At 69.1% G+C, this 115,343-nt stretch carries 91 protein-coding genes, 1 tRNA gene and 1 riboswitch (2 of these 93 only partly in view); of the genes, 46 read left to right on the top strand and 46 right to left on the bottom strand.

Translation table 11 applies throughout. The features are described 5' to 3' along the window. The 6 genes in view from AB6V31_RS08355 to AB6V31_RS08330 are tightly spaced (at most 12 nt apart) and all read right to left on the bottom strand, a layout consistent with a single transcriptional unit that may run on beyond the window. Positions 1–710 carry the 5' portion of a glycosyltransferase family 2 protein gene (locus AB6V31_RS08355; protein WP_369365024.1) on the bottom strand. Its footprint begins 187 nt before the window's first position, so only the first 710 of its 897 coding nucleotides appear in the window; its start codon is at positions 708–710; the stop codon falls past the left edge of the window. Next, positions 707–1,837: a cysteine desulfurase family protein gene (locus AB6V31_RS08350; RefSeq protein WP_082450582.1), complete on the bottom strand. Its 1,131-nt coding sequence runs from the start codon at positions 1,835–1,837 to the stop codon at positions 707–709. The genes AB6V31_RS08355 and AB6V31_RS08350 overlap by 4 nt, the downstream gene beginning before the upstream one ends. Beyond that, entirely contained in the window at positions 1,834–2,691 is an 858-nt protein-coding gene (nadC, locus tag AB6V31_RS08345; RefSeq protein ID WP_268104226.1) for a carboxylating nicotinate-nucleotide diphosphorylase, read from the bottom strand. The genes AB6V31_RS08350 and nadC overlap by 4 nt, the downstream gene beginning before the upstream one ends. After that, positions 2,685–4,301 (bottom strand): L-aspartate oxidase, encoded by a 1,617-nt coding sequence (nadB, locus tag AB6V31_RS08340; protein WP_369365021.1) that lies wholly within the window; start codon positions 4,299–4,301, stop codon positions 2,685–2,687. The genes nadC and nadB overlap by 7 nt, the downstream gene beginning before the upstream one ends. Then, positions 4,298–5,629: a quinolinate synthase NadA gene (nadA, locus tag AB6V31_RS08335; RefSeq protein ID WP_369365019.1), complete on the bottom strand. Its 1,332-nt coding sequence runs from the start codon at positions 5,627–5,629 to the stop codon at positions 4,298–4,300. The genes nadB and nadA overlap by 4 nt, the downstream gene beginning before the upstream one ends. A 12-nt stretch (positions 5,630–5,641) precedes the next feature. Beyond that, positions 5,642–6,376 carry an NUDIX domain-containing protein gene (locus tag AB6V31_RS08330; protein ID WP_176786404.1) on the bottom strand — a complete coding sequence of 245 codons (735 nt, stop codon included), beginning with the start codon at positions 6,374–6,376 and terminating at the stop codon, positions 5,642–5,644. 301 nt (positions 6,377–6,677) lie between these two features. Between AB6V31_RS08330 and AB6V31_RS08325 the strand changes: the two genes are divergently transcribed. Beyond that, a complete protein-coding gene (locus tag AB6V31_RS08325; protein WP_074697027.1) occupies positions 6,678–7,853 on the top strand; it encodes a MarP family serine protease in 1,176 nt (391 codons plus the stop codon). A gap of 54 nt (positions 7,854–7,907) precedes the next feature. On the opposite strand, the gene AB6V31_RS08320 is transcribed toward AB6V31_RS08325, so the two are convergent. After that, positions 7,908–10,499 carry a LuxR C-terminal-related transcriptional regulator gene (locus AB6V31_RS08320; protein WP_369365017.1) on the bottom strand — a complete coding sequence of 864 codons (2,592 nt, stop codon included), beginning with the start codon at positions 10,497–10,499 and terminating at the stop codon, positions 7,908–7,910. 142 nt (positions 10,500–10,641) lie between these two features. On the opposite strand from AB6V31_RS08320, the gene AB6V31_RS08315 reads away from it, so the two are divergent. The 9 genes from AB6V31_RS08315 (at position 10,642) to AB6V31_RS08275 (ending at position 29,302) form a co-directional block, all read left to right on the top strand. Further along, positions 10,642–19,725, top strand: coding sequence for an Ig-like domain repeat protein (locus tag AB6V31_RS08315; RefSeq protein ID WP_369365015.1), 9,084 nt, complete (start codon positions 10,642–10,644; stop codon positions 19,723–19,725). 98 nt (positions 19,726–19,823) lie between these two features. Continuing rightward, a complete protein-coding gene (locus tag AB6V31_RS08310) occupies positions 19,824–20,564 on the top strand; it encodes an alpha/beta hydrolase (RefSeq protein WP_369365014.1) in 741 nt (246 codons plus the stop codon). Then, positions 20,548–21,042: a hypothetical protein gene (locus tag AB6V31_RS08305; protein ID WP_369365012.1), complete on the top strand. Its 495-nt coding sequence runs from the start codon at positions 20,548–20,550 to the stop codon at positions 21,040–21,042. The genes AB6V31_RS08310 and AB6V31_RS08305 overlap by 17 nt, the downstream gene beginning before the upstream one ends. Before the next feature lie 712 nt (positions 21,043–21,754). Then, positions 21,755–22,165, top strand: a complete 411-nt coding sequence (locus tag AB6V31_RS08300) for a hypothetical protein (RefSeq protein WP_369365011.1) — start codon at positions 21,755–21,757, stop codon at positions 22,163–22,165. A gap of 80 nt (positions 22,166–22,245) precedes the next feature. Further along, positions 22,246–22,695, top strand: coding sequence for a hypothetical protein (locus AB6V31_RS08295; RefSeq protein ID WP_369365009.1), 450 nt, complete (start codon positions 22,246–22,248; stop codon positions 22,693–22,695). A 60-nt stretch (positions 22,696–22,755) separates the two neighbouring features. Beyond that, positions 22,756–22,850: riboswitch (glycine riboswitch) on the top strand. 154 nt (positions 22,851–23,004) lie between these two features. Further along, complete coding sequence (gene gcvT / locus AB6V31_RS08290) at positions 23,005–24,168, top strand: glycine cleavage system aminomethyltransferase GcvT (RefSeq protein WP_074697013.1); 1,164 nt, start codon at positions 23,005–23,007, stop codon at positions 24,166–24,168. Beyond that, complete coding sequence (gcvH, locus tag AB6V31_RS08285; RefSeq protein ID WP_056230424.1) at positions 24,165–24,539, top strand: glycine cleavage system protein GcvH; 375 nt, start codon at positions 24,165–24,167, stop codon at positions 24,537–24,539. The genes gcvT and gcvH overlap by 4 nt, the downstream gene beginning before the upstream one ends. Further along, positions 24,536–27,415 (top strand): aminomethyl-transferring glycine dehydrogenase, encoded by a 2,880-nt coding sequence (gcvP, locus tag AB6V31_RS08280; protein ID WP_369365007.1) that lies wholly within the window; start codon positions 24,536–24,538, stop codon positions 27,413–27,415. Before gcvH ends, gcvP begins: the two co-directional genes overlap by 4 nt. 144 nt (positions 27,416–27,559) lie before the next feature. Then, positions 27,560–29,302, top strand: coding sequence for an ABC transporter substrate-binding protein (locus tag AB6V31_RS08275; RefSeq protein WP_081349902.1), 1,743 nt, complete (start codon positions 27,560–27,562; stop codon positions 29,300–29,302). 3 nt (positions 29,303–29,305) lie between these two features. Here AB6V31_RS08275 and AB6V31_RS08270 read toward each other — a convergent pair whose 3' ends face one another. Then, on the bottom strand, positions 29,306–30,160 hold the full coding sequence (locus AB6V31_RS08270) for a CPBP family intramembrane glutamic endopeptidase (RefSeq protein ID WP_081349901.1): 855 nt from the start codon (positions 30,158–30,160) through the stop codon (positions 29,306–29,308). Between the two features lie 164 nt (positions 30,161–30,324). On the opposite strand from AB6V31_RS08270, the gene AB6V31_RS08265 reads away from it, so the two are divergent. The 10 genes from AB6V31_RS08265 to typA all read left to right on the top strand — a co-directional run bounded on the left by AB6V31_RS08265 (position 30,325) and on the right by typA (position 44,287). Continuing rightward, positions 30,325–31,944: an ABC transporter substrate-binding protein gene (locus AB6V31_RS08265; protein ID WP_056230430.1), complete on the top strand. Its 1,620-nt coding sequence runs from the start codon at positions 30,325–30,327 to the stop codon at positions 31,942–31,944. A gap of 163 nt (positions 31,945–32,107) precedes the next feature. Continuing rightward, positions 32,108–33,037, top strand: coding sequence for an ABC transporter permease (locus AB6V31_RS08260; RefSeq protein WP_056230432.1), 930 nt, complete (start codon positions 32,108–32,110; stop codon positions 33,035–33,037). Beyond that, positions 33,027–33,974 carry an ABC transporter permease gene (locus tag AB6V31_RS08255; RefSeq protein ID WP_369365004.1) on the top strand — a complete coding sequence of 316 codons (948 nt, stop codon included), beginning with the start codon at positions 33,027–33,029 and terminating at the stop codon, positions 33,972–33,974. Before AB6V31_RS08260 ends, AB6V31_RS08255 begins: the two co-directional genes overlap by 11 nt. Then, positions 33,971–35,635 (top strand): ABC transporter ATP-binding protein, encoded by a 1,665-nt coding sequence (locus AB6V31_RS08250; RefSeq protein WP_056230436.1) that lies wholly within the window; start codon positions 33,971–33,973, stop codon positions 35,633–35,635. Before AB6V31_RS08255 ends, AB6V31_RS08250 begins: the two co-directional genes overlap by 4 nt. Continuing rightward, complete coding sequence (locus AB6V31_RS08245; RefSeq protein ID WP_369365002.1) at positions 35,632–36,222, top strand: hypothetical protein; 591 nt, start codon at positions 35,632–35,634, stop codon at positions 36,220–36,222. The genes AB6V31_RS08250 and AB6V31_RS08245 overlap by 4 nt, the downstream gene beginning before the upstream one ends. Positions 36,223–36,442: 220 nt before the next feature. Beyond that, positions 36,443–37,423, top strand: coding sequence for an ABC transporter permease (locus tag AB6V31_RS08240; protein WP_279366675.1), 981 nt, complete (start codon positions 36,443–36,445; stop codon positions 37,421–37,423). A 1-nt stretch (position 37,424) separates the two neighbouring features. Continuing rightward, positions 37,425–38,348: an ABC transporter permease gene (locus tag AB6V31_RS08235; protein ID WP_056230443.1), complete on the top strand. Its 924-nt coding sequence runs from the start codon at positions 37,425–37,427 to the stop codon at positions 38,346–38,348. Further along, positions 38,341–40,533, top strand: coding sequence for an ABC transporter ATP-binding protein (locus tag AB6V31_RS08230; RefSeq protein WP_082450619.1), 2,193 nt, complete (start codon positions 38,341–38,343; stop codon positions 40,531–40,533). Before AB6V31_RS08235 ends, AB6V31_RS08230 begins: the two co-directional genes overlap by 8 nt. A gap of 4 nt (positions 40,534–40,537) precedes the next feature. Further along, a complete protein-coding gene (locus AB6V31_RS08225) occupies positions 40,538–42,217 on the top strand; it encodes an ABC transporter family substrate-binding protein (RefSeq protein WP_200914199.1) in 1,680 nt (559 codons plus the stop codon). A 156-nt stretch (positions 42,218–42,373) separates the two neighbouring features. Further along, positions 42,374–44,287, top strand: a complete 1,914-nt coding sequence (typA, locus tag AB6V31_RS08220; protein ID WP_056230447.1) for a translational GTPase TypA — start codon at positions 42,374–42,376, stop codon at positions 44,285–44,287. Positions 44,288–44,471: 184 nt separating this feature from the next. Here the strand turns inward: typA and AB6V31_RS08215 are convergent, their stop codons facing one another. Together AB6V31_RS08215 and AB6V31_RS08210 are read right to left on the bottom strand one after the other, a co-directional pair. Next, complete coding sequence (locus AB6V31_RS08215) at positions 44,472–44,831, bottom strand: DUF2200 domain-containing protein (protein WP_056230449.1); 360 nt, start codon at positions 44,829–44,831, stop codon at positions 44,472–44,474. Between the two features lie 48 nt (positions 44,832–44,879). Further along, complete coding sequence (locus tag AB6V31_RS08210; protein ID WP_144785451.1) at positions 44,880–45,431, bottom strand: helix-turn-helix domain-containing protein; 552 nt, start codon at positions 45,429–45,431, stop codon at positions 44,880–44,882. 66 nt (positions 45,432–45,497) lie between these two features. Between AB6V31_RS08210 and AB6V31_RS08205 the strand changes: the two genes are divergently transcribed. The 7 genes from AB6V31_RS08205 (at position 45,498) to ddaH (ending at position 51,191) form a co-directional block, all read left to right on the top strand. Continuing rightward, positions 45,498–46,214 (top strand): AzlC family ABC transporter permease, encoded by a 717-nt coding sequence (locus AB6V31_RS08205; RefSeq protein WP_056230454.1) that lies wholly within the window; start codon positions 45,498–45,500, stop codon positions 46,212–46,214. Continuing rightward, positions 46,211–46,525 carry an AzlD domain-containing protein gene (locus tag AB6V31_RS08200; protein WP_369364998.1) on the top strand — a complete coding sequence of 105 codons (315 nt, stop codon included), beginning with the start codon at positions 46,211–46,213 and terminating at the stop codon, positions 46,523–46,525. Before AB6V31_RS08205 ends, AB6V31_RS08200 begins: the two co-directional genes overlap by 4 nt. A 56-nt stretch (positions 46,526–46,581) precedes the next feature. Further along, a complete protein-coding gene (locus AB6V31_RS08195; protein WP_074696989.1) occupies positions 46,582–46,980 on the top strand; it encodes a histidinol dehydrogenase in 399 nt (132 codons plus the stop codon). Between the two features lie 52 nt (positions 46,981–47,032). Then, a complete protein-coding gene (gene fdxA / locus AB6V31_RS08190) occupies positions 47,033–47,353 on the top strand; it encodes a ferredoxin (protein WP_055836218.1) in 321 nt (106 codons plus the stop codon). Between the two features lie 3 nt (positions 47,354–47,356). After that, the gene (gene dapC / locus AB6V31_RS08185; RefSeq protein WP_369364996.1) at positions 47,357–48,460 is read left to right on the top strand and encodes a succinyldiaminopimelate transaminase; all 1,104 of its coding nucleotides are present in this window, start codon (positions 47,357–47,359) and stop codon (positions 48,458–48,460) included. Between the two features lie 220 nt (positions 48,461–48,680). Next, positions 48,681–49,976 carry a citrate synthase gene (locus AB6V31_RS08180; protein ID WP_074696985.1) on the top strand — a complete coding sequence of 432 codons (1,296 nt, stop codon included), beginning with the start codon at positions 48,681–48,683 and terminating at the stop codon, positions 49,974–49,976. 453 nt (positions 49,977–50,429) lie between these two features. Next, positions 50,430–51,191, top strand: a complete 762-nt coding sequence (ddaH, locus tag AB6V31_RS08175; RefSeq protein WP_369364995.1) for a dimethylargininase — start codon at positions 50,430–50,432, stop codon at positions 51,189–51,191. Between the two features lie 120 nt (positions 51,192–51,311). Here the strand turns inward: ddaH and dapD are convergent, their stop codons facing one another. Continuing rightward, positions 51,312–52,232 (bottom strand): 2,3,4,5-tetrahydropyridine-2,6-dicarboxylate N-succinyltransferase, encoded by a 921-nt coding sequence (gene dapD, locus AB6V31_RS08170; protein ID WP_056230463.1) that lies wholly within the window; start codon positions 52,230–52,232, stop codon positions 51,312–51,314. 42 nt (positions 52,233–52,274) lie between these two features. Here dapD and dapE point away from each other — a divergent pair, with 42 nt between their 5' ends. The 3 genes from dapE to AB6V31_RS08155 all read left to right on the top strand — a co-directional run bounded on the left by dapE (position 52,275) and on the right by AB6V31_RS08155 (position 54,835). Then, the gene (gene dapE / locus AB6V31_RS08165) at positions 52,275–53,351 is read left to right on the top strand and encodes a succinyl-diaminopimelate desuccinylase (RefSeq protein ID WP_056230465.1); all 1,077 of its coding nucleotides are present in this window, start codon (positions 52,275–52,277) and stop codon (positions 53,349–53,351) included. Continuing rightward, positions 53,348–54,571 carry a hypothetical protein gene (locus AB6V31_RS08160; RefSeq protein WP_369364993.1) on the top strand — a complete coding sequence of 408 codons (1,224 nt, stop codon included), beginning with the start codon at positions 53,348–53,350 and terminating at the stop codon, positions 54,569–54,571. Before dapE ends, AB6V31_RS08160 begins: the two co-directional genes overlap by 4 nt. 93 nt (positions 54,572–54,664) lie before the next feature. Next, positions 54,665–54,835, top strand: coding sequence for a DUF3117 domain-containing protein (locus tag AB6V31_RS08155; RefSeq protein WP_074615842.1), 171 nt, complete (start codon positions 54,665–54,667; stop codon positions 54,833–54,835). A gap of 76 nt (positions 54,836–54,911) precedes the next feature. Here the strand turns inward: AB6V31_RS08155 and AB6V31_RS08150 are convergent, their stop codons facing one another. Then, complete coding sequence (locus AB6V31_RS08150) at positions 54,912–55,550, bottom strand: O-methyltransferase (RefSeq protein WP_056230467.1); 639 nt, start codon at positions 55,548–55,550, stop codon at positions 54,912–54,914. A 72-nt stretch (positions 55,551–55,622) separates the two neighbouring features. Here AB6V31_RS08150 and AB6V31_RS08145 point away from each other — a divergent pair, with 72 nt between their 5' ends. Continuing rightward, positions 55,623–55,994: a hypothetical protein gene (locus tag AB6V31_RS08145; RefSeq protein ID WP_056230469.1), complete on the top strand. Its 372-nt coding sequence runs from the start codon at positions 55,623–55,625 to the stop codon at positions 55,992–55,994. Between the two features lie 112 nt (positions 55,995–56,106). Here the strand turns inward: AB6V31_RS08145 and AB6V31_RS08140 are convergent, their stop codons facing one another. Genes AB6V31_RS08140 through AB6V31_RS08130 form a run of 3 tightly spaced genes read right to left on the bottom strand, consistent with a single transcriptional unit; the run spans position 56,107 to position 59,167 of the window. Then, positions 56,107–57,255: an Mrp/NBP35 family ATP-binding protein gene (locus tag AB6V31_RS08140; protein WP_369364990.1), complete on the bottom strand. Its 1,149-nt coding sequence runs from the start codon at positions 57,253–57,255 to the stop codon at positions 56,107–56,109. Beyond that, positions 57,252–57,848 carry a DUF1003 domain-containing protein gene (locus tag AB6V31_RS08135; protein WP_056230474.1) on the bottom strand — a complete coding sequence of 199 codons (597 nt, stop codon included), beginning with the start codon at positions 57,846–57,848 and terminating at the stop codon, positions 57,252–57,254. Before AB6V31_RS08135 ends, AB6V31_RS08140 begins: the two co-directional genes overlap by 4 nt. Next, positions 57,848–59,167 carry a CBS domain-containing protein gene (locus tag AB6V31_RS08130; protein ID WP_056230475.1) on the bottom strand — a complete coding sequence of 440 codons (1,320 nt, stop codon included), beginning with the start codon at positions 59,165–59,167 and terminating at the stop codon, positions 57,848–57,850. The genes AB6V31_RS08135 and AB6V31_RS08130 overlap by 1 nt, the downstream gene beginning before the upstream one ends. Positions 59,168–59,238: 71 nt before the next feature. Between AB6V31_RS08130 and AB6V31_RS08125 the strand changes: the two genes are divergently transcribed. After that, a complete protein-coding gene (locus AB6V31_RS08125) occupies positions 59,239–59,985 on the top strand; it encodes a general stress protein (RefSeq protein WP_074696983.1) in 747 nt (248 codons plus the stop codon). After that, on the top strand, positions 59,982–60,650 hold the full coding sequence (locus tag AB6V31_RS08120) for an alpha/beta family hydrolase (RefSeq protein ID WP_268104205.1): 669 nt from the start codon (positions 59,982–59,984) through the stop codon (positions 60,648–60,650). Before AB6V31_RS08125 ends, AB6V31_RS08120 begins: the two co-directional genes overlap by 4 nt. Before the next feature lie 549 nt (positions 60,651–61,199). On the opposite strand, the gene AB6V31_RS08115 is transcribed toward AB6V31_RS08120, so the two are convergent. The 3 genes from AB6V31_RS08115 to AB6V31_RS08105 form a co-directional block, all read right to left on the bottom strand. Continuing rightward, the gene (locus tag AB6V31_RS08115; RefSeq protein WP_369364989.1) at positions 61,200–63,095 is read right to left on the bottom strand and encodes a gamma-glutamyltransferase family protein; all 1,896 of its coding nucleotides are present in this window, start codon (positions 63,093–63,095) and stop codon (positions 61,200–61,202) included. After that, positions 63,092–64,525: an aminopeptidase P family protein gene (locus tag AB6V31_RS08110; RefSeq protein WP_369364988.1), complete on the bottom strand. Its 1,434-nt coding sequence runs from the start codon at positions 64,523–64,525 to the stop codon at positions 63,092–63,094. The genes AB6V31_RS08115 and AB6V31_RS08110 overlap by 4 nt, the downstream gene beginning before the upstream one ends. A gap of 124 nt (positions 64,526–64,649) precedes the next feature. After that, entirely contained in the window at positions 64,650–65,681 is a 1,032-nt protein-coding gene (locus AB6V31_RS08105) for an endonuclease/exonuclease/phosphatase family protein (protein ID WP_074696981.1), read from the bottom strand. Positions 65,682–65,767: 86 nt separating this feature from the next. Here AB6V31_RS08105 and AB6V31_RS08100 point away from each other — a divergent pair, with 86 nt between their 5' ends. Beyond that, complete coding sequence (locus AB6V31_RS08100) at positions 65,768–66,628, top strand: PHP domain-containing protein (RefSeq protein ID WP_156371715.1); 861 nt, start codon at positions 65,768–65,770, stop codon at positions 66,626–66,628. Between the two features lie 251 nt (positions 66,629–66,879). Here AB6V31_RS08100 and AB6V31_RS08095 read toward each other — a convergent pair whose 3' ends face one another. Next, the gene (locus AB6V31_RS08095) at positions 66,880–68,337 is read right to left on the bottom strand and encodes a DEAD/DEAH box helicase (RefSeq protein ID WP_369364987.1); all 1,458 of its coding nucleotides are present in this window, start codon (positions 68,335–68,337) and stop codon (positions 66,880–66,882) included. Between the two features lie 149 nt (positions 68,338–68,486). On the opposite strand from AB6V31_RS08095, the gene AB6V31_RS08090 reads away from it, so the two are divergent. Then, on the top strand, positions 68,487–69,203 hold the full coding sequence (locus AB6V31_RS08090) for a ferritin-like fold-containing protein (RefSeq protein WP_369364986.1): 717 nt from the start codon (positions 68,487–68,489) through the stop codon (positions 69,201–69,203). Positions 69,204–69,289: 86 nt separating this feature from the next. Here AB6V31_RS08090 and AB6V31_RS08085 read toward each other — a convergent pair whose 3' ends face one another. Next, complete coding sequence (locus AB6V31_RS08085; protein WP_369364985.1) at positions 69,290–69,577, bottom strand: hypothetical protein; 288 nt, start codon at positions 69,575–69,577, stop codon at positions 69,290–69,292. 10 nt (positions 69,578–69,587) lie between these two features. Then, positions 69,588–69,812: a DUF3107 domain-containing protein gene (locus tag AB6V31_RS08080; RefSeq protein WP_056230491.1), complete on the bottom strand. Its 225-nt coding sequence runs from the start codon at positions 69,810–69,812 to the stop codon at positions 69,588–69,590. 257 nt (positions 69,813–70,069) lie between these two features. Between AB6V31_RS08080 and AB6V31_RS08075 the strand changes: the two genes are divergently transcribed. Both AB6V31_RS08075 and AB6V31_RS08070 read left to right on the top strand, forming a co-directional pair. Then, positions 70,070–73,216 carry an ATP-dependent helicase gene (locus tag AB6V31_RS08075; protein ID WP_369364984.1) on the top strand — a complete coding sequence of 1,049 codons (3,147 nt, stop codon included), beginning with the start codon at positions 70,070–70,072 and terminating at the stop codon, positions 73,214–73,216. A gap of 52 nt (positions 73,217–73,268) precedes the next feature. After that, complete coding sequence (locus AB6V31_RS08070; protein WP_369364982.1) at positions 73,269–76,556, top strand: UvrD-helicase domain-containing protein; 3,288 nt, start codon at positions 73,269–73,271, stop codon at positions 76,554–76,556. Between the two features lie 569 nt (positions 76,557–77,125). Here AB6V31_RS08070 and AB6V31_RS08065 read toward each other — a convergent pair. Then, positions 77,126–78,622 (bottom strand): phosphotransferase, encoded by a 1,497-nt coding sequence (locus AB6V31_RS08065; RefSeq protein ID WP_369364981.1) that lies wholly within the window; start codon positions 78,620–78,622, stop codon positions 77,126–77,128. Positions 78,623–78,729: 107 nt separating this feature from the next. Between AB6V31_RS08065 and nudC the strand changes: the two genes are divergently transcribed. Then, the gene (gene nudC / locus AB6V31_RS08060; RefSeq protein ID WP_369364980.1) at positions 78,730–79,647 is read left to right on the top strand and encodes an NAD(+) diphosphatase; all 918 of its coding nucleotides are present in this window, start codon (positions 78,730–78,732) and stop codon (positions 79,645–79,647) included. Beyond that, positions 79,644–81,395, top strand: a complete 1,752-nt coding sequence (locus tag AB6V31_RS08055) for an ATP-dependent helicase (protein WP_369364979.1) — start codon at positions 79,644–79,646, stop codon at positions 81,393–81,395. Before nudC ends, AB6V31_RS08055 begins: the two co-directional genes overlap by 4 nt. An 804-nt stretch (positions 81,396–82,199) precedes the next feature. Here the strand turns inward: AB6V31_RS08055 and AB6V31_RS08050 are convergent. Then, positions 82,200–83,651 carry a zinc-dependent metalloprotease gene (locus tag AB6V31_RS08050; protein WP_369365087.1) on the bottom strand — a complete coding sequence of 484 codons (1,452 nt, stop codon included), beginning with the start codon at positions 83,649–83,651 and terminating at the stop codon, positions 82,200–82,202. Between the two features lie 183 nt (positions 83,652–83,834). On the opposite strand from AB6V31_RS08050, the gene AB6V31_RS08045 reads away from it, so the two are divergent. Next, positions 83,835–84,956 carry a PDZ domain-containing protein gene (locus tag AB6V31_RS08045; protein WP_369364978.1) on the top strand — a complete coding sequence of 374 codons (1,122 nt, stop codon included), beginning with the start codon at positions 83,835–83,837 and terminating at the stop codon, positions 84,954–84,956. Positions 84,957–85,004: 48 nt separating this feature from the next. Then, positions 85,005–87,950: a UPF0182 family protein gene (locus AB6V31_RS08040; protein ID WP_268104195.1), complete on the top strand. Its 2,946-nt coding sequence runs from the start codon at positions 85,005–85,007 to the stop codon at positions 87,948–87,950. A 371-nt stretch (positions 87,951–88,321) separates the two neighbouring features. On the opposite strand, the gene AB6V31_RS08035 is transcribed toward AB6V31_RS08040, so the two are convergent. From AB6V31_RS08035 to idi, 7 genes are read right to left on the bottom strand one after another with little or no spacing between them, the layout of a single operon-like run. Beyond that, on the bottom strand, positions 88,322–89,215 hold the full coding sequence (locus tag AB6V31_RS08035) for a prenyltransferase (RefSeq protein WP_369364977.1): 894 nt from the start codon (positions 89,213–89,215) through the stop codon (positions 88,322–88,324). Beyond that, positions 89,212–89,526, bottom strand: a complete 315-nt coding sequence (locus AB6V31_RS08030; RefSeq protein WP_056230511.1) for a lycopene cyclase domain-containing protein — start codon at positions 89,524–89,526, stop codon at positions 89,212–89,214. The genes AB6V31_RS08035 and AB6V31_RS08030 overlap by 4 nt, the downstream gene beginning before the upstream one ends. Continuing rightward, positions 89,523–89,879 (bottom strand): lycopene cyclase domain-containing protein, encoded by a 357-nt coding sequence (locus tag AB6V31_RS08025; RefSeq protein ID WP_141377322.1) that lies wholly within the window; start codon positions 89,877–89,879, stop codon positions 89,523–89,525. Before AB6V31_RS08025 ends, AB6V31_RS08030 begins: the two co-directional genes overlap by 4 nt. A 1-nt stretch (position 89,880) precedes the next feature. After that, positions 89,881–91,437 carry a phytoene desaturase family protein gene (gene crtI / locus AB6V31_RS08020; RefSeq protein WP_369364975.1) on the bottom strand — a complete coding sequence of 519 codons (1,557 nt, stop codon included), beginning with the start codon at positions 91,435–91,437 and terminating at the stop codon, positions 89,881–89,883. Continuing rightward, positions 91,434–92,303, bottom strand: a complete 870-nt coding sequence (locus tag AB6V31_RS08015) for a phytoene/squalene synthase family protein (RefSeq protein WP_369364973.1) — start codon at positions 92,301–92,303, stop codon at positions 91,434–91,436. The genes crtI and AB6V31_RS08015 overlap by 4 nt, the downstream gene beginning before the upstream one ends. After that, positions 92,300–93,367, bottom strand: a complete 1,068-nt coding sequence (locus AB6V31_RS08010; protein ID WP_056230519.1) for a polyprenyl synthetase family protein — start codon at positions 93,365–93,367, stop codon at positions 92,300–92,302. Before AB6V31_RS08010 ends, AB6V31_RS08015 begins: the two co-directional genes overlap by 4 nt. After that, on the bottom strand, positions 93,364–93,915 hold the full coding sequence (idi, locus tag AB6V31_RS08005) for an isopentenyl-diphosphate Delta-isomerase (protein ID WP_369364971.1): 552 nt from the start codon (positions 93,913–93,915) through the stop codon (positions 93,364–93,366). Before idi ends, AB6V31_RS08010 begins: the two co-directional genes overlap by 4 nt. Positions 93,916–94,026: 111 nt before the next feature. Here idi and AB6V31_RS08000 point away from each other — a divergent pair, with 111 nt between their 5' ends. Further along, positions 94,027–94,458: a MarR family transcriptional regulator gene (locus tag AB6V31_RS08000; protein WP_326493367.1), complete on the top strand. Its 432-nt coding sequence runs from the start codon at positions 94,027–94,029 to the stop codon at positions 94,456–94,458. Between the two features lie 28 nt (positions 94,459–94,486). Here the strand turns inward: AB6V31_RS08000 and AB6V31_RS07995 are convergent, their stop codons facing one another. The 7 genes from AB6V31_RS07995 to AB6V31_RS07965 form a co-directional block, all read right to left on the bottom strand. Further along, on the bottom strand, positions 94,487–95,128 hold the full coding sequence (locus AB6V31_RS07995; RefSeq protein WP_369364969.1) for a formylglycine-generating enzyme family protein: 642 nt from the start codon (positions 95,126–95,128) through the stop codon (positions 94,487–94,489). After that, positions 95,125–96,045 (bottom strand): SMP-30/gluconolactonase/LRE family protein, encoded by a 921-nt coding sequence (locus tag AB6V31_RS07990; RefSeq protein WP_369364967.1) that lies wholly within the window; start codon positions 96,043–96,045, stop codon positions 95,125–95,127. The genes AB6V31_RS07995 and AB6V31_RS07990 overlap by 4 nt, the downstream gene beginning before the upstream one ends. Positions 96,046–96,094: 49 nt before the next feature. After that, on the bottom strand, positions 96,095–96,583 hold the full coding sequence (locus AB6V31_RS07985; protein WP_369364966.1) for a hypothetical protein: 489 nt from the start codon (positions 96,581–96,583) through the stop codon (positions 96,095–96,097). Between the two features lie 150 nt (positions 96,584–96,733). Beyond that, positions 96,734–97,252, bottom strand: coding sequence for an LPXTG cell wall anchor domain-containing protein (locus tag AB6V31_RS07980; protein ID WP_369364965.1), 519 nt, complete (start codon positions 97,250–97,252; stop codon positions 96,734–96,736). A 219-nt stretch (positions 97,253–97,471) separates the two neighbouring features. Further along, positions 97,472–99,313 (bottom strand): DUF4012 domain-containing protein, encoded by a 1,842-nt coding sequence (locus AB6V31_RS07975; protein ID WP_369364963.1) that lies wholly within the window; start codon positions 99,311–99,313, stop codon positions 97,472–97,474. A 55-nt stretch (positions 99,314–99,368) separates the two neighbouring features. Further along, on the bottom strand, positions 99,369–100,874 hold the full coding sequence (locus AB6V31_RS07970) for a polysaccharide biosynthesis tyrosine autokinase (RefSeq protein WP_369364962.1): 1,506 nt from the start codon (positions 100,872–100,874) through the stop codon (positions 99,369–99,371). Between the two features lie 183 nt (positions 100,875–101,057). After that, positions 101,058–101,639, bottom strand: a complete 582-nt coding sequence (locus AB6V31_RS07965) for a low molecular weight phosphatase family protein (RefSeq protein ID WP_369365086.1) — start codon at positions 101,637–101,639, stop codon at positions 101,058–101,060. Between the two features lie 82 nt (positions 101,640–101,721). On the opposite strand from AB6V31_RS07965, the gene AB6V31_RS07960 reads away from it, so the two are divergent. Continuing rightward, positions 101,722–102,534, top strand: coding sequence for a lysostaphin resistance A-like protein (locus AB6V31_RS07960; RefSeq protein ID WP_369364961.1), 813 nt, complete (start codon positions 101,722–101,724; stop codon positions 102,532–102,534). A 75-nt stretch (positions 102,535–102,609) separates the two neighbouring features. Here AB6V31_RS07960 and AB6V31_RS07955 read toward each other — a convergent pair whose 3' ends face one another. The 7 genes from AB6V31_RS07955 to AB6V31_RS07925 all read right to left on the bottom strand — a co-directional run bounded on the left by AB6V31_RS07955 (position 102,610) and on the right by AB6V31_RS07925 (position 110,141). After that, positions 102,610–103,587: a glycosyltransferase family 2 protein gene (locus AB6V31_RS07955; RefSeq protein ID WP_369364960.1), complete on the bottom strand. Its 978-nt coding sequence runs from the start codon at positions 103,585–103,587 to the stop codon at positions 102,610–102,612. Between the two features lie 13 nt (positions 103,588–103,600). Next, positions 103,601–104,677, bottom strand: a complete 1,077-nt coding sequence (locus AB6V31_RS07950; protein WP_369364958.1) for a glycosyltransferase family 4 protein — start codon at positions 104,675–104,677, stop codon at positions 103,601–103,603. Then, positions 104,661–105,770 carry a glycosyltransferase gene (locus AB6V31_RS07945; protein ID WP_369364956.1) on the bottom strand — a complete coding sequence of 370 codons (1,110 nt, stop codon included), beginning with the start codon at positions 105,768–105,770 and terminating at the stop codon, positions 104,661–104,663. The genes AB6V31_RS07950 and AB6V31_RS07945 overlap by 17 nt, the downstream gene beginning before the upstream one ends. A 39-nt stretch (positions 105,771–105,809) precedes the next feature. Further along, positions 105,810–106,811, bottom strand: a complete 1,002-nt coding sequence (locus tag AB6V31_RS07940; protein ID WP_369364954.1) for a glycosyltransferase family 4 protein — start codon at positions 106,809–106,811, stop codon at positions 105,810–105,812. After that, positions 106,808–107,851 carry a polysaccharide pyruvyl transferase family protein gene (locus AB6V31_RS07935; protein ID WP_369364952.1) on the bottom strand — a complete coding sequence of 348 codons (1,044 nt, stop codon included), beginning with the start codon at positions 107,849–107,851 and terminating at the stop codon, positions 106,808–106,810. The genes AB6V31_RS07940 and AB6V31_RS07935 overlap by 4 nt, the downstream gene beginning before the upstream one ends. Positions 107,852–107,880: 29 nt before the next feature. Further along, positions 107,881–109,353, bottom strand: a complete 1,473-nt coding sequence (locus AB6V31_RS07930) for an oligosaccharide flippase family protein (protein WP_369364950.1) — start codon at positions 109,351–109,353, stop codon at positions 107,881–107,883. Between the two features lie 714 nt (positions 109,354–110,067). Next, positions 110,068–110,141 (bottom strand) — tRNA-Met (locus tag AB6V31_RS07925). Between the two features lie 83 nt (positions 110,142–110,224). On the opposite strand from AB6V31_RS07925, the gene AB6V31_RS07920 reads away from it, so the two are divergent. From AB6V31_RS07920 to AB6V31_RS07910, 3 genes are all read left to right on the top strand, one after another. Further along, a complete protein-coding gene (locus AB6V31_RS07920; RefSeq protein WP_369364948.1) occupies positions 110,225–110,722 on the top strand; it encodes a DUF6328 family protein in 498 nt (165 codons plus the stop codon). Then, on the top strand, positions 110,719–111,525 hold the full coding sequence (locus AB6V31_RS07915) for a carbon-nitrogen hydrolase family protein (RefSeq protein ID WP_369364946.1): 807 nt from the start codon (positions 110,719–110,721) through the stop codon (positions 111,523–111,525). Before AB6V31_RS07920 ends, AB6V31_RS07915 begins: the two co-directional genes overlap by 4 nt. A 229-nt stretch (positions 111,526–111,754) precedes the next feature. Then, positions 111,755–113,050, top strand: a complete 1,296-nt coding sequence (locus AB6V31_RS07910; protein WP_369364944.1) for a hypothetical protein — start codon at positions 111,755–111,757, stop codon at positions 113,048–113,050. A 338-nt stretch (positions 113,051–113,388) separates the two neighbouring features. On the opposite strand, the gene AB6V31_RS07905 is transcribed toward AB6V31_RS07910, so the two are convergent. Together AB6V31_RS07905 and AB6V31_RS07900 are read right to left on the bottom strand one after the other, a co-directional pair. Beyond that, positions 113,389–114,420: an acyltransferase family protein gene (locus AB6V31_RS07905; protein WP_369364943.1), complete on the bottom strand. Its 1,032-nt coding sequence runs from the start codon at positions 114,418–114,420 to the stop codon at positions 113,389–113,391. Between the two features lie 220 nt (positions 114,421–114,640). Next, positions 114,641–115,343, bottom strand: the 3' portion of a protein-coding gene (locus AB6V31_RS07900) for an aminotransferase class I/II-fold pyridoxal phosphate-dependent enzyme (protein ID WP_369364941.1). Its footprint extends 503 nt past the window's final position; only the last 703 of its 1,206 coding nucleotides appear in the window; its start codon lies off the right edge, out of view; it ends in the stop codon at positions 114,641–114,643.

Genomic DNA, 115,343 nt, shown 5'->3' with positions numbered 1-115,343 from the left:
TCGCGCAGGATGTCGAGTTCGCTGAGTCGCTGGGTGATCGACCCGCCCTCGCGGCGCTGGCGCCAGTCGACCACGACGTCGGGGATGACGTCGAACCCCGCCGCCAGCGTGTACATGCGCTGCGTGAGGACCTGGTCTTCGTAGTAACGCCCCTCGGGGAACCGCAGGTCGTGCTCGCGCCAGAAGGCGGTGCGGCTCATCTTCGACCACGCCACGATGTTGCCCGAGGCTGCGGGGTGCTCCGCGAGCGTCGTGCGCTCACGGGCGGGATCGGTGGATGCCGACACCCAGGGCTGCACCTCTCCGGCGACGTAGGCGGGGGTGTCGGCATCCGGTCGCAGACGTACGTAGGCGCCCACCGCGAAGTCGCTGCCGGTGCGATCGAGCGTGTCGGCCAGGCGCGAGAGGGCGTGGGGGCGCATGACGTCGTCGGCGTCGAGGAACGCGGTGTACGGGGTGTCGACCCGTGCGAGGCCGGTGTTGCGGGCGGCTCCGAGCCCCCGCCGTGAGGTGTGCCGCTCGAGGCGGAACCGCGGGTCGGCGGAGGCGGCGTCGGCGAAGACGCGCGCTGTGTCATCGTTCGAGGCGTCGTCGACGAGGATCGCGCTCCAGTGCGGGTGCGTCTGCGCCCGCAGGGAGTCGAGGGCTTCCTCGGCGAAGGTGGCGACGTCGAACCCGGGGACGATGACGGTGACGGGGGTGGAACTCACCCGCGCGATCCTACGGCGGTGACGGCGGTGGCGACGGCATCTGCCACGTCGTCGAGAGAAGCGGTGAGACCGTGCGGGAGAGTGAACCGCACGGCGGTGCGGGCGTCGTCGTGCGCGACGCCGATCGCGAGCAGCACGTGCGACGCCTCGTCGCTGCCGGCCGCGCACGCGGATCCGCTGGAGGACACGATGCCGCGCCGCTCTAGCTCGAGCAGCACGGTCTCGCCGTTGGTGCCGGGGAAGACAAAGCTCGCCGTCCCGGGGAGGCGATGCGTCGGGTGACCGGTCAGACGCGCGCCGGGAACGAGGGCGAGCACGCGGGCGATGAACGCGTCGCGCAGGGCGCCGACCCGGGCGACCTCGTCGGCCCTCTCGGTCTCGGCGAGGGTGAGGGCGGTGGCGATCCCCACGGCTCCGGCGACGTCGGGGGTGCCCGAGCGACGGCCGCGCTCCTGCCCGCCGCCGTGCAGCAGCGGCTCGAACGGCAGGCGTCCGCGCACGGCCAGAATGCCCGTGCCCTTCGGGGCGCCGAGCTTGTGTCCGGCGATGGTGACGGCATCCGCCCCCGTCCCCGACAGCGGCAGCCACCCCGCAGCCTGCACGGCGTCGAGGTGCAGGGGCACCCCGCGGGCGTGCGCGACGGCGGCGAGCGCGGCGACGTCTTGCACCGTGCCGATCTCGTTGTTGGCATAGCCCACCGACACGAGGGCCGTATCGTCGCGCAGCGCTGCGGCGAGCGCCTCGGGGGTCAGGGTTCCGGTGTCGTCGACGGGTGCGTGGGTGATCTCGACGCCGTGGAGGCGGTGCAGGTAGTCGGCCGAGGCGAGCACCGATTCGTGCTCGATCGCGGTGGTGACGAGGTGCCGCCGCTCCGACCCCAGGACGATCCCCTTGATCGCGGCGTTGTTCGATTCGGTGCCGCCCGAGGTGAACAGCACGTCTGCGGGGCGCATGCCCAGCACGGCGGCGACGCGACGGCGGGCGTCGTCGAGGGCGGATGCCGCGGCCTCACCCACCTCGTGATGGCTCGACGGGTTGCCGAAGTAGCGGGTGAGGTACGGGGTCATGGCCTCGAGCACCTCGGGGCGCACGGGGGTGGTGGCGGCGTTGTCGAGGTAGAGGCTCACGCCGTCTCGATGCGGATGTCGAGCCCGAGGTCGAGGGCGGATGCCGAGTGGGTGAGGGCTCCGACCGAGATGACGTCGACCCCGGTCTCGGCGATCGCGCGGACGGTCTCGAGGCTCACGCCCCCTGATGCTTCGACCTGCGCGGCGCCGGCGATGCGGGCGACACCGGTGCGCAGGTCGTCGAGCGAGAAGTTGTCGAGCATGATGGTGCCGACCCCGGCCGCGAGCACCGCGTCGATCTGGTCGAGGCGGTCGACCTCGACCTCGACGTGCGTGGTGTGGGGGAGACGCGCGATCGCACTCTCGAGTGCCTGGGTCACCGACACACCCTGCGCGGTCAGCACGGCGAGGTGGTTGTCCTTGGCCATCACGGCATCCGAGAGCGAAAAGCGGTGGTTGTGCCCGCCGCCGTCGCGCACGGCCTGCCGCTCGATCGCGCGCAGGCCGGGCGTGGTCTTGCGCGTGTCGACGATGCGCGCGCCGGTGTGGGCGACCTCGGCGACGTAGCGGGCGGTGAGGGTGGCGATGCCCGACATGCGCTGCACGAAGTTGAGCCCGATGCGCTCGGCGGTCAGCACCGCACGCGCAGGGCCCGTGACCACGGCGAGCGTGTCACCGGGGGAGAAACGCTCGCCGTCGGCGACGAGATGCTCGACGGAGGTCGAGGGGTCGGTGAGGGTGAAGGCGGCGGCGAACACCGCGGCTCCGCTGAAGACGCCCTCGACCCGCGCGACGAGCTCCGCGCGGGCGACGGCGTTCTCGGGGATGAGGGTCTCACTCGTGAGGTCGCCCCACGGTGCGTCTTCTTCGAGGGCGGCGGTGACGACGCGGTCGATGGCGGAACGGGTCAGCATGCGAGCACCTTCGAGGGGGAGGAGGGGGCGGATGCCGCGGCGGCGGGCACGCGGGCGGGTGAGGGGTCGCGAGGGTCGGCGTCAGTCCCCGAGGCCTCGACCGCGACGACGGCGGCGAGGACGCGAGTGTCGGCGCCGGCGGCCGGGGCAGCGGCCGAACCGATCTCGGCGTCGGAGCGGAAGTGCGCGCCGACGGATGCCGTGCGCTTCAGCGCCGCGTCGACCACGTGCGACGCGACGAGCAGGAGGTTGGCGTCTTCGACACCGAGGGCTGCGCCGGCTGTGCGCCACGCGGCGAGGATCCCGGCGGCCCGGGTGAGACCCGCGGCGTCGCGCATGAGCCCCGCATCGGTCCACATCAGCTGCTGGAGCGCCGCGCGGGTGAAGGGCGGGGCAGCGGCGTCCGGGACCTCCCGAAGGGGGACGGGCGCGACGGCGGCGACGGGCCAGACCGTGTCGCGGCCCACGGCCTCTCCTGCGCGTGCGCCGAACACCGCGCCCTCGAGGAGGGAGTTCGAGGCCAGGCGGTTGGCGCCGTGCACGCCCGTGCGGGCGGTCTCGCCGACCGCGTAGAGCCCGGGAACCGTCGTGCGTCCGTCGAGGTCGGTCACGACCCCGCCCATCAGGTAGTGCGCCGCGGGGGTCACCGGGATCGGCTCGCGACCCCAGTCGAGACCGCGCTCGCGCACGGCGGCGTCGATCGTGGGGAAGCGCTGCGCGAGGCGCTCGTCGCCGATGGCAGCGGCATCGAGCCGCACCGGGCGACCGCCCTGCCCGGCCATCGCGCGCGCGTTGGCGCGGGCCACGACGTCGCGCGGGGCGAGCTCGCCATCGGGGTGGGCGTCGAACGCGAAGCGGCGGCCGGTGTCGTCGACGAGGGTCGCGCCCTCTCCGCGCACGGCTTCCGACACGAGGAACGGTGCGCCCACGGCCAGCGCGGTCGGGTGGAACTGCACGAACTCGAGGTCGGCGACGGCGGCGCCCGCGCGGACCGCCGCGGCGATGCCGTCGCCCGTGGCCCCGAGCGGGTTGGTGGTGTGGGCGTAGAGCTGCCCGGCGCCACCGGTGGCGAGGATCACCGCGTCGGCGGTGAGGCGCTCGCCGCCGTCGAGCGCGATGCCGACGGCGCGTCCGTTCGCGATCAGCAGGTCGCGCAGCAGCGCGTGCTCGCGCAGCTCGATGCCCGCGGCCCGGACAGCGTCGCCGAGAGCGGCCTGGATCGCCGCTCCCGTCGCGTCTCCGCCGGCGTGCAGCACGCGCGCGACGGCGTGGGCCGCCTCCAGCCCACGCGAGAAGTCGCCGTCGGCGGCACGGTCGAACGCCACGCCCCGCGCGACGAGCTCGGCGATGCGGACCGGGCCCTCGCCGACGAGGACGTCCACGGCATCCGGATCATTCAGACCGGCGCCGGCCGTGAGCGTGTCGGCGGCGTGCGAGGCCGCGGTGTCGGCGGGGGAGGTGACCGCCGCGATCCCGCCCTGCGCCCACCGCGTGTTGGTGTCGGGCAGGGCGCCCTTCGTCACGACCGTGACGCGGCATCCGGACTCGGCCGCGTGCAGCGCCGCCGTGAGACCGGCGATGCCGCTGCCCACCACGACGACGGTGGTCATTTCACGGCGCCGTTCGGCTTGGCCGCGAGCATGCGCTCCAGCGCGACGGTCGCGGGCTCGGCGACGTCGGCCGGCACCCTGATGCGGTTGACGACCTCGCCCGCGACGAGCGACTCCAACACCCAGGCGAGGTAGCCGGGGTGGATGCGGTACATCGTCGAACAGGGGCAGACGACCGGGTCGAGGCAGAAGATCTCGTGCTGTGGGTACTGGGCGGCCAGGCGCTGCACGAGGTTGATCTCGGTGCCGATCGCGAAGGTCGTGGGCTCGGTCGCCGCGGCGATGGCCTTGCGGATGATGTCGGTCGAGCCTGCCTCGTCGGCGGCGTCGACCACGTCCATCGGGCACTCGGGGTGCACGATCACGCGCACGCCCGGGTGTTCGGCGCGGGCCTTGTCGATCTGGTTGACGGTGAAGCGGCGGTGCACCGAGCAGAAGCCGTGCCAGAGGATGACGCGGCTGTCTTCGATCACCTCGGCCGTCGAGCCGCCGAGCGGCTTCCGCGGGTTCCACATCGGCATCTGTTCGAGGGGCACGCCCATCGCCTTGGCGGTGTTGCGGCCCAGGTGCTGGTCGGGGAAGAACAGCACGCGACGACCGCGTGCGAACGCCCACTCGAGCACGGTGCGCGCGTTCGACGAGGTGCAGACGATTCCGCCGTGACGACCGACGAAGCCCTTGATGGCGGCGGAGGAGTTCATGTACGTCACCGGGATCACGGGGACCAGGCCCTCGGCATCCGGGGTCTCGAGGTCGCCGAGCACGTCTTCGAGCTGTTCCCAGCACTCCTCGACCTGGTCGATGTCGGCCATGTCGGCCATCGAGCAGCCCGCGGCCAGGTTCGGCAGGATCACGGCCTGGTCGGGGCGCGACAGCAGGTCGGCGGTCTCGGCCATGAAGTGCACGCCGCAGAACACGATCGCCTCGGCCTCGGGGCGCTCCTTCGCGGCGTTCGCGAGCTGGAACGAGTCGCCCACGTAGTCGGCGTGACGCACGACTTCTTCGCGTTGGTAGAAGTGCCCGAGCACGACCACCCGGTCGCCGAGCGTCTCCTTCGCCGCGCGGACGCGGGCGTCGAGCTCGTCGTCGGACGCATCGCGGTACTCCTGCGGCAGCTCGCCCTGGCGCGGCGCCCCCGTGGGGATGACATCGCCCATCGACGAGCCGGGGCCGTAGCCGGGGCGCGTGTCGAAGTCCCAGGGGCCGACGGCGAGGTCGGTCGAGCAGGTCGCAGCGGTCGAGGCGCCCGAGACGATCGCCTGGATCGCGTGGTCGACGCTGGGGTCGATCGCGGGGCGGGGCTGCAGGGTGAGAGGCGTGGCGGACATGGGCGTTTCCGATCAGTGACGGGACGGGAGCGGGCCGCGGTCGGCGAGCTCCACGTCGCGGTTGTAGCGGTAGAGGCGGGCGGGTCGGTGGCTTCCGGTGCGGAAGCGCTCGGTCGGGATGAGGGTGTCGGACGTGTCGACCTGGCGACGGAAGTTCGCCGGGTCGAGGCGCTTGCCGAGGATCGACTCGGTCACTTCACGCAGGTCGGCGAGCGTGAACTCGTCGGGCAGCAGGCCGTGGGCGATGCGGCTGTAGCCGACCTTGTTGCGCAGGCGCCACAGCGTGTACTCGACGATGTCGTTGTGGTCGAAGGCGAGGGCCGGGAGGTCGGTCGCGTCGAACCACTCGACGTTCTCGGGGGCGTCGCCCTCGCGGGCGTGCGCGGCCACCTGGGCGTCGACCTCGTCGGAGCGCAGCAGCGCCCAATAGACGATCGACACCACGCGCGTGGGGGAGCGGTCGACCGCCCCGAACGCGTACAGCTGCTCGAGGTAGCTGGGGGTGAGGCCGGTGGTCTCGGCGAGCGTTCGGGATGCCGCGGCGTCGAGCCCCTCGCTCGCGTCGAGCCAGCCGCCGGGCAGCGCCCACCGCCCGCCGAACGGATCGCGTGTGCGGCGCACCAGGGGGAGCGAGAGGACGGGTTCGTCGTCGGCGTCGCGGCGCACGCTGAAGATCACGGTCGACACCGCGACGCGCACGTCGGCGTCGCGGGACTCGGGCTGAGGGGTTCGTGTCATGGTGACCATATCTCCGGAACCGATCTTAGTGTCATTCCGACTCGAAGGGCGAATTCGCGGTGGAGGCTGCGGGGCGGGGTGCGCGGGGTGGCCCCGGGGCCACGCTCGACGCCCCGGGGCCACGGACGGGGGTTCGGGCGCCCAGGCGGGCTCGGGCGGGGCCGCGTGTCCAGACGCGGGGTGCGCGGCGTAGCCCCGGGTCCACGTTCGACGCCCCGGGGCCACGGGCGCACAGGCCCGCCCGGCCCCGCGCATCGAAAGGGTTCTCTCAGACGGGCGTTCTAGCCTCGAAGCGAACACAGGAGGTCGGATGCCGATCGTCGACATCGCCCTGATCGCCCTTCTGGCGGTCGCACTCGCCGTGGGGCTCTCCCGGGGCTTCCTCGCCACCATCGGCTTCTTCGCGGGGCTCGCGCTCGGGGCGGTCGCCGCCTACTGGGTGCTTCCGTTCGTGGGCCAGTGGGTCACCGACCTCGCATGGCGAGGACCCGCCATGATCGGCGCGGGCATCGCCCTGCTCGTCATCGGCTCGGGTCTCGGCAGCGCCGTCGGCAATTTCTTCCGGCGCGGCGCCGACCGCATCAAGCTGCGCGTGCCCGAGCGCCTCCTCGGCGGTGTGGTGAACGTGGCCGCCGCCGCCCTCACCATCTCGTTCGTCGCCGGCTCCCTGACCCCGGTCGGCGTGCCCGTCGTCTCCGCCGCGCTCGGCTCCTCGACCGTGGTGCGCACGATCGACGACCTCACCCCGGCACCCGTGCGCGGAGCGCTCGCCGACCTGCGCGGAACGATCTTCGCCGACGGCATCCCTCGCCTGGGCGAGCTCATCCAGATCGGCCCGGTCCCCACGACTCCGAGCATCGCCCTCGACGACCCCGCACTGACCCAGGCGGCGCAGTCGGTGGCGCGGATCTCGGGCACCGCCTACGCCTGCGGCATCACCTCGAGCGGGTCGGGCTTCGTCGTCGCCGACGGCCGCGTCGTCACGAACGCCCACGTCGTCGCGGGCGTGGACACCCCGCTGGTCGAACTGCCGGGTCGTCCGGCGCGCGAGGGACGCGTGGTGTACTTCGACCCGGTCGACGACATCGCGGTGATCTCTGTGGATCAGTTGGATGCCGCCTCCCTGCCGATCGCGCAGACGCTCGCCGTCGGTTCTCCCGCCGTCGTGCAGGGGTACCCGGGTGGCGGCCCCTTCACCTCGGGGAGCGCGCAGATCCTGTCGGAGGGCACGGTTCCGGTGCCCGACATCTACGACGATTCCTCCGCCCCGCGTGACATCTACGCCCTGGCCGGGATCGTCCGGCCGGGCAACTCGGGCGGCCCGTTGCTGACCACGTCCGGTCAGGTCGCGGGGATCGTCTTCGCTCGATCCGACACCGATGACAACGTCGGCTACGCCATGACCCCCGCCGAACTCGAGCCCGTGATGGCCCAGATGGGGTCGTTGTCGGCACCCGTGGCATCCGGAAACTGCACGCGGGGCTGACGGACCACGCCCGTCGGCGGCCGCGTCACACGCCGCGGGCGGGCACCTGCGAGGTCACGCGATCGCGGCGGCGGTGACGACTTCTCGGAGTTCGTCCCGACCGCTGACGCCGAGCTTGCGGTAGACGGCGGCGAGGTGGTTCTCGACCGTGCGGTGCGACAAGCCCAGGCTTTCGGCGATCTCGCGATTGCGTGCCCGCGTGGCGGCGGCGCTGGCCACGGCCCACTCGCGCGCGGTCAGCAGATCGGCGATGCCGGAGCGCGCCGTCGGCGAGGGCGACAGGAGCGCACCGACGCGGGTGACAATGACGCGAGCGCGGCGGGCGGCGGTCGCCGCGTCGGGGTGGGCTCCGAGCGCTAGCGTCTGGCGGGCCGCGTCGTAGGCGGCGGCGAGGTATCCGGCCGTCTCGAGCCCCTGGGCTGCGGCGACGAGCGCGGTGGGATCCCCCTGCTCGAGGGCTTCTCCGTATGCGACGAACAGGCGCACCGAGGGGCCGGCGTGGTGGGCCGGAAACCGGCGCAGCACCGCGAGGACCGCGGACGGCTGCCCCATGCGGATGGCGCTCAAGGCGGCGAGAGCGAGCCACCAGTCGTGGTGGCGTCCCTCGGCGGCTTCCACGGCGCGTTCCACCGGGGCCGCCGGTGACGGCGCACCCGCACGGAAGGCGAGCCACGATTCGGCTTGCGCCGCCTCGAGGTCGGTGATGACCAGAGCCCGCATGCCCGGGGTGAGCCGGTCCAGGCATTCCTGCGCCTCCGCGGGACGCCCGAGCCAAGCGGCGACCGTCGCGCGCGTGCCGATGGCCAGCCCCTCGAAGGCGAGGAGGTCCCGCCACGCGAGCTCGTACGTCGCCTCGCGGGCGTGCAGCAGGGCGCCGTCGGCATCCCCCTGCATGAACGCACTCCACGAGGCGCCGAGCGTCCAGATGCCCACGGCCTCGCTGAGGCGGTGCGTCGCGTGCTCGCGGAACGCCTCGCGCGCGGCGGGGAGGTCGGCGTCCGCGCAATCGGCGACGGCCTCCGCGTAGTCGAACAGTTCGGCGGCGTGCCGGATGACGGCGAGCGCCGCCTGCGCGTGCGGGCGCCCGGCGGCGATCCCCGCGCGGGCTGCGACCGTGTCGCCCGACAGGCAGGCCGCCAGGACGGCCGACAGCATGGGGTCGAGCGACGCGACCGCCGCCTCGGCTCCGTCGGTGCCCAGGCGACCGCCGGTCAGGGTCTGGCGGGGCAGGTCGCCGAGCATGATCTGCCACTTGGTCATGCTCGTGCGCAGGAACGCGGCTGCTTGGGGATCGGTGATCCGCTCGAGGGCGTCACCCGTCACGCGGTAGGCGCGCGCGGGGTCCTCTCGCCGGAGCGACCAGTACGAACCGGCGCGCGATGCGGCCAGCGCCAGGGCGGCGTCATCGGGCGCGACGCGGACGGCGAGGTCCATTGCCCGGTCGGCTTCGTCATGGCGTCCGAGCAGCCACAGGGACTCTCCTCGCAGCACGACCGCGTCGGTCGGTACCGGTTCTCGCCGCTCCTCCGCGAGGGCGAGGGCACGAGAGCCCAGGTCGACGGCGAGCGCGTGGAAGCCCAGGGCGGTGCAGGTCCGTGCGGCGGCGGCGAGCTCTTCCGTCGCGGGCGGGGTGTCGCCGTCGCTGGCGAGGGTGATGCGGGTGAGCCGACTGCGGGGATCGTCGTACCCGGTGAGTCGGGCGGACGCGTGCGCAGCGGTCTCGCGGCGGTGGGCGGGTGGCATCCCGTCCGAGATCACCTCGCCCACGAGCGGCGAGACGATGCGCACGCGATCGGGGGTGCCGACGGCGAGCCCTGCCTCGACCAGGGCGGCGACATCGGCTTCGGCGAGGACGTCCCGGGGAAGCGACGTCGACACCGCCAGCAGTCCGAGCGCCTCCGCTCGAGCGCTTCCGGCGAGCTCGACCCACTCGGCGACGAGCTCGCGCAGACGGCTCGGCGGCGACGGCCGCCCCAGGTCCAGCCCGAGCGGGGTCTGCCGGGCGAGTCCCGAGCGCAGGGACTGCGGGACGAGGAGGCTGAGGAACAGCGGATGCGCGCCCACGCGGTCAAGGAACGCGACCAGGCTCGGCGGGGAGACCCGGCCTCCCGCGGCCAGGTCGATCACCGCGACGGCCTCGTCGTCGCTGAGCGGGGGCACCGCGATGCGCTCGAGAAGCCCCTCATCACCGAGGCGACGGAGGGGCGCGGGGAGCGTCTGCCCGACGCGCGCCGTCAACAGGACCCGCACCCCGTACGACCGGACGAGTTGATGCACCGCGGCCGCGGACACGTCGTCGAGCCACGCGGCGGCATCGATCACCAGAACCGTCGTCTTCGCCGTGCCGGCCAGTCGCGCCGTCACGCGCTGCAGGCGGCGAGCGGGATCGTCGTCGGCTTCTCGAGTCGGGTCGAGCCGCAGCAGAGGAAGAAGAGCAGCGAGAGGGATGCCACGGAGCTCGGGCAGCGCGAAGGTGCGCACGACGTCGAACCCGCGCTCGCCGAGGCGATCGGCGAGGTGCTCGGACAGATGAGTGGCGCCCGCGCCGGGCACGCCCTCGATGAGCCACGCGCGGCCCCGCCCGGCCTCGATGCGGTCGGCGAGGGCGGCGACCCGGTCGCCGTCGGGGGCACCCGGGCTCTTCACGTCGATCAGTATGCCGTGCGCGTGAGGACCCTCGGCGCAGTCCTGTCCGATTCACGTCGTTGGAGCCGTGTCGGGTGGTGTCGGCACGAGTAGGTGGGTTCCACCTAGGGGTTGACAGTCCGCCGTCAGCGAACATGAGCACATGCTCTTGGGTGCCCTGCGTGATTCCGGTCGAGCCATCGCGTCGTCGTGGTGGAGGCTGCTTGTGGTTCAGGCGATCTTCGCCGTCGCTCTGACCGTGGTCTTCTTCGCCCTTGGCGTCGCGCTCGCGGCCCAGGGCACCGCCCTGTACGACTGGGTGTCCGAGGCGCCGGCGACGGTCGAGCCTCGCATCGCCGCCGTCGGTGTGCTCGCTTCGGCGATCGTCGCCCTGGCGGGTTTGCCCCTCGTCCTCGTCACGATCGCGGCGCTCGCGCGCCTGGTCGACGCCTCGCTGGCGGGTCAGCGCCCGCGGATGTGGCGCTCGGTGGTGACAGGGGTGCGTTTCGTTCCGCGTCTTCTCCTCGCCGCGGGGATCTCCGTCCTCGCCGTCGCCCTCGCTTTCATCTGCGCCCCCTTCGTGAGCGTGCTGGGCCTTCTCGCGCTCGCAGTCCTCGGCATCCGCTCCCTCATCCGCCGTCGAAGCGGACGACCGGATGCCACCCGCTGGCGCCTGTGGCTGGTGCTCGCCGTGCCCTTCGGGGTGCTGTGGCGCGTGCTCCCCACGGCGGTGCTGCTCGTGCCCGCCGCCGTGCTGGAACCGGCGTGGCCGCGCGCGGCCGTGATCGCCGCAGAGAAGGCGGCAGCCGGTCGTCGCTGGCAGGTTCTCGGGGCGTGGCTGCTGAGCGTGCTCGTCGCGCTCGCCCTCGTGACCGCGACCGGTCTGCTCGGGCAGACGCTCGATGCCACCTCCGGCGCTCTGCTGTCGGGGGTCGTGCCGCTCGTGCTCGCTCCGCTGCCTCTGGTGGTGGCCGTCGCGCTCTATCGTCGTGCGGCGGGCCCGTCGGGGCGTATCTTCGCCATGGCATCGCCCGTGGTGCCCTCGACGACGCCGGTGCCCTCGCCGGTGATGGCGCGCGTGGCGACGGCCGTGGTGATGGCGCTGGTCCTGCCCCTGGGGGCGGCGACCACGGGCTCCGCGGCGATCGCTCAGGATGCCGTCACCCCGGTCACCTCGTTCACGGTCACCTCGGCGGCGGACACGACGGATGCCACGGCCCTCGCGTCTCAGAAGGCTTCGTGTCTCGCGGGCGGCGGGGACTGCACCCTGCGCGCCGCTCTCGCCGCTGCGGCGGACGTCGCCGCGTCGGGGGCGCCGCGGGCGACCATCACGATCTCGGGTGCCCCGGTGATCACGCTGGCGGCTCCTCTGCGCTTCGAGCCCGACACGGTGACTACCGACGGTGGATCCGGCGGCACCGGGGGAGAGGAACAGCCGGGAACGGGGGAGGACCACCCCACCCCGACGCCGGCCCCGTCCGAGACGACGCCTTCGGAGACGACCCCGTCCGAGCCCCCCGCTCCCGTGCAGACGGAGAATCCGTCGGAGGGCGGTGACCCGTCGCCCACGTCTTCGGAGACACCTGCGCCCTCGCCCGAGCCCTCGGCATCAGAGGCTCCCGCTGCATCGTCGACGGGCGAGCTCGGCAGTGCCGTCATGAAGCTCGCGTCGAACGTCGTCACGTCGGCGCAGACCACCTCGGAGCAGTCGCCGTCCTCCGACGAGTCGCCGTCGCAGGAGACCGGCTCGGGCGGGGGAGCCGGCGGAGGGGGCACCTCGGCGATCACGAGCGGCACTCTCGACATCATCGGCAACGGCGCCGTGATCGACGGTGGCGGAACGATGCGCCTGCTGTGGGCCGCGAGCGATCACTGGGCGCTCTCGATCAACGACCTCACCCTGCGGGGCGGCTTCGACACGTACACCGGCGGAGCGCTCATCGCCGCGATGACGTCCACGACCCTCACGCGCACGGTCTTCCGCGGCAACCAGGGCGGCTTCAGCGCCGGTGCCGTGTTCGCGCGCGACCTGACCGTCGACTCGAGCACCTTCCTCGACAACACTCTCTCGCTGGGTTCCGAGGGCTCGCGTGGCGCGGCGATCTACACCACGGGTGCGACGACCATCGTCAACTCCACGTTCGGCCGCAACAAGATCACCGACCAGTGGGACAAGACGCGCAATCAAGGCGCGGACGTGTGGGCCGACGCCGGCATGACGGTCGTCAACTCGACCTTCGTCGACTTCGACGGCGGATCGCTGGGCAGCCCGTCGACCAGCACCGACGGGGGCGCGGTGCCGACCTCGACGGTGCGGAACTCCCTGTTCAGCACGAACGCGATCGATACCCCCGCCCTCGCCTGCTCTGGTCGTCTGTCGGGCGACCACAACGCGCACGCTCAGGGCGACGGCAGCTGCCCCGGCTCGCCGACCGTGAACCGCGGCCAGTCGTACTTCGGGGCTCTCGATGAGACCGGCGCCGTCCCCGTCTATCCGCTCGGCGGGGCGCAGCTGAACGTTGTCGCCGGCACGGGAACCGACTGCCCGAGCCTCGACGCGCGCGGCGGCCACCGCCCCGCACAGGGGTGCGATCTGGGAGCGATGCAATTCGACGGCTCCACCGTTCTCTCGGCCAGCGCGGAGCCGGATGCCGATGTTCGCGGCAGCGCGACCTTCCGGGCCACGGTGCGGGCGATCACCCCGAGCACCGCGCAGGGCACCGTCACCTTCACCGTCGACGGCGCGACCTACGGTCCGATCCCGCTCACGCAGGCATCGATCCCCAACGGCATCACCGACACCGCCGTCGTGCAGGTTCCGGGTCTGAAGGGCGGGGCGTCCTACGACTACTCCGCGGTCTTCACCGGCAGTTCTCCTTACACCGACAGCACCTCGATCACGCAGACTCTCACGATCGCGGGCGACGTCGTCGCGGTCTCGCTGGCCTGCGCGCCGGAGGCCCCGCTGGCCGCGTGCTCGGGCTCCGACTGGACCCTGGAAGATGCCGCGGCGCTCACCGCCGTCGTCTCCGTCGCCGACGATCAGCCGGGCACGGTCGTGCTGTCCTCCGACGCGGCCGGCAAGACCGTCGTCGCCGGGCCGGTCGCGGTGGCCGAGGGGGCGGCATCCTTCCTCCTCTCCGCCGAGACCATCGGCGTCGGCCGACACGCGCTCTGGGCCGTGTACACCCGCGACGACGCCTCCGGTGGCGGTGCGACGGCGAGCCCGCAGACACTGCTGATCCGCTCCGCGGCCACGGTCACCCTGGCGTTCCCGGCGGCGACCGCCGTCTACGGCGACCCCGTCGGAGCGGCCGCGACGGTGACCGTCAGCGGGCAGGGGCCCATCCCGACGGGCACGGTCTCGGTCGGTGGCTACACCGCCACCCTCGACGCGCAGGGCCGCGCGGTCGTGCCGGGCGTGCGCTACGGGTGGGGTACCGATTCCTTCACCGCCACGTACTTCGGTGACGAGGTGTACGGCCGAGCGGCGTCCGAGAGCGTGGGGCTCCACCTCACGGCGGCGGAGACGACCACCGCCTTCGATTCCTCGAGCCCCTCGTCGGTGACGGCCGGACTTCCGTTCACGACGACGGTCGTCGTCGACACGCTCTCCCCGAGCACGGCGACGCCGAGCGGGGCCCTGACCCTGCTGTCGGACGGTGTCGCGGTGACGGCGGCGAAGATCGGGGTGGTCACGGCGAGTGATGCCCGGGCGGTCTACACGGTCGTCGTCCCCGGCGATGCGCTCGCCGTCGGCGACCACGTCCTGACGGCCGCCTTTTCGAGCGCGTCCGGGTTCTCGGCATCCGTCTCGGCAGCGCACCCCGTGCGGGTCCTCTCGACCGCGACGACGACCGCTCTGCAGGCGTCGTCGACGGCCGTGCACTGGGAGGATTCCGTCTCGTTCACCGCGACGGTGACCACCGGCGGCGACGCACGGATCCCCACGGGTTCGGTGGAGTTCGTCCGGGGATCGTCCGTGCTCGGGTCGGTGGCCCTGGCCGCGTGCGCGACGGGTTCGGGATGCGCCACCGCGACCTTCACCGCCCCGGCCGGGTCGCTCGGCGTGGGCGGGGGCGCCGTCACGGCCCGATACGTCGGATCGCCGGTGTTCGCGGGGTCCGCGTCGAACGCGATCGACGTCACCGTCGCGCGGGCCACGCCGACGCTGACCGTCGACGCCCCCGGCTCCATCGCGTACTCCGCGGGAGCATCCGTCGAGGTGACACTCGCCGCGAGCGGGCTGAGCCCCGAGACCGCCATCGTGACGCTGCGCGCCGTCTCGGCCGACGGTGCCACGACGTCGCTCGGATCCCTCTCGCTGGCCTCGGGTGCCGCGCGCGTGCGCGTCGGCGGCGCGCTCCTCCCCGGGGCGTACACCCTGGTCGCCGACTTCGGTGGTGACGAGCAGTTCGACCCCGCGTCGACCTCGCGGTCGCTCTCGGTCACCGCCGCACCGACGAGCACCACCCTCGACACCGACGAGTCGCGAACCCTGCCGTGGAACAGCGACCTGGGAGTGGGGGTGAGCGTGAAGAACGCGGCGGGAGACGACCGCCCCGACGGCGTCGTGATCGTCACGCTGACCAACATCGAGGTCGGACGCGTCACCCTGTCGTCCGCCGATGACACGGGCGTCGCGGGTGAGCGCCACGTCGTGGTGCCCGTCACCTTCGGTGCGCAGATCCCGAGTCTCGCGTACTCGGGTGCGCTCACCGCGAGTTTCGAGCCGACCGGGCCTTTCGGCGGGTCTTCGGCGAGGGATGCCACGGGCTCCCTCGCCGCGCAGAAGATCACGCTGACGCCGCGCGAGACGCAGGCCGCGGTCACGGCGACGGCGCAACTCGGCGGGTTCGTCGAAGCCGTCGCGACCGTCAGCGTCCCCGGATCCCCGGCCGGGTTCGTCGCCCGCGGCGCCGTGCGCTTCGTCCTCACCGGACCGGATGGCCGCGACATCGGCGACGAGACCGCCACGCTGGAGAACGGTGTCGCCAAGCTCTCGTCGACACGGCTCGGCGGCATCCGCACCACCTCTCTGGGCTGGTACACCGTCTCGGTCACGTACCTCGGACAACCGTGGGACGACCGGTACGTCGCGCCCCCGGGCGGGAGCTACGCGTTCGACCAGGCGCAGTTGTTCGCGGGAGCGCCGACGTTCGCTCTGACCGCGCCGGCCGCCGTCCAGGTGGGATCGACGCTGTCTGTCCCCGTGACGATGAGCGGCAGGGTGACGCCCTCCGGCACGATCCGTATCCGCAGCGCCGACAACCTCCTCGGCGACCTCGGCACGACGGTTCCTCTCGAGAACGGGTCGGCCACGGCGACCTTCCCGCTGCCCTCGGCGCTGAGGAACATGGATGCCGATTACCGCTTCGTGATCGACTACTCCGGTGACGACGCGAACACGCGCAGCACGAGCCAGGAGTTCACCGTTCGTGTGACGCGCGTCCCCACCCGGGTGGTGCTCGCCCCGGCCGACCAGCGGCCCGGTGCGACAGCGGTCTTCTCCGACACGGTGACCTCCTACCAGGTAACGGTCGACGCCGCCGGGCTTCAGCCGACGGGCTTCATTCAGCTCACGCGGAACGGAAAGCCGTTCGCGACCGGTGCGGTGACCGCCACCGGTACCGTGCGCGTGTCTGCGCGGACGTTCGCGGCGAGCAGCGGCACCGTCGAGGCCCGGTTCCTCCCCGATGAGGATCGATTCGCGCCGAGCTCCGCCGAGATCGCGCAGGACTGGGTCGCTGCGCCCGTCGTGGTGACGCTGGATCCCGGCCAGCCGCAGGCCGGTCGGATGAGCCCGGTGACGGTGTCCGTCCGATACGCCCACGAGGCGAATCCGCTCCTGCTCGGCGATACGCTGCCGACTCACGCCCCGCAAGGCTCCGTGGTGGTCAACGACGGACGGGGAGCGACGTGCACCGCCTTCGTCGGCCCCCGAGACGGTGACGGCGACCGGACGGCATCCGGCGCGTGCGATCTCGCTTTCGGCGAAGGTGGTTACCGCGTCCTGACGGCGAACTACCTCGGTGCCGACAACTACGCACCAGGCTCGGGGTCGGCGTTCGTCGAGTTCGACCGCTCGGAGCCGACCGTCAGCCTGGCTGTCGGCCAGAACGAGCGGTGGGGTGGCCTGACCACCGTCCCCGTGTCGTGGTCGGTAGCGGGGCCGCGTGCGGCAGGCGATCTCGGCACGATCGAGATCCGTCGCGGCGACACCGTGGTGTGCACGGCGGCGGTGCTCAGCGGCACCTGCCAGGTCACGTTGCCGGCGTACCAGCGGACGACCGATGACGCTCTGTTCACCCTCGAATACAGCGGGACGACGGCGTGGAAGCCGGCGACCGTCACGCGACAGGGCCGGATCGTCGCGTGCGTCCCCTTCGCGGCACCCTCCTCGTCTCCGGCGGGTTCGGCGAACATCGAACTCGTGACGGCCCCCGACTGCGGAGGGGGCGCGGGTTACTTCGAATCGACGCCCGTCTTCGTGCGGGTCACGCCGGGAGAGAAGTACGACGTCGACGACGTCGCCGTCAACGGCGTCTCGCTCGGATCGACCACCGGCCAGTTCGTCGACCCGCCCGTGTCGATCGCCGGACCGAACGCCCTGCGCCCTATGACGGTCACTGCGACCACGAGCGTCCGGTGCGTTCCCGTCATCCTGTCGGTCCAGAACTACGACGGGGCCGTCCTGCCGGTCGACGCGCTCCGCTACGACGTTCGCGGCAAGTGCGGTTACACCGTCAAACGCACCGGCGATCGGGTCGAGACCACCGCCGCGTGGGATTCCGACCTCACCGTCTCGATCGACCGCTCGAAACTGCGCTCACGCGAGCAGTTCGTGGGATGGGGAGACGGCGCGCAGCTCATCAGCGGCGACGGCGTCCGCGCCGACTCGATCACCGTGAAGGTGACGCCCGACACCGCTTTCGTGTCGGCTGCGGTGGGGCCGAAATGCTACGCGCTTCCCGAGATCGCCCAGCCGATCGGCGGCACCATCACGATCGACACCCCGTCGAACTGCTACGACCGGGTGACCGGCACGTCGGCGTACCGCTTTGGGACGACCGTCGTGGGAACGCTGAAGGACGCGGGTGCCGGCGCCAAGACGTACTTCGCCTCGTGGGCGGGCAGCACGGATCGATACTCGCCGATCTCGGAGAGCACCGCGCCACTGGGGAGCCGCCGGTTCTCGTTCTCGGTTGGTGATCGCCCGTTCACGGTCGGTGCCACCTACGGCACGTGCGTCTCACTCTCGACATCGATGGTGGGCGATCTGTACCGCGACGCGAAGGTCGACATCCAGACGCCCGGCAATTGCCCGGCGGTCGGCGGCACGGCGTCTTCGCCTTGGTACCTCTCCGGCACCGCGGTGACCATGGAGGCTACGGGCGGCTCCAGCGGACTGACCTTCCTCGGGTGGGCGGGGCTTCCGGTGAAGGGGTCGGCCAACGCGATCGCGAAGGTGACCGCTGTCCTCACCCAGGACACCTCCGCGGTCGCGGCGTACGGCAAGTGGCAGAACTGCAAGCGGATCGACCTGTCGTCGCAGCCGGCGGGTGCTCTCGACGTCAGCCTCGACTTCGGCCCGCAGGGCAACCCGTGCGACGTGCCGTACAAGGGGGTGAACGCGCGCTTCTACGATCAGGGCACCGCGAGCGGTCAGGAACTCACGGTAAACGCGACGCCGATCAGCGAGGCCGCGAAGGGCGCCACGATCGTCTGGGCCTCGAGGTCCAACACGTTCACGGACGTCGGCAACGGGCCGACGGCGAAGGAGGACCGCCCCTCGGTCAACATGTGGCAGGAGGGTTCGTCCTTGTCGCAGAAGTTTCACGGCGACTCGACCGTCGTGGCGCGAGCGTGCGAATTCGCTTCGATCTCGGCGCGAATCCTCTCGCCCTCGGGCGCGGTGCTGCCCGGTCTGTACGCGACCAATCAGGTCAAGGGCAGTCCGATCGAGGACTACATCTCGACCGCTCCGGCCGACTGCGGCGTCGGGGGGAACCCGCGGTACACGCGGGGCGGGTACGCGTGGCTGGCGGGGACGGATCTCCAGCTCCGGGCGGCCGTCGACCCCGAGGCGTTCAACGTCGTCTCGTGGGAGGGCGACGCCTCGGGCAGCGGCGCCAGCCCCGACGCGCCCGTGGTGCTCTCCGGCGCGGGACGCACGGCGGACGGCGACTACGTGCACAAACGCGTGACGGCGACGTTGCAGGCCAAGTGCTACACGCTGTCACTGCCGCACGACACGCAGCGGCTCACGGTCATGACCCCGCCGAACTGTCCCGGGGAGGAGCAGACGCTTCCCTGGCTGGACGATTCGATGGGACCTGTGGCGTTCACGATGACGCACCCCACGACGTATCGCTATCTCGGCGGCACGGACGTCGTGGTGCGCGCCACTACGGGAGGCGACCCGCGGTTCCGACACTGGACGTCGGGCGCGGACTCCACGAGCAGCGAAGATGGGGAGTACGCTGGCGTTCACATGTCCAGCGACAAGACGCTCGTCGCCTACTACTCGTCGACGTCGATCTCGGAGGACTTCAAAGACTTCGGCGACAGCTTCGTCATGACGATGTCGACGACCGCGAAGGTCATGATCGGCTTCGCCACGGCTGCGGCGGGAGCGTACGTCCGCTCGCTCACCAGCGTGGTGGGCATCGCGGGAGTGGCGCTGTCGGCCACCGCGGACGCGTTGACGGCGCTGAACGTGAGCGGAAAAGCCGTCGACGGGATTCGAAGCGCGGGGCAGACCATCAACTCGGTCGTGGACATGTTGGCGGCTCCGTTCGATTGCCTGACCGCCTACTCCGCCGGGGGCGACGACAACATGTTGTTCGCCATGCAAAGTTTCATCGGCGGTGGTATCGCCCTCGGTGCCGGCTACGGGACGCAGACGAAGACGGTCTTCGGCACCTCGACCCGCTTCACCAAGATGGTGAATTCCGTCGAGTCGGCCCTCATCGCGGCTGAGCCCGCACTGGCGGGGGTCTCGGCGACGGGACTGGCCATCAAGGCCACGGTCGCGGCGTCTCAAGCGAAGGCGAAAGCGGCCAAGGGCGGGCAGACGGCGGCCGGCGTGTGGACGGACAAAGCGGGGACCAACGCCTTCGCCGCGTGCATGCAGAAGAAGATGGCCGCGGGCCTCGATACCCTCGCCTACGCGGTCACCTTCGGCGATTACACCCCCTCGAGCGACGCGTCATGGCTGAAGGGCCTGGCTCCCCGTACGGGGTGACGGTCGCCGCGGGGTGACAAGCGGCGCGGGTGAATTCAGCGGGTGAAATCCACTCCTGGACTCCGCTGCCGATGCGTCTCATGTCTAGTCTCTTGCGCGTGGGGGACATTTCAATTTCCGTCGACGAGGTGCGGCGGGTGGCGACGAAGATGAGCGATGTCGTGCCGGAACTGTCGCAACTGCGGGACTTCTCCGTTGCCGACCAGCCCGACCTGAGTCTTGCGGTGGCGGAGTTCGTCATGGAGGGCGGCTTTGACGTGATGCATAACGACCTAGCCGATGCGGGCGCATCGAATTTCGCTCGAGACCTCCGCTCTTTGGAGTACGTAAATTCCGGGGCTCATGTCAGCGTGGTGGCCCACTCATACGGAACGACGACAGCATCCTTGGCGCTTGCTGAAGACGACGTGCACGTGGATGCCTTCGTGACGCTGGGCTCAGCAGGCTTACCAGCGAACCTTGACTCGGCGTCAGACCTGCACGCCGATGCTGTGTTCTCCGGACAGGCTCAGGACGTCTGGGCAATCGACCAGGCTCGCGGCGATCAATGGGCTTGGACCGGCCGCCTGTCTCCTGAACACCCGATCAATCCGATTGACCCCGAGTTCGGCTCGCATTCGTTCAGCGTCGCCGGTGACGGGACGTTGCGTGCGGTCACCGACCATGGCGCGGTCACGTCCGACGAGGGGGGTTATCTTGACAAGCAGACGGAATCGCTTCGAAACGTGGCCCTCGCGACGACCGGCCACGGGAACCTCGTGTCTCCCTATATGCCGCCGGCTCCGACCCCGCTGCAGAAGGCGTTGATCGAAGGAATGACGAATGGTGTTGCGGACTAGTCGCCCGGTACTTCTCCCCGCCCTGGGGGTGCTTGTGGCGCTCTCGCTGGTTGGCCTGCCCGGATGTGCGCAATTGAAAGAAGACAAAATGACTCCTACCGAAGCGCGTGACGCTCTCGTCACCACCATCGAAGACAGCGCAGCCAAACTCGATGCCACGGGATGGAACCGCGATCACGCGCCCGAGGTCGGCGATTGCGACGGCCAGCAGGGCGAGCGCGCCAATTTCACCTACGGCTACGGCGCGCCTGCTCCCGATAGCGATCGAGGTGCGGACGCGAAGATCATCGCGGACTATTGGACGTCTCTCGGTATGCAGGTGCGAGTCGTCGATACCCCCCTGTACGTCGTGTACGCGTCCGGCGGCCCCGTAGCGGGCTTGTCCTTTTCGACGGCTCCCGGTGATTACTACATCGCCGGCACCTCCCTCTGCGTCCCCGGTGATGCCGCCGACATTCGCAAGCAGGACAACGGCTGACCACCACGGGGCAGGGCGATCAGGTGTCCTCTTATGTGGCGCCCGGGCCCACCCCGCTTCAGCGAGCGATCATCGAAGGGTTGACCAGTGGATAGGCGCACGCGAGGACATGCAGGCCGTGCCGTTTGCGCGGTTCTGGCGAGCTCGATGGTGATCATGTTGTCGTCGTGTACGACTTCTGAGGGAGACACAATGAGTCCTGAACAAGCCCGCGACACGCTTGTATCCACCGTGGAGGAGACCTCGACCGTGCTCGATGTTTCAGGCTGGGCGCGGACAGGGGCCCCCGAAGTCGGTAACTGTGGAGACCGGCCGGGTGAACGCGCGAACTACAACTACGGTTACAGCGCGCCACCACAGTCCCGGGACTTTGCGGCAGACGCGCAGAAGGTCGCAGAGCACTGGAAGTCAGTGGGCATGGAGGTTCGCGTTGTAGACAGCCCGTCGGTCGTCGTCTACGCAACGGGCGGACTCGTCGAGGGTTTGTCCTTCTCCACTGGGCCCGGTAACTACTACATCGTCGGTACCTCGCTGTGTGTTCCGGGTGACGCCTCAGAACTGCGCAAAAAAAGACAACGGCTGAGCTGTGAATCGGCGCCCTGTTAGCGCAGAAAGATGGGCGTACGTGACGTCGTTTAGGGCATCCCTCGCAGTCCGTGGTGCTGCCTCCTCCGTCACCGTCCTGGTCGCCGGTCTCCTTTTGACGTCCTGCGTGGCCTCGCTCGAGGCCACCGCGAGCGCGGATGAAGCGCGTGACGCTCTCGTCAGCACGGTCGAGGACAGCGCCGCGCAGCTCGATGTTGCGGGATGGTCTCGAAGCCACGCCCCCGAGGTGGGCGACTGCGGCCCGGGGAGCGGCGACAGGGCGAACTACTCCTATACCTACGGTGCCCCCGCGCCCGACAGTGATCGCGAGGCCGACGCGCGGAGGGTCGCCGACTATTGGCGCTCACTGGGCATGGAAGTCCGTCTGGTCGAAAGCCCTGCATACGTGGTGTACGGCAGCGGCGGTCCCGTTGAGGGGCTTACCTTCTCGACCGGTCCGGGCAATTACTTCATCGCCGGCGAGTCCCTCTGCGTCCCCGGCGACGCCGCCGAGCTCCGCAAGCAGGACAACGCGTGACGAACTGTTCCCGATTTTCTTCGCACTCGAGGGAGGGTCACGTTGTTCGCGCAGCCACTTATTCACGTGTCGCTCTGGGAGTGACGTTGTGCATCGCCGCCATCTCGGCGTCCGGCTGCGCGGCCGGGCAGGCTGCTTCGTTGAGCCCTGATCAGGCTCGTGACGCGCTCGTATCGACTGTCGAGAACACCTCCAAGATCCTCGACGTTGAAGGTTGGACCTGGGACGGGGCGCCGGAGGTCGGAAACTGCGGGCAGCGCAGCGGCGAGCGCGTGAATTACACCTATGGCTATGGCGCCCCGCCGCCCGATGGAGACCGAGCTGCCGACGCGAAGAAGGTTGCCGATCATTGGCGCTCGCTGGGGATGGACGTCCGGACGGTGGAGAAGCCGGTGGTTGTGGTCTATGCCACAGGTGGGCCCGTCGAAGGGCTCTCGTTCTCAACGGGCCCCGGGGACTACCACATCGCCGGCACCTCCCTCTGCGTCCCCGGCGACGCCGCCGAGATCCGCAAGCAGGACAACGGCTGAACATCTCACGGCGCCCGCCGAAGCTCCGCTAGGCTGACCCCACAAGTCCACACCGGCCCCATGATCGATGCGGGAGAGCTCCGGCGAACGCAGCCGGGCACCGAAGGAGCAAGCCTCCCCGCCAATCTCTCAGGTACGCGTACCGCGTCGATCGGGCCACTCTGGAAAGAGGTTCGGGATGCCACTTCCCCGAGCCCGCCGACGGTGAAAGCCGCGCGATCCGCGCGGTGAAACTCTCAGGCCCATGACAGAGGGGGAGTTCTACAGGCGCCGTCCGGCGTCTGTCCGTCATCGCGAACGGCAGAACTCATGACCGAAACCCCCGCTCCACCGCGCACCTCCCCGCTGAATGATCGGCACGAGGCCCTCGGCGCCTCGTTCACCGACTTCGGCGGCTGGAACATGCCCGTGCGCTACACCTCCGACCTCGCCGAGCACCGCGCCGTGCGCGAGGCCGCGGGCCTGTTCGACATCTCGCACATGGCCGAGCTCCGCGTCGAGGGAGAGAAAGCGGCCGCGTTCCTGGACTATGTGCTCGCCGGCCGCCTGTCGACCATGAAGATCGGCAAGGCCAAGTACTCGCTCGTGCTTGCCGAGAGCGGCGGCATCGTCGACGACGTCATCGTCTACCGCCTGGGGGAGCAGAGCTTCCTCGTCATCTCGAATGCCGGCAATCGGGATGCCGTGGCCTCGGCCTTCGACCTGGCCCAGCGCACGTGGGTCGCCATGTCGAGCGAGGTCCCGGAGCCTGTCGAAGAGGCCGGAACCCTCGCGGTCGCCGACGTCACCGACGACTACGCCCTCATCGCCCTGCAAGGCCCCGAGGCCCGCGGCATTCTGAACTCCACCCCGGGTGTCGAGATCACCGGCACCGCCCTCGACGAGCTGGGCTATTACGCCTGGACCGAGGGCACCTTCGACGGGGCGCCACTGTTCGTCGCCCGCACCGGGTACACCGGCGAAGACGGCTACGAGCTCATGATCCCCACCGCGCAGGCCGCCGCCCTGTGGGATGCCGCTCTCACCGCGGGCACCGACCGGGGCCTCGTGCCGTGCGGTCTCGCCGCGCGCGACACCCTGCGCCTCGAGGCCGGCATGCCGCTGTACGGCCACGAGCTCTCGCGCGACATCGTCCCCGCACAGGCGGGTCTCGGCCGCGTCCTCGCCGTCGATAAAGAGGCGTTCGTCGGCAAGGACGGCTTGTCGTCCGGCCCCGCCGACGCCCCCGTGCTCGTCGGCCTCGTCTCGGAGGGCCGCCGCGCGGGTCGCGCGGGCTACGCCGTCCTGCGCGGCGACGACACCGTCGGCGAGATCACCAGCGGCGCCCTCAGCCCCACCCTCGGCCACCCCGTGGCCATGGCGTTCGTCGCACCCGCGGCATCCGCCATCGGAACCGAACTGTCCATCGACGTGCGCGGAACCCGTATCCCCGCGACCGTCACCGCCCTTCCCTTCTATCGGAGAAACGCATGACCGACCTCACCGCCCTCAGCTACACCTCCGAGCACGAGTGGATCGCCCTCGAGGGTGACATCGCCACCGTCGGCATCACCGACTTCGCCGCCGACAAGCTCGGTGACGTCGTCTTCGTCGAGCTGCCCGGCGCCGACTCGGCCGTCTCGGCCGGCGACGTCTGCGGCGAGATCGAGTCGACCAAGTCGGTCGGCGAGCTCTACGCGCCCCTAAACGGCACGGTCGTCGAGGTCAACGACGCCGTGGTCGACGACCCGTCGTTGGTCAACGCCGAGCCCTTCGCCGGCGGGTGGCTCATCAAGATCCGCGTCGAGGGCGACCTTCCCTCCGACCTGCTCGACCGCGCCGCTTACGAGGACCTCACCGCATGACCTCCGTCCTTCCTCCCCGCACGGATGCCGGGACCCCGGCCGCCTTCACCGACCGCCACATCGGCATCGGTGCCGACGCCCAGGCGCACATGCTCGAGGTGGTCGGCTACGACAGCGTCGAGGCGCTCGTCGAGACCGCCGTCCCGGCCTCGATCCACGTGCAGGCCCGCGCCACGAGCGCGATTCCGACCGCGGCCACCGAGGCTGAGGCCCTGGCGGAACTGCGGGAGCTGGCATCCGCCAACCGCTCCGCCCGCCCCATGATCGGTCTCGGCTACTACGACACCTTCACGCCGTCGGTGATCGCGCGGAATGTCCTCGAGAACCCGTCGTGGTACACCGCGTACACGCCGTATCAGCCCGAGATCTCGCAGGGCCGGCTCGAGGCGCTCATCAATTTCCAGACGATGGTGACCGACCTCACCGGGCTCGCGACGGCAAACGCGTCGATGCTGGACGAGTCCACCGCCGTCGTCGAGGGCATGCTCGTCGCCCGCCGCGCGTCGAAGGCGAAGACCGACCTCTTCCTGGTCGATGTCGACGCCCTGCCGCAGACCAAGGCGCTGCTGCACCACCGCGCCGCGGCCGTCGGCATCCGCATCGTGGAGACCTCGTACGAGGGGGATTTGCCCGAGGCGTTCGGCGCCTTCGTGCAGTACCCCGGTGCGACCGGTCGCATCTGGGACTTCTCGGCCGTGGCCGAGACGGTGCATGCCGCGGGCGGCCTCGTCGTGGCCGCCGCCGACCTGCTCGCCCTGACCCTGCTGCGCTCGCCCGGCTCGATCGGCGCCGACGTCGCGGTGGGCACGACACAGCGTTTCGGCGTGCCGCTCGGCTTCGGTGGACCCCACGCGGGCTACATGGCCGTGCGCGCGGGCCTCGAGCGTCAGCTGCCCGGCCGCCTGGTCGGCGTGTCGCAGGATGCCGTGGGCGCCCCCGCCTACCGCCTGTCGCTGCAGACGCGCGAGCAGCACATCCGCCGCGAGAAGGCGACGTCGAACATCTGCACTGCGCAGGTGCTGCTGGCCGTGATGGCGGCGATGTACGCGGTGTACCACGGTCCCGACGGACTCCGCGCAATCGCGACGCAGGTCGCGCGCAAGGCCGACGCCCTGGCATCCGCTCTGCGCTCCTCCGACCTGACTCTCGCGAGCGACGCCTTCTTCGACACCGTGCGCGTCCACGTGCCGGGGCGCGCGCAAGACGTGGTCGCCCGCGCCCGCGAGCGCGGCTACCAGCTGCTCTGGGTCGACGACGCGACGGTGGGCGTCTCGGTCGATGAGACGACGACGGATGCCGATGTCTCGGTCATCCTCGACGCCTTCGGCCTCGCCGCGGACACGCTGCCCGAGGGCGAGGCGCTGCGCGGGATCGATGCGGCCCTGCATCGCGACGACGCCTTCCTCACGCACCCTGTCTTCCACGCGCACCGCAGCGAGACGGCGATGATGCGGTACCTCAAGACCCTCGCCGACCGCGACTACGCGCTCGATCGCGGCATGATCCCGCTGGGCTCGTGCACGATGAAGCTGAACGCGGCCACCGAGATGGCGGCGGTGTCGTGGCCGGAGTTCTCGCGCGTGCACCCCTTCGCCCCCGAGGCCGACGTGCGCGGCTACCTCGAGATGATCGAGCAGCTCGAGCGCTGGCTCGCCGAGGTGACCGGCTACGACGCGGTCTCGCTGCAGCCGAACGCCGGGTCGCAGGGCGAGCTCGCGGGCCTCCTCGCGATCCGCGGCTACCACCTCGCCAACGGCGACACCGCGCGCACGGTGTGCCTGATCCCGTCGTCGGCGCACGGCACGAACGCCGCCTCGGCGATCCTCGCGGGCATGAAGGTCGTCGTCGTCGCGTGCGACGAGGCCGGCAACGTCGACCTCGGCGACCTGCGCGCGAAGATCGCGCAGCACGCCGCGGAGCTCTCGGCGCTCATGATCACGTACCCCTCGACCCACGGGGTGTACGAGCACGACGTGCTCGAGATCACGCAGGCCGTGCACGACGCCGGCGGACAGGTCTACGTCGACGGCGCCAACCTGAACGCACTGCTGGGATTCGCCCGCTTCGGCGACCTCGGCGGCGACGTCTCGCACCTGAACCTGCACAAGACGTTCGCGATCCCGCACGGCGGTGGCGGACCCGGTGTCGGTCCGGTGGCGGCGAAGGCGCACCTGGCCCCGTACCTCCCCTCGCACCCGTTCTCGCAGCGCGCGGATCACGCCGGTGGCGTGTTCGACGGGGGGCCGGTCTCGGCCGCCCCGCACGGCTCCGCCGGTATCCTGCCGATCTCGTGGGCCTACGTGCGCATGATGGGCGCCGAGGGCCTGCGCCAGGCCACGGCCGCCGCGGTGCTCTCGGCGAACTACATCGCCACGCGCCTGCGCGAGCACTACCCCGTGCTCTACGCCGGTGAGGGCGGTCTCGTCGCGCACGAGTGCATCCTCGACCTGCGTCCCCTCAAGGAGCAGACCGGCGTCACCGTCGACGACGTGGCCAAGCGCCTCATCGACTACGGCTTCCACGCCCCGACGATGTCGTTCCCCGTCGCCGGCACCCTGATGGTCGAGCCGACCGAGAGCGAAGATCTCGCCGAGTTGGACCGGTTCGTGGATGCCATGATCGCGATCAAGCACGAGGCCCTCGCGGTCGCGGCGGGGGAGTGGCCCGCCGACGACAACCCGCTGGTCAACGCTCCGCACACCGCCGAGACGGTCGTGATGGGCGAGTGGGATCACCCGTACTCACGCGAGACCGCGGTATACCCCGTGCGCTCGCTGATCCGCGGCAAGTACTGGCCCCCGGTGCGCCGCATCGACCAGGCGTACGGCGACCGCAACCTGGTCTGCTCGTGCCCGCCGCCTGAGGCGTTCGCCTGACCCTTGCCCGTCCCTCGACGAGACGGCATCCCTCCGACGTCCCTTCCGCTCCGCGCGGGGGCTGAGCGGGATGCCGTTTCGTCGTTGTAGGGGGACGCGCAGCGGACCGGGAGATCCTCAGGGGGCGTTTAGTAAAGTGCCCCTGTGCACCACGGGCTGAACGACGTTCCTCGACCGCTTCGACGCCGTGGCGGCCCGGGACGGGTGATCGCCCTCCTCGTCGCCGCCGGTCTCGCGTTGGCCGGTTGTTCGGCGACCGACCCCGCGCCGGTCCCCGCGAAAGAGCAGCGGACGAGCCTGACAGTCGGTGTGGTCGGCTCGCTCACGAGCTTCAACGCCGCCAGCGCGACCGGGGACACCGCGGCGAACCGCGCGGTGTCGGCCCTCCTCGACGAGAAGCTCGGCTCCCTCGACGGAAACCTCCAGGTCGTGCCCAACAACGGTCTCGGGCGCATCACGCGGGTCGAGGGCGACCCGCTGACCGTCAGCTACGAACTCTTCTCCGACCGCGTCTGGTCCGACGGCACCCCGGTGACCCTCGACGACCTGCTGTTCGGGTGGGCGGTCACCTCCCACTTCTTCGACGACGCCACCTACGACGCCAACGGCCAGCTCGTGTCGGGTACGCGGTACTTCGACACCGCGCTCCCCGCCGACCCCAACGCCCGCACGACGCGTCCGCGCCTCGACCGGGCGAACGACACCCTCATGCTCACCTATGACCAGCCCTTCGCCGACTGGAACCGGCAGTGGCTGCTCGACCGCCCGGTCCACGTCGTCGCGCAGCGGGCGGGCGTGAGCGTCAAGGATCTGCTCACCGCGATTCTCACGGCGCCGGAGGGCGACCCTCAGGCTCCGGCGGCTCCGAATCCGGTGCTGGCTGCGGCCGCGCAGGCGTGGAACACCGGTTTCGATGTCGCTCCGGGAACGACGCCGGACCCGGCCGGTGTCGTGTCGTCGGGCCCGTGGACGGTCTCGGAGATCACGGCCGACACGCTCCAATTGGCCCGTCGGGACAGCTACCAGGGGGCGCACTTCCCGGGTCTCGAGGGGCTGACGGTCCGGTTCTTCCCCGATCGCGCGGCGCAGCTGTCGGCGATCGAAGCGGGAACGGTCGACGTGGCCAATGTCGGCGATCTCGATGTCGCGGAGCGGAAGACCCTGACCGATGCCGGGTTCAACGTCCAGGTCGGGCCCACCTCCGAGACGCTTCAACTCCGGTTCGCCACGACGACGGCATCCGATCTCCGTCAGGCGACGACGCTGTCGCTCGATCGGGCCTCGCTCGTCCAGGACGTGCTGGGCGCCGTGCGTCCGGACGCCCAGCCCCTCCAGTCGTTCTTGTCGTCTCCGGCGACCGGGCAGCTCTACAACGACCTGGTCTCGGGGAACGGCGCTCCCGGCACGGGGGCCGACGTGAACGGCGCGCGCTCCGCGCTGAACGACCGGGCGGCCGTGCTCCGCGTCGCCTACGACACGACCGATCCGACGGCGTCGCTGGTGTTCCCACGCCTCGTGTCGATGGCCGCCAAGGCCGGGATCGCGGTCCGCGCCGCCACCGCGACGGAGATTCCGGATGCCACCCTCTCGTGGGTCGGCGAGGATGAGAGCCTCTACCGGTCGGCGCGTGACCGCATCGCGGAGGGGATCGACGGCGGCGACACCGAAGAGCTCTTCGACGACCTCACCACGCACACCGACCCCGTCGACGTGTTGTCGGAGGCGAAGCTCATCGACCGCTCGCTGTTCGCCGCGTACGCGGGTGTGCCGCTGCTCGAGCGCACGGGCGCCGTGGTCAGTGCCGCGGGCGTCGGGGGAGTGACGTACACCTCCGAGCCCAACGGGCTGCCCCCGGCGTTCTGGACCTGGTCGCCGCCCCAGTCCTGACGGTCACGACGTCGGCGACGGCGCAGGGGTCGGGGCGAAGATCCCCGGCCACCAGGCCGCGGCGAGCGGGTACCCCACGAAGGCCACGATGTCGATGACCGTGTGTGCGATCACCAGGGGCATCACCCGCCCCCATCGCTTGTAGCACCAGCCGAAGACGAGCCCCATGACGACGTTGCCCAGCGCCGAGGGCCACCCCTGATACAGGTGGTAGCTGCCGCGCAGCAGGGCGGTCGACACGATGATCCACGTCCACGACCAGCCGAGCCGGCGGAGGCGGTCGAAGAGGAATCCGAGGAAGATCACCTCTTCGGTGAGGCCGGCGCGCAATGCCGCGAGGACCAGCAGCGCGATCACCCACCACGACGAGTCCAGGGGAGCGGGGATCACCGCGATGCTCTGCCCGAGAGCGCGGCCGATCGCGTAGACACCGATACCGGGCGCGCCGATGAGGACGACGAGCAGGAGTCCCCGCGCGGAGTCACCTCCGAAGCGGCGGAAGTCCAGCCCGATGCGGCGGAGCGCGTTGTTCGTCGGCTCCCACAGCAGGTAGACCGCCAGGGCCACGAGGGCCAGGGAGAAGAAGATGTCGAGGAACTGGTAGATCGCGTCCCACACCGGCTCGGCGCTGCGCGACGGATTCAGCTGCGTCTGCTGTTGCGAGATGGGTGCGCGGGTGGCGGCGCGGACGAACGAGACCACCGAGTAGATCGCCGACTGACCGACGCTGACGAGCAGCACGATCCCGATCTCCCAGCCGAGACGGCGGCGGGGGTAGGTGTCCGAGCGCTTCAGCGTCGGAGGATACGTCCAGTCCGCTGGGACCTGCAGCCGGGTGCGCTTGTCAGATTGCTCCATCGAGAGCCTCTCGAGTAAATGCTGTGTAACGTTTTTCAGAGGAGTTTGGGGCACCTGGGTAAACGTGCCTAGTGTGTTCTCATCCTGCCCGACGGATCTTTCACGCGCCTTGTGCTGCGCGAAAGCCCTGCGCGGGCGACGATCATCCCTTCCCTGGAGGAACTGTGAAGCGCAACAAGATTGCCCTCTCCGGTCTCGCCCTGCTGGGAGCCGTCGGGCTTATGCTCGCCGGCTGCTCGGGCGGCGGAGACAACGGCGGCGGCTCGTCATCGGGCGGCGACGCCACGGCGATCATTCGGACGAACGGCTCCGAGCCGCAGAACCCGCTGATCCCGACCAACACCAACGAGGTCGGTGGAGGAAAGATCCTCGACTCGATCTTCGCGGGTCTGGTCTACTACGACGGAACCGGCGCTCCGGTCAATGACATGGCCGAGTCCATCGTCACGAACGACCCCCAGAACCTCACGGTGACCCTGAAGAAGGGCCAGAAGTTCACGGACGGCACCGAGGTCAAGGCCGACAACTTCATCAAGGCGTGGAACTACGGCGCCCAGCTGTCGAACAACCAGGTGAGCAGCTCGTTCTTCGAGGACATCGTGGGCTTCAGCTACGACGCTGACTCCGAGCTCACCGGTCTGAAGAAGGTCGACGACTACACCTTCACGATCGCGCTCTCCAAGCCCGCCGCCGACTTCGCGCTGCGACTGGGCTACTCGGCGTTCTTCCCGCTGCCCGACGTCGCGTTCACCGACATGGCTGCGTTCGGCGAGAACCCGATCGGAAACGGCCCCTACAAGCTCAAGGGCGAGGGTGCCTGGCAGCACAACGTCCAGATCGACCTCGTCAAGAACGATGACTACCAGGGCGGTCGCACGGTCGAGAACGGTGGTCTTTCGATCATCTTCTACGCCACGCAGGATGCCGCCTACGCCGACCTCCTCGGCGGCAACGTCGACGTGATCGACAGCGTTCCCCCGTCCTCGCTGGCCACGTTCCAGTCCGATCTGGGCGACCGCGCGGTCAACCAGCCGGCCGCGATCTTCCAGTCGTTCACGATTCCCGAGCGTCTCGCGCACTTCAGCGGCGAAGAGGGCACGCTCCGTCGCCAGGCCATCTCGATGGCCATCAACCGTGACGAGATCACCAAGACGATCTTCCAGGGTTCGCGCACCCCGGCCAGCGACTTCACCTCGCCGGTCATCTCGGGCTGGTCCGACTCGCTCTCGGGCGCCGAGGTCCTGAAGTACGACGCGGACAAGGCGAAGCAGCTGTGGGCTCAGGCCGACGCCATCTCGCCGTGGAGCGGCTCGCTTCAGATCGCGTACAACGCCGACGGTGGACACCAGTCCTGGGTCGACGCTGTCACGAACTCGCTGAAGAACACCCTCGGTATCGACTCCTCGGGTGCCCCGTACCCGACCTTCAAGGAACTGCGCTCGGCGGTCACCAACCGCAGCATCGAGACCACGTTCCGTTCGGGCTGGCAGGCCGACTACCCGGGTGCGTACAACTTCCTCGCGCCGCTGTACGCGACCGGGGCATCGTCGAACGACGGCGACTACTCGAACCCCGAGTTCGACGGACAGATCTCGGCCGGTATTGCCGAGACGGATCTGGACGCGCAGAACGCGGACTTCGCGAAGGCTCAGGAGATCCTGCTGAAGGACCTTCCCGCTATTCCGCTGTGGTACCAGAACGTCACCGGTGGCTACGCCGAGGGCGTGAACAACGTCCAGTTCGGCTGGAACTCGGTTCCGCTCTACTACGAGATCACGAAGTAACCCTTCCGATCTCACCCGCGAGGCGGTGACGGATTCGTCACCGCCTCGCGGTCTGCCCGCCAGGCCTCATCACGACGTGTGATAGAACGGCACGGGTCTCTTTCGACCCACGCCCCCCATGAAACGTCTGATGAGGCGTTTCCCACGTTCGAAAAGAGAGCGGATGCTCGGCTACATCCTCAGACGTCTGCTGCAGGTGCTCCCCGTGTTCTTCGGGGCCACGCTGCTGATCTACTTCATGGTCTTCGCCATGCCGGGGGACCCGATCCTCGGCCTCTTCGGCGACAAGACCCCCGCGCCCCAGGTCGTCGAAGCCCTGCGGGCCCAGTACCACCTCGACCAACCCTTCATCGTGCAGTACTTCCTGTACCTCGGCGGGATCTTCCAAGGCGACCTGGGAACGACCTTCTCCGGTCAGTCCGTCAACGAGGTGCTCGCCCGAACCCTCCCCGTGACGGCGCGCCTGGCCGTGATGGCTCTGGCGATCGAGTTCGTCCTCGCAATCGTCATCGGCACCATCTCGGCGATCCGCAAGGGCAAGCTGTTCGACAACGTCGCGCTCATCGTCGCCCTGCTGTTCGTCGCACTGCCGATCTTCGTGGCGTGCTTCCTCGCACAGTACTTCCTCGCCATCCAGCTGGGGTGGTTCCGTCCCACGGTGGGGGCGCAGAACAACTGGGGTGATCTTCTGCTGCCGGCCATCGTGCTCGGCTTCAGCCTGTTCGCGACGAGCATGCGCCTCATGCGCGGGTCGGTCATCGACACCCTCAACCAGGACTGGGTGCGCACCGCGTACTCCAAGGGCCTCTCACGCCGACGCGTGATCCCCGTGCACGTCCTGCGCAACTCGCTCATCCCCGTCATCACGAACTCCGCGACGAACTTCGGTGTGCTCCTCGTCGGAGCCACCGTCACCGAGGGCATCTTCAACATCCCCGGTGTCGGCAACACGCTCTACCAGGCCACCATCCGCGGTGAGGGCCCCACGGTCGTGTCGTTCGTGACCGTCTTCGTCATCATCTACGTGCTGGTCAACCTCGTCGTCGACCTCCTGTACGGCCTTCTCGACCCGAGGATCCGCTATGTCAAGTAGTCACTTCCCGGCGCCCCACTATGTCGCGCCGATCAAGACCGAGACCATTTCAGTCGACGCCGTCCGTGTCGCCGCCCGAAAGAGCAACCTGTGGCTCGACGCGTGGCGCGACCTCCGTCGCCGTCCCACGTTCTGGATCGCCCTGGTCGTGATGGCCATCGTGATCCTGATGGCCGCGTTCCCGACCCTGTTCACGCAGGTGCCGCCGGACAACGACTGCCAGCTGTCCAACAGCAACGGCGGTCCCACGGCGGGACACATCCTGGGCTTCACGTTCCAGGGCTGCGACACCTTCTCGCGCATCGTGTGGGGTGCCCGCACCTCGCTGTCGGTGGGTCTGCTGGCCACCGCGATCGGCACGATCATCGGCCTCGTCATGGGCGCGCTGTCGGGCTTCTACGGCGGATGGCTCGACGCGGTCATCTCGCGCGTCGGCGACATCTTCTTCTCGATCCCCTACATCCTCGCGGCCATCGTCGTGATGAGTGTGTTCTCGCAGTACCGCAACGTCTTCACCCTGGCCTTCGCGATCGGCGGGTTCGCCTGGGCCTCGACGGCCCGTGTCGTGCGCGCCGAGGTTCTGCGCGTGCGCCAGGCCGACTACGTCGCGGCCTCTCAGGCGCTGGGACAGTCGCGTTTCCGCACGCTGCTGACTCACGTCATCCCGAACGCCATCGCTCCGCTCCTCGTGGTCACCACGATCAGCCTGGCCGCGGCGATCGTCGCGGAGGCGACTCTGTCGTTCCTCGGCGTCGGCCTCGGCGGCAGCACCATGTCGTGGGGTAACGACATCAGCCAGGCGCAGCAGTCGCTGCGCATCGCGCCGATGGCGCTGATCTGGCCGTCGATCGCCCTGACCGTCACGGTTCTGGCCTTCATCCTGCTGGGCGAGCTCATCCGAGACGCCATCGACCCGAGAGCGAGGGCCCGCCGATGAGCGACGCCACCCAGACACCGCTTCTGTCCGTTCGCGACCTCAAGGTCGCGTTCGAGGGACAGGGTGGCACGCGCGAGGTCCTCCACGGAGTCAGCCTCGACGTCTACCCCGGCCAGACGGTCGCCATCGTGGGCGAGTCGGGCTCCGGCAAGTCGACGACCGCCTCGGCGGTCATCGGCCTGCTCCCCGGTACCGGTCACGTCACCGCCGGCAGCATCACGCTCGACGGGCGTGAGCTGACCGACCTCAGCCAGACGCAGTTCGAGTCGGTTCGCGGTCGCGACATCGGTTACGTCCCGCAGGACCCGATGTCGAACCTCAACCCGGTGTGGAGCATCGGCTTCCAGGTGAAGGAGGCGATCCGCGCGAACGGCATCGCCACCGGTCGCAAAGAGGTCGAGAAGCGCGCGATCGAGGTGCTCAAGCAGGCTGGTCTCGCCGACGCCGAGCGTCGCCTGCACCAGTACCCGCACCAGTTCTCGGGCGGAATGCGTCAGCGCGCGCTGATCGGAATCGGCCTCGCCGCCGACCCGAAGCTGCTGATCGCCGACGAGCCGACCTCGGCCCTCGACGTGACCGTGCAGCGCGTGATCCTCGATCACATGGCATCCCTCACGCGTGAGCGGGGGACCTCGGTGCTGCTCATCACGCACGACCTGGGTCTGGCCGCCGAGCGCGCCGACACCATCGTCGTGATGAACCAGGGCGAGATCGTCGAGTCGGGTCCCAGCCGCGAGATCCTCGAGAACCCGCAGCACCCGTACACGCAGCGCCTCGTCGCCGCCGCGCCCAGCATCGCTTCGCAGCGCATCCAGGCGAAGGTCGAAGACCGCGGCATCCTGCGCGAGTCCGACATCGACGCTCCCGCGACGGTCAAGGTCACCGACCTCGTCAAGGAGTACAAGATCCGCCAGGGCGGATTCCGCAGCGAGCAGTTCCGCGCCGTCGACGGGGTCTCGTTCGAGATCCCGCGCGGCAAGACCCTCGCGCTGGTGGGGGAGTCGGGCTCGGGCAAGTCGACGATCGCGAAGATGGTCCTCAAGCTCGAGGATCCGACCTCGGGCTCGATCGAGGTCGACGGTGTCAACACCGGCAAGCTGAGCGCGAAGGACACGTTCAACCTGCGCCGCCGGATGCAGCCCGTCTTCCAGGACCCGTACGGGTCGCTCGACCCGCTGCGCAGCATCGGCAACCTCATCGCCGAGCCGCTCAACATCCACAAGGTGGGCGACAACGCGTCGCGTCGAGCCCGTGTGGAGGAGTTGCTCGAGCAGGTCGCGCTTCCGCAGGAGCTGGCATCCCGCTATCCGAACGAGCTGTCCGGCGGACAGCGCCAGCGTGTCGCCATCGCGCGCGCGCTCGCGCTCAAGCCCGACATCCTCGTGCTCGACGAGGCTGTCTCGGCCCTCGACGTGCTGGTGCAGGCGCAGATCCTCCAGTTGCTGGCGGAGCTGCAGTCCGAGCTCGGTCTGACCTATCTGTTCATCACGCACGACCTCGCCGTCGTCCGTGTCGCCGCCGACCTGGTGTGCGTCATGGAGCGCGGCAAGCTCGTGGAGCAGGGAACGGTCGACGAGATCTTCGCGCAGCCCTCGCAGGAGTACACGCAGCGCCTGCTCGACGCCATTCCCGGCGCCTCCCTCTCGCTGGGCGGCGCGTGACGCGCGACGAGCGCTTCCGGGGCACGGAACACCCGCGGGTGTTCCGTGCCCCGTCGTCGATCTTCGGCCTGATCCTGGGTGCGGTGCTCGCGCTCGTGCTCTTGGGGGATGCCGCGCTGCGCGCCGGGCTGGGCGAGATGCTCCTGCTGGCGCCCTGGGTGCTGTTGGCGCTGTGGGCGGTCTACGCCCTGCTGTTCGCGCCGCACGTGCGCATCGACGCCGAGGGCATCCGCATCCACAATCCTCTGCGCATCGCGGACATCGCGTGGGCGCGCGTCGCCGACATCGACATGCGCTGGCAGCTCGAGGTCCGCACCGACGAGCCCCGCGTGGTGAAGGCCTTCGGTGGCCCCGTCGCCGGTCGTCCGGGTCGTCCTCCGATCCGCCGTGACGCTGAGCGAGGACGTCGCGAACCTCCGGCAATCCGCGACCTGCAACTCATCCAGGAAGCATGGGAGACGGCGCGGCCGACCGCGTCGAAGACCGGTGTCGTCCGCCGGTCGTGGGACATTCCCTCGGTCATTTCCCTGCTGGTTCTGATCTGCTGGGTTATTATCGCTTTGTTCATCTCAGGCGGTCTCGGCTGAGCGCGATGCTGCGCTCGACGGAGACCGCGGTGGCAAAGCGCCATGTAAGAGCTTTGTTACGGTCGTGAAAAGTGTGTTCCCCCGGCGCACGTTTCATGGGAAGCCGACGTAGGGTCGCTGAAGATCCTTAGCCAGGCAAACGAATAGGCGGGGATCTCGAAGGCGAGAGGACCACCATGACGCACACCCCCGACGTGTTCCGGACGGGCCCGCGCACCTCATGACGCTGTACGTTCTGCGACGGTTCCTGAATTACGCCGTCCTGAGCCTGTTGGCGACGTGCCTCGCGTACGTTCTCGGCAGCGCGCTGTTGCGACCCCAGGACCGCTTCTACGGCATGAATCCCCGGCCGCCGCAGGAGTCGATCATCGCGAGCCTCGATGCACTCGGTGCCAACCCCGACGTGCCGATCCTCGTCCGCCTGTGGAACTGGCTGGTCAATCTGTTCACGAAGTTCTCGCTCGGCACCACCATCGGCGGCCAGGACGTCATGACCGAGATCGCGACGCGCGCCGGCACGAGCCTGCGCCTGCTGCTGATCGGCTCGCTCATCGGCGCGATCGTCGGCGTGCTCATCGGCGTGTGGGGTGCGGTGCGCCAGTACCGGGCTCCCGACCAGGTGACCACGTACGCCTCGTACCTCGTCTTCGCGACCCCCACCTTCGTCATCGGCGTGCTGCTGATGATCGGCGCGACCAACCTCAACAACGCGGCCGGAACGCAGCTCATCCGCTTCACCGGCGAGTACACCGCCGGTGTCGAGGGGTTCTGGCCGATGATCGCCGATCGGGCGGTCCACCTGCTGCTGCCGACGCTGGCGCTCGTGCTCATCAGCGCCGCGTCGTACTCGCGCTACCAGCGGAGCATGATGCTCGACGTGCTCGGTGCGGACTACATCCGCACCGCCCGCGCGAAGGGACTGCCCCGCACGCAGGCGCTCTTCCGCCACGGCGTGCGCATCGCCCTGATCCCGATGTCGACGTTCTTCGCGTACAGCTTCGGCACGCTCATCGCCGGTTCCACCATGCTCGAGATCGTCTTCTCGTGGCGGGGCATGGGGCAGTTCCAGCTGAACGCCGTTACTCAGCAGGACATCAACGCCGTCGCCGGATCGACGCTCTTCGTCGCCGTGCTGGTGCTGTTGTCATCGACCCTGTCCGAGGTGCTCTACGCCGCACTCGACCCGAGAGTGAGGAGCTGACATGACCATGCAGGAAGAAGCCCTCGACGGAACGCTCGTCGCCACGAGCCCTGTCACCCGCGACCGCAAACCGCTGTCGCGCGGAGCGCTGGTGCGCTCGCGGCTGCGCAAGATGCCTCGCTTCTGGGTGGGCGCGAGCATCCTCGTCTTCATCGTGCTGTGGGCCTTCATCGGGCCGCTGCTTTACCCCTACGACTCGACCCAGCGCGACTTCCTGAACGTGGGCCTGGGGCCGACCCAGTTGCACTGGTTCGGGACGAACGGCATCGGGCAGGACATCTACGCGCAGACGCTCGTGGGTCTGCAGAAGTCGCTCATCATCGGCGCTCTGGCGGGCATCGGCGCCACCCTTATCGCGGCGGCCGTCGGATCCCTCGCCGGCTACCTGGGCGGCAAGATCGACGCGGTCATCGGGTGGCTCATCCACCTTCTGCTCGTCATCCCGTCGTTCTTCATCCTGGTGCTGCTGAGTCCGCTGACCCGCGGACTGTCGTGGCTCGCCCTCACGTTCTTCCTCGCGGTGTTCAGCTGGATGATCCTCGCTCAGGTCGTCCGCAACCAGACCCGGTCCCTGCGCAACCGCGACTTCGTGCGCGCGGCGCGGTACATGGGCATGCCGACCCGGCAGATCCTCGGCCGCCACATCATCCCCAACATCGCGTCGCTGCTCATCATCGACGCGACCCTCGGCATCGTCGCGGCCATCATGGCCGAGACCTCGCTCAGCTACTTCGGTTTCGGCGTCCAGGCGCCCGACGTCTCGCTCGGCACGCTGCTGGCGTCGGGGACGTCGGCCGCGGTGACCCGCCCGTGGCTGTTCGTGTACCCCGCCGGCGTGCTGATCGTGCTGCTCCTGGCCATCAGCCTCATCGGCGACGCCCTGCGCGACGCCATCGACCCCACCTCGGGAGCGAACCGTGACTGACACCCGATCCGCCACCCTGCTGTCCTCGACCGGCCGCTCGCCGCTGCTGTCGGTCCGCGACCTCAGCGTCACCTTTCCGCAGCGCGACGGTTCTCCCGTCCGCGCCGTCCGCGGCATCTCGTACGACGTGCACGAGGGGGAGTTCCTCGGCATCGTGGGCGAGTCCGGCTCCGGCAAGAGCGTGTCGTCGCTCGCCGTGATGGGGCTGCTGCCCTCGAACGCGCAGGTCGAGGGCGACATCCTCTACGACGGTCGTTCGCTGCTCGGCATGAACGACGGGCAGCTGTCGAAGATCCGCGGCGCCGAGCTCGCGATGGTCTTCCAGGACCCCCTGTCGGCGCTGACCCCGGTCTACACCGTCGGCGACCAGATCTCCGAGGGACTGCGTCTGCACGACCGCGCCCTGAGCGCACAGGCTGCGCACGCCCGCAGCGTCGAGCTGCTCAAGCTCGTCGGCATCCCGGATGCCGAGCGTCGGGCGCGCGCGTATCCTCACGAGTTCTCGGGCGGTATGCGACAGCGCGCGATGATCGCCATGGCGATCGCCAACGACCCGCGCGTGATCATCGCCGACGAGCCGACGACCGCCCTCGACGTCACCATCCAGGCGCAGATCCTCGAGGTGCTGCAGAAGGCCCGCGAGGTGACGGGCGCCGCCGTCGTGCTCATCACGCACGACCTCGGCGTCGTCGCCGGCCACGCCGACCGCGTCGCGGTCATGTACGCGGGCAAGCTCGTCGAGCGGGGCACGGTCGACGAGATCTTCCACGACCCGCACATGCCGTACACCGTGGGGCTGCTGCGCTCGGTGCCGAACATGCAGACCGCGGGCTCGCACCGACTGGTCCCGCTCGAGGGGCGCCCGCCGTCCCTCGCCTCGCTGCCCAAGGGATGCCCCTTCGCCGCGCGCTGCCCGATCGCGATCGACGCGTGTCACGACATCGAGCCCGTGCTCGAGGTGCACGGAGCGGTGCCCGACCACGTCGCGGCGTGCATCCGCTCGGGCGAGATCGCCTCCGGTGCCCTCGCGCGGCCCGATATCTTCCCGCGGCCCGAGGCTCTCGGCGAGATCCCGCCGCTCCGCCCCGACGCGACCCCCGCGGTCGAGGTCACCGATCTCGTGAAGCACTTCCCGCTGATGAAGGGCGCGGTCTTCCCGCGCCGCGTCGGCACGGTGCGCGCGGTCGACGGGATCTCGTTCTCGATCCAGCCCGGTCGCACGATGGGACTGGTGGGGGAGTCCGGCTGCGGCAAGACGACGACGATCCTCGAGATCATGGAGATGGTCGCCCCGCAGAGCGGCAGCATCCGCATCAACGGCACCGACGTGGCCACGGTGAGCCGTAAGGACAAGGCCGTGCTGCGCAAGGGCATCCAGATCGTGTTCCAGGACCCGATGGGCGCGATCGACCCGCGCCTGCCGGTGGGCGAGGTGATCACCGAGCCCCTGCTGGTCCAGGGCGTGCCGCGTGCGGAGCGCGACCGCAAGATGCGCGAGCTGCTCGATCTCGTCGGGCTGGACCCGAACATGTCGGACCGGTACCCGCACGAGTTCTCGGGCGGTCAGCGTCAGCGCATCGGCATCGCCCGCGCCCTGGCGACCGACCCCGCCGTCGTCGTCCTCGACGAGCCGGTGTCGGCCCTCGACGTGTCGATCCAGGCCGGAGTCATCAACCTGCTCGAAGACCTCAAGGAACGACTCGGCCTCTCGTTCCTCTTCGTGGCGCACGACCTCGCCGTGGTCCGCCAGATCGCCGACGACGTGTCGGTCATGTACCTCGGCCGCATCGTCGAGCAGGGTCCCGTCGACGAGGTGTTCGACGACCCGCGGCATCCCTACACGAAGGCCCTCATCTCGGCCGCGCCCATTCCCGACCCGCGCATCGAGCGGGCGCGAACGCGCATCCTGCTCGACGGCGACCTCCCGAGCCCGACGCAGGAGATCTCGGGATGCCGTTTCCGCACGCGGTGCCCGCTCTACCGCCTGCTGCCCGACGCCGACCGGCGCCGGTGCGACAACGACGACCCGGGCTTGCGCTCCCAGGCGCACTCCCAGGTGGCGTGCCACTACGCCGAACGGTCCGACCTCGTCCTCGAGACGGTGTCGGCCGGCTCCCCCCGAACGTCCCCGACCGACGGCACCATGTCGCCGGGGGCCCTCCCCGATCACCAACGAGAGGATTGATCACATGAGAATGCGTAAAGCGAAGGCCCTCAGCGCTCTCGCGCTGCTGAGCGCCGCCGCCCTGGCGATCGCCGGGTGCGCGCCGGGCAATACCGCCGCTCCGTCGGCGAACCCCGAGGATCAGAACTCGCTGCCGTCGACCGCGTGGGTGCGCGCCGATGCCGCAGACGTCAAGGACGGCGGCACGCTGACTCTCGCGGTCGACTCCATGCCCGTGAACTGGAACAACTTCCAGATCGACGGCAACGAGGCCAACACGAACAACATCGTCGCCGCGATGCAGGGTGGGCCCATCCGCATCGGCGAGGACGGCAAGCCGATCGTCGACCAGAACTACGCCTCCTCCGTCGAGCTGACCAGCAGCGACCCCCAGAAGGTCGAGATCAAGCTCAACCCGGATGCCAAGTGGGAAGACGGCACGCCCATCACGGTGGCCGACTACCAGGCGACCTGGAAGGCCAACAACGGCAGCAACCCCGCGTACGTGGTCATCTCGACCACCGGGTGGGACCAGATCTCGTCCGTCGAGCAGGGCACCGACCAGTTCGACGTCGTCATCACCTTCTCGTCGGTCTTCGCCGACTGGCAGAGCCTCTTCGGCCAGGTCCTGCCCGCGAGCGTCGCCAACGACCCGAACACCTTCAACACCGGCTACCTCACGAAGGCGCTTCCGTCATCGGGACCCTTCAAGCTCGCGAGCTTCGACTCGACGGCCGGTGTGGCGACGCTCGAGCCGAACCCCAACTGGTGGGGCGCCAAGCCCAAGCTCGACTCGGTCGTCTTCCGCGCCGTGAGCCAGGCCCAGCAGGGCACCTCGTTCAGCAACGGTGAGATCGACGCGCTGAACATCAGCTCCAACGCCGACCTCTACCAGACGGCCCAGAACGTCCCGGGTGCCGAGATCCAGGCGTCGAACGGTCTGACCTGGACGCACATCACGATGCGCGCCTCGAGCGGACCCCTCGCCGACGTCAACGTCCGCAAGGCGATCGCATCCATCGTCAACCGCAGCCAGATCGCCACCAACGCGAACTCGCCGGTCGGCGTCCCCGCCATCACGCAGGGCAGCTACATCTTCATGCCCGGCCAGGACGGCTACACCGACGACTCGCTTCCGTACGACGTCGACGCGGGCACCAAGTACCTCGAGGCCGCCGGCTACACGAAGGACGGCGACTCGTGGACGAAGGACGGCACCGCGCTGTCGTTCAAGGTGACGGTCCCGGCCGACACGACGACGAACATCCAGCGCGCCGAGCAGATCCAGGCGGACCTCGCCGAGGTCGGCATCCCGGTCGAGCTCGTCTCGGTTCCCGTCGGCAGCTACTTCTCGGACTACATCATCAAGGGTGACTTCGAGATGGTGACGTTCTCGTGGCAGGGCACCGCGTACCCGATCTCGTCGAGCCGTTCGCTGTTCACGCCGGTCGACTCGGCGCAGAACTACACCGGCATCGCCGACCCGCGCCTGGACGCGCTGTGGGAGAAGGCCAACTCCGAACTCGACCCCGCCGCGCGTCAGCAGACCGCGCAGGAGATCAACAAGGTGCTCTGGGAGTCCGTGCCGATCATCCCGATCGCGCCGCTGCCGAACGTCTACGCCGTCAAGCAGGGCCTCGTGAACTGGGGAGCCACCCAGTTCGAGACCATCGACTGGACGATCGTGGGCTTCGCGAACTCCTGATCCGCTGACGGAAAGGGGCGGGATCCTGCGGGATTCCGCCCCTTTTCCGTGCGTTCCCGTTACCTGTGCGTCTCCTGCCCGGGAGTGTCGTAGGCGCCCGGTAGACTAGGGACGCCCGATTCCGGGCATCACCCCGAATTTTCCTGGAGACCCTCCATGGCGCACGCCCTTCGTCCTGACCTCCGTAACGTCGCGATCGTCGCGCACGTCGACCACGGCAAGACGACCCTCGTCGACGCCATGCTCCGCCAGACCGGCTCGTTCGGCGACCACGCGCACGTCGAAGAGCGCGCGATGGACTCGAACGACCTCGAGCGCGAGAAGGGCATCACGATCCTCGCCAAGAACACGGCGATCACTTACAACGGCGTGCACAGCGACGTTCCGGTGACGATCAACGTGATCGACACCCCCGGCCACGCCGACTTCGGTGGCGAGGTCGAGCGCGGCCTGTCGATGGTCGACGGCGTGGTGCTGCTCGTCGACGCGTCCGAGGGCCCGCTGCCCCAGACCCGCTTCGTGCTGCGCAAGGCCCTCGAGGCCAAGCTCCCCGTCATCCTGCTTGTCAACAAGACCGACCGCCCCGACGCGCGCATCGCCGAGGTCGAAGAAGAGGCGCACGACCTGCTGCTGGGCCTCGCGTCCGACCTGGTCGACGACGTGCCCGACCTCGACGTCGACGCCCTGCTCGACGTGCCGGTCGTCTACGCCTCGGGCCGCGCGGGTGCCGCGTCGCTCAACCGCCCCGACAACGGCTCGCTGCCCGACAACGAAGACCTCGAGCCGCTCTTCGGCGCGATCCTCGAGCACGTTCCGGCTCCCGCCTACGACGACGAGGCGCCCCTGCAGGCCTGGGTCACCAACCTCGACTCCTCGCCGTTCCTCGGTCGCCTCGCTCTGCTGCGCGTGTTCAACGGCACGCTCAAGAAGGGCCAGACCGTGGCCTGGGTGCGTGCCGACGGCACCACCAGCAATGCCCGCGTCACCGAGCTGCTGAAGACCCGCGCCCTCGAGCGCTACCCGGCCGAAGACGCCGGCCCCGGTGACATCGTCGCCATCGCCGGTTTCCCCGACATCACCATCGGCGAGACCATCGCCGACCCCGAGGACGTGCGCCCGCTGAAGGCGATCACCGTCGACGACCCGGCCATCTCGATGACCATCGGCACCAACACCTCGCCCCTCATGGGCAAGGTCAAGGGCCACAAGCTGACCGCCCGCATGGTCAAGGACCGCCTCGACCGTGAGCTCATCGGTAACGTTTCGCTCAAGGTCGTCGACATCGGACGCCCCGACGCGTGGGAGGTCCAGGGTCGCGGCGAGCTCGCCCTGGCGATCCTCGTCGAGAACATGCGTCGCGAGGGCTTCGAGCTCACGGTCGGCAAGCCCCAGGTGGTCACCAAGCGCGGTGAAGACGGCAAGCTCAAGGAGCCCTTCGAGCACCTGACCATCGACGCTCCCGAAGAGCACCTCGGTGCGATCACGCAGCTCATGGCCGCCCGCAAGGGGCGCATGGACAACATGACGAACCACGGCACCGGCTGGGTGCGCATGGAGTTCGTCGTGCCCTCGCGCGGCCTGATCGGCTTCCGCAGCGAGTTCCTCACGATCACCCGCGGCACCGGTATCGCCAACGCGATCTCGCACGGCTACGACGACTGGGCGGGCTCGATCACGACCCGCCAGAACGGCTCGATCGTCGCCGACCGCATGGGTGTCGTCACCCCGTTCGCGATGATCGCCCTGCAGGAGCGCATGAGCTTCTTCGTGCAGCCCACCGAAGAGGTCTACGAGGGCATGGTCATCGGCGAGAACTCGCGCGCCGACGACATGGATGTCAACATCACCAAGGAGAAGAAGCTCACGAACATGCGTTCGTCGACCTCCGACTCCTTCGAGTCGATGACGCCCCCGCGCATCCTCACGCTCGAGGAGTCGCTGGAGTTCGCCCGCGACGACGAATGCGTCGAGGTCACGCCCGAGAAGGTGCGCATCCGCAAGGTCGAGCTCGACGCGACCGCGCGGGGTCGCTCCGCTTCGCGCTTGAAGCGCCAGGACGCCAACGCGTAAGCGTTCCCGTCTCGAACGGCCCCGCCCAGCCTCGTGCTCGGCGGGGCCGTTCGCTTTGCGGGGTCTGCGGGTGGGTGGCATCCGGATGCCGTGGCGTGCGTGACGGCGGGGGTTTTCGGCGACGCGGCGGGGTAGGCGGCGCGTCGGGGGATTCGTCCGCGGGTGTGCGGGGACCGGCGGGAGTTCAGCTGTCTCCGGACGCCCCCGCGCGCATCACCTTCGCGAGCGCTTTGCCTTTCGCCAGTTCGTCGACGACCTTGTCGAGCAGTCGGATGCGGTACATCAGCGGGTCTTCGATCTGCTCGACCCGCACGCCGCAGACCACTCCGGTGATCTCGGCGGCCTGCGGGGTGAGCCGCGCCTCGTCGAAGAACTCGCGGAACGTGGTCGACCCCTGCGCGTGGCGGGCGAGGGCCGCCTCGTCGAACCCGGTCAGCCAGCGGATCACCGTGTCGAGCTCGTCCGTGGTGCGCCCTTTGCGTTCGACCTTCGCGACGTACAGCGGATACACCGACGAGAAGGTCATGTCGAAGACGCGGGACATGCCAGCACGATATCCCCGCGTCCGGCCCCTGTCGACGCGGTCGTCGGGTCAGCGGGACTCGACGACGCAGACGGCGCTCATACCCGCCGTGAGCGCTTCGAAGACGTGGGGCGCGTCACCGGCGTACGAGAGGTAGTCGCCGGGTGCGAGCTCGAAGGGGGCGTCGGCCGGGCCGACGAGACCGCGACCCGAGACCATCACGAGGTGCTCGATCGTTCCCCGGGGATGCGGGTCGGATCGGCGGGGGGAACCCGGTTCGGCCGAGAGCAGGTAGATGTCGCGGCGAGCGTGCGGGGGGCTCGCCGAGAGCAGGACGGCGATGTAGTCGGATGCCGATGAGGCCACGGCCGTACCGGCTTCGCCGGCCCGGATGAGGGTGGGGGAGTGCGCGCCCTCGTCGACGAAGTCGGCGAACGTGATCTCGAGCGCCGAGGCCAGCGCCCACAGGGTCTCGACGCTGGGATTGCCGCCCCCGTTCTCGAGCTGCGAGACGGTGGCCTTGGCGACTCCGGCCCGCCGGGCGAGTTCCGAGACGCTGAGGTCACGTCTCTCTCGCTCGCGGCGTAGGCTCGCGGCGATTCGGGCGCTCAGATCGCTCATCTGTTCATTATGACCGTCGATCGTTCGACTTGACGAACGACGTCTTGAGCGTTCACGATGATGTCCATGCGTTCGCTTCACCGAACATCCGAGGGTGTCGCCGCTCGACAGGGCCTCGCCGTCGCCCTCGCCACGAGTGCCTACGGCATCTCTTTCGGGGCCCTGTCCGTGGCATCCGGTCTGGACATCTGGCAGACCTGCGTGCTGAGCCTGCTGATGTTCACCGGCGGATCGCAGTTCGCGTTCGTCGGGGTCATCGCCGCGGGGGGAGTGGCCGCCGCACCCGCGGCGATCGCGTCGTCGGCCCTGCTCGGCGTCCGCAACGCCGCGTACGCGATGCGCATGGCGCCCGTCGTGGCGGGCGGACCCTGGCGCAAGGCGTCGGCCACGCACTTCACGATCGACGAATCGGTGGCGGTCGGCCTGGCGCAGACCGAGCCGCGCGCTCGTCAGGTGGGCTTCTGGGTCACGGGTGTGGCGATCTGGGTCGGCTGGAACCTCTCGACTCTCCTGGGGGCGCTCCTCGGCGACGTCCTCGGCGACCCCCGTGCCTACGGTCTCGATGCGGCGGCGGCCGCCGCGTTCCTCGCTCTGCTGTGGCCGCGTCTTCGCGGACGTCAGCCCCTGGCGGTGGCCGCGGGAGCGGCGATCGTCGCGGCGCTGCTCACACCGTGGCTCATGCCGGGGATCCCGGTGATCGCGGCGGCGGGAGTCGCGATCGCGGTGGGACTGTTCGATCCCCGGCCCGCGAAGCCGGCGGCAACCGAGGAGCGGATGCCGTGACCCTGTGGACCGCGGTGCTCACGGCATCCGTCATCTGCGTCGCCCTCAAGGCGACGGGCTACCTGCTTCCCGCTCACTGGCTCGACAAGCCGCGCCCCGCGCGGATCGCGGACCTTCTCACCGTCGCCCTGCTCTCGGCGCTCGTGATGGTGCAGACGCTCGGCGCGGGGTCGGCGGTGGTCGTGGACGCGCGACTCCCGGCGGTCGGGGTCGCGGTCCTCCTCCTCTGGGCGCGCGCCCCGTTCCTCGTCGTGGTCGCCGCGGCGGCCCTCACCGCGGCGCTGCTGCGGCTCTGGGGGTGGGCGGCGTGAGGGGTAAGTGCTATCGGCCACGGCCGTCGCATAGCTGTCGCGCCTAGACTCGACCGGTGACTTCCACGATTCTCCGCGTCGTCGGCTGGGTGGTGGCCCTGCTCGTGGGGGCCTTCTACGGAGCAGCCGGCACCGTAGGCCAGGCCTTCCTCGTCGGCCCCGTGCCGGTGGGTTTGATCCTCGCGACGATCGGCAGTGCGGCCCTGCTCATCGCCCTGCGCACGCTCACGGGCGATCGCGTCAACGCCCTCGCCGGAGGGTTGGGGATCACCGCCGCCACGTACTTGTTCTCTCAGGTGGGGCCGGGCGGTTCCGCGATCGTCGCTGCGCCCACCGCGGGGACCGAGTGGATCCCGCTCGTGTGGACGGTCGTCGGACCCGCGCTCATGGTGCTGGTCGCGCTGTGGCCCGACTTCAGCAAGATGCAGGCGCCGGCGCGCCCGGCCGAATCCTAAGCCCGCGGCCCGGCGGCGGAGTCGGTCGCTCCGGCGCGATTAGACTGATGCGGTGACTTACGTGATCGCCCTCCCGTGCGTCGATGTGAAAGACCGCGCCTGCATCGATGAGTGCCCTGTCGACTGCATCTACGAGGGTGAACGATCGCTCTACATCCACCCCGACGAGTGCGTCGACTGCGGTGCGTGCGAGCCGGTCTGCCCCGTCGAGGCCATCTACTACGAGGACGACCTCCCCGAGGAGTGGTCCGACTACTACAAGGCCAACGTCGAGTTCTTCGACGACATCGGCTCGCCCGGTGGTGCGGCCAAGGTCGGCGTGATCGCCAAGGACCACCCCGTCATCACCGCATTGCCCCCGCAGGCGCACTGACCCGTGGGCGTCGCCGACCTCGCCGACTACCCGTGGGACGCGGTCGCCCCGTACGCGGAGCGCGCCCGACGCCACCCCGACGGCATCGTCGACCTGTCGATCGGCTCGCCCGTCGACCCGACGCCCTCCGTCGTCGCCGAAGCGCTGGCTGACGCAACCGACGCGCACGCCTACCCGCAGACGGCGGGGACCCCGGCACTGCGCGAGGCGATCGCCGAGTGGTACCACCGCCGGCGCGGCGTCCCCGGCCTGGCCGCGGCGAACGTTCTGCCGACCGTCGGCTCCAAAGAGCTGGTCGCCCTGCTGCCGTTGCTGTTGGGGCTCGGCCCGGGCGATGCCGTGGTTCACCCGCGCGCCGCCTACCCGACCTACGAGGTCGGAGCGCGTCTCGTGGGCGCCGAGGCCGTGGCATCCGACGATCCGTCCTCGTGGCCCGCGAACGCGCGCGTGATCTGGATCAACTCACCCGGCAATCCCGACGGGCGCGTCCTCTCGACGGACGAGCTTCGGGATGCCGTGACCCGGGCGCGTGAAATCGGTGCCGTCCTCGCGTCGGACGAGTGCTACGCCGAACTGGGCTGGGACGCCCCGTGGGATGAGCAGCCCGTACCGAGCGTGCTCGACCCGGGCGTCGTCGGAGACGACCTCTCCGGCGTGCTGTCGGTGTACTCGCTGAGCAAGCAGTCGAACCTCGCCGGGTACCGCGCGGCGTTCCTCGCCGGTGACCCCGCCCTCGTGTCGCGGTTGCTCACCGGTCGCAAGCACCTGGGCCTCATGCCGCCCGCGCCGGTGCAGCGCGCGATGACCGTCGCCCTCGGAGACGACGAGCACGTCGCCGCGCAGCGCGAGCGCTACGCCCGCCGCCGCGCGGTCCTCAAGCCCGCGGTCGAGGCCGCCGGCTTCACCATCGACCGCAGCGAGGGCGGCCTGTACCTCTGGGCGACCGAGGGACGCGACGCGTGGGAGAGCGTCGACCGCCTCGCCGATCTCGGCATCCTGGTGGGACCGGGGCACTTCTACGGCACCCACTTTCCGAACCACGTGCGCTTCTCGCTCACCGCGACCGACGAGCGCATCGCCGCCGCCGCGGAGCGTCTGCGCGCCTGACCAGGAGGTTCCCTCCATCCGATGGGGGCAACCTTTAGCGGTGTCATCTGTACGCCGGAGTGCCTACTAGGCTGTAAAGGCAGGTCGTTCGGGGTCATCCTCCGTGCGCCCCGCCGACCCGGATGCCATTCCCGTGGCATCCAGAGGGCGAGAAGATCGCGGGGTGCCGCAACCCCCCGCGTTCGACCACACGGGCGACCAGAAATCGCAAGGAGGCGCGGTGAGCGACGCGGGCACGCAGCAGGACAAGGCCACTCTCACGGTAGGGGGCACCACCGCCGAATTCCCGGTCCTGCGAGGCACCGACGGCGTTCCGAGCATCGACATCGCGTCGCTGACGAAGCAGACCGGTCACACCACGCTCGATTACGGTTTCGTCAACACGGCGTCGACGAAGTCCGACATCACCTACATCGACGGCGATCAGGGCATCCTCCGCTATCGCGGGTACCCCATCGAGCAGCTGGCGAAGAACAGCACCTACCTCGAGGTCGCGTGGCTGCTCATCTACGGCGAGCTGCCCTCGGCATCCGAGCTCGCGTCGTTCGACGAGCGGATCCGCCGTCACACGCTGCTGCACGAAGACCTCAAGAGCCTCTTCTCGGCGCTGCCGCCGACCGCGCACCCCATGTCGGTGCTCTCAGCGGCGACCGCGGCCCTCTCGACCTACTACGAGGCCGAGTCCGACCCGCACAACCCCGAGCACGTCGAGCTCAACACGGTCCGCATGCTCGCGAAGCTCCCCGTGATCGCGGCCTACGCGCACAAGAAGAGCATCGGACAGGCGTTCCTGTACCCCGACAACTCCCTGGGCTTCGTCGACAACTTCCTCAAGCTCAACTTCGGTGTGCACAGCGAGCCCTTCGAGGCCAACCCGGTCATGACGAAGGCCCTCGACCTGCTGCTGATGCTGCACGAGGACCACGAGCAGAACGCCTCGACCTCGACCGTGCGCCTCGTCGGTTCGACCGGAGCGAACCAGTTCGCGTCGATCTCGGCCGGCATCCAGGCGCTCTCCGGCCCCCTGCACGGTGGCGCGAACGAAGCCGTCCTGCAGATGCTCGCGCGCATCCGCGACTCGGGCGAGAGCGTCGAGCGCTTCGTCGAGCGGGTGAAGAACAAGGAGCAGGGCGTCAAGCTCATGGGCTTCGGTCACCGCGTCTACAAGAACTACGACCCGCGCGCGAAGCTCGTCAAAGAGTCGGCCGACGAGGTGCTCACCGCACTCGGCGTCAGCGACCCGCTGCTCGACCTCGCCAAGGAGCTCGAGCAGATCGCCCTCGAGGACGACTACTTCAAGGAGCGTCGCCTCTACCCGAACGTCGACTTCTACACCGGCGTGATCTACAAGGCGATGGGCTTCCCCACGCGCATGTTCACGGTGCTGTTCGCGATCGGCCGCCTGCCCGGCTGGCTCGCCCAGTGGCGCGAGGCGATCAGCGACCCCCAGACGAAGATCGGCCGCCCGCAGCAGCTGTACACGGGTGCCGCCGAGCGCAACTACCCCGGCATCTGACCCGGCCTGGAGCGCCCCGTCCCTCTTGCGAGGGGCGGGGCGTTTCGCTGTGTGCGGCGGGGTGTGTCGCTGGTTCTCCCCATGTCCCACTTCGTGCTGTCTGGGGCGCCGCCAGGTAGCCGATTGTGGGACATGGTCTGCATATATGGGGACATTCTCGTCGAGGGCGGTTCGCCCTGCACCCATGTCCCGCATTGTGCTGCCTGGGATGCCGCCAGGGAGCCGCTTGTGGGACATGGTCTGCGCAGATGGGGACATGGGCCGCGAGGGCGGTTCGCCCTGCAGCCATGTCCCACTTTGTGCTGTCTGGGGTGCCGCCAGGGAGCCGTTTGTGGGACATGGTCTGCGCAGATGGGGACATGGTCTGCGCACAGGGGGACATGGGGTGCGCCGGAGAGACCGAATGCCAGGCGGTTCCGCCGACGCCGATGACGCAACCAGTAGGGTCGGGGCATGCCGCGCCTGCTCGTCCGCCGTCCGTCGCCCCGCCTCGCCGAGGGCGAGCTCACCCACCTCGACCGCGTGCCGGTCGATGCCGAGCTGGCGATGACGCAGTGGCAGGCGTACGTCGGTGCCTTCCGCACCCGTGGGTGGGAGATCGTCGAGATCGACCCGGCCGATGACCAGCCCGACGGGGTGTTCGTCGAGGATGCGGTCGTCGTCTTCGGTGACCTCGCCGTGCTCTGCCGGGCCGGCGCCGTCTCGCGCCGCGGCGAGGCGGAGAGCGTGCGCGCGGGGGTCACGGCATCCGGAATCGATCTTGCCGAGATCGTGGAACCCGGAACCCTCGACGGGGGCGACGTGCTCAAGGTCGGACGGACCGTCTACGTGGGCGCGTCGTCGCGGACGAACGCCGAGGGCATCGCCCAGCTGCGGGCTCTGCTCGAGCCGCGTGGGTGGGAGGTGCGCGAGATCCCGGTCACGAAGGTGCTACACCTGAAGTCGGGGGTGACGGCGCTACCCGACGGAACGGTGATGGGGTTCGAGCCGCTGGTCGACGATCCGTCGATGTTCCCGGTGTTCGCGGGCGTGCCCGAGGAGCACGGCACGGCCGTGGTCGTCCTGGACGACGACACGGTGCTGATGTCGGCGGACGCCCCGGCGACGGCGGAGGAGCACCGGTTCCGCGGCCTTGAGGTCGTGACCGTCGACGTGAGCGAGTTCGAGAAGCTCGAGGGCTGCGTGACCTGCCTGTCGGTGCGGGTGCGCGACTGACGCGACCGGCGCGGGGGCGGATACGCGACGAGAAACGCTCCCTGCACGGAGAAACGCGCGCCGCGGGCGTTTCCTCGTGCAGGGAGCGTTTATCGGGAAAAGGGCGCAGGCGCCTGCGCCTCAGGCGTGCAGTGCCTCGTTCAGCGTGACGCCGACGCCGGCGCGGGCCGAGGCCTCGACGGCGCCGGTGAGGGAGTTGCGGCGGAACAGGATGCCGTCGCGACCCGACAGCTCGCCCGCCTTGACCGTCTCGTCGCCGACGCGCACTTTCGTGCCGGCGGTGACGTAGAGACCGGCCTCGACGACGCAGTCGTCTCCGAGCGAGATGCCGATGCCGGCGTTCGCGCCGAGCAGGGTGCGTGCTCCGATCGAGACGCGGTGCGTCCCGCCGCCCGAGAGCGTGCCCATGATCGAGGCGCCGCCGCCGATGTCGGTGCCGTCGCCGATGACGACGCCCTGAGAGACGCGGCCCTCGATCATCGAGGAGCCGAGCGTGCCGGCGTTGAAGTTGACGAAGCCCTCGTGCATGACGGTCGTGCCGGGGGAGAGGTGCGCGCCCAGGCGCACGCGCGAGGCGTCGGCGATGCGCACGCCCGCGGGCAGGACGTAGTCGGTCAGGCGCGGGAACTTGTCGAGACCCTGGAGCTGGATGCCGTGACGCTTCAACTGCGGCAGCAGGCGCTCCGCGTCGTCGGGGTGCACGGGACCCGCGTTCGTCCACGCGACGTTGGGGAGGTGCCCGAAGATGCCGTCGAGGTTGATCTCGTTGGGCCGGACGAGCAGGTGCGAGAGCGCGTGCAGGCGCAGGTAGGCGTCGACGGTCGAGGCGGGAGCCGCGTCGGCGTCGATCATGAGAGACACCGTCTCGACGACGACGCCACGTCGCTCGTCGGGGCCGGCGGCGGATTCGAGCGCCGCCTGCTCGGCATCCAGGTCTCCGTGGGCACCGAGGACCGGCTTCGGGAACCAGGCGTCGAGCACCGTCCCCCCGGTGGTTCGCGTCGAGAGGCCGGCAGCGCTGATGCGTCGTTCGTTGCTCACCGTCCCAGGGTACTGGGGCACCGGCTGTGGGAAGATCGGGGCATGCCCGCGCTCGACCTCACCCAGTCCTCGGCCGCCCTGACGCGAGCCGTCTGCGACATCCACAGCGTCTCGGGAGACGAGACCCCTCTCGCGGATGCCATCGAGGCCGCCGTCTCCGCGTACCCCCACCTCGAGGTCATCCGCGACGGCGACACCATCGTCGCCCGCACCGCCCTGGGGCGCGACCGCCGGGTCGTCATCGCCGGGCACATCGACACCGTGCCGATCAACCGCAACCTCCCCGTCGAGGACCGCACGGTCGACGGCGAGGACGTCATCTGGGGCCGCGGGACGGTCGACATGAAGGCGGGCGTCGCGGTGCAGCTCAAGCTCGCCGCCGAGCTCACCGCGCCCCCGGTCGACATCACCTGGATGTGGTACGACCACGAAGAAGTCGACTCGGCGCTGAACGGCCTCGGTCGGCTCTCGCGCAACCGCCCGGACCTGTTCGAGGGTGACTTCGCGATCCTCGGCGAACCGAGCAACGGCGAGGTCGAGGGCGGCTGCAACGGCACGCTCCGCGCCATCGTGCGCACCGAGGGAGTCCGTGCGCACAGCGCGCGATCGTGGATCGGCGAGAACGCGATCCACAAGGCCGCGCCGATCCTCGCGCGCCTGGCCGAGTACCGTGCCCGCGAGATCGAGGTCGAGGGTCTTGTCTACCGCGAGGGCTTGAACGCTGTCAGCATCTCGGGCGGGGTCGCGGGCAACGTCATCCCCGACGCGTGCGCGGTCGAGGTCAACTACCGCTTCGCGCCGAGCCGTGACGCCGCCGCCGCCACCCGCGTCGTCACCGACGTGTTCACGGGCTTCGACGTCGAGATCGTCGACGTGGCCGAAGGAGCTCGTCCCGGCCTCGACGCGGCCCTGGCGAAGGACTTCGTGGATGCCGTGGGTGCCACCCCCAAACCGAAGTACGGCTGGACGGACGTGGCGCGGTTCTCGGCGCTCGGCATCCCCGCCGTCAACTACGGTCCGGGTGACCCGCACCTCGCTCATCACGACGAGGAGCGGGTTCCGATCGCGCAGATCGACGCCGTCGAGCGCGGCCTTCGTGCCTGGTTGAGCGGGTCGTGACCGCCGCGGCCACGACGCGCACGCGGGTCGGATGGTGGGAGCGCCTTCCCGTGCCGGCGCGCATCGCCATCGTCTACGGTGCGGCGCGCGTGGTCACGACGGGATTCTTCCTGCTGGCCTCTGCGCTGTCGGGGCCCGGGTCGCGTTACGGTGTGGCCCCCTCGCTCGAGAAGCTCGCGCTCGGGTGGGATGCGCAGTGGTACTGGCTCGCCGCGGTGTCGGGATATCCCGTTGATCTGCCCCTCGCCGCGGGCGGTCACGTCGCCGAGAACGCGTGGGCGTTCATGCCGCTGTATTCGTACCTCTCGGCCGGACTCGGATTCCTGCTCGGCTCGTGGGGCGCCGGGGCCGTCACCATCTCGTTGGCCGCGGGGTTCGGTGCGTGCCTCGTGCTGCATTCGATGCTACGGGATCGGATCGGCGACTCCGCCGCGATGTGGGCCGTGGTCTTCTTCGCGTGCGGTCCGCTCGCCGCCCTGTTCCAGGTGGGGTACGCCGAGGCGCTGTTCCTGTTCTTCCTCTTCCTCGCCCTCCGGTGCGTGCAGCGACGTCGATGGGGCTGGCTCTATCTGCTGGTCCCGGCGATGGGGTTCACGCGCCCCGGGATCCTCGCCTTCGCTCTGTTCCTCGGTCTCTACGGGGTATACCGCTTCGTGCGCCGACGGAAGGATCCGCTTACGACGCGCGACATCGCGCATCTCGTGGCCCTCGGCGGACTTTCGGTCGTGGTGGGCTTCGCGTGGCAGGTGATCGCGGGGATCGTCACGGGCGACCCGGGCGCGTACCTGGCGACCGAGTTGGCGTGGCGGCGCAACTGGCTCGGGGACTCGGGGCGGGGCTTCGTCCCCTTCGACGGGTTCGTCGAGGCCGCGGGGTTCTGGTTCACCCGGTGGGGGCTCGGCGCCGTCACGGGCTACGTGTTCCTCGCGATGATGGTGGCGGCCATCGGCGCGCTGCTGCTGTTCTCGCCGCAGGTGAAGCGACTGGGCATCGAGGTGCGACTGTGGTCGGCGAGCTACCTCGTCTACCTGTTGCTGGTGTTCTTCCCGCAGTCCAGCATCTTCCGGCTGCTCGTGCCGATCTCGCCGCTGTGGGGCGCCCTCGCGGTGCCGAAATCACGCGCGTGGCGGTTCGGCGTGCTCGCTCTCGCGCTGCTCGGACAGTGGTGGTGGATCTACAACATGTACGCCCTCGCGAACACGTATTGGCAGATTCCCTGACCCAGATCCGCCCCCGCCGACCCGCCTGTACGACCCGCCACGCGGGATACCGGTAAACTTCTCAGGCAGACCAACGACGAAAAGGGGGCCGCGATGGCAGCCATGAAGCCGCGTACCGGCGACGGACCGATGGAGGCCGTGAAGGAGGGCCGGTTGATCATCGTGCGCGTGCCGCTCGAGGGTGGCGGGCGACTCGTCGTCTCGGTGAACGACGCCGAGGCGAAGGAACTCTACGACGTGCTCGGTGGTGTCGTCACCGCCTGACGACCATCGACGCAGTGAAGGCCGGCTCCCGCGGGGGCCGGCCTTCTTCGTTCCCGCGTGCTTCGCGGGGAGAGGTTCAGGCCTCGGGTGGACGGGTCGTGAGCTGCAGCAGGCCTTCGCCCGTGGTCGACAGGGCGCCGATGACGGCGGGGGAGGACTGCACCTCTTGAATCAGCGAGCGGTAGGCCGTGGTCACCGCGTCGCGGCGCACCGGGTCGGCGACCGCGCCGTGCGCGAGGACGCGGGGGATGAGGACGGTCCCGCCGGCGCGCACCAGACGCAGGCCGTGCTCGACGTATTCGATGACGCCTTCGGGGTCGGCGTCGATGAAGACGATGTCGTACGACGCCTCGTTCATGCGCGGCAGGACATCGGATGCCCGCCCGGTGATGAATCGGGCACGCGCGGCGGGCACGCGGGCGTCCGAGAACGCGGAGCGCGCGGCCCCGAGGTGCTCGGGTTCGCTGTCGATCGTGGTGATCGTCGCGCGGGGCGAACCGTGCAGCAGCCAGAGGCCCGACACGCCGCCGCCGGTGCCCACCTCGACGATGTTCAGAGCACGGGATGCCGCCGAGATCACCGCGGCTTGGGCCCCGACCGCGGGGCTGATGGGCGCCGCGCCGAGCTCGAGCGCGTGCGCCCGGGCGCGAGCGATGTGCTCGGGCTCGACCGTCGACTCCTGCACGAACCGTTCGTTCGCCTCATGACCGCTCACGTGGACCTCCTCAGATCAGGCTAGACGGCGGATGGTCGCTGGACCCCCAGGCGAGGCCGGTAATCTGGAGGCATGTTCTTCGGCCTCACGATCGAGAAGCTGATGCTGATCGGCGTGATCGCAGCGGTCCTCGTCGGCCCCGAGCGTCTGCCGCGCTACGCGGAGGCGTTGGCCAAGTTCACCAAGCGCGCGAAAGAGACGCTGCAGGGTGCCCGTTCGCGCATGCGCGACGAGATGGGCCCCGAGTTCGACGACGTCGACTGGAAGAAGCTCGACCCGCGCCAGTACGACCCGCGGCGCATCATCCGCGAGGCGCTCCTCGACGACACCCCGACGGCGACGATGCGGGCCGCGGGCGCCGCAGCTCTCGCGGCGCGCGAGAAGCCGGCATCCACCCCCTTCGTGGCGGGCGAGCTGCCGCCGTTCGACGACGAGGCGACCTGACGCGGGAGCCCGTCACCGAAACAGGGGACGTGACGAGGACAGGCTGATTCCGGCGGGAACGCCCTGTTTCCCCTACAGCATCATCTTCTCGTGACGGGCGTCCCGCTCTGCGTCAGACGTTGAGGCGCAGGGGCTTGCCGGACAGTCCGCGCGGGCGCACCGCCAGGGCAGAGGCCGCCGCGTCGATCGCCATCGCGGCCGGGTCGTCGGGCCGCGACAGCACGACGGGGCGTCCGTCGTCGCCCCCGGTGCGGAGGGCGGCGCTGAGCGGAACGGATGCCAGCAGCGGCACGTCCACGCCGTCGCTCGAGAGGGCGCGGGCCACCTCTTCTCCGCCGCCCGAGCCGAACAGATCGAGGACGGTCCCGTCGGCCAGGGTCATCGCGGCCATGTTCTCGATGACGCCGATGGGGCGTTGGCCGGTCTGGCGCGCGACGAGTCCGGAGCGCACGGCGACCTCCGCGGCCGCGGCCTGAGGTGTCGTGACGACCAGGACGTCGGCGTGGGGGAGCAACTGCCCGACCGAGATGGCGACGTCGCCGGTACCGGGCGGCATGTCGAGCAGCAGCACGTCGAGATCACCGAAGAACACGTCGGTGAGGAACTGCTGCACGGTGCGATGCAGCATCGGTCCGCGCCAGGCGACCGCGCCGGCGGCATCCTCTCCGGGTCGTCGGAGGAACATGCCGATCGAGATGACCTTCACCCCGTAGGCGACGGGCGGAAGGATGAGGTCGTCGAGCTTGGTCGGCGCCGGAGGCAGACCATCGGCGTCGACGAGCCCGAGCAGCCCCGGGATCGAGAAACCGTGGACGTCGGCGTCGATCAGACCGACGCGCAGCCCCTTCGCCGCCAACGCCACCGCGAGGTTCGCGGTCACGGTCGACTTGCCCACGCCGCCCTTGCCGCTGGTCACCGCGATGACGCGGGTCAGCGAGTCGGGGCCGAAGGGCATCTCGCGCTTCGCGCGGCCGCCGCGGAGCTTCTTGGTCAACGCCTTCCGCTCGTCGGGCGACATCACCCCGACCCGCACATCGACCGCATCGATGCCGGCGACCGAGGCCGCGGCATCCCGGACGTCCCGCTCGATGCGGTCGGCGGCGGGGCAGCCCACGATGGTGAGGGCGATGGCCACCTGGGCCGTGGTGTCCGCGACCGAGATCTCTCGCAGCATGTCGAGCTCGCCGAGGGGACGACGAAGCTCGGGATCGGTGACCGCGGCGACGGCCGAGCGAACCCTCTCGGTGAGGTCGACGCTCACGAGCCGGGCCGCGCGGGCTCGGTGTGCGTGCCGCGGCGCAGGTCGCCACGAGGGGCGTCCGCGCGTCCGGACTCCGCCCGCGGGGCGTCGTCGTCGGCGTCGAGGCGCTCCAGCGCCGCCCGGAGTTCGGCGCGCAGTGTGTCCTTCGTGATGACCTCGTCGGTCAGATCGCGAACGGCCATGCGCAACGCCACGATCTCGCGGGCGAGGTACTCGGTGTCGGCCAGGTTGCGCTCGGCGCGCTGGCGATCCTGCTCGATCTGCACGCGGTCGCGGTCATCTTGCCGGTTCTGGGCCAACAGGATGAGGGGCGCGGCGTAGGACGCCTGCAGAGAGAGCACGAGGGTCAGCGCGGTGAAGCCGATCGCGGCGGAGTCGAAGCGCAGCTCGTCGGGGGCGATCGAGTTCCAGCCCATCCACACCACGCAGAACAGCGTCAGGGACAGCAGGAACGTCGGGGTTCCCATCGCGCGCGCGACCCACTCGGTGAACCGACCGAAGCGGTCGCGCGAGGGCTGCGGGGCGCGAGGGGCGAGGACGCCGGTGCGGCCGCGCGGGGCGTCGAGAGCCGGCTTGCGGTTGTTGCGTGCCATCAGCGCCTCCTCGGGGTCTGGGGGATCTGGGTCGGAATGCTCGACGTATGCGTGGGTCTGATCGTGGCCCTGGGTCTCGGATCATCGCTGTCGTGCGTGCGCCAGTCATCGGGCAGCAGGTAGTCGAGCACGTCGTCGACGCTCACGCAGCCCACGAGTCGGTGCGCCTGGTCGACCACGGGGAGCGAGACGAGGTTGTAGCTCGCGAGCAGACGCGCGACCTCGGCGGCGGTGGCGTCGGCGGTGACCGGCTCGAGGGTGTCGTCGATGATCGCGCCGAGGCGCTCGTGCGGCGGGTAGCGCAGCATGCGCTGGAAGTGCACGGTGCCGAGCAGGCGCCCCGTGGGCGTCTCGTACGGCGGAAGGGTGATGAAGACGGATGCCGCGAGGGCGGGGTGCAGCTCGTGCCGGCGGATGAGGGCCAGGGCCTCGGCCACCGTCGCATCGGCCGACAGCACGATCGGCTCGGGCGTCATCAGACCGCCCGCGGTGTCGGGGCCGTACTGCAGGAGGGCGCGAACGTCGTCGGCCTCTTCCGGCTCCATCAGGTCGAGCAGCTGCTCGGAGCGCGACTCGGGGAGCTGACCGAGGAGGTCGGCCGCGTCGTCGGGCTCCATGGCATCCAGGATGTCGGCGGCGCGCTCGTCGCCCAGCTGCTCGAGGATGTGGACCTGCTCGTCCTCGGGCATCTCTTCGAGGGCGTCGGCCAGGCGGTCGTCGCTGAGCTCTTCGGCCACCTCGATGAGGCGCTCCTCGGGCAGGTCGAGGAGGGTGTTGGCGAGGTCGGCGGGCTTGAGCTCGGAGTAGGTCGCGACCAGCTGCTCGGCGGACTGCGCCTCGCCGGGAGTCTGGTTCTCGCGCACCTCGCCCCACGCGGCGAACGTCGTCGCGCCCTTGGCAAAGGGCGAGGCGCTCGTGCGCGGGCGGCGCAGGAACAGCTGCCCCACGTCCCACTCGCCGAGGCGGTTGCGCTCGATCGCGACGTCTTCGATGACCGCGGTGCCCGAGCCGTCGACGAGGCTCACGCGGCGTCCGAGCATCTCGGCCATGACGCGCACCTCGCCGCCGCGCTGCTGGAAACGGCGCACGTTGATGAGACCGGTCGTGATGACCTGACCGGCCTGTATGGAGGTGACGCGCCCGATGGACACGAACACATGTCGTCGCCCGGGAATCTCGACGACGAGCCCCACGACGCGCGGCGCCGCAGACGCGCGGTAGATCACCACGACGTCGCGCACCTTACCCAGACGGTCTCCCGCCGGGTCGAACACCGTGCAGCCCGCCAAGCGGGCGACGAAAACCCTTTGCGTGCTCACCGGTACAGCGTAGTCCGCGCCTCCTCTGCAACACCTCGGGAACGGTCAGGCGCGCGTGACAGGATGGTGAAATGAGTATGTTCGCGCAGCGTCCGGGTGCCGGTCGCGACGAGGTCGGCGAGAAGATCGCCTCGTTCCCGACGTATGAGCAGGCGCAGAAGGCCGTCTCGTCCCTCATCGCCGGCGAGGTGCCCGCGCGCGACATCGCGATCGTGGGTTCGGGTCTGCGCTCGATCGAGCGCATCACCGGCAAGCTCGGTTACGCCACGGCGGCCCGCTCGGGTGCGCTGAACGGCCTCATGCTCGGCCTGCTCTTCGCGTTCATCTTCGTGCTCGGGATGCCGACCGTGCAGATCTCCGCGTTCATCGGCGTCCTGCTGGTCGGAATGGCGCTCGGCATGATCTTGAGCATCGGGACATACTCGATCGTGCGCCGCCGCCGCGATTTCGCGTCGGTGATGCAGGTCGCCGCCGATCACTACGACGTCTGCGTCGCGGCGCCCAGCGTCCACAAGGCCCGCGGGATCGTGGGCCCGGCCGGCTCCGCTGCCGCTCCCACCGTCGTGTCGCGTCCGGCGCCCTCGGACTCCGCGCCGCCGCAGTATGGCGAACGGGTCGCTCCGGGCTCCGCTGCTCCCGTCGCCCCGCCGCGCCCGCCGGCACCGACCCCGAACCCGGCCCCGCGCGACGACGAGCCCCCGCGGTACGGGGAGCGCATCGCCCCGCCGTCGGCGCCCGTGCCCGAGGCGCCGGAGAAGGACGACCGCACCGCCGAGACTCCGCGCCCCGACGAGCGCCCCACCCCGACCGAGCGGTGAGCACCGAGCCCGTCCGCATCGCCGTCGCGTTGCCGGCGGGCGACACCGAGGTGTCGGGCCTGTGGTCCGCGGCACCGGCCGCGGCCGCGACCGTCGCTCTCGCGCACGGTGCGGGCGCAGGGATGGAGCACCCGTTCCTCTCCGGGCTCTCCGACGCCCTCGTGGCCTCGGGGGTGTCGGTGCTGCGCTTCGTCTTCCCCTACGTCGAGGCGGGACGCCGTATGCCCGGACCCGCGTCCCACGCGGTGGCCACCTGGACAGGCGTCGAGGCCTGGCTCGCCTCGGCCGCCCCCGGCCCGTACGCGGCAGTGGGGAAGTCGTACGGCGGGCGCATGGCATCCATGGCCTCCGCCGAAGGGGTGATCGCCCCGGCCGGTCTCGCCTACCTCGGGTATCCGCTTCACCCGCCGGGGCGTCCCGAGAAGCCGCGCCGCGAGCACCTGCCGGCCATCGGCGTTCCGCAGCTGTTCGTCGAGGGGGAGAACGACCCCTTCATCGCCCCGCGCGCGCAGTTCGACGAGGTCGTCGCCTCGTGCCAGGACGCGCGGGTGCATTGGATCGCCGGCGGCAACCACTCGTTCGAGGTGAAGGGCGCCCGGCGCCCGGCCGACGAGATCGGTGCGGCTCTGGCCCCGGTGGTCGCGGAGTTCGTGAGCTCGCTCTGACGACCTGGGCGGCGGGTCGGGTTTCGATGACTGTCGGCGCCCTGCCGCGAAGCTCTGGGCTCCGCGCGGTCTCGCGCGGCAAACGCATCGCAGGAATTTCGGCGCCGGGGCGGTGCACAACTCCTGCAGTTCCGCGACGGGGGAGGCGTGGATGCCGTGGGTGCGTCGATATTTCCTGAGTTGTGTCCGGGTGGTGCGGCCCCGTCGCGCGGTGGCGCGTCGGTCGCGGCTGCCCGCGTCGGGGCCTGGCCGCGAAGCTCTGGGCTCCGCGCGGTCTCGCGCGGCGAACGCATCGCAGGAATTTCGGCGCCGGCGTGGTGCACAACTCCTGCAGTTCCGCGACGGGGGAGGCGTGGATGCCGTGGGTGCGTCGATATCTCCTGAGTTGTGTCCGGGTGGTGCGGCCCCGTCGCGCGGTGGTTCGTCGGGTCGCGGCTGCCCGCGTCGGCGCCCCGACGCGGGACGCCACACGTCTACGCCCCGCGAAGCCGGGCGCCCCGCCGCATGTAGCCCGGCGCGTCGGTGCCCCGACAGAGGTGGACCCGAGCGTCAGCGCCCCGCGGCGTAGCCCTGGGCTCCGCGGGGGTTCGCCGCGGCCCACAGCACGCCGTCGGCTCCGCGCCCGACGGCGGTGACGCGGCCGAGGGCCCAGTCGCCCGCGCGGCGCACGCGATGCCCGCGCTGCTCGAGCGCGGCGATGACGTCGTCGCCGATGCGGTCTTCGAGGGCGACGCCCGCGGGCACCCACGTGCGTGGCCAGAACGAATCGATGAGCGCGGTGATGTTGAGGTTCGGCGCGTCGATCGCCTGCTGCGCGCTGTAGCCGCCGACGAGCATGCGCAGCAGCACGGTCAGCTGCCACTGGTCCTGCTGGTCGCCGCCGGGGGAGCCGATCGCGATGACCTCGGCGCCGCGCGACACCAGGGTCGGGGTCAGGGTCGTCCGCGGTCGCCGGCCCGGGGTGAGCGATGCCGGGTGCCCCGGCACGAGCCACGTCGCCTGCAGGCGCGTGCCCAGGCAGAATCCCAGCGACGGCACGGTCGGCGACGACTGCAGCCAGCCGCCCGACGGGGTCGCCGAGACGACGTTGCCCCAGCGGTCGATCACGTCGAGGTGGCACGTGTCGCCGCGGGTCTGCCCCGAGCGGTCGACCGTCGGTTCGCCGGTCGAGCCGTCGGTGCTCGCGTGGTCGGTGCGCAACGGTGGCAGCACCGGGTCGCGGCCCTCGGGTGATCCCGGATGCCACTGACTCGAGGCCTCGGGCCCGATCAGCGCCCGCCGGGAGGCGACGTAGTCGTCGGCGAGCAGGGCGTCGAGGTCGACGGCCCCGCCGGCGTCGCCGAACCACGCGTCGCGATCGGCGTACGAGAGCTTCTGCGCCTCGAGGAGCAGGTGCGCTCCCTCGACCGACGACGGGTCGAGGTCGTCGGAGGCCTCGATCAGCCGCAACGTGTGCAGCAGAGCGGGTCCCTGGGTCCACGTGCCGGCCTTGAACACGTCCCACCCGCGGAAGCTCGTCGACACGGCCGGCTCGAACGAGGCGCGCCAGTCCGCCAGGTCTTGAGCATTCAGGATGCCGGGGTGATCGGCACCGTCCGCGTGCCGGTGCGGCTGCGCGATGAAGGCGGCGGCCTCGGGCAGCACCGTGGTCATCCAGTGCGCGCGGGCGGCGTCGATGCGTGCGGCGCGGTCGTCGCGCGGCGCGCGGTCGCGAGACGCGTGGCCCGCTTGCGCGTCGTCGCGTTGCGAATGGTCCGCCTCCGCCTGGCGGCGCTGCACGTCGTCCGCCCGCGCGTGAGCGCCCCGCACGGGGTCGACCCCCGCTCCCGCCGCCACGAGTCCGTCGAGCACGTCGGCATACGCAGGGTTGCTCACGAGCGTGTCGACGGCGGGTGGCGTGCCCTCCGGCATCCATCGTTCTGCCGAAGTCGGCCAGTGGTCGCGGAACAGGTCGGCGACCCGGGCGATGGTCGCGGCCGCCCCCGCCACGAGCGGGTGCCCGCCGCGGGCGTAACCGATCGCGTAGGCGAGCACGTCGCCGAGCTCCCACGTGCCGTGATCGCGCAGCAGCAGCAGCCAGGCGTCGACGGCGCCCGGCACGGCGGCGGCGAGGCCTCCCGCCCCGGGCACGAGGTCGAGCCCGCGGCCGCGGAAGTGCTCGATGGTCGCGCGCGCGGGCGCCGGGCCCTGGCCCATGAGGACGACGGGCTCCGCCCGCCCCGCGGGTCGGACGAGGGCGACGAGGTCGCCCCCGGGGCCGTTCAAGTGCGGCTCGACGACGTGCAACACGAACGCCGCCGCCACCGCCGCGTCGAACGCGTTGCCGCCGCGCTCGAGCACGGACTGCGCGGTGGCGGTCGCTGTCCAGTGCGTCGAGGCCGACATCCCGAACGTGCCCCGCAGGGTCGGCCGGGTGGTGAAGGATGCCGCCGGCGTGAACGTCATCGCGACAGCCGGGCGATCCACTCCTCGACCTCGTCCGCCGTGCGGGGGATGCCCGCCGACAGGTTGACCGGGCCGTCGGCCGTCATGACGATGTCGTCCTCGATACGCGCGCCGATGCCGCGGTACTCCTCGGGGACGGTCAGATCGTCGATCTGGAAGTACAGGCCGGGCTCGATCGTGAAGGCCATGCCGGGCTCGAGCAGACCGTCGTAGTACATGTCGCGACGCGCCTGCGCGCAGTCGTGCACGTCGATGCCGAGGTGGTGGCTCGTGCCGTGCACCATGTAGCGGCGGTGTTGACCCCCGTTGTCGGCGTGGAGCGCCTCTTCGGCGGTCACCGGGAGCAGGCCCCACTCGGCGACGCGCGCGGCGATGACCTCCATCGCAGCCTCGTGCAGACGGCGGAACGGAACGCCGACCTTCGCGGCGGCGAACGAGGCGTCGGCGGCCTCGCGGACCGTCTCGTAGATGCGGCGCTGGATGTCGGTGAACGTGCCCGACACCGGCAGCGTGCGCGTGATGTCGGCCGTGTAGAGGCTGTCGACCTCGACGCCGGCGTCGACGAGGATGAGGTCGCCCGGCTTCACGGCGCCGTCGTTGCGGGTCCAGTGCAGGTAGCACGCGTGGGGGCCCGAGGCGGCGATGGTGTCGTAGCCGACGCTGTTGCCGTCGGAGCGGGCGCGCTGGTGGAAGACGCCCTCCACGACCCGCTCGCCCCGGGGGTGTTCGATGATGCGGGGCAGCTCGGCGACGATGTCGTCGAAGCCGCGGCCCGTGACCTCGACGGCGAGGGCCAGTTCGGCGAGCTCGTACTCGTCCTTGATCAGGCGCAGCTCCGAGACGAAACGCGTGACCTCGTCGTCCTCGCCCACGGTGCGGTCGTCGTCGCCGGTCTGGAAGTCCGCGAGGTGGGCCGTGGCCAGGGCCAGGTCGGCGGCCACGCCGTCGAGGGCGGGGCGGGGGCCGATCCAGAATTCGCCGACGGTGGCATCCGAGTAGAACTCCGCCGTCGTGCGGTCGGCCCGCTCGCGGAAGTACAGCACGGCTTCGTGACCCTGGTCGCGCGGCTCGAAGACGAGGACGGCGTCGGGCTCGGCGTCGCTGCCCCATCCGGTGAGGTGGGCGAAGGCGGAATGCGCGCGGAACGGGTAGTCGGTGTCGTTGCTGCGCTGCTTCAGCCCGCCGGCGGGGACCACGACGCGCTGCCCGGGGAAGGCCTCCGAGACGCGGGCGCGGCGACGCGCGGCCCAGGCGGCCTGCTCACGCGGCTCGGGGAGGGCAGCGGGGTGCTCGGCCCAGCCGGTCGAGATCGTGTCGAGGAAGCCGCGCGGGAACGGGGCCTTCCTGTTGCTGGGGGCGTCGAGTTCGGTCGTCTCGGCCTGGGGCTCGGCGGTCGTCGCGGTCGTGTCGCTGGTGGAGGGGGCGTCCATCGTTCCAGTCTCGCACCGTCGGGCGTCACGCGCACGACGACGTGCACGGCGGTGCGTCGGGCATCGAGGGGGCGCGGGGGAACAGCATCCCGTGCCTCTCCTCCACGCGCGGGAGGGGGAGCGGTCAGCCGCCGGTGCGCTCGAGCTGCACGACGATGGGGCGGTGGTCGCTTCCCGAGCCGTCCAGCGATCGCATGACGACGGACGCCGACACCGTCCAGTCGGGGGTGGCCATGACGTGGTCGATGGGTGCGCCGAGCAAGGCCGGGGCATCGGTCGGCCACGTTCCGACGCCGCCGTTGCCGCTCTCGGACGCCGCATCGTGGCACCGGCCGAGGGTGCCGCCCTCGACGCCCATACCGGTCATGTGATCGAGCGTCGCGTTGAAGTCACCCGCGAGGATGACATTGTCGGTCGCGCACTGATCGGCCAGCCACTGCAGGTCGCTCCGCCACTGCGTCATGTACTCCTCGCGCGGGGCGACGGCGTGCGCGGCGACGATGATGGGGCCGTCGCCCGAGACGGGCATCGCGACGGCGCTCGGCACGGTCGAGGTGTTGCTCGATCCGTCGAGCGACGACTGGATGACGGAGTACTCGCCCAGCTCGGGCTTGATGAGCACGGTCGTCGAGGTGGCATCCCATCCGGTGATGCCGTACTCGCCGTACTCGGCGTGGTGCGCCCACATCGGCTGGCCCATGTCGCGCATGAGCTCGGCGACCTGCGCCCCCGTCTCGATCGTGGTCTCGGGGAGGGTCACGACGTCGGCCTGCATGCCCACGGCGAACTGCGCGATCGACTCGGCCGAGGTGGCCGAGCCGGCGGTGTTCCACGTCATGATGCGCAGGCTCGACGCGGTCTTGGCCGGCATGTCTTCGGAGCCGAGTCCGCGCTGCGCGAGCATCGAGACGTTGACGCCGCCCGCGAGGGCGAACACGAACGCCAGGACGAGGGCGAGAGCGCGAACGGGACGTATCAGCGCGAACAGCAGCATGAGCAGTGTCGCGCCGACGAAGGCGGCCGCCAGGGGAGCCCGGAACGAGATGACCTGCGCCAGGGGAAAGGTGCGTTCGACCCCGAACGCCGAGGGCCACGTCAACACAGCGGCGCCCGCCGCGAAGGCGAGCGCGACCAGAAGACCCACCAGACGACGCACGCACCCGACCCTAGGGGAGCCGTCTGGGAGATCCACGGATGCCGGGTGGGCGCTGCCCCTGTGAAGCGGCGCGCTACGCTCGACGGGTGCAGCGTGAACGTCGATTCGAGGGTCCGAGTGACCTTCACCTGCACTCGTCGCACTCCGACGGCACCGAGCCCCCCGCGCAGGTGATGGCCGCCGCTCACCGACACGGTCTGCACACCGCCGCCCTCACCGACCACGACACCACGTCGGGTTGGGCCGAGGCCGCCGAGGCGGCGACCTCGCTGGGGATGACGTTCGTACCCGGCATGGAGCTGTCGGCGCGGCACCGGTGGCGCAGCGTCCACCTATTGGCGTACCTCGTGGATCCCGACGATGCAGCGCTGCGGGCGATGACCGACCGGATCCGGTCGTCGCGACTGGATCGCGCGCAGATCATGGCCGAGCGCATCTCGCACGATTACGACATCGCCTGGGACGACATCGTCGCCCAGACCACCGACGGCGCGACCGTGGGCCGCCCGCACATCGCCGATGCGCTCGTGGCGCGCGGCATCGTGGCGGATCGCACCGAGGCGTTCGCCGGCATCCTGCACCCCTCCGGCGACTATTACGTAGCGCTGTACGCCCCCGATCCGGTCACGGCCGTCGAGCTCGTCGTGGGTGCGGGCGGCGTGCCGATCATCGCCCACCCCGCGGGGCGATCGCTCCTGCCGGACGGGGTGCTCCAGGCCATGCTCGAGGCGGGCCTGGCGGGCTTCGAGCTCGCTCACCGCGAGAACCTCCCCGAACCCACGGCCCTCCTCGCCGTCCTCGCCGCCGAGCGCGATCTGATCGTCACCGGTTCGAGCGATTACCACGGTCTCGGCAAGCCCAACCTGCCGGGCGAGAACACCACGGCCGATGACATGGTCGCGCGGATCTTCGCCCGGGGCCGCGGGACGGCGCCGGTCTTCCCGTAGGACGCTGCGCGGCCGCCGGGCGGGCTGTGACGCTGCGCGAGGGCGCGGTGCGGGGCGCGATAAACGCTTGGTGCGACGAGAAACGCTGTCCGAGCGCGTTTCCGGGTGCAGGAAGCGTTCATCGCGAGGGCGAGGGCCGGGCGGGTCCGCCCGCGGGGCGGGCGGGGGATTCCGGATGCCGGCACCCCGGCGTACGTGAAACGGCGCCCACCCCCGCGGAGGGGATCGGCGCCGTTCTCGGTGTTCGCGTATCAGGCCACGGGAGCCGACGGCGTTCCCGAGCTGCCGCCGCTGCGGCGACGACGGCGACGGCGCGGGGCCGCGTTGCCGTCGTGGTGCTCCTTGCCGGCGCCGTCATGCGTTCCGGCGCCGCCCTCTTCGCGAGGAGCGGCGTCACCGGCGGGGGCGGTGCCCTCGGCCGACGACGATCCACCGCGACGGCGACGACGCGGGCCGCGGGTGCCCTCGGCATCCTGGCCCTCGTTCTTCTTCTCGACCTGCTTCGGCGCGACGGCCTTCGGAGCCGTCACGAGACGACCCTTGGTGCCCTCGGGGATGTCGAGGTCGGTGTAGAGGTGGGGGCTCGACGAGTAGGTCTCGGTGGGCTCGGGCTGGCCGAACTCGAGGGCGCGGTTGATGAGCGCCCACTTGTGCAGGTCGTCCCAGTCGACGAACGTGACCGCGATGCCGGTCTTGCCGGCGCGGCCGGTGCGGCCCGCGCGGTGCAGGTAGGTCTTCTCGTCGTCGGGGATCGTGTGGTTGATCACGTGGGTGACGTCGTTGACGTCGATGCCGCGGGCGGCGACGTCGGTGGCGATCAGGACGTCCTTCTTGCCGGCCTTGAACGCGGCCATCGAGCGCTCGCGCGCCTCCTGGCTCATGTCGCCGTGGACGGCGGCGGCGTTGAAGCCGCGGTCGCCGAGCTCGTCGACGAGCTTCTGGGCGGCGCGCTTGGTGCGGGTGAAGATGACGGCCTTTTCGCGACCCTCGGCCTGGAGGATGCGGGCGATGACCTCGTCCTTGTCCAGTGAGTGCGCGCGGTAGACGAGGTGCTTGATGTTCGCCTGCGTGAGGCCCTCATCGGGGTCGTTCGCGCGCATGTGAATCGGGTTCGACATGAAGCGGCGGGCGAGCGCGACGATCGGTCCGGGCATCGTGGCCGAGAACAGCTGCGTGTGACGCACCGGCGGCACCTTCGAGAAGATCTTCTCGATGTCGGCGAGGAAGCCGAGGTCGAGCATCTTGTCGGCCTCGTCGAGGACGACCTCGGTCGCGTTCGACAGGTCGAGCAAGCGCTGGTTGGCGAGGTCGATGAGGCGACCGGGCGTTCCGACGACGATCTGCGCGCCGGCCTTGAGCTGGTCGATCTGGCCCTCGTACGCCTTGCCGCCGTAGATGGCGACGACGCTGGTGGGGCGGTTCGAGGTCAGCATGTCCATGTCTTCGTAGACCTGCACCGCGAGCTCGCGCGTCGGGACGACGATGAGCGCCTTGACGCCCGGCTCGGGGTTCAGGCCGAGACGCTGGACGACGGGGATGCCGAAGCCGAAGGTCTTCCCAGTACCCGTCTTGGCCTGGCCGATGATGTCCTGGCCGGGAAGGCCCAAGGGGATCGTCTGCTCCTGGATGGGGAAGGCATCGATGATGCCCTTCGATGCGAGGGCATCGACGATGTCCTGATCGATGCCGAGCTCGGCGAATGTCGTCATGAGCGTGCCTGTTCCGGCGGCGAGAGACCGCCTGGGGGAGTCGTATCCACGCCTCACTCGTCCACAGGCGCGGGGCCCCGATCCGACGCCGGGGCTGTTCCACTCTACCCGGCGTGTCTCGCGGGCCCCCGACGCCTAGGCTGTGGTCTGTGTTCGAGTGGTTCCGTCGTCGTCAGCGCCCGGTGGGCCGCACGCTGCAGTTGCGTTCGCGCGGAGACCTCGGCGAGGCCATGCGGGTCGACTTCGCGGAGCTCGCTCCCGAGGTCGAGACCTTCCTGGGTCAGGCCGCCTATCTGCAGCTCGGTTTCTTCGAGACGCTGAGCGAGCTCATCGCCCTGACTCCCGAGCTGGCCGAGAAGGAGTCGCTGTCTCGCGCCGCGGGCGCGGCCCTCATCAAGCACCAGGAGCTCGTCGCCCTGATCCGCGAACGCGGGGCCGATCCGACGCAGCTCATGCTGCCGTTCCGCGAGTCGCTCGATGCCTTCCGCCGCAACACGCACGGCGTCCGCCCGCAGGAGACGATGCTCACGGTCCACATCACCGCCGGTCTTCTCGACGATTTCTACCTGGCACTGTCGTCGAGTTACGGCGACACCGGCCGCCGGGTCGCGCGCATCCTCCAGGCCGACGACGACCGTCAGGCGATCGTCGACATCCTGGTCGCGACGATCGAAAGCGACGAGGAGTGGCGCTGGCTGCTCGCGCTGTGGGGCCGCCGACTGGTCGGTGACACCCTGCTGGTCGCGCGCGCCGCGCTCCGCCACGGTCACCTCGATCGCGACGAAGAGGCCAAGGTCGAGCCCGTGTTCAGCGAACTGATGGGTGCGCACGCACGCCGGATGGATGCCATGGGGCTCGCCGCCTAACGACGGTCACCGCCGGGGGCATGCACCTTGTCGCGGGGATGCCGCGGGCTTCGTCGGCGCCGGGGAGCCGGCATCCGGTGCTGCCGTCAGACGCCCAGGCGCGCGCGATCGGCTTCGTCGCGGGCGACGCGCGACCGCGTGAGCAGCGACACGAGCGCGAACGTCGTGACGGCCGGGGCCAGGACGGCGACGATCCAGAGGATCGGCGAGTCGACGCCGAGGCCCATCCACGTCAGCGCCGTCCACACGATCGCCGCCGCGGCGGCCCCCGCCAGAGGGGCGAGGACGACGCCGCGGAGGTGACGGCGCGGAAGCGCGAAGTGCACGGCGAGGCCGATGACCGCGCCGATGATCAGTCCGAGCAGGATCTGCACGGCTCGAGTGTCAGGCGACGAAGCCGACGCGACGCGACTCTTCGGTGCCCAGTTCGACGAACGCGAGGTTGGCGGTCGGAACGAGGTAGGAGTTGCCCTTCACGTCGGTGAAGGTGACGTGGCTGGCGGAGTTGTCGAGGGCGGCGGCGACGGCCGACTTGACGGCGTCCGAGCTCTCGTTCGTCTCGAAGTTCAGCTCGCGGCCGGTGTTGGTGATTCCGATGCGGATCTCCACGATGCGTCCTTTCCCCGCGGGCCGCGGTCGGCCCGGCGCGTGATTCGACTCTAGGGCAGGCTCCCGACACCGCAGCCCGCGGGAGGGGCCGCTTCGCGGACGGCGAACGCGTGTGGCTGTACCGGGAGATCTCGCCGGGTCGCAGCGTCCCTCGGGGGCGGGGCGGGGCGCGCGCCCGGGGGTGTCTGCGGGGTGCGAACCGGTGCGGTCGCGGCGTCGCACACGGCGATGTCGGAGGTCGCGATTAGCGTGGAGACATGCAGATCCCGGATGCCGTCGCCCTCGACGCATCTCCCGCCCGGGGAGGTGCTCTCGACGCCGAGCAGCGCGTCGTCGTCGACTGGCCCGCTGCCGCGAGCGGCGTCGTCGTGGGGGCCCCGGGCTCGGGCAAGACGACCACCCTTCTGGCGCGCGTGCGCGAGCTCGTGGCATCCTGGGTCGATCCCGACGAGATCCTCGTGCTCACGCCGACGCGGCCCGCGGCGACGGCGCTGCGCGACCCCCTCGCCCTCGCGGTGGGGCGAGCCACGTCCGGCGCTCTGGCGCGGTCGGTGGCGTCGTTCGCCTTCCAACTCGTGCGGGCCGCCGAAGTGCGTCGTGGCCTCGAACCGCCGCAGCTGCTCACGGGCGGCGACGAAGACCAGATCATCCGCGACCTGCTCGAGGGCGACGCGCTCGACGAGCTCGAGGGGCTGTCGCGCTGGCCCGCGTGGCTCGGGCCGGCGATCCGCGCCACGCGCGGTTTCCGTGGCGATCTGCGCGCGTTCCTCGCGGAATGCACCGACCTGGGCGTCGTCTCCGACGATCTCGTCCATCTCGCCGAGCGGTTCGACCTGCCGGTGTGGGCTTCACTGGCGTCGTTCGCCGACGAGTACCGGGCGGTGCGCTCCGAGATGCGCGGCGCGCACCGCGACGCGGCCGATCTCGCGCGCGAGGCCGTCGCCGTCCTTGACGAGGCGCGTGTCGAGCGCGGGCTGCTCGGACGCTTCTCCGCGTTGCGCTGCATCCTCGTCGACGATGCGCAAGAGCTGACAGCCGGCGGCATCGACCTGCTGCGCGCGTGCCGCGGCCTGGGGATCGGCGTGGTCGCGTTCGGCGATCCCGACGTCGGGTCGGGAGCGTTCCGCGGCGCGACCCCCGAGAACTTCGCGCGTCTCGCCCGCGAATTGGGCACGACCGCCGCGCTCGGCGAGCCGCATCGGGGAACGCCCGAACAGATCGACCTCGTTCGTCGCGTCGTGACGCGGATCGGTGCGGCCGGGGTCGTCGCTCACCGACGCGCCCCCTCGGGCGCGGTGCCGCAGGGGTCGGTGCGCACGTACCTCCTCCGGTCCCCGGCCGAAGAGGCCGATGCCATCGCCCGTCTGCTGCGGGAACGGCACGTCCTCGACGGCGTGCCCTGGGGCTCGTGCGCCGTGATCGCGCACGATTCACGGCAGGTCGCGACCCTCGAGGCCGAGTTGGCCGCGCGAGAGGTGCCCGCTCGGGCGAGCGGGCCCGGGCTCGCCCTCGGTGTCCAGCGACCGGTCCGCGACCTCGTGGGTCTTGTCGAGCTCGGCATGAAAGACCCCGACGACTGGGCTCCCGACGAGGTGGTCGACGCTCTGCTCGGGACGTTCGGGGGTCTCGATCCCATCGAGCTCCGTCGGCTGCGCACGGCGCTTCGCCACGACGAGCTCGGCGCCGGGGGAGCACGCACGGCGACCGAGCTGCTCGTCTCCGGCGTGCGCTTCCCTCTCGAACTCGAGACCGTCGACACGCGCGAGGCACGTCGCGCCGCACGGCTGGGCGAGACCCTGGCCGCCCTCCGGGCGCAGGCCCTCTCCCGCGCGACACCCCACGAACTGCTGTGGACCGCGTGGGAGCGCAGCGGACTCTCCCGGTCGTGGCGCGAGGCCGTCCGCGGGCACGGGCCGATCGCCGAACAGGCCGACCGCGACCTCGACGCCGTCGTCGCGCTCTTCCAGGCGGCGAAGCGCTACACCGAACGCGAACCCGACGGCGAGGCCTCGGTCTTCCTGCGGGCCGTCCTCGACAGCGACGTCGCCGAAGACCGCATCGAGCAGCCCGCCGTCGTCGACACGGTCCGCGTGCTCACCCCCGCGGCTGCGGCCGGCACCGCGTTCGACACCGTCATCATCGCGGGGGTGCAAGACGGGGTGTGGCCCAACACCCGCCTGCGCGGTGGCCTGCTCGAGACCTGGCGTCTGGCCGACGCGGTGCAGAACCCCGACCTCCCCGCCGCGGGCATGCTCGACCGCCGTCGCGCGGCCATGCACGACGAGCTCAGGCTGTTCGTCCGCGCCCTGAGCCGGGCCGGTTCGCTTCTCGTCGTCACCGCCGTCGACGACGACGACACCGGGCCCAGCGTGCTGTTCGAGATGCTCCCGGCGCCCGAGCCGGCGGCATCCATTCCCGAACATCCGCTGTCGTTGCGGGGCCTCGTCGCTCGGCACCGGCGTTCGCTGACCGCGCCGCGGGTTCCCGCGACCGAGCGCGCCCACGCGGCGGGCCAGCTCGCGCTCCTCGCAACAGCCGGGGTCGCCGGTGCAGCGCCCGAGGAGTGGTACGGCGTGGCCGCACCGACCTCGTCGGCACCCCTGCGCGACCTGACGCGCGAAGACGTCCGCGTCTCGCCGTCGCGCCTGCACGCTCTCGAAGAATGCGAGCTCGACTGGGTCATCGCCGACCTCGGCGGTGACCGGGGCGGGACGACGGCCGGCATCGGCACGATCATCCACGCGGCGCTCGAGACGGCGGCGTCGTCGTCCGAAGACGACCTCTGGGCCGTGGTCGACGAGCGCTGGGGCGACCTGGCCTTCGACGCCGTGTGGCGCGAGCGGGCCGAACGCACCCGTGCGCGCGAACTGATTCGTCGTCTGGCCGCGTACCTGCGTCGGTTCGATGACGCGGGCGGGCGCTTGATCGGCGCCGAGCGGCACTTCGAGGTCCCGATCCCCATCGCGGATGCCGGCGAGCACGGCGCCGTGCTGAGCGGCGACATCGATCGGGTCGAGGTGACACCCGCGGGAGAGGTCGTGATCGTCGACCTCAAGACCGGCAAGAGCGAGCCCCAGACCGACGCCAAGGTCGCCGACAACCCTCAGCTCGCGGCGTACCAGCTGGCGTTCTCGTCGGGCGCGATCGAGCAGGTCGCGGGGCTGCCCTCGGGTGGGGCGAAGCTGCTCGTACTACGTCCGATCGCGGCCAAGAAGGACTACGCCGAACCGACGCAGAAGCCGTTCGACGACGCGCAGCGCGCGCAGTTCGTCGAGCGGGTGCAGCGCGCGGTCGAGGTGATGCGCGGCACGAGCTTCGCCGCCCCGTACGAAGTCCACTGCCGAGACGAATTCTCGTACGGCCTGTGCCGCATCCACACGGTCTCGGCGGTGAGTGCGTCATGACCTTTGTTCTCCCGGTCCTCGGGGGCACCCGCCGGCGCTCGAGGAGGACGTCGTGAGCGCTGTGCTCTCTGCCGCGACGATCGCCGCGGCCCTCGGGCAGTTCCCGCCGACCGTCGAGCAGACCGCCGTCATCGAAGCCCCCCTCGCCCCCGCCCTCGTCGTTGCGGGCGCCGGCAGCGGCAAGACCGAGACCATGGCCGGACGCGTCGTCTGGCTCGTGGCGAACGGACTGGTCCGGCGCGACGAGGTGCTCGGGCTGACGTTCACGCGAAAGGCGGCCGGAGAGCTGGCCGAGCGTATCCAGCGCCGTCTGCAGCGTCTGTCGGAGTTCGAGACACGAGGGCTGCTGCCCGCGCTGCCCGCTCTTCACGAGGCCGGCCGGCTGTCGGTGTTCGCCGACGTCGCTCGACTCGAGGGGGCGAAAGCCGACGCGGCTCGGCGGGAGGTCCTCGATGCTCTCGCCGCCGAGGTCGGGGCGGCCGACGCCGGTCTCGACGAGGGTGACCAACTCCTGCACCGGCCCACCGTGTCGACCTACAACAGCTTCGCCGACTCGATCGTGCGCGAGCACGGGCTGCGGATTGGTCGTGATTCCGAGGCGGCCGTGATGTCGGAATCGGCGGCATGGTTGCTCATGCGGAGGGTCGTCTTCGCCTCCGACGACCCCCGCCTCGAGGAGCGTCAAGAATCCCCGCGCACGCTGATCGACGCGGCACTGCGCATCGCCCGCGACGGCGTCGACAACCTCGTCGACCTCGAGAAGCTCGCCGCCTTCCCCGACGATTTCGGTCGCATCGTCGAGCGCCCGTCGACCTCGGCCCGCGTCGGCGTCTACAAAGACGTGGCCGACGCCGCGACCCGGGTGTCGGCGTTGTCGCTGCTCGCGCGGCTCGCCGCCGATTACGACCGCGAGAAAGCGCGGCTGGGTGTCATGGACTTCGCCGACCAGGTGGCCGGTGCCCTGCGCATCGCCCAGGAGCACCCCGCGGTCGTCGAAGAACTGCGCGCGCGCTATCGCGTCGTGCTGCTCGACGAGTACCAGGACACCTCGGTCGTTCAGACCGACCTGCTGGCGACCCTGTTCGGCGGGACCGGCGTCATGGCCGTCGGCGACCCGCACCAGGCCATCTACGCCTGGCGCGGCGCCAGTGCCGGAAACCTCGGCGGCTTCCCCGACGCCTTCGCCCCGACGGGCGGATGTCAGCGATTCGCCCTCTTGACGAGCTGGCGCAACAGCGCGCGCGTGCTCGACGCCGCCAACGCCGTGCTGGCGCCCCTTGCCTCGCGGGTGGCCGTCGCGGTCGAAGAGCTCCGCTCGCGGCCGGGGGCTCCCGACGGAGTGGTCGAGATCGCGTTCGAGAACGACCTCGACGCAGAGGCCGATCGTGTCGCGTCGTGGTTCGTCGGCGTCCGCGCGGCTCGTGCCGCAGAGGGACGCGGCACCACGGGAGCGGTGCTGTTCCGCAGCAAGAAGCACATGGTGCGCTTCGGCGATGCGCTCGGGCGGCGTGGCATCCCTCATCGCATCCTCGGGCTGGGCGGCCTGCTGACCACTCCCGAGGTCGTCGACGTCGTGTCGGTCCTGCGGGTCATCAGCGACCCCGAGGCGGGGTCTGCGCTGATCCGCCTGTTGTCCGGCCCGCGCTGGGCCGTCGGTCTCGCGGATCTCCGCGCTCTCGCGCAGCTCGCCCGCCGCCTGGCCACCCACGACGTCGCCCTGCAGCCGCTCGCGCCCGAGACCGTGGACCGTCTGCGCTCGACTCCCGGAGCCGATCGGGCGTCGCTCGTCGACGCCCTCGACTTCGTCACGCGCCAGACCGACGGTCACGGCTGGCTCACCGACATCACCCCAGAGGGACGCGCGCGCCTCCGCGAGGCGGGAGCGGTGTTCGCCGCGCTGAGGCGCAGCGTCGGTGCTCCCATCCCCGAACTCATCCGGCTGATCGAGGCCGAGCTCCGTCTCGACATCGAGCTCGCGGCCAACGAAGCCCGCGGCCCGGCGCGCATCGCCTCGGCGCAGCTGCGCGCTTTCGTCGACGAGATCCGCGGGTTCCTCGCCGCGGACGAGTCCGGATCGGTGCCGAGCCTGCTCGCCTGGCTCGACCACGCCGAACAGGCAGACGAATTCGCGCCCCGCACCGAGCCGCCCGAAGACGACGTGGTGCAGCTCCTCACGATCCACGGCTCGAAGGGCCTCGAATGGGATGCCGTGGCAGTCGTGCGTCTCGTGACCGACGAGCTGCCCTCACTGCCCCGCGACACGAAGGGGTGGCTGGGATTCGGCATCCTGCCGTCGGAGTTCCGGGGCGACTCCGCCTGGCTCCCAGTGTTCGGGTGGCGCGGGGCCGAGACGCAGCAGGACCTCAAAGCGGCGATCGACGCGTTCGTCGCCGACAACCGGGCGCGTCAGCTCGATGAGGACCGGCGTCTCGCCTACGTGGCATTCACACGCGCCAGGGATCACCTCATGCTGTCGGGGTCGAGCTGGTCGGGCACGAAGCGACCGCGGAGACCCAGCATCTTCCTCGACGAGGCGGCCGAGGCGCTCGGCGTCGAGCTGACCGTCGATGAGGCGGGGGAGGACCCCTACGACGGCGAGCGGCGCCTGCTGCAGTGGCCGCTCGACCCGCTCGGCGCGCGGCGCACAGCGATCTCGGGCGCGGTGAGCGCCGTCACCGCGGCGCGCGCGGCGCCTCCGGCCGACCCCGACGACGACCTCGAACTGCTGCTCGCCGAACGCGCCGACCGCCTCCGGCCCGTGCACACGCCGGCTCCGACGCGTATCCCGGCGTCGCGGTTCAAGGATTTCGTCGCCGACTACGGGCGGGCGGTCGACGACCTGAGGCGCCCCATGCCGGAGCGCCCGTACCGGCAGACGCGTCTGGGTACCCTTTTCCACGCCTGGGTCGAGCAGCGCTCCGGGCTGGTCGGTGCGGGGATCGGGCTCGACGACGACGGCCTGTGGGACGACGACGAGCACGGAGCGTCTGCGGCGGATGCGGCGGAACTCGAGCGACTGCGCGCCTGCTTCGAGCGCTCGGAATGGGCGGGGTTGCGGCCCCTCGAGGTCGAAACCGAGATCGACTTCGTCACGACCCGCCTCGACGGTCGCGAGCACGTCGTCATCTGCAAGCTGGATGCCGTGTACCGCCGCGGCGAGAGGTACGAGATCGTCGACTGGAAGACGGGTCGCCCGCCCACCAGCGAGCCCGAGCGTCGCTCGCGCATGCTGCAGCTCGAGCTCTACCGCGAGGCGTACCACGCGAAACACGGCATCGACCTCGACCTGATCGATGTGGCCCTGTTCTACGTCGGCGACGAGCTGGTGCTGCGGGGCTGACCCGGGCGCGGTCGCTTGCGCAGCGCGGTGACCACCTGATGACGGGTACGGGGTGATGTCGAGGTCGCGGAAGTACGCGCCTCAGGCCGGTCGCAGGGCGGTCTCCTTGACCTGAAACGCGCCATTTGCGGCGCGATTTGCGGTGGGCGCGCCCCTTGGATTTCCGTGGCGAGGTTCGCTGTCCCGGGGCGGTCATCACGGATTTGGGGCGCGATTTTCCGTTTGGGGCGTGAAATTGACGCCCCAAACGCTTAAAACCCGCCCCAAACCGCTGGCAACGCCGGGCCGAGTCCCCAAACCGCAGGCAACACCGGGCCTCGCCCCGAGCGGCGGAGCCCCGAGCGCAGTCGGTGTCAGCTGGATTTCTGCGGCGTGGTTCGCTGTGCCGGGGCGGTCATCGTAGGTTTGGGGCGCGATTTTCCGTTTGGGGCGCGAAATTCACGCCCCAAACGTTCAAACTCGCCCCAAACCGCAGGCAACGCCGGGCCCCGCCCCAATCGGCGCGGCCGCGAGCGCGGTCGGTGTCACCCCCGACGCAGGAGATCACCCCCGCGAACCGGAGAAACCCGTCAGGCCCCGTCGCCGGAGACGCCCCAGCGGCGAAGTGCGGCGCGGCTCGCGCGAGCGGCGTCTTCTTCGTCGTCGATGGGCGCGGCGTCACCCTCGGCGGGGTGCTGATCCTCGGATGCGTCGCCGCCGAACGTGTTCTCGTCGCGGACGGCGGGCCCGGCCGGGTCGGCGGACACCGCGGCGCGCGACCAGAGCGAGGTCGCGTCGGTGTCTCCGCTGAGTGCGGGCCCCTGAGTGCGGTCGTCCTTCGGCTCCCGGGCGTCACCCTCGGACCACCCGTCGAGGTCGAGCGGTTCGGTTGCGCCGGGCTCGACGCTGTCGGGGACGGGCAGCCGGTCGACGTGGATCGCTCCGCTGTCGGCATCCGATTCCTTCGCGTTCGCGAGGGCTTCGGCGAGGGCCTCGGCAGCCGTGGCGCGGTCGCGCTCGGCGGAAAGGTACAGCGAGAGGGCTTCGGGGTCGTAGGCGTCGGTCTGCATCGAGGTGTCGACCGCGGCCGGGGCGGAGACCGGGGGGACGCTCTCGACGAGGGCCATCGCGTCGTCGATGTCGCTGCGCGAGTCGGGCACGATGTGGTCGCCGCGCACGCCGTCGGCCAGGGCGTCGAGCAGGGCGACGGCGTCGGCGACGACGTCGGTCTCGCCGGCGTCGTGGCCGTGCACGAGCCACCGGGCGAACTCGAGCTCGGCGTACAGCCGGGCGCGCTCGCGCAGAAGGGGATCGGGGGAGCGGTCGCCCGCGGCGGCGTATCCGGCGTGCACGTCGTCGGCGGCCAGGGGAGCGGATGCCAACCAGCGCAGGTCCACGGCCGGGTCGCCGACACTGAGCCCGGCCCAGTCGAGGATGCCGACCACGTGGGGGATCTCGTCCTCGTCGTCGGCGAGGAGGATGGAGGAGCTGGTCGCTCCGCCCAGGACGACCGCCGATTCGAAGCGCCACAGGTCGTCGACGTCGAGCGCGCGGCGCCAGCGCAGCATGAGGTCGTCGCTGACGCGTCCGGTCGCATCGGCGCGGTCGAGGAGTCGCTTGACGTCGTCGCGCACCTGCTCGGGGGAGCGCACGGGAAGTCCGTCGGTGCGGACGATCGACACGGGGAGTGCGTGCACGGCGGCCAGGGCTCCGCCGATGGCGGGTGCGTAGCCGGGGCCCTTGGGCAGGTGCGCGGGGTCGATGCGGTAGCCGTCGATGCGGTCGACGATGAGCACGCGCTGCGTTCCGGAGCCGCTTTCTCCGATCACTTCGGGCACGGCGAAGGGGAGGAGGGCGCGGACGCCCGCCGTGAGCGCGTGCAGGGCGCGCGATTCGGCGGCGAGGTCGGGGGCAGCCTCTTCGCCAGCCGGCATGCGGATGACGACCTCGCGCCCGTCGGCGGTGCGCGCGAGAGCGGCATCGAAGCGACCTGCGGCGTTCTCGGTCAGGGTGCTGACGTTCGAGAAGGCTGCACCGGGCAGGGCCGTTGTCGCCGACGCGGCTAAAATGAGGGGCGAGCGTGCCATGCCCCCAGGGTAGGTCGGGCCTTCCTTCACCGGCCCGCGCCACGCCCTTGACCGAGGAGGTCGGTCGTCCGACCGCCGCTTGCCGCCCGCCGTCAGAGAGGTGTTCGATGCCGCGTCCCGCGTCCTCGTCGTCCGAGGTCCGTCCCCCGTTGACCGTGGATCGCGCGGGTGGTGAGCGTGACGACGAAACCTTGCTGGGCCGCCTCCGCGCGGAGCCGGGCACGCGTGTGCTCGCGATCCGTCGAGACGCCGCGCCCCTCCGCGACGGCCGCCTCGCACTCGTGTCGACCACGGAGGTGGACGACGACGTCGTGACCGAGTGGGCATTCCTCGGACGCACTCCCGACCGCACCGCGGTCGTTCTGGCGGCGTTGAGCGATGGCGCGCCCGACGAGATCGTTCCGGATGCCGAGTGGTCCCCGCTCCGCGCCGCCGGTGGCGACCTGCCCGCCGGCGAAGCCGAACTGCTGACCACCGCCGTCGCTCTGGCGGGGTGGCTGCGCGATGCCGCCTTCTGCCCGGCGTGCGGCTCGGCGACCGAACTGCGCCACGCCGGCTGGTCGCGCCACTGTCCCGTGTGCGGGCGCGAGCATTTTCCGCGCACCGACCCCGCAGTCATCGTGCTCGTGACCTCCGCCACCAGTGACGACCGCATCCTGCTCGGTGCCAATGCCGCCTGGGGCGGGGACCGGTATTCATGTTTCGCCGGCTTCGCCGAGGCGGGGGAATCGCTCGAAGATGCCGTGTCCCGCGAGGTGGGCGAGGAGGCCGGGGTGCGCTTGCGCGACATCGCGTACCGCGGTTCGCAGGCGTGGCCGTATCCGCGGTCGCTGATGCTCGGCTTCCGCGCGGTGGTCGTGGACGACGCCGAGGCGCAGGCCGACGGCGACGAGATCGTCGAGGTGCGCTGGTTCCACCGTGACGAGATCGGGGCGGCGCTGCGGGGCCAGGGCTCGGCGATGCTTCCGGGACGGGCGTCCATCGCCCGGCGGCTCATCGACGACTGGTATCGAGGCGTCGCGTGACCTCGCCGCTCGAGGGGCTCGACGAGTACCAGCTCGAGGCCGCCCGCGCGCTGCGCGGTCCGGTGTGCGTGCTCGCGGGGGCGGGGACCGGTAAGACGCGCGTGATCACGCGTCGCATCGCCCACGGCGTCGACACCGGCGCGTACTCGCCGCAGCGCGTGATGGCGGTGACCTTCACGGCCAAGGCCGCGGGAGAGATGCGCGGGCGTCTGCGCGCTCTCGGCGTCTCGGGGGTGTCGGCCCGCACGTTCCACGCGGCGGCCCTGGCGCAGGTCAACTTCTTCTGGCCGACGCTCGCCGGCGACCAGGCTCCGTCGATCATCGACAACAAGGTCCGCATGCTCGCGCACGCGGCCGACGGTGTGGGACTCGCTCCCGACACGGCGACCCTTCGCGATGTGGCCTCGGCGATCGAGTGGCGCAAGGTGACCCTGCGGTCGATCGAGCAGTACGCGGCGGACCGCCCCGACGGCGTCGGCCGCCTCGGTGTGGATCAGGTCGTCGCGTTGCAGCGGGCGTACGAGAAGCTCAAGGACGAGCGTCGTCAGATGGACTTCGAGGATGTCCTGCTGACGTGCGCCGGCATGATCGAGGCCGAACCGCGCGTCGCCGCGGCGGTGCGCGAGCAGTACCGGCACTTCACGGTGGATGAGTACCAGGACGTCTCCCCGCTGCAGAACCGGCTGCTCGAGCTGTGGCTCGGGGATCGTCGCGACCTGTGCGTGGTGGGCGACGCGAGCCAGACGGTCTATTCCTTCACGGGCGCCGATGCGCGGTACCTGCTCGATTTCGAGCGCACCCACGATGACGCGCGCGTCGTGCGTCTCGAGCGCAACTACCGCTCCACCGCTCCCGTGCTCGCCGTCGCGAACGACCTCATGCGGGGCCGGGCCGGCGCCCTCGAGCTGAAGGCCGCGAGCGACGACGAGACGCCTACCCCGACGGTCCGCGCCTTCGACGACGACGAAGACGAGGCCGCCGCCGTGGCTCGCTCGATCCGCGACTCGCTCTCGCGCGGCGTCGATCCGCACGACATCGCCGTGCTGTACCGCTCGCACGCCCAGTCGGCGGCGCTGCTCTCTGCTCTGGCGAAGGTGGGTGTCGCAGCGTCCGTGCTGGGTGGGCGCAAGTTCTTCGACCTGCCCGAGGTGCGTCAGGCGCTCATGGCTCTGCGGGCGGCGTCCGTGGCGCCGCTCGAGACGGGCTTCCTTCCGACGGTGCGCGATGTGCTGCGCAGCGTCGGGCTCACCGACGACCCGCCCGAGGCGGGCGGTGCTCTGCGCGAGGCGTGGGAGGCGCGGGCGGCTCTGCTGCGGCTGGCCGAGGAGGCCCCCGCGGGTACGGATCTGCGAGCTTTCACCGACGACCTGCAGGCGCGCGCCCGCGATCAGCACGAGCCGACCACCCGCACGGTGACGCTGGCGACGCTGCACGCGGCGAAGGGTCTGGAGTGGGATCACGTGTACCTCGTGGGAGTCAGCGAAGGGCTCCTGCCGATCTCGTACGCGAAGACGTTCGAGGCGGTCGACGAGGAGCGACGCCTCGCGTACGTGGGCGTCACGCGGGCCGCGCGAACGCTGTCGGTGAGCTGGGCGCGGGGCCGAGGTCGGGGTGAGCGGTCTCCGTCGCGATTCCTTCGGGAGATCGGCAGTGGCAGTCTGCGCTCGGCTGATGCAGCGTCCAGGCCCGCCGGAACGAGTCGCCGCGCAGGTGCAACGACCTCGTCGTCCGCCCGATCGGAGCGGTGAGCAAGAACCGCGCCGCCCGACCGGCCTCGGCGGCGAGGGCCACGTCGACTTCGGGTCGGGGTCTGCCGATCAGTTGGGCGGCCACCGTGGCCCAGCCCGGGTCGTGGCGGCGCTGATCGGCGTCGAGGCAGGCCAGGCACGCGGTCCGTCCCGGCGCCACGACGGGGCCGATGCGGGCGCCTGACCCGTCGAGGACGAGGGGCACGTGGGTCACGTCGTCGCGGACGAGCGGCCCCGCCCGTCGCGGGTCGACCCGGTGAGCGGCCAGCAGAACGACCCGCGTTCCGGGGGCGACGTCTTCGGTCGCCGGTCCTGCCCAGGGAACGACCCGCGAGCGGGCGGGCAATGCCGCCAGCACGGCGCGAGTCGCCCGCGCCGGCAGGTCGTCGTCGACGTGAAGGGCGAGGGGTGGATGCCGCGTCCTCCGCGCCAACGCCGGCGCGACCGCCGCGAGGAAGGCGTCGGCCTCGCCGTCCCCGGCTCCGTGCACGCGGGCGAGCCCCCGCACAGCGGCCGGGTTCGTCCCCTCGGCCAGGGCCGCGACGACGACGTCGACCCACGAGCCGGTGAACGGCGAGACGGCCACCGCGGGGGCGCCGAACTGGATGCTCCCGTCGGCGCGCCAGAGCGGGGGAGCGGCGGAATCGAGTCTGATCATCGCCCGATCATCGCGTCGCTCGAGATCTCGGATGCCGTTGTCCCCAGGGCGAAAACGGCGAAACGCCCGTGGGGAGGAACGTCGTCCTCCCCACGGGCGTCAGCTCGAAGCCGGCTCGGCGCTCACAACAGCGCCCCGGGCCCGCGTCACACCGGGCGCTGGTCTCCCGGAGCCGCTCCATCGTCATCGCCGCCGTCGCGTCCGGCGTCACCCGCCGCGTCGCCCGGGGTCCCGGCATCCGGTCTCCCGGCATCCGGGGCTGCAGCGCCGGGCGTCCCGGCATCCGGGCTCTCGCTCTCGGCGTCGCGTCGACCGCCGTCGGCTTCCTCGGCGAGCAGCTGCGCCAATGCGTCGTCCATCGCGTCGGAGGGGGCCGCTTCGCCGCGCGAGGCGGCCGTCAGGCGCGCGATGAGCGCCGCGGGGTCGTCGATGTCCTCCGACGACGGCATGAGGTCGGGGTAGTCCCACAGCCCGTCGCGACCGTCGACGCCGACCGCGTCGGTGACGGCGCGCCACATGGCCGCGGCCTCGCGCATGCGGCGCGGGCGCAGTTCGAGGCCGACGAGGGCGCCGAGCGCCTGCTCGGCGGGACCGCCCACCGCGCGGCGGCGGCGCACGGCCTCGGCGATGCGTCCGGCCGAGGGCAGCCGCGAGGTGGCGTCCTCGGTGACGACGTCGACCCAGCCCTCGATCGTGGCGAGCAGGTTCTCGAGGCGCGTGAGGGCCGCGGTCTGCTCTTCGGAGCGCTCGGGCAGTAGGGCACCGCTCTCGAGGGCGCCGCGCAGTTCTTCGGGCTGCGTCGGGTCGAAGCGCGAGGCGAGGTCTTCGAGGGCGGCGGTGTCGACGTGGATGCCGCGGGCGAAGTCGCGCACCTGCGAGATGACGTGCAGGCGCAGCCACCGGGCGTGACGGAACAGGCGCGCGTGAGCGAGTTCGCGGGTCGCGAGGTAGAGGGCCAGCTGATCCTCGGGGATCTCGAGGTCGCGACCGAAGTCGGCGAAGTTCTGCGGCAGGATCGCGGCCTCACCGTCGGGCATGACGGGGATGCCGACGTCTCCGCCACCGACGACCTCGGTCGACAGTCGGCCGACGACCTGGCCGAGTTGGGTGGCGAAGAGCGACCCGCCGACGGTGCGCATGAGGCGACCGGCTCCGGCGATCATCTCCTGCATGTCGTCGGGGGCCTGCTGTCCGAGGGCTGCGGTGAGGGCGTCGGCGATGCTGGTCGCGACGGGCTCGGCGAGCTCTTGCCAGACGGGCAGGGTCGCGCTCACCCAGGCGCCGCGAGTGACGGCGCGCGGGGGACGGGGGAGGTCGCTGATCGAGGTGGCCTCTCCCAGCCACAGTGCCGCGAGGGTGAACGCCTGGTCGATGTCGGTGCGCTGACCGCTGGTCACGCCCAGGCCGTCCTGGTTGGCGATGTGCAGGGCCTGGCGCTCGGCCAGGCTCCAGTCGACGCCCTCGTTGGTGCCGGCGAAGGCGCCCTGCAACTGCGCCATGACCGCCTGCAGCATCGCGGGATCGATCTGCATGCCCGACAGCCGCGAGAGCTGTTCGGGGTCGATTCCGCTGACATCGCCTGACATGAGACGGCGCATGAGTTCTTGGAACTCGTCCTCGGGGCTCCGGTCGCCGCCGGGGTTGTCGTCTGCCACTTCAGCCGCCTTTCAGCCAGGTCTGGGGGAACGAGTCCTACGCTAGTCGCACGCTTCCCCGCATCTGTCGGCCCGGCCTCTCGCCGCTTACGCCGCGCGCGAACGACCCGGCAAAGGATTGAGACCGTGACCCTGTTCGATGAGAACGTCTCCGTCGTGCCCGCCCCTCGACAGCGGTGGAGGCGCGGCACCGTCGTCGGCGTCTGGTCGCTCACGATCGCCGTGATCGTGCTGTTCGTGATGACGTTCCTGCCCTCGGCCTACGTCATCCAGCAGCCCGGCCCGGTCTACAACACGCTCGGGACCACCGCGTCGGCCGACGGCCAGCAGGTGCCCCTGATCACCGTGCCCGACGAGAAGGACTCCACCAGTACCGGTCAGCTCGACCTGCTGACCGTCCAGGTGAGCGGCAACCGCGAGCACACTCCGTCGTGGATCGAGTTGGCCTTGGCCTGGTTCGACAGCTCGCGCGCCGTCGTCCCGATCGACCGCATCTTCCCCGCGGGGCAGAGCACCGAGCAGCGCAACACCGAGAACGCCGCCCTCATGACCGACTCGCAGCTCGAGGCGAGCGCCGCGGCCCTCCGGCAGCTCGGGTACGACGTCCCGCAGGAGATCGCCGTCGGCACGATCGACGACTCCGGGGCCGCGAAGGGCCTGCTGCAGCAGAACGACGTCATCACCTCCGTCGACGGGGCGGCGGTTTCGAACATCGACGACGTTCGCGCCGCCGTGCAGAAGGCCGCCGGAGCCCCGGTCACCGTCGGGTACGAGCGCGATGGCACGGCATCCACCGTCCAGGTCACACCCCGGCAGACCGATGTGAACGGTCAGACGCAGTACCTGTTGGGCGTCGGACTGATGATGACGTTCGACCTCCCCGTCGACGTGAAGATCCAGCTGAACGACGTGGGCGGCCCGAGCGCCGGCATGATGTTCGCGCTCGGCATCATCGACAAGATGTCGCCCGGCGATCTGACCGGTGGCCAGCACATCGCCGGCACCGGCACGATCGACGCCGACGGCAATGTGGGCCCGATCGGCGGCATCCGTCAGAAGCTCTACGGAGCTCGGGATGCCGGGGCCACCTGGTTCCTCGCGCCTGAGGCGAACTGCAACGAGGTCGTGGGGCACGTGCCCGACGGCATCCGGGTGTTCTCGACGTCGACGCTGAAGCAGTCGCTCACCATGCTCGAGACCATCCGCGACGGGGGCGATCTCGACGCCCTGCCGACGTGTACTTCGTGATCGTCCTTTCACGGCGAACCCCAGGCGGGGCGCGCCTAGGATGGACGGGTGACCACGACCTCGGCGCCGAATCAGGCCACGCCTCCTAACCGCTCTCGACGGATCATCTCGATCACTCTGGCGGTGATCGCAGCGCTCGTCGTGGCGTTCTTCGTCTTCGCGAACCTGTACTCCGACTGGCTGTGGTTCTCGCAGCTGGGCTTCACCACCGTGCTGACCACCCAGTGGATCGGCCGGAGCGTGATGTTCGTCGTCGGTTTTGTCGCGATGGCGTTGCCCGTGTGGGGCGTCATCCATCTCGCCTACCGGCTGCGGCCGGTGTACGCGCGTCTGAGCTCGCAGCTCGACCGCTATCAGGAGGTCGTCGAGCCGCTCCGCCGCCTGGCGATGTGGGGCATCCCGATCTTCTTCGGCTTCTTCGCGGGCTTCGCCGCCTCCGCCCAGTGGGAGACCACGTGGCTGTGGTTCAACGGCGTCTCCACCTCCACCACCGACCCCCAGTTCGGTCTCGACACCGGTTTCTACCTGTTCGGGATGCCGTTCTACGCCGCCGCCCTCGGCTTCGCGTCCGCGGTGGTGCTGGTGTGCCTCCTGCTCACGGGCGTGGTCTCGTACCTGTACGGCTCGGTGCGCGTCGGCCAGCGCGAGCTGCGCATCTCGAAGGCCGCGCGCATCCAGCTCGCGATCCTCGCCGGCCTCTACCTGCTGCTGCAGGGTGCGAGCCTCTGGCTCGACCGTTTCCGCACGCTCGTCGAGCCGTCGGAGCGCATCACCGGTCCTGGCTACGTCGGCACGAACGCCGTCATCCCCGGCCAGACGATCCTCGCGATCGCGGCCGTCATCGTGGCCCTCGCGTTCTTCGTCACGGCGTTCCTCGGTCGCTGGCGCTACCCGCTGATCGGTACCGCGCTGCTGGTCGTCTCGGCGATCGTCGTCGGCGCCGCCATCCCGTGGGCGGTGACCACGTTCCAGGTGCGTCCGAACGAGCTCGCTCTCGAGAGCCAGTACTATCAGCGCAACCTCGACGGGACGAAGGCCGCGTACGGTCTCGACAACATCGAGAAAGAGAACTTCCAGGCCACCACGACGGCCCAGGCGGGTCAGCTGCGCAACGACGCCGAGTCCACCGCGCAGCTGCGCATCATGGACCCCGCGATCATCGGCCCGACCGTGCGCCAGCTCGAGCAGTACCGCGCGTACTACCAGTTCAACACTCCGCTCGACGTCGACCGCTACACGATCAACGGCCAGACGCAGGACACCGTGGTGTCACTGCGCGAGCTGAACATCGGTCAGCTCGGCGACGCGGCCTCGTGGCAGAACACGACCCTCGTCTACACGCACGGCTACGGCATGGTTGCGGCCGCCGGTAACGAGCGCACCGCCGACGGCGACCCGGTCTTCCTCGAGCAGGCCATCCCCGGCACCGGCTTCCTGACCGACCTCAACTACGAGCCGCGGGTCTACTTCGGCGAGCAGTCGCCCCCGTACTCGATCGTCGGCGGCCCCGAGGGCGGCGAGAACATCGAGCTCGACTACCCGCTCGGCGCCGACGGCGGCAACGAGACGCGCACGACCTTCGCCGGTAACGGCGGCCCCAGCGTCGGCAACGTCTTCAACCGCCTCATCTACGCGCTGAAGTTCCAGTCGGAGCAGATCCTGTTCTCGGACTACGTCAACTCCGACTCGCAGATCCTCTACGACCGCAACCCCAAGCAGCGCGTGCAGAAGCTCGCGCCGTACCTGACGCTCGACAGCGACCCGTACCCCACGGTCGTCGACGGGCGCATCAAGTGGGTCATCGACGGCTACACCACGAGCGCGAACTACCCGTACTCCTCGGGCGTCTCGCTCTCGCGGGCGATCGCCGACTCGAACAACCCGGCTCCGACCTACGCGTTGGATGACATCAACTACATCCGCAACTCGGTCAAGGCCACGGTCGACGCCTACGACGGCTCGGTGAGCCTGTACGCGTGGGACGACCAGGACCCGCTGCTCAAGGCGTGGCAGAACATCTACCCCACGACCGTCAAGCCGTGGACCGACATGTCGGCCGACCTCATGAGCCACGTGCGCTACCCGACCGACCTGATGAAGGTCCAGCGCTCGATGCTCGGCGTGTACCACGTCGACGACGCGCGTTCGTTCTTTCAGCAGGACAACCGCTGGACGACCCCGAACGACCCGCAGGACCCGGCGACCTTCCAGCCGCCGTACTACCTGACGATGAAGATGCCGAACCAGGACGACCCGTCGTACTCGATGTTCACGAGCTTCATCCCGGCGTCTCAGGGCGGGCAGGCGAGAAACGTGCTCACGGGCTATCTCGCCGTCGACTCCAATGCGGGTAATCAGCAGGGGACGAAACGCGACGACTACGGCAAGCTCCGAATGCTCGTGATCGATTCGTCGACCACGGTGCCCGGACCCGGCCAGGTGCAGAACACGTTCGACTCCGATACGAACGTCTCGTCGCAGATCAACATTCTGAAACAGGGGCAGTCGCAGGTGCTCAACGGCAACCTGCTGACCCTCCCGGTCGGTGGCGGTCTGTTGTACGTGCAGCCGGTGTTCGTGCAGTCGTCGGGTGATACGAAGCTCCCGCAGCTGAGACGCGTGCTGGTCGCCTTCGGCAACAAGATCGCGTTCGAGAACACGCTCAGCGAGGCGCTCGATACGTTGTTCGGCGGTGATTCCGGCGCGAATACGGGCGACGAGACCGTCACCCCGACCGACCAGAACAGCGGTTCGGGCGGATCGTCGGGCACCCCGGCTCCGACGGGCGACTACGCGGCTGCCCTGCAGGAGGCGCGCGACGCGCTCACGGCACGTCAGGCGGCGCTCACGAGCGGCGACCTCGCGGGCTTCGCGACGCAGGATGCCCGCCTCACCGCGGCCGTCCAGCGCCTGCTCGACCTCGAGTCGCAGGGCCAGGGCGGCACGGCCAGCACCACGCCGACCCCGGCTCCCTCGGCCACGCCCGCGGGCTGATCGATCCTCGACGCCGGCGTCCCGCTTCCCGCGGGGCGCCGGCGTCGTCGTTCCCGCCGCCGCCCACGGCGCGCGCGGCCCGCGCTTACGTGCGCGCCGCGCGCCCCTCACGCGCCGGACTGCCCGACGCGCCCCGTCGCGCCCCGCGCTCACGCGTATCGCCCCACACCGCTGCGTCAGGCGCCCCACGCTCACGCGCCGCAGCGCCGCAGCGCCCCACGCTCACGCACCGCAGCGCCCCGCCTCGCACGCACCCCCAAGCGCCGAGACTGCATCTCGCTGACAAACCCGCGTCAGCCTGACGCCCTCTCGTCAGCGAGCTGCAGTCTCGCCGGGCGGAGCGCGATGCGCCCGACCCGCGCCACACGCGCTCACGCGCTGAGGAACCACCACCAGATCAGCAACATCGTGGTGCCGAAGCCGGCGATCTGGTTCAGCCACAAGAAGCGGTTCCAGCCGGCGGTGGCGCTGTCGCTCTCGGCATCGGTGACGTTCCGGTACGGCCAGCACACGACGAGGTAGGGCACCACGAGCACGGCGGCCAGGGGCCCGGGCCAGGCGGTGAACAGCATGGCCACCCCGGCGAGGGCGTAGGCGACGAGGGCGAAGCGCACGGTCCATCGGGCTCCGCGGGCGGTCGCGATCGACGAGATGTCGGCGGCGCGGTCGGCTTCGACGTCCTGCACGGCACCGAAGGCGTGCGAGGCGATGCCCCAGAGCGCGAACGCGATCAGCACGAACACGAGTTGCGGCGTCCACACGGCGCCCGCGAGTACGAGCCCGTACACGGCGGGCGAGAAGAAGTGGATGCTGCTCGTCATCGAGTCGGCGAACGGGCGCTCCTTGAGCCGCAGCGGCGGCGCGGAGTAGAACACGACGAAGAACAGGCTGAGCGCGAGCACGAGCCACGACAGCGGCGACCCGATGATGACGAGGTACACGACGAACGGCAGGCACGACAGCGCCGAGGCCCACAGTGTGATGGGGTGCATGCGCTTGGCGAGCACGGCGCCGTGTGTGCCGCCCTTGCGGGGGTTGCGCAGGTCGGACTCGTAGTCGAACACGTCGTTCACGCCGTACATCGCGAGGTTGTAGGGAACGAGGAAGAACAGGATGCCGATGATCAGCGGCGCATCGATCGTCCGCGTGGTCAGCAGGTAGGCGGCGGCGAACGGGAAGGCGGTGTTGATCCAACTGACCGGTCGCGACGACACGAAGAGCTCCCGCAGCACGCGGCCGGGGGTGAGGGCGGCGGGGGCGGTCATGCGGTGTCCTTCGAGGGCAGGGGAGCGAAGAGGGTGAACAGCGCCGGCACGAGGAACGCCGCGCACAGGGGGTAGGCGAAGTCTTCGAGGGGGGCGAGCCCGAGTTTCAGGCCGCTGAGGTGCTCTTGAGGATACGAGAACAGGTCGACGGCGATCATGAGGTTGTCGAACACGAGCGTCAGGCCCACCAGCACGAGTGCCGTCAGAGCGGAGGATGCCATCCGCTGACGGAACCGCGGCCGCCGGAGCGTCGCGAGGGTGACGAGGAGGGTGACAACGACGAACGGCAGCACGATGAGCGGGTAGGTCACGCGGACCGCCTCTCGACCGCCGGGGCGTCGGTGCGGCGAGCCCGGGCGGCGGCGCGCCGCTCGAACACGGCGAACATCACGACCGCGAGGTAGCTCAGGAACAGCAGGAAGAAGAGCTCTTCGAGCGGCAGGTGCGGGGCGAGCATCACCCCGACGAACAGCGGGCTCTCGCCCTTCACGAACACGCCCGTGGCGATGCCGACGAGGTCCCACGCGAGGAAGAACACCGTCCCGCCCAGCACCGCCATCGTGGTGCGGAGAGGAGCGACCCGCAGCGCGAGCGAGTACTTCCCGTCGATCAGCATCATGCCGATCAGCGAGAAGAGGATCGCGCCCAGGTAGATCCCCGGCACCTCAGACCGCCGCGCGCGCGGGTTCCGCCAGGGGACCGGCGGTGGTGTCGCCCGTCAGGCGCTTGACCACGAGCTCGGCCGAGATGAGGCACATGGGCAGGCCGATGCCCGGCAGCACCGAGGTGCCGGCGTAGTAGAGGTTGTCGACCTTGCGCGAGCGGTTCTTGGGGCGGAAGATCGCGCTCTGGTTGAGCGTGTGCGCAAGGCCCAGCGAGTTGCCGTGCCAGGCGTGCAGGTCTTCTTTGAAGTCCTCGGGCGCGATGGTCTTGCGCACGACGATGCGTTCGGCGAGATCCGGGATGCCGGTCCATTCGCTGATCTGCGCGATGACGCGATCCGCGGCCTTCTCGATGCGCTCGTCGCCGGCGCCCGAGACGCCTCCGCGGCCGCTGTCGGGGTCGGCGGGCACGGGGACGAGGACGAACAGGTTCTCGTGTCCCTCGGGCGCGACGGAGTCGTCTGAGGCGCTGGGGCGGCAGATGTAGATCGACGCGGGGTCGGGGATCTTCTTGTTCTCGCCGAAGATCGCGTCGAAGTTGGTGTGCCAGTCGTCGGTGAACAGCAGCGTGTGGTGGGTGAGCTGCGGCAGCTCGCCCGTGACGCCGAGCAGAAGCAGCAGGGCGCCGGGGCTCGGCACCTTGTCCTTCCACCACTTCTCGGGGTACTGGCGGTCCTTCTCTTCGAGCAGCTCGTTCTCGGTGTGGTGCAGGTCGGCGCCCGAGACCACGGCATCCGCTGCGAAGATCCGGCCGTCGGCGAGGCGCACGCCGCGCGCGGTGCCCGACTCGGTGATGATCGCCTCGACGGGTGCCGAGGTCTCGATCGTGACGCCGCGCTCGCGCGCGAGCTTCTCGATCGCGGTGATGATCTCGGTCATGCCGCCCTTGGGGTAGAGCACGCCGTCGCCCAGGTCGAGGTGGCTCATCAGGTGGTACAGGCTCGGCACCTCGAAGGGCGATCCGCCGAGGAACACCGCGGGGTAGGCGAGGATCTGCTGCAGGCGGGTGTTCTTGAAGTCGGTGGTGACGCGCTTCCACAGCGTGCGGGTGAGCAGGGGGATGAGCGTGGGCAGGCGCTTGACGAGCGCGGGGTCGCGCAGGCCCTTGGTCGACGAGTACGGGTCGTAGAGGAACTTCGACGTCGACAGCTCGTAGGCGTCTTTCGCGGAGTCGAGGTACGCGTCGATGTTGTCGCCCGAGCCGGGCTCGTGCTTCTCGAACAGCGCGCGAACGGCCTCGCGACCCGACACGATGTCGATCGGCTCGCCCTTTCCGGGAGGGCCGTAGACGCGGTACGCGGGGTCGAGGCGCACGAGGTCGAGCTGTTCGGCGGCGCTCGTGCCGAGCAGGCGGAAGAAGTGGTCGAACACCTCGGGCATGAGGTACCAGCTGGGGCCGGTGTCGAAGCGGAAGCCGTCTTTCTCCCACGATCCCGCGCGGCCACCGAGGGCGTCACGCGCCTCGAAGAGGTGGACGTCGTGTCCGCGGTCGGCGAGCAGTGCTGCGGTACCGAGACCGGCGATCCCGCCTCCGACGACGACGATGCGCTGGGCGCTCATGAGCGTGAACCTTTCGGGAGGCGGCCCAGAAGGGCGCGGGCGGCGAGGGTGGCTTTGACACCGTCGGGAACGCGGACGCGCGGGGCGCCGGCGGGGGAGGAGCGGAGGCGGCGAGAGAGTTCCGCGAACAGGTCGTGCGCCGTGGTGACGGCGGCGCGGCAGTCGGGTGGCAGGTGGGGGATGACGGATGCCGCGGCGGCGAGGTCGGCGTCGATGCGATCGAGAACGGCCACTCGGCGTTCGTCGTCGGCCGCGCCGTCGAGGTAGTCGCGGCCGAGGCGGTCGGCGTCGTCGGCGAGGTCGCGCAGGAAGTTCACGTCTTGGAAGGCCGCGCCCAGGCGCCGTGCGCCGTCGACGAGGTCGGCGGCGGGTCGGGCGGGTGCCGACATCCCGGCGTTGAGGAACACCTGCAGGCACATGAGCCCGACGACCTCGGCCGAGCCGTAGACGTAGGCGTCGTGCGAGAGGTCGTCGTGCTCGGCGGTGTCGAGGTCGGTGCGCATCGACGCGAAGAACGGGGCGATGAGTTCTTCGGTGATGCCGCACTCGCGCGCTGTCCGGGCGAACGCGTGGACGACGAGGTTGGCGCTGAAGCCGGTGGCGATGGCATCCCGAACCTCGTTCTCGAGGCCGTCGAGCACCGCGCGTTCCCGCTCGGGACTGAGCCCCGCGTCGTGGGCGGGTCCGTCGACGATCTCGTCGGCCACCCGGACGAGGGCGTAGATGTTGCGCACGTGCGGGCGCGGGCGGGGCCCGAGCAGGCGCGCGGCGATGCCGAACGAGGTGGAGTAGCGGTTGATCACCGCGGCGGCGGCGTCGTCCGCGGTCTGGGAGTACAGCTCGAGGCCCGTGGGCGCGTGACTCACGGAATGCGCTCCTGCACGGCTTTCACGAGGTCTCGCAGCATGTCCTGGCACGCGGCCGGCACCGTCGAGGAGTCGACGATGATGAGGGCCTCTTCGAGCGTGTCGAGGATGAGGCATTCGAGTTCGGCGCGGGCGCCCGACTCGGAGAGGGCCTCTTGGGCGGCGCGCACCGCAATCGGACCGGTGTGGGCCTGGGCGAGCGCTTCGCTGACCTCGGGCCACTTCGGTGTCTTGCGGGCGAGCGAGATGAGGTGCGTCTTCTTCGCCTCGCGCAGGTCGCAGCCCTCTTCTTTGCCCGATACCGCCGACGAACCGAAGGCGCCGATGAGGTCGTCGACCAGCTGGTACGCGAGTCCCAGACGCTGGCCGAACCGCTCGAGCGCGTAGATCGAGGGGCTCGGTGCTCCCGCGATGAGGGCTCCGGCCTGCAGCGGTGCCGAGAACGAGTACGCGGCGGTCTTGTCGCGCGTGGTGCGCAGCACCGCCTCGGAGTCGACCTCGCCCGACGAGACGGCGTGCTCCACGTCCGAGAGCTCGCCCATCGCCGAGATGAGAACGGCGTCGTCGAGCATCTCGAGCAGCGGCTGGCGCATGCGGTCGGGGAGTTGCGCGAGGGCGATCATGCGTCCGGCCTCGTGCAGCAGCAGGTCACCGGCGAGGATCGCGGCCGCGTCTCCGAGCAGGGCCGAGCCGTCGGCATCCGCCCCCTTCATCAGACCCCGCTGGCGGAACTCTCCGCCGATGTTGGGCACGCCGCGGCGTTCGGTGTCGTGGTCGATCACGTCGTCGTGGATGACGAACGCCGTGTGCAGCAGTTCGAAGGCCGCGGCGACCTGGTACACGCCGATGCGGTGTTCGTCGTCGCCGTAGAGCGTCTCGAAGGCCGACACCACGAGTAGGGGACGGAAGCGTTTTCCGCCCTCGGTCGCCCGACGGATGGCGGATGCCAGGTACCGGGCGCCGTCGCCCAGGGTGGTGGCGCGCCGCTGGAGGCGCGAGAGCGCCCCGTCTATCTCGCGGTCGATGCCCTGACGGGCGACGGGGGTGGATTCAAGACTGATCATGAGGCACGCCTCACGGTGTGAGGGGTCTGGAACAGGTGCAGCTGCTGCGCCTGCAGGACGAGCCAGGGGCTGAACGCCCACGGCGTCGACTCGAGAGACGCGGCGAGTTCGAGCGGGTCGACCCAGCGGTACTCGGCGACCTCGTCGGGGTTCGGCTCGGGGTCGACGTCGGCGCGGGCGACGTACACGGGGCAAATCTCGTGTTCGACGATGCCGCTGGCGTCGACGGCGCGGTAGCGGAAGTTCGGCAGAGCCAGCTCGAGGTCGCGGATGACCAGGCCGACCTCGTGCGCAGCACGGCGGTGCACGGCCGAGAGCGAGGCTTCGGAGGGGCCGGGGTGGCCGCAGAACGAGTTCGTCCAGACACCGGGCCACGTCTTCTTGTGCAGGGCGCGACGCGTGACGAGCACTTCGCCCGCGGAGTTGACCACGTGGCACGAGAACGCCAGGTGCAGAGGTGTCTCGGTGTCGTGCACGGTAGCCTTGGGCGCCGTGCCGATCTCGTTGCCGAAGTCGTCCAGGAGGACGACATATTCGGTCTCGCTCATCGTGCCTCCCGTTTGCTAGTTTAGCTAGCGATGTAGGCTTGACTATACCGACGCCGAAAGGGGGTGTCCACCGTGACGAAAGCCGTGTCGGCCTCTGGTACAAGGCCCGCCGTGACCCACACTTTACGCGCCGTCCAGACCCTCAGCGACGCCCTCGACCGCATGCACTCGGGCATGAAGGGCGAGATGGACATGAACGCCAGTGACCTCGCGACGCTGCGCATGCTCACCATCCGCGAGTACCGCGGTCAGATGGTCAGCCCGCACGATGTGGCGAGCCACCTGCGCATCTCGACCGCGTCGACCACCAAGCTCATCGACCGCCTCGTCGCCTCTGGCCATCTCGAGCGTCTGCCGCACCCCTCGGACGGGCGGGCCCGCGTGGTCGTGCTGACCGACAAGTCCCGCCGCGAGTTCTTCCAGCATTTCGGCGTGCACCTGGGCGCCATGCGCGATGTCGCCGAGCGCTTCGACGACGGCGAGCTCGACACCATCGTGGCGTTCATGGACTCGCTCACGGAGTCCATCACCACCGAAGACTGACCGGCGAAGCCGTAAGGCCCCCGGGGTGTCACCCCCGGGCGACCCGCACACCCACGTCGTCGAACGCGTCCCGCTGACGCCCGCCCCGCCGCGCGGTCGCCCGCACTTGCGCGGGGGCATCCGACCATCCGCCGCCGCGGAACACGCGCGCGTCGCTCTCGCCCTCGGGGTCGTACAGGTTGGCGCACCATTCCCACACGTTGCCGAGAGTGTCGAAGAGTCCGTGGAGGTTCGGCATCCGTCCTCCGACGTCCGCCGGGGCGGTCAGGCCGTCGGCGGCCGTCCAGGCCACCTCGCGAACCGGTCCGTAGGCCGATGACGTCGAACCCGCGCGGCACGCGTACTCCCACTCGTCTTCGGTGGGCAGGCGAAAGCCGTCCGAGTCGGGGTCGCCCGTCACGACCTCTCCGTCGAACGAGTAGACGGGGTCGAGGCCTTCCCATTCGCTCAGCGCGTTGCAGAGACGAATCGCGCGCAGCCAACTCAGCTGCGTCGCGGGGCGTCGCGGATGGCGGGACGGGATGCCGAGCAGCTCCGCGATCTGTTCTTCGGTGATGGCGTAGACGCCGATCTCGAAGCTGTCGACGACGATCTCGCGTCGTTCCGCGCCCCGCAGATCTCCGCGCAGTACGCGGCCGGCGGGGATGCGCGCCATCTCGACGTCGGTCACGCGAGTTCCACCATCCAGAGGTCGCTGTCGCCGGTGATGAACAGGCGCTTCTCGTCGGCGTCGAAGGTGCAGTTGCTGACGACGTGCGGGGTCGGGATGATGCCCAGGCGCGCGCCGCTCTCGTCGACGATGACGACGCCCGCTTCGCTCGAGATCCAGAGCCAGTCGCGGCTGTCGACGACGAATCCGTCGGGGATGCCGGCATCCACCGTCGCGAAGGTGCGCGGGGCGCCGAGGCTCTCGCCATTCCAGCTGCACGCGACGACGCGGGGGAGCCGTTCGGCGTTGGACTCGGCGACGTAGAGAGTGCTTTCGTCGCGGCTGAAGGCCAGTCCGTTGGGCTGGTCGAGGTCGATCATGCGCTGCAGGCCGTCGCCGTCGCGCCAGCGGTAGACGCTCTGGTGGGGGAGTGCGGGGTCGGCGGGGTATCCCTCGCGCGGATCCGAAATGCCGTACGTGGGGTCGGTGAACCAGATCCAGCCATCGGATGCCACGACCAGGTCGTTCGGGGAGTTCAGTGGCTCGCCCTCGAAGGCGTCGACGAGCAGCTCGGTGCCGTTCTCGTCGGTGCGGCTGATGCCGCGGCGCCCGTGTTCGGCCTGGACGAGGCGGCCGTGGGCATCCATCGCGTTTCCGTTGGCGAAGTTCGAGCGGTCGCGCACCGTGACGATCGAGCCGTCTTCGCGCCACGCGAGGGTGCGCCGGCCGATCACGTCGCTGAACACGAGGGAGCGCTCTTCGGGCCACCAGACCGGTCCCTCGGCCCAGGTGGCGTCACCGTAGAGCGACAGCAGGCGCGAGGCGGAAGGCAGGACTGTGCGCAGGCGTGCGTCCCACACGCGGGGAGGGGCGACGTCGACCGTCTCGGGGGAGCGGGCGCTCTGCAGGATCTGACCGTCGAGGGAAATGCGGGGCATGGTCCCAGTCAAACGTGCGGGGGCCGCCGGGTGGGGCGGCTTGACGCGCTCAACCGAACGGGTGGGCGGTGGGCGCGGCCGGCGACGTGGCGAACTGGATGAGCACCTGCAGGCACGGCTCGTCGCCGACGGTGCCCGAGAGGTGTCCGGCCGTGCCGTCGACCTCGGTGGTGTCGGTGTCCTGGCCGAAGTGGATGTCGCCGGGTCCCATCTCGACGCGCGAGCCGTCTTGCGTCCCGAGGAACCAGCGCCCCCGCAGCGGGATGACGCACTGCGGATGAGGGGAGGGATGCCACTGCCCCACCCACCCGACCGGCAACGCCGCGAAGAGCACGGCCGACACCTCGCCGGGGAACGGCCGCATCCACTGCGGGTCGGCTCCGCCGCCGACGCTCTGCATCCCGAATCCCCGAAGGACGGATTCGTCGAGCCGGCTCTTGCCGTCGAGTCCGGTCCACATGTGGACGAACGGCAGCGTCGGCGGGGTGTCGGCGTCACGCCCGTCGTTGTCGAGGGGAGCGGTGGTTGTCGTGTCCATGGCTCGAGTCAACCGCGCCGAGCCCGGGGGAGCGCAGGGTTGACGGAGCGGGCTGGATGCCGCGTGCCGGTGTCGGCGCAGGCGCTTACGAACGAAGAAGGGGCGCCGCCGACCGAAGTCGACAGCGCCCCTTCAGGAACGCGTGGTGCGTCAGGCCTTGCCCTCGGCGCGGTTGCGACGAACCGTGGTGGCCACGGCGATCGTGCCACCGGCGAGAACGAGAGCGCCGCCGCCGACCCAGATGCCGAGCATCGAGTTGGCGTCGAAGCCGGTGGCGGGGAGGCCGGTGTTGCCGCCGGCGTTGTTCGAGCCGCCAGCGGTGCCACCCGTAGGCGTGGCCGAAAGCGTGTAGGTGCCACGGGCGTCAGCGGGGAGCGTGACAACCGCGGTCGCGTTGCCGGAGGCGTCGGCGACCTTCGTGATCGACTTGGAGCTGACGGGCAAGTTCGCCGTGGCGAGGCCGGCCTGGTTGGCGTTGTAGCCGACGAGGACGAAGTTCACGGTCGCGCCGGGGGCCACGTTGAACGTGACGGGGCCGTTGTTGGTGATCGTCACGGTCTGCGTGCCGGGAGCGGTGGGGACGTACGCCTGAGCCACGGCGGGAGCTGCGAAGAGCAGCGCGCCGGCGAGGGCCGCGGTGACGCCAGCCTTTTTGAGGTTGAGCTTCATAAATGCCTGCTTTCGAATCCGGGCTACCGGGAGGTGGTGGTCCGCGTCCGTGCTATCCCGATGGAGCTGCAAGGGGAAGGACAACAATGAAGCGGTGGGCGGTGCTAGACCCTTCCTGAGTATTGCCTAGGTTTTCCCTGGATTGCAAATTGTCAAGGTTTCGACTACGTAAATTTACGCTGACGCGCAGTCGGAGGCGCATTTACGCAGTCGCATTGTTCACTGAAGGGTTGCGACTGCCGTGGCTTCGCACGTGGCTTTGACCGTCGGTTCGATTCCCGCATCGGCTGTCGGGGTGACGAATGCCTCGGCTTTCGACGCCGTCGTCGTTGCGCGCACGGTCACCGTCAGGTCGGCCGACGACTGGGGAAGAAGTTGGAACCCGAAGGTCAGCACCTGACGCTCCTCGAACGTCCCGGTCGAGGGTCCCGTACCCGCCGCGGTCTCGGCCGAGACGAGTTCGAACCCCTCGGGGAGGTAGACGTTGTTGACGACGGTCGCCGTTCCCGGCGCCGTACCGAATGCGCCGTTGGCAGTGACGTATCGCGGAAGTGACGTCTCGGCGTCGGTGGGCGCGGTGTTCGCGAGGCTCATCCGCAGAGTCAGCTGACGCGGGCCGTTCCGCCCGTCGGGGGCGCACTGGTCCCACGCCAGACTCACGTCAGGCTTGACGTAGTAGCTCATCTTCGAACCGCCGCCGTCGTTGAGATACACCCCGAACCGGGCCGTGTCGTCGTCCGTTTGCGGCAGCTCACCGGCAACCGACGATCCCTCCAGAATGGCCTGTTCGTCGGGATCGGCGCTCCACATCAGCACTCGTCGCTGGTCGGCCGCAGTCGCGAGATTCGTCAGCAAGCTCACTGTCGACCCGCGTCCTTCGAGAAAGGCGTTGAAGACAGCTCCAGTCGAGGCGGCGAAGAACGCATCCTGCGCTGACGGATCGGGATATCGCTGATAGACGTCGCTGAGCAGCGTTGTGACGGCGTTCTCGGCAGACAGCGTCGAGCCGTCGGGCAGCGCTACCGGTCCGGTTGCGCGCAGAAGGTAGGACAGCACGACCGGATCCAGGGCGATGACGCCGTCCACGGACACACCTGTTCGCTGCTTGTACATTTCTTGGGCGAGCGGGCCATCGAAGGTGAAGTCGGGAACCTGCGTGAGGTTCTGGAAGAAGCGTGCTGGTCTGGTCTCGTAGATGTTCTGCACGTCGGCGGGTAGGTCGACGACCGGATTCTTGATGCCGCTCGACAGGGAGGTGCCGGATTCGGTGTTTGCAAGGCTGATCGCACCCTGGTTGGTCTTGAGGAGAATTGCCGTGCCGGCGATGCCGCCCAACGACCTCCACTCGGCGTTGTTTTGAACAAGCAGCAGGTAGTTGCGTTCACCGTTCTGGCCCAGGACGTCGGGGAGTAGGCGTGTCGCCCGCGAAAGCGCGTCGAGACTCGTCGCGGCTTGTTCGAAAACCGTGGACGACTTGTCGACTGCGCGCTCGAGGACTCCCACGAGGGGCGTCCGATTCAGACCCTGCAGTTGATCGGATGCACCTGCGGCGGCGGATGCCGCGAGTTGGGCAGGTTGTGCGAGAACAGCTAGGCCGGTGGTATCAATACGGCCATTGACCGGCTTCAATGCGTCAAAAGAGGTGTCTTGGGCTGCCGTGACGAGGGGCAAAAGTGCATCGCTAAGGAGAGCGTCGCCCGCGGACGCCACCGTGCCGAAGGCCTCCAGCTGGGGACCGACCCACGGAGCCCCCTCCGCGAGGTGCCACACCGGGTCGGAGGTGAGGTCGTGCGCGTCTGAGGCGTCGGTTGCCAAGCGGGCGACGATTGCGCCCGCGGCGCCGGGGTCAGACGCGAGTGCCGAGGACGCCTCGCTAATGCCCGCCTCTACGCGCGATAAATGCTGGTAGGCCATCCACCCCCGCACGCCGACCCAGGCGGCGACGACGACGGCAAAAACGAGGAATGCGCCGACGGCCCAGGCCACAACGCGACCGGCCCTGAGCATGGCCGGGGGGAGAGGTGAGGAGCTCACGCTGGTGCCCTTCGGTTTCGTGGTCACGGCGGTCTCCGTTCGCTGGCGCGAGACCCCCGCCGACCCGAGATGAGTCTGTGGGTCAGACTTCGCGCTGCGATTCGCGCGACGTACGGCGCGGCGAGAAACCCAGTTCGTCCAAAGAAACCTCTTCCGAGGCGTCCGCGTCGGCGCTGCTCTTCTCCTTTTTCCGCGAGAAACGGCTGGTCTTCGCAGGCAGCTCGCGATATCCGTATCCGTATCCGTATCCGTACCCGTATGCGGCGTAGTACGAGTCCGGCCCTCGGGTTGGCACCATCGACATGATGAAACCGGCGAGCTTGGCCCCGACAGTGTTGAGCGCCTCCGTGGCACCTGTCAGCTGATGCTTGGTGGTCTTGCCCGCCGAAACGACCATGAGTGCGCCGCTCGTGGCCCGAGCGAGGATCGCGGCGTCGGTGACGGGAAGCAATGGGGGAGCGTCGCACAGCACGACATCGAAATCGCGCTCGAGCATTTCGAGCAAGACTGTCATCTGCTGCGATCCCAACAGCTCACTGGGGTTGGGCGGGATCTTTCCCGCAGGTAGCACGTAAAGGCTGCGGCCGCCCCAGGGAAGCATGACCTCGTTGACTTTGGCCCGCCCGATGAGAACGTCCGTCAGACCTGCGCCACCCTCAATGCTGAGGTACTCCGCAACCTTGGGCTTGCGTAGGTCGGTGTCGAGCAGTGCGACCCGCTTGCCGGCGTCCGCCAGTGCGATCGCCAGGTTGATAGTTGTCGTCGACTTGCCCTCACTCGGGATCGAGCTGGTCACGACAAAGCTCGAACGCCCGCCCATGTCGAGGAACTGAAGGTTCGTGCGGAGCGCACGGAACGATTCCGCTCGCGGACTCAGCGGATCCGCGTGGACAATGAGCGGCCGTTCCTTCGCCTTGGCGTCGTAGGCGATGGCACCAATGGAGGGCGCGTCCGTAATCTGCTCTGCATCTCGAGGAGTCCGCACTCGGGTGTCCAAGGCAGTGCGCAGTACCGCGGCTCCAATACCGATTGCTAGCCCAGCGAGCAGGCCAAGAGCCAAGTTGAGCGCGACATTCGGCGACGTGGGGTTCAACGCTGGTTGGGCGTCTGTGACCCGAGTGAGCCGAACAGGGCTGGCACCGCCGTCCACTGCCGGCTCAAGCGCCGGTACTACGGTCGAAAGGCTTCCCGCGACGGCGTTCGCGATCGCGGAGGCGGTCGCCGGGTCAGAATCTGTGGCTGCAATGGTGATGAGTGTGGAATTGAGCGCAGCAGACGCTTTGACGTTTTTCGCGAGCATATCGGCCGTGGTTGCAAGCCCAAGGTCCCTTATGACGGGATCGAGTACCGTGGGTGTGGCGGCCAAACCCACGTACGTATTGATTCTTGCCTGGGTGAAATTGGATCCCTGCTGCAGCTCGGCCGTCGTGCCGCCTCCCTGCGTCGAGACGAAGACCGTGCTGGAAGACTCGTACGTTGGTGTGCGAGTCAGCGTGAAGACGGTGGCAGCAGCAAGCGCGACGGTCGTGAGGACCACGATCACGAGCCAATTCTTCCGAAGGATTCGGATGTAGTCGCTGAGCTCCATGAGGCCTCTCGAGGTGTCGCCGGCACACGTCGTGCGGCACTGGGGGAATGACGTCAGTCTGTCATATGGATTGTTTCCGGTTGGTTTTAGCGGGGGCGTGAATAGCCCGGGTCGGCCCTCAGCGGCTGCTGACTCCAGAGCCAGTCATCACTCCGGCGGCGCGACCCTGGGTAGTGTGGCGGCTCAATCGTGAGCAAGACGGACCATGCGGGGGACTACGGGCAGCGCCGACATGAGTTGTTCTGTAGACAATGCATAGGTTCGCCCGGATCGACGGTATGGATCGACAATGTCGTCGTCCTCGGCCACCGTCGGGGGAAGTACGACTCCTCGACGATTCGCAGCGAACAGCAGCATCGCAGAGAACCTGTTCTCAGGCGTCAAGGGGCCTGATGTTCGTGTGGACTCTTCTCGCAGCTGATCGTCGCTGACGTCAGCGAGTAGGCGGCTGAGCTCGCGGACAGTGAAAGTTCGTCGCACAACTGACGGGCTCGTCTCGACGATCTCACGGCGATGTTCCCGAGCCATCGCAAGCGCAAGATGTGCCGGACGAAGGTGCTCGGCGGTAAGGGATCTAGCTCGGTGACTATTAACTCGTGCGGGATCACATCCGTTGGTGACCGCAATCTGGGCAGTCTCGGCCGTCATCGGCACCCCGCTTCGTGCCCGCGTGCCGGCGCTGCTGACGCTTACGTCAAACCCGGACACGAGATTGGAGAGAAGCTGTTCGGCCAGGGGCGATCGGCACACATTGCCTGTGCACACGGCGAGAATGTTCAGCAAGCTGCTCCTTCGAGGTGTCGATCTGGGGATGCCCGCACGACCAAACTCCGAGTAGGTTGAGCCCGTGCGTGATCAGCATAATCAGACCGCCGTTGCGAACGGGGCCGGCACAACGGCCGAATTCGACGCCGGCGCCCATCGCGCAATTTCCGACTCGTCTCGGATCCGCAGGCGTAGGCGCACCGACTGGCGGATGGGCGGACAAGAGGTCAGCAAATGGGACCTGAGGGTCCTTTTGTGCGCGCTTCTCGGGGCAGGAGCCGGAATCCTCGCCAGCGTTGTCCTCGCCCATTCGAGCGCAGCCGGGGTCGCCGCATTGTCGCTACCCGCGTTGTGGATTGGCCTGCTTGTGCCGGTGGCCTACGCAGTGCTCCGGGGACGCCCGGCGAGCCTGTTCCGCCTGAGACTCCTCGATGTGCTTTGGGGAGTCGGTTTGGGTGTGGGGCTTCGCCTCCTGCAGGGGAGCCTCAGTGATGCGAATGCCGCATCGTTTCCTACTGCCACATCCCTCTCGCTCGATCTCGCGACGAGCTCGCTGACAGCGATCACCTTGGCTGCCGCCCTTATCGGCCCTTTCGTTGAAGAGATCTTTTTTCGTTCCGTTCTTATCGTCGTCATCTTCCAGATGCTGCGCAGGTCTTTGGGTGCATTCACGGCGGGTGCTACTGCTCTACTCGTGTCTGCCGGCGCTTTCGTGTGCCTGCACGGGGCGTATGCCCCGCTCTCCCTCTCAAGTGGGTTGCAACTGTTCCTGGTCGGCGGCGTCTGTTCCCTGCTCGTACTGCTCACGGGCCGGGCTTGGTCTGCAGTTATCCTGCATGTCGTCTACAACGCGGTGTACCTCGTACTCGTGGGGGTCGGTACCGCGGGTGCGTAGTGCGACGAACTTCATCTCCACACCGTGGTGAGGTCTCGCTCGCGTGGATGGACGAGTCAAGCGTCGGGCGGTCTCCTAGGCGTTCGGCACGGGCCTGGGCGACGGTAAGGTCCACGCCGCGCGAGCGTAGGCGGCAAACCGCCTCGCATCGCTGCGATAAGCCGGACGAACCGATGTGAGTAGAGCGAAGACACTGGAGCGAGCGGCGAAGCCGACAGCGACGACGCCTCGCCACGATGCTGCGCGGAAAGTGCTCGGGTGATAACGGAGAACGAAGAGGTCATACAGGTTCTCAAGCCACACAGTCCTCACCGGCCCGGAAGAATCGTCACTGCTACCTCCGACGCTGTGGTGCGCGAAGGCCCAAGGGAAGACAGCTACCTTCCAGCCTGCGCTACTTGCGCGGAGACAGAATTCCACGTCCTCGGCGTACATGAACCACCGCTCTGAGAGTCCCCCCAAGTTTTGCCAGACGGTCCGTTCAACGAGCATGCAGCCGCCGGACACCCACTTCACGAATTCCGGCCGATTCGGCCGGATTTGATCCCGCAGAAGATAGTGCCCACGCAGTCGGGCTGTGTGCCTCCCCAGGCGCGACAGGCCGGATGAATGCAGGAACATGCGCCTAACCGAGGGCTCGTACCCCGCAGCCATGGTGCGGAATTCCCCAGCACCCTCGATGACGTCTGGGGCTGCAACGCCGACTTCCGGGTAAGCGCTCATAGCTACAGTCAGAAGACCGATGTTCTCGTAGTCCATCGAAGCGTCGGGATTGAGGAGGAGCAGGAATTTTCCGCTAGCGTTCTCCGCCGCGCGGTTCACTGCCTTCGCGAAGCCGAGGTTCTCCCCTGACCGGATCAAGGTAACTCGCGAGCCGTAGGCACTCTCGATAAAATCTGCGGTGCCATCGAGCGAAGCGTTGTCGACCAGGACGATCTCGCAGTTGCCCACGAGTCCATCGATCGCCGCTCGAATAGTGGACCGACTGTTGTACGTGACAATGAGTACCGTCACGAGCGGGACGGGGGCGGCCGGTTCATCCGTTTCGATCACCTTGTCGTCTCTTTCATTCTCGCGGTGCTATGGATGCGTACCGTATCCGAGAAGCGATGTCTTCCCAATCGGACTCGGCGTCTCGCAACCTGTCGACGGGGCCAGCGGTGGCGCGCCTTTGCGGCACGCTTGCGAGGACGGTGGCCAAGGCTGACGGTGCGTCTGGATCGACGAACGCATGGGCATCTGGAACAAGCTCCCGCATAACGGGTATGTCGGAGACCACAACCGGCGTACCGAAGAAACGAGCCTCGGCGGGCGGCAAGCCATAACCCTCATCGCGCGACATGAATATTAGACAACTGGCGTTGGTGTAGAGCCATCTGAGTTCTCCATCCGAAACTCGTCCAGCGAATATAACGTGCCCCACGTCGACCAGCGTGCGAATGTTCTTTGGCAATTCGGTGGTGGCGCCGGAATACTCAGCGCTACCTACGATGATCAGCGGGTGCGTTGGCGAGAGAAGTCCTGACGAGACCGCCCCGCGAAGAGCGGTGTCGAGGTTCTTTCTCCGGTTCAATCTTCCTACACAAAGCCAGAAGCCATCCCAGTTGGTCGGCACCACTTCGGGGGTACGAGGTGACGCGCCCGCGAGCGCCGGCGAGATCGCAAGGCTCGTCGCAAGCACCGGCGAGAGGCGTGGGTGCAGCCTCTCAATCCGCGCCGCTTCTGTGCGCGAGGACGTGAACACGGTCGAGGCGCACGCCGCGAGACGGCTCATGGGCCAGAAGTACAGGCGTTCTTTTCGGGTGAACCAGTGCGGGGATTCCTCGAAGAGCAGATCATGAATGAACACTGCGTTGCGAGTGAAAGGGGAGGTGTAATTATGCGACACGACAAGGTCCACCCGATGGCGTCGAGCCTGAGCGGGCAGTTCCACGACATTCGCAAGTGCCTGCGGAGACAGCCGCGTTGTAACAACCCTCCCCTCGGGCGGCACATCCACAAGGTCTCTATGTCTTGCGCGCACGGCGAGAAGTATTTCGTCTTCGGGGAAGCGTCGCGACCATCCGAAGACGATCTCGCGCATTACGGTGCGGTTGGCGATCGGCCCCCTGTGCCACCAGAACGCGTCAAACAGGACGCGCATTCAGCGCCCCCCTTAGTGCGGATTCGTAACGTTCGCAGACCAACTCCCAGGTGAACAATTCCTGCTGACGGCTGCGGGCGGCGCGTGAAAGAGCGGACTGGCGGTCACTATCTTGCATCAATTCGGACACGGTGTCCGCAATTCGACGTGGGCTTGGTTCGGTGAATACGCCCGCGTCTCCCAACACCTCGCGATTGTATACAGTGTCTCGGGCAACAGCCGGGGTGCCGCACGCCATTGCCTGAACGAGCGCAGGGTTAGTGCCGCCGACACTGTGGCCGTGAAAGTAGACGCCACAGTTCTGCATGAGCCGGTGGAGAAGCTGATCGTCCGCGACATGTCCAAGCCAGGTGATGTTCGGTGTCGACTCCGCAAGCAGCCGTGCACAGTCATCGAGTTCTCCGCCGTAGCCAGACGATCCCACAATTACCACCGGCCACGATTTCGCGATTGATTTTGCTGCTTCGAAGAATTCTGGAATAGTGTTTTCCGGTACGAAGCGGGCGACAACTAATACATAGCCGCGGAACTTCAGGCCAAGTGGTGGTTCACTACTTTGTGCGGGGGCGTCGCCCCCGTAGGGGATGTAGATCCCGTCCCGACCGAACTTCGCTCCCCACCAGCGCTTGATCTCATGCGCGTCATAAACGAGCGTGTTGGCCCAGCGTGCTGTGCTCCTCGCGCCGCTGCGAAAGACAGTCTTCGCAATCCGCCCCCACTTGGCACGCTCCCACTCGATTCCATCGACGTTCACGAGTGTCGGGATGCGTGCTGCTCGAAGCAGGGGAAGCCAGAACCCGTTCGCAACATTCATGACGAGTGCGACGTCGCAACCGTCCTTGACTGCTCGTCGCGCAGATGTGAAGCCGTATGTGAGAGTACTAAGGGACTTCCGCTCAAATCCTCGCGTGGCGACGGAGTGCACCCGTTGGTCTCGCTCGGGGTCGTCCAACTTCATGGCCTGCGGTCGTCCATACACGACAACGTCCCACCCGGCGTCGCTCAGGTAGGGCGCAAGCTTTCTCACGGCCGTCTCAAAGCCGCCGTAATAGCTCGGGTAACCGCGTGTGCCGATGATTGCGACTTTAGGCAAAGTCTACCTCCTCGTGAGAAATGAATAAGTGCGACACGATCAATCGGGCAAGGCGGCGACGATATCGCCGATCGCTGAGGACATTGTCTTCGTGGAGTGTGACGTCTGCACCCGATGTTGGCCAGCGCGTCCCAGATCCCTCAACTGCTGGGGGCTGTCCAGGAGTCCGACGACAGCTGCTGCCATGGCGCTTGCGTCGCCAGCTGGCGTGAGGCGGCCGGAGGCCTCGTCGACATAATCAGACATCCCGGGTGTGTCTGTCGTGACGACTGGCCGTCCTGTGGCCGCCGCCTCGAGGGCGACGGTCATCCCGGACACGTGATGATTGAAACGCGTAGCGATAGCCACGATGCAGGCGCGGCCGTAAAGATCGCGCAGATCTCGATGAGAGAGGCGTTGCACGCGAACAACACCAGCGGGCACCGGATGGTCGGAGGCAGTCTGAACTACGACCTGGGTTTCCGGTCGGGCGGCCTTGATCTCAGCCATTGCGGCGTACAGCGTTGGTATGTCTCGATCGCGGTCGCCGCCGGCGCTTAGTACAAGCGGCTGGGGAGGGAGGGGCGTTGGCCTGTAGAAGTCCGTGTCGATACCAAACTTTAAGAAGTGCACCGGTGGGCTGTCGAGGCCGAGAAACGCTTTCACCAACGCGACCTGGGGGCGACTAAGGCACCACAGCGCACTCGCTTGCCTAAGGGCCCTCCGGTAGAGGGCTTTGACTGCTCGGTCTCGCGCGTTTACTGGCGGGTCGGTATTCCAGATCACGCCCCCAACTACGTGCTCGAATTGACGGGAAGCTACGAGCCGAGAGACGCTACTCTCTTCCCACCCGATCGCCACACTTCGCCTCTCCGATTGACGAGTCCAAAGTCGGGGTAGGAATGCGTTGCTCGACAACGGGACGGTTTGTAGATCATACCGATCGTCGAGGCGGTCCAGGCCGTATGGCCAGCGATCCGGTCGTTCCCCCTGCGCGTGCAACGTCTCCCACTCTGCAATGTCCCATGCGGCGGGAAAGCCTATCGAGACGGTGCGGGTCATCGGTTTTCCACTCGGTTCAGAAAATCTGACGAAAGGACGTCGGTTGCCTTGGGAGCGAAAGTCCCCGAACGAAGCACGTGCGTGTAATTCTGGAAGATCGGCCCGATTTTCCCGTAGTTGTTCTCCGTAACGACATACGGAACGCTGAGTAGGCCAGCCAGCACATGCGCATGCAGTCTGTTCGTGATGACTGCACGCCTGCCTCGCACCAGCGTCAGGCCAGCCAGAAGGTTCTGCTTTCTATTGAATTCGTTGGCGTGCCGGATAACGCGAAACATGAGCGCACTATTACGGAGCCAGGGGACGACCCGGGCTAACCGTCCTGGTACACGCGTCACTCTCCACAGGGCTTTCTGCCAACCGGTCAGGCGCCAGTCGCGCACCTCGTCAGACGGCCCAAGGTGCAGTTCGATCTCCGCGGCGAGATCTCCAGCCGCTTCCTTGTCTTCGCGCGCCAAGACAAGGATGCCTCGACTCTTCCCGCGCGTTTGAGCCTCTCTGGGTGTCCAACCGAGCGCCATGTCGGGGCACAGTCGAACATTCACATCGGGCAGAGCAGTACTAGCCCTCTCGAGAGAATCCGTGTCGCGGACGAGCAAGGTGAAGTCGGGATGTGCTGAAAGGATCGCATTGGCCTGCGCCGCGCGCGATGGGGACTGGAAGTACACGGTCTGCGGGAGCTGAACGATGCGGCGGTCGTGATTGTCAGCTACGACCCGTTCACGAAATTCCTGAAACGACGGCCATACGTCCCCGAAGTTTCCGCCTCCATGCAGCAGAATCGGTGTGCTGGGAGCGAGTCGATCCAAGAGCTTGCGGCTGTGCCGGAAAATATCAGCTTCGTAGGCCACTCGAACGTGAAGCCGTTTCAGATACTCAATCTCTCCCTGCCAGATCATGTTGTCTCCGACATTCTCATGGGTCGGTATGTCTAGCAGAACGACCTCAGAAGCGCTCGACAGGGTGTCCTGCAAGACAGAGGAAGTGAACGCCCGAACTGCGTCAAGCGATTCGAATACGGGAAAGGCGGTTTCGCTCACCTAGATATTCCATTCCGGAGGACGGTTGGCTACAGCTTCGCGCGAAGAAGCTCGCGAATTCGCTGGGTGGGAAGGTGGTTTCGCAACATTATTGCGAAGACCACCGCGGATACTGCAAATGTGAGCGTACTGTAGAAGGAAAGTGGTTCCAGTCCAGCGAAGAACTGTATTACCGCCGCGACGAAAGCGAGTATGGCGGAGGCGCTGACTATCGCGAAAATTGCGAAGATACCACTTGCCCGCCAATCATCAGCCCCTAGCTCGAGCACTGAACGAGCCCGCCAAAGGTAGAGGGGTGCAATGAGCGCGAGGGGGGCGCTGAGGGCCAGCGCGGCGCCGACGATTCCTAGACCGTGCACCAGCGGGAAGACCAGCGCGGCGAAGGCGACAAGCCAGGTGAGTTGGATTAAGAAGAACGCCCCCGGACGTCCGAGAGCGTCGCCGGCGGGAACCAGCGGAATCTGTATCGCGTTGACGACGAACCCGACGAGGAGCACGATCATTGTCAGCGAGATGGTGGCAGTCGGAACGGAGGCGCCGAGCCAGAGATGGACGATGTCGCTCGCGCCGAATACGAGGACGCCTGCGCCGAGCGCGGACGCGCCGAACGCCGCCGCGCAGAGAGTCGTCAGTATTCGTCTGGCTCTTGGGGGGTCCTCTACAAATTGCCGGCTGAGAGTCGAGCGAAACGGGTCGACGATCCAGGTGAGTAGCTGGCGGGCAGCCGTGTAGACCCGAAATGCTGCGTTGTAGTAGGTCACGTCGCTTGGGCCCATCAGGCTGCCCACAACAACGGTTCCCAGCTGAAGGATCGTCGCTCCTACAAGCGCGACCCCGAAAGAGCGGATACTGTAGCGAAGCATTTTTCGCAGGGCGCTGAAGGCGCCGTGTCGGAAGGAAATCTTCAACAGCTTGCGCCTCGCAAGTGCGATGACCGCCGCTGCGTGAGGAGTAATCGCGGCGATGACTTCGGCAGCCGCAAGCCAAACGATGCTGTCAAAGACCAGGCACGCAGTTAATGTGCCAGCGCAACGTACTGCAATCCCGATGGACTGATTTCTACGTTCAACAGGGAGAAGCCCCGACCCGATCAGCGCTGAGGCAAATGGTGAGACAAGAAGGCACGCCAGCATGAGGGTCGCTAGGAGTGCGAGGGCGTTGGCGTCGGCTGACGACACTCCTGCCGCACCTGCGTTCGACGAGGTGATGAAGATGGCAAGTACTGCGAAGAGCGGTACCACCGCGGTTGCGACCAACATGTTCCACATCAGCCCGCCAGACACGTACTGGGAGAAGGTGTGGCCTTGGACTCCCGCTCTCGAACGGGAACCGAAATGGACAATGGCAGATCCGACACCCACGTCGGCGTACTGGAGGTAGACAGAAACCGCGGAGACTAGAAGCCAAAGTCCGTAAGCCCCGCTACCAATGGTTGCGATCACCAGAGGAAGCAGAGCCAGTCCGACAACGATGCCAAGAAGGCCTGCGCCGGCGCTGCTCAAGATGCCAGCCGCACCACCGTGCTCCTTGTCGCGTCCGCGGAGGGGTCTGCGGGAGGGGGAGCCCGTTCTGTTACCCATCGGCAGGGTGGGCGGTGCCGGTACTGGCTGAGATCCGAGCTGAGAAGTCTGGTGAGCCAAGCGGGTTTGTACGTGCGCTCGACCTTGCCGAGCTGTTGCTGAGGTCGCTCGACATCTGGCGGGGTCCCTTCTTAGATTGCTTCATCTTCCGCTCTCCTGGGCTGAACGCTATCAGCAGGCTAGAAACGCTCGATCACCTTCGCGTGAATATTGCATTTCTTCTGATGAGGATCTGGGACTGAAAGTGACGTCTTACGTTCTGTTCGTGGGTGTCATTCAGCTGCGTTGTGTAGCGGTCCGAAACAATGCCATCTGCTGGACTGAGAGCCTTCTCAGAAGGGGGGCGACCCTCTGCATGGTTGCGTTCATCGCCAGCGGCAGTCGCCTGGATCACAGCGGTGTCGAGAGTGGGGTCCCCGCGGAACGTGAGCGATGGAGTCGAGGCACAGCGCGAAGCGGGACCTTGCGCGTACTTGTATAGAGGAGAGTCCAGAGAGCGCTGCGGCGGTCTCATCAACTAGATGCATCGCGACCCTTGCCGGAGCTTCGGGGCGACGACGCGTCAACAACGCGCTCGAGCGAATCAGCCAGATAGAGAGAAGGCCCCGGATCGTACGATCCGGGGCCTTCTTATTGTTGCGGGGGCAGGATTTGAACCTACGACCTCTGGGTTATGAGCCCAGCGAGCTACCGAGCTGCTCCACCCCGCGGCACAAGAGAAAACATTACCTACAGATGAACGAACCCGCAAATCCGCGCATGCTGCCCGGGAGTGTCGCGAGAGAATAGGCTGGTGAGCACTGATATCGATGACCTCGCCGACGGGCGGCCCGAAACGCCGGCACAGCGAGCCGACCGCAACTGGAGCGAGATTCTGCAGGAGTTGCGGGTGTTGCAGACCGGCACGCAGATCCTCACAGGGTTCTTGCTTGCCCTAGCGTTCCAAGCGTCGTTTAGCGAGCTCGAGACCGCCCAGCGTTTGCTCTACCTCGTGCTCATCTGCCTCGCCGCACTGAGCGCGGTGGTAGCCCTCGCACCGGTGGCGCTCCACCGCGCCGTGTTCCACCTGCAGGTTAAGCCTGCGCTCGTGAGGGTCGCGCACGACGCCCTCCGCGCGGCGCTCGCCCTGGTCTCTCTCTTGTTGGTCGGTGTGGTCGCGTTCGTCTTCGACGTCGTCGTAGGGTTTTGGGCGGCCGTGGCGTCCGGGGTCGTGCTCGGCGTGGTCATCCTCGTACTGTGGATGGTGGTGCCGATGGTGGTCCGGCACCGGGGGAGGGAGAGCGCGCAATGAGTCACGAGACCCTCGGAATCGCCGTCGCACAATTCGCACCGTCGGCCTCTCGCGAAGGCAACCTCGCGGTCATCTCTGACCTTGCCCGCGTGGCCGCCGATCGCGGAGCCGACGTCGTCGTCTTCCCGGAGTACTCCAGTTACTTCATCGACCCCTTCGATCCCTCGCTCGCCGAGAATGCTGAAGATCTCGACGGGTCGTTTGTGCGTACGCTGACGGCGCTCGCAGCCGAGCTCGACCTGGTCGTCGTTGCAGGCCTCCTCGAGAAGGCGGACGACGGTCGCCGGGTGCGGAACACCGTTGTAGCGGTAGGAGCCGGTGGCATTCGATCTGTGTATCGAAAGCTGCATCTCTACGACGCGTTCGGTCAGCGTGAGTCTGATTGGGTGGAGCCAGGGGAGATCGCACCGCCCCAGCTGTTTGAGGTGCGGGGCCTGCGGTTCGGTCTGATGACGTGTTACGACCTGCGGTTCCCCGAGGTGTCGCGGACGCTGGCCGACGCAAGAGTCGACGTGGCACTAGTTCCCGCCGAATGGGTGCGTGGTCCGCTGAAGGAGCACCATTGGACAACGCTGCTGTCCGCTAGAGCAATCGAGAACACGTTCTTCGTGGCCGCGGCCGATCACCCGCCACCGCTCGGTGTCGGGCATTCGATGATCGTCGACCCACAGGGAGTCACGCTGGTACAAGTCGGCACGGCGATCGATGTGGCGGTAGCGCACGTTGATCTGGCTGCGGTTGAGCGTGTGCGACGTGTAAATCCCGCGCTGGAGCTGAGGCGATATCGAGTCACGCCTCGCTGAGCCCGTGGAGCCTCAATACAGCTGGAGGCGTTGATCAGTTCGCCGTCGCAGGAGGAGTGACACGCGGTTGCTCCGCTTCTTCGCCGTGCGCACCGCAACAGGGCTTTACGTCTACGGGCGCAATGTCCGCTGCGAGCCGGCCAGCCTGATAGTTCAATGTCACTTAAGTGGTGGCCGGCGTCTCGAGGTGACCAGCCGCGGCGACCTCTGCCTCGGTATGATCCCAACCATGAGCTCACCCACCGCCCCCGCCATCAGGGCGGTTACGGTGGGCGAGCGCTTCCTCGCCGGGGCAATCATGTTTCTGCTTGTCGTGCACGTCCCCGGCTTCTCGCTCGTGCCGATTGCGGTCTTCCCCGCGCTGTTTCTCGCCGTCCCGTTCTTCCATAGCGCGCCGCTCGCGGCGAAGAGGTTGGCGGCCGCGACGGCCGTTGCTCTCATTTCCGGTGCCATCGTTGCGGGCGTGACAACATCGATGGGCAATCGGACGTCGTCAATCGCGGTCTGGGGACCGATCGTTCTCTGGGTGATCTGCATTCCCGTCCTCGTCGCGGCTGCAGCATGGTCGCTCCGGCGCATCTCCGTGCGAGTCGGCGTGCTCCTCATGCTCGCTGGCGGTATTGCTAGCTCAGCCATTGCGTCGTTCGAGTGGAAGGGCACGTTTGGCATCTTCGCGACGGCGTTCCTCCTGGTCCTATTCGCCGGTCGCGGCTTCATGTCATTCATCGCCCTCGGTGCTGTGCTTGTCCTCAGCGCGACGAACGATGCCCGCTCAATGGCCGTGGCGGCGGCGGCGTCCTTGCTTGTTCAATGGATCCTTCGCGAGCGGCGAAAGCCACGAGGCAGCGTGCAGCGAGCGGTCCGAATCATGGTGATTGGAGCCGTCGCGGCGGGCCTCGCAGTATGGGCTATGGCATCCGGGGTAGCGGGGCAACAGGTGCAAGCGAGGACCCTGGACCAGCTCGAGAAGGCCAACCCGCTGTTCGGCGTTCGCGCGGAATGGGCGGCCACCACGGCACTGGCCGAGAACCACCCGTTTGGTTTCGGCGTCGGCGTCGCCCCCTCCGACTCCGCGATCGGAGAAGGCATCCTCGCCGTACGTGCTGCTGGCGGTGACTGGACGTCGCGCTACTTCAGCAATGTCGTCTTCGGAGAGCGCGTCGACCTGCATTCGACGCTCGCCAATCTCTGGTTCCACTTTGGCGTCGGCGGTGTCGTGGTGGCCATCGTTGTCGGGGTAATTCTGTTTCGTGGTGTGCGCGACGCTGCAGACAGTGCACGGGTCTTCGGCATGGGCGGCATCTTCCTGATGCTCATGGGTATCTGGGATCTATTCTTCTCGCCGATGGCGGACGTGGGACGCATCATCGCGGCGATCGCTGTAGCGTTCGCTGTCGCGGATATACGCGGGAGAGCCCGGGCTGCGGCTCGGGCGATTAGCGAACAAATGACGAACGGTCCGGATGGGAAGACGCCGGAGGTTAAGACCAGCATCCGCCGCGAGTTGAGTGGTGGAATGAATTAGCTTCTACTCGCTTGGTACGTCACGCTCTATAGCGGGCTGGCAGCATCGGGCGAGATGGGGCACGGAGCGTGCTGGCAGCAAACCGTTGCGTACGCACTTTCGCCAACGTGCGGCCAATCAGATACGAGCGGACATCGCGAAGCCGATAGGAGCGCAACCCCGCCAACGGTGACGCGAGAACAGTCGTACCTACTTGCTTGGAGCAGTAGCTGTGGCCCGTGCCCGTATCGTGCCCGACTTCATCACTCGACAGTAGATCGCGCCGCCAGCGGCGACACGGCCTTCGCGGTCCTGCGCGCTTCGGCCTACGAGATTCGGTTGGTCTTCAGTGCGACTGCTCAGGCATGTACTCGCGCCTCGGATCTTGTGAGTCGCCTGCCAAGGTCGATCGACGGCTTTTCCACGAAGTGATGTGCTGCCCAGGCGACGACTAGCGACAGCGCGACGGTCACGAGGACGAACACGGGAGCTGGGAACCCGAACGGGAGGAGAGCTGTCATGACTATCGTGTGGACGAGGTAGAGCGCGTAGCTGATCTTCCCCAGCCAAAGGATGCTGTCAGGAGTCTCACGATTGCGGAAAAGATAGAAGGCCGCGAATAGGGCCAGGCCGACCGCGTAGGAGGCGTCGAACCCCACCGGCGTCCATGCGCTCGTTACCCCGTTTCCGTCGTACTCGAGGAAGTATCCAAGCACTGGGACGCCCAACATTGCAGCGATTCCGAGGGGCACGAGCGCCTTCGATCGCTTCTGATCCCAGAGATAGAGGGCGAAGCCGAGCGACGCCGTGAACATCATCAGCGGAACAACTGCTGTGAAGTCGCTGCCCCGTATGAAGTTCGAACCGGCCATCGTGCCGAAAAGTGCGAGCCAGAACAGCCCGAGCCAGACGGTCCAGTCCAGACGTCTCAGCAGCTTCCCTGCCACGGATTGTGCGTAGAAGACAATCTCGATACCGAGGGTCCACGCAACACCGAGAATTGTCGATACTCCAATAAAGCCTTGAAGCATCGTCACGTTTATGGCTATAACGAGCAGGCTGTAGTCGATCGGTGCGGAGCCAGTAATAGCGACGGTGATCACAAAGCCGATAGTCGCTGCCCAATAAATGGGATACAGCCGCCAGAACCGTCGCACGGAGAACACGCGCGGGGATTGCTTCGAAAGGGTAAGGCCTACAACGTAGCCGCTGACCAGGAAGAATGCGACGATTCCGACACGTCCTGCGTTGACCCACTCGACTGACCAGCGAGCGTACTCGGGGTAGGCGAGTTCGAGCGGGTGCTGGATGGCGACCATGAGGGAGGCAACGCCTCGGATGCCATCGATGTACTCGATTCGGCCGGCACGAACGATTGCGGTCTCGGTCACATCCGGATCATATCGAGCCCTCATTGCGCGCCGGTTTCAGCAGCTATCAACCTGCACTATTTTTTGCTCACGCTGAGGCGGCTGCGCTCAACGCGCACCTTCTGTTCAACATCGACGAAGCTTGCGAAATATCCCACCCCCGGGCTTCGTCGCCTGCCGCCGAGAGGGGCGCCAACCGCCCACACCGGGTATCTCGCTGCGTTTCGAGTCACCACCCGCCTCAGTTGAACGTCATCCCCGCCAACCGCCCCGCCGCATCCTCCAGCACGTCCACCCGCTTGCACGCGGCGAAGCGCACCAGGGTGGCGTAGTCGCCGCGGTGCTCCGGTGTGACGAAGGCGGTGAGCGGAATGCCGGCCACTCCGGCGCGGGCGGGCAGCTCGCGGCAGAACGCGTCGGCGTCGGTGGCGCCGAGTGGGGCGGCATCCACCACCGTGAAATACGAGCCCGCGGGGGAGGACACGTCGAACCCCGCCGCGCGGAGCCCCGTGCCCAGCAGGGCGGCCTTGGCGGCCATCTCCGACGCGACCGAGGCGAAGAAGGCACCGGGCAGGCGCAGGCCGACGGCGATCGCCGGTTGGAAGGGCGAGCCGCCCACGTAGGTCAGGTACTGCTTGACCGCGAGCACGGCCGACACGAGATCGGCGGGGCCGGTGACCCAGCCGGTCTTCCATCCGGTCAGCGAGAACGTCTTGCCGCCCGACGAGATCGACAGGGTCCGCTCGGCCGCCCCGGGGAGCGTCGCGATCGGCACATGCGGCCCGTCGAACACGAGGTGCTCGTACACCTCGTCGGTGACGATGATCGCGTCGTGCCGGTGGGCGAGACGCACGACCTCGTCGAGCACCTCGCGAGAGAACACCGTGCCCGTCGGGTTGTGCGGGTCGTTCACGAGGATCACGCGCGTGCGATCGGTGACGGCG

Origin of the sequence: Microbacterium sp. 16-032 (assembly GCF_041079455.1) — a bacterium.
Classification (GTDB): domain Bacteria; phylum Actinomycetota; class Actinomycetes; order Actinomycetales; family Microbacteriaceae; genus Microbacterium; species Microbacterium testaceum_A.
Note: the sequence above shows the minus strand (reverse complement) of the source record. Positions and strands in the feature narration are given on the sequence as shown.

Coding starts and splice junctions, on each gene's coding strand:
- AB6V31_RS07910 (WP_369364944.1), top strand. CDS start 111,755: ATGAGCTCACCCACCGCCCCCGCCATCAGGGCGGTTACGGTGGGCGAG.
- gcvP (WP_369365007.1), top strand. CDS start 24,536: ATGACCTCCGTCCTTCCTCCCCGCACGGATGCCGGGACCCCGGCCGCC.
- AB6V31_RS08255 (WP_369365004.1), top strand. CDS start 33,027: ATGTCAAGTAGTCACTTCCCGGCGCCCCACTATGTCGCGCCGATCAAG.
- dapE (WP_056230465.1), top strand. CDS start 52,275: ATGCCCGCGCTCGACCTCACCCAGTCCTCGGCCGCCCTGACGCGAGCC.
- AB6V31_RS08010 (WP_056230519.1), bottom strand. CDS start 93,367: ATGATCAGTCTTGAATCCACCCCCGTCGCCCGTCAGGGCATCGACCGC.
- AB6V31_RS08135 (WP_056230474.1), bottom strand. CDS start 57,848: ATGGCACGCAACAACCGCAAGCCGGCTCTCGACGCCCCGCGCGGCCGC.
- AB6V31_RS07980 (WP_369364965.1), bottom strand. CDS start 97,252: ATGAAGCTCAACCTCAAAAAGGCTGGCGTCACCGCGGCCCTCGCCGGC.
- AB6V31_RS08205 (WP_056230454.1), top strand. CDS start 45,498: ATGCGTTCGCTTCACCGAACATCCGAGGGTGTCGCCGCTCGACAGGGC.
- AB6V31_RS08155 (WP_074615842.1), top strand. CDS start 54,665: ATGGCAGCCATGAAGCCGCGTACCGGCGACGGACCGATGGAGGCCGTG.
- AB6V31_RS08215 (WP_056230449.1), bottom strand. CDS start 44,831: ATGTCCCGCGTCTTCGACATGACCTTCTCGTCGGTGTATCCGCTGTAC.
- AB6V31_RS08145 (WP_056230469.1), top strand. CDS start 55,623: ATGTTCTTCGGCCTCACGATCGAGAAGCTGATGCTGATCGGCGTGATC.
- AB6V31_RS08330 (WP_176786404.1), bottom strand. CDS start 6,376: ATGGTCACCATGACACGAACCCCTCAGCCCGAGTCCCGCGACGCCGAC.
- ddaH (WP_369364995.1), top strand. CDS start 50,430: ATGCCGCGCCTGCTCGTCCGCCGTCCGTCGCCCCGCCTCGCCGAGGGC.
- AB6V31_RS08210 (WP_144785451.1), bottom strand. CDS start 45,431: ATGAGCGATCTGAGCGCCCGAATCGCCGCGAGCCTACGCCGCGAGCGA.
- idi (WP_369364971.1), bottom strand. CDS start 93,915: ATGAGCGAGACCGAATATGTCGTCCTCCTGGACGACTTCGGCAACGAG.
- AB6V31_RS08110 (WP_369364988.1), bottom strand. CDS start 64,525: ATGGACGCCCCCTCCACCAGCGACACGACCGCGACGACCGCCGAGCCC.
- AB6V31_RS08075 (WP_369364984.1), top strand. CDS start 70,070: ATGCAGATCCCGGATGCCGTCGCCCTCGACGCATCTCCCGCCCGGGGA.
- AB6V31_RS08315 (WP_369365015.1), top strand. CDS start 10,642: ATGCTCTTGGGTGCCCTGCGTGATTCCGGTCGAGCCATCGCGTCGTCG.
- AB6V31_RS08225 (WP_200914199.1), top strand. CDS start 40,538: ATGAGAATGCGTAAAGCGAAGGCCCTCAGCGCTCTCGCGCTGCTGAGC.
- nadC (WP_268104226.1), bottom strand. CDS start 2,691: ATGCTGACCCGTTCCGCCATCGACCGCGTCGTCACCGCCGCCCTCGAA.
- nadA (WP_369365019.1), bottom strand. CDS start 5,629: ATGTCCGCCACGCCTCTCACCCTGCAGCCCCGCCCCGCGATCGACCCC.
- AB6V31_RS08250 (WP_056230436.1), top strand. CDS start 33,971: ATGAGCGACGCCACCCAGACACCGCTTCTGTCCGTTCGCGACCTCAAG.
- AB6V31_RS08235 (WP_056230443.1), top strand. CDS start 37,425: ATGACCATGCAGGAAGAAGCCCTCGACGGAACGCTCGTCGCCACGAGC.
- AB6V31_RS07970 (WP_369364962.1), bottom strand. CDS start 100,874: ATGGAGCTCAGCGACTACATCCGAATCCTTCGGAAGAATTGGCTCGTG.
- AB6V31_RS07915 (WP_369364946.1), top strand. CDS start 110,719: ATGAGTCACGAGACCCTCGGAATCGCCGTCGCACAATTCGCACCGTCG.
- AB6V31_RS07985 (WP_369364966.1), bottom strand. CDS start 96,583: ATGGACACGACAACCACCGCTCCCCTCGACAACGACGGGCGTGACGCC.
- AB6V31_RS08125 (WP_074696983.1), top strand. CDS start 59,239: ATGAGTATGTTCGCGCAGCGTCCGGGTGCCGGTCGCGACGAGGTCGGC.
- gcvT (WP_074697013.1), top strand. CDS start 23,005: ATGACCGAAACCCCCGCTCCACCGCGCACCTCCCCGCTGAATGATCGG.
- AB6V31_RS08270 (WP_081349901.1), bottom strand. CDS start 30,160: ATGGAGCAATCTGACAAGCGCACCCGGCTGCAGGTCCCAGCGGACTGG.
- AB6V31_RS08095 (WP_369364987.1), bottom strand. CDS start 68,337: ATGACGACATTCGCCGAGCTCGGCATCGATCAGGACATCGTCGATGCC.
- gcvH (WP_056230424.1), top strand. CDS start 24,165: ATGACCGACCTCACCGCCCTCAGCTACACCTCCGAGCACGAGTGGATC.
- typA (WP_056230447.1), top strand. CDS start 42,374: ATGGCGCACGCCCTTCGTCCTGACCTCCGTAACGTCGCGATCGTCGCG.
- AB6V31_RS08325 (WP_074697027.1), top strand. CDS start 6,678: ATGCCGATCGTCGACATCGCCCTGATCGCCCTTCTGGCGGTCGCACTC.
- AB6V31_RS08115 (WP_369364989.1), bottom strand. CDS start 63,095: ATGACGTTCACGCCGGCGGCATCCTTCACCACCCGGCCGACCCTGCGG.
- AB6V31_RS07990 (WP_369364967.1), bottom strand. CDS start 96,045: ATGCCCCGCATTTCCCTCGACGGTCAGATCCTGCAGAGCGCCCGCTCC.
- crtI (WP_369364975.1), bottom strand. CDS start 91,437: ATGAGCGCCCAGCGCATCGTCGTCGTCGGAGGCGGGATCGCCGGTCTC.
- AB6V31_RS08050 (WP_369365087.1), bottom strand. CDS start 83,651: ATGCGCCGTCTCATGTCAGGCGATGTCAGCGGAATCGACCCCGAACAG.
- AB6V31_RS08065 (WP_369364981.1), bottom strand. CDS start 78,622: ATGGCACGCTCGCCCCTCATTTTAGCCGCGTCGGCGACAACGGCCCTG.
- AB6V31_RS07940 (WP_369364954.1), bottom strand. CDS start 106,811: ATGACCCGCACCGTCTCGATAGGCTTTCCCGCCGCATGGGACATTGCA.
- AB6V31_RS07950 (WP_369364958.1), bottom strand. CDS start 104,677: ATGCGCGTCCTGTTTGACGCGTTCTGGTGGCACAGGGGGCCGATCGCC.
- nadB (WP_369365021.1), bottom strand. CDS start 4,301: ATGACCACCGTCGTCGTGGTGGGCAGCGGCATCGCCGGTCTCACGGCG.
- nudC (WP_369364980.1), top strand. CDS start 78,730: ATGCCGCGTCCCGCGTCCTCGTCGTCCGAGGTCCGTCCCCCGTTGACC.
- AB6V31_RS08035 (WP_369364977.1), bottom strand. CDS start 89,215: ATGACCGCCCCCGCCGCCCTCACCCCCGGCCGCGTGCTGCGGGAGCTC.
- AB6V31_RS08240 (WP_279366675.1), top strand. CDS start 36,443: ATGACGCTGTACGTTCTGCGACGGTTCCTGAATTACGCCGTCCTGAGC.
- AB6V31_RS08260 (WP_056230432.1), top strand. CDS start 32,108: ATGCTCGGCTACATCCTCAGACGTCTGCTGCAGGTGCTCCCCGTGTTC.
- AB6V31_RS08305 (WP_369365012.1), top strand. CDS start 20,548: ATGGTGTTGCGGACTAGTCGCCCGGTACTTCTCCCCGCCCTGGGGGTG.